111 protein-coding genes, 2 pseudogenes and 2 riboswitches (1 of these 115 only partly in view) are annotated in these 115,343 nt (G+C 45.7%); of the genes and pseudogenes, 70 read left to right on the top strand and 43 right to left on the bottom strand.

Annotation, left to right across the window (positions count from 1 at the left end; all coding sequences use genetic code 11):
- The 7 genes from M1P97_RS06490 to M1P97_RS26435 all read left to right on the top strand — a co-directional run.
- On the top strand, positions 1-546 hold the 3' portion of the coding sequence (locus M1P97_RS06490) for a DUF5712 family protein (RefSeq protein ID WP_249388680.1). Its footprint begins 426 nt before the window's first position; only the last 546 of its 972 coding nucleotides appear in the window; its start codon lies off the left edge, out of view; its stop codon occupies positions 544-546.
- Between the two features lie 183 nt (positions 547-729).
- The gene (locus M1P97_RS06485) at positions 730-1,680 is read left to right on the top strand and encodes a CBASS cGAMP synthase (RefSeq protein WP_249388679.1); all 951 of its coding nucleotides are present in this window, start codon (positions 730-732) and stop codon (positions 1,678-1,680) included.
- Complete coding sequence (locus M1P97_RS06480) at positions 1,664-2,308, top strand: YecA family protein (protein ID WP_249388678.1); 645 nt, start codon at positions 1,664-1,666, stop codon at positions 2,306-2,308. The genes M1P97_RS06485 and M1P97_RS06480 overlap by 17 nt, the downstream gene beginning before the upstream one ends.
- An 11-nt stretch (positions 2,309-2,319) precedes the next feature.
- Positions 2,320-3,258 carry a CBASS system CD-NTase-associated NAD(+) hydrolase Cap12 gene (gene cap12 / locus M1P97_RS06475; protein WP_249388677.1) on the top strand — a complete coding sequence of 313 codons (939 nt, stop codon included), beginning with the start codon at positions 2,320-2,322 and terminating at the stop codon, positions 3,256-3,258.
- A 709-nt stretch (positions 3,259-3,967) separates the two neighbouring features.
- Complete coding sequence (locus M1P97_RS06470) at positions 3,968-4,147, top strand: hypothetical protein (RefSeq protein WP_229058567.1); 180 nt, start codon at positions 3,968-3,970, stop codon at positions 4,145-4,147.
- 125 nt (positions 4,148-4,272) lie between these two features.
- On the top strand, positions 4,273-4,644 hold the full coding sequence (locus tag M1P97_RS06465; RefSeq protein ID WP_317242476.1) for a reverse transcriptase domain-containing protein: 372 nt from the start codon (positions 4,273-4,275) through the stop codon (positions 4,642-4,644).
- Between the two features lie 69 nt (positions 4,645-4,713).
- Complete coding sequence (locus tag M1P97_RS26435; RefSeq protein WP_195373694.1) at positions 4,714-4,833, top strand: group II intron maturase-specific domain-containing protein; 120 nt, start codon at positions 4,714-4,716, stop codon at positions 4,831-4,833.
- 20 nt (positions 4,834-4,853) lie between these two features.
- Here M1P97_RS26435 and M1P97_RS06455 read toward each other — a convergent pair whose 3' ends face one another.
- From M1P97_RS06455 to M1P97_RS06445, 3 genes are all read right to left on the bottom strand, one after another.
- Positions 4,854-5,807 carry a bifunctional helix-turn-helix transcriptional regulator/GNAT family N-acetyltransferase gene (locus tag M1P97_RS06455; RefSeq protein WP_249388676.1) on the bottom strand — a complete coding sequence of 318 codons (954 nt, stop codon included), beginning with the start codon at positions 5,805-5,807 and terminating at the stop codon, positions 4,854-4,856.
- Between the two features lie 208 nt (positions 5,808-6,015).
- The gene (locus tag M1P97_RS06450; protein WP_249388675.1) at positions 6,016-6,747 is read right to left on the bottom strand and encodes a carbon-nitrogen hydrolase family protein; all 732 of its coding nucleotides are present in this window, start codon (positions 6,745-6,747) and stop codon (positions 6,016-6,018) included.
- Positions 6,744-7,445 (bottom strand): alpha/beta hydrolase, encoded by a 702-nt coding sequence (locus M1P97_RS06445; protein ID WP_249388674.1) that lies wholly within the window; start codon positions 7,443-7,445, stop codon positions 6,744-6,746. Before M1P97_RS06445 ends, M1P97_RS06450 begins: the two co-directional genes overlap by 4 nt.
- Before the next feature lie 228 nt (positions 7,446-7,673).
- Between M1P97_RS06445 and M1P97_RS06440 the strand changes: the two genes are divergently transcribed.
- Entirely contained in the window at positions 7,674-7,859 is a 186-nt protein-coding gene (locus tag M1P97_RS06440; protein WP_195373708.1) for a hypothetical protein, read from the top strand.
- Between the two features lie 3 nt (positions 7,860-7,862).
- Here the strand turns inward: M1P97_RS06440 and M1P97_RS06435 are convergent, their stop codons facing one another.
- Positions 7,863-8,369: a GNAT family N-acetyltransferase gene (locus tag M1P97_RS06435; protein ID WP_249388673.1), complete on the bottom strand. Its 507-nt coding sequence runs from the start codon at positions 8,367-8,369 to the stop codon at positions 7,863-7,865.
- 131 nt (positions 8,370-8,500) lie between these two features.
- Between M1P97_RS06435 and M1P97_RS06430 the strand changes: the two genes are divergently transcribed.
- Positions 8,501-8,878, top strand: coding sequence for a hypothetical protein (locus M1P97_RS06430; RefSeq protein ID WP_249388672.1), 378 nt, complete (start codon positions 8,501-8,503; stop codon positions 8,876-8,878).
- 15 nt (positions 8,879-8,893) lie between these two features.
- Complete coding sequence (locus tag M1P97_RS06425; RefSeq protein WP_249388671.1) at positions 8,894-9,124, top strand: hypothetical protein; 231 nt, start codon at positions 8,894-8,896, stop codon at positions 9,122-9,124.
- Between the two features lie 127 nt (positions 9,125-9,251).
- On the opposite strand, the gene M1P97_RS06420 is transcribed toward M1P97_RS06425, so the two are convergent.
- Positions 9,252-10,538, bottom strand: a complete 1,287-nt coding sequence (locus M1P97_RS06420) for an O-acetylhomoserine aminocarboxypropyltransferase/cysteine synthase family protein (RefSeq protein WP_249388670.1) — start codon at positions 10,536-10,538, stop codon at positions 9,252-9,254.
- 179 nt (positions 10,539-10,717) lie between these two features.
- Between M1P97_RS06420 and M1P97_RS06415 the strand changes: the two genes are divergently transcribed.
- The 3 genes from M1P97_RS06415 (at position 10,718) to M1P97_RS06405 (ending at position 13,216) form a co-directional block, all read left to right on the top strand.
- Entirely contained in the window at positions 10,718-11,179 is a 462-nt protein-coding gene (locus M1P97_RS06415; protein ID WP_075557703.1) for an Lrp/AsnC family transcriptional regulator, read from the top strand.
- Between the two features lie 427 nt (positions 11,180-11,606).
- Entirely contained in the window at positions 11,607-12,842 is a 1,236-nt protein-coding gene (locus M1P97_RS06410) for a site-specific integrase (RefSeq protein WP_008645569.1), read from the top strand.
- Positions 12,843-12,853: 11 nt separating this feature from the next.
- Positions 12,854-13,216, top strand: coding sequence for a hypothetical protein (locus M1P97_RS06405; protein WP_008645570.1), 363 nt, complete (start codon positions 12,854-12,856; stop codon positions 13,214-13,216).
- A gap of 79 nt (positions 13,217-13,295) precedes the next feature.
- On the opposite strand, the gene M1P97_RS06400 is transcribed toward M1P97_RS06405, so the two are convergent.
- Both M1P97_RS06400 and M1P97_RS06395 read right to left on the bottom strand, forming a co-directional pair.
- On the bottom strand, positions 13,296-13,601 hold the full coding sequence (locus M1P97_RS06400) for a helix-turn-helix domain-containing protein (protein WP_008645571.1): 306 nt from the start codon (positions 13,599-13,601) through the stop codon (positions 13,296-13,298).
- A gap of 39 nt (positions 13,602-13,640) precedes the next feature.
- Complete coding sequence (locus M1P97_RS06395) at positions 13,641-13,934, bottom strand: helix-turn-helix domain-containing protein (protein ID WP_032535412.1); 294 nt, start codon at positions 13,932-13,934, stop codon at positions 13,641-13,643.
- A 286-nt stretch (positions 13,935-14,220) separates the two neighbouring features.
- Between M1P97_RS06395 and M1P97_RS06390 the strand changes: the two genes are divergently transcribed.
- Positions 14,221-14,577, top strand: coding sequence for a helix-turn-helix domain-containing protein (locus tag M1P97_RS06390; protein ID WP_032535420.1), 357 nt, complete (start codon positions 14,221-14,223; stop codon positions 14,575-14,577).
- A 3-nt stretch (positions 14,578-14,580) separates the two neighbouring features.
- On the top strand, positions 14,581-14,931 hold the full coding sequence (locus tag M1P97_RS06385) for a helix-turn-helix domain-containing protein (RefSeq protein WP_008655857.1): 351 nt from the start codon (positions 14,581-14,583) through the stop codon (positions 14,929-14,931).
- A gap of 55 nt (positions 14,932-14,986) precedes the next feature.
- Here the strand turns inward: M1P97_RS06385 and M1P97_RS06380 are convergent.
- Together M1P97_RS06380 and M1P97_RS06375 are read right to left on the bottom strand one after the other, a co-directional pair.
- Positions 14,987-15,157 (bottom strand): annotated as a pseudogene (locus M1P97_RS06380) (Arm DNA-binding domain-containing protein); the annotation flags it as partial.
- Between the two features lie 601 nt (positions 15,158-15,758).
- Positions 15,759-16,739 (bottom strand): IS982-like element IS1187 family transposase, encoded by a 981-nt coding sequence (locus M1P97_RS06375; RefSeq protein ID WP_032536584.1) that lies wholly within the window; start codon positions 16,737-16,739, stop codon positions 15,759-15,761.
- A 39-nt stretch (positions 16,740-16,778) separates the two neighbouring features.
- Here M1P97_RS06375 and erm(F) point away from each other — a divergent pair, with 39 nt between their 5' ends.
- The 8 genes from erm(F) to M1P97_RS06335 all read left to right on the top strand — a co-directional run bounded on the left by erm(F) (position 16,779) and on the right by M1P97_RS06335 (position 28,549).
- Complete coding sequence (gene erm(F), locus M1P97_RS06370; protein ID WP_004295323.1) at positions 16,779-17,579, top strand: 23S rRNA (adenine(2058)-N(6))-methyltransferase Erm(F); 801 nt, start codon at positions 16,779-16,781, stop codon at positions 17,577-17,579.
- Between the two features lie 286 nt (positions 17,580-17,865).
- Positions 17,866-19,791, top strand: coding sequence for a tetracycline resistance ribosomal protection protein Tet(Q) (tet(Q), locus tag M1P97_RS06365; protein WP_249388669.1), 1,926 nt, complete (start codon positions 17,866-17,868; stop codon positions 19,789-19,791).
- Positions 19,791-22,109 carry a hybrid sensor histidine kinase/response regulator gene (locus M1P97_RS06360; protein WP_249388668.1) on the top strand — a complete coding sequence of 773 codons (2,319 nt, stop codon included), beginning with the start codon at positions 19,791-19,793 and terminating at the stop codon, positions 22,107-22,109. The genes tet(Q) and M1P97_RS06360 overlap by 1 nt, the downstream gene beginning before the upstream one ends.
- Entirely contained in the window at positions 22,102-23,424 is a 1,323-nt protein-coding gene (locus tag M1P97_RS06355; RefSeq protein WP_008645588.1) for a sigma-54-dependent transcriptional regulator, read from the top strand. The genes M1P97_RS06360 and M1P97_RS06355 overlap by 8 nt, the downstream gene beginning before the upstream one ends.
- 279 nt (positions 23,425-23,703) lie before the next feature.
- Positions 23,704-24,117 carry a dihydrofolate reductase family protein gene (locus M1P97_RS06350; protein ID WP_008655868.1) on the top strand — a complete coding sequence of 138 codons (414 nt, stop codon included), beginning with the start codon at positions 23,704-23,706 and terminating at the stop codon, positions 24,115-24,117.
- Between the two features lie 210 nt (positions 24,118-24,327).
- Complete coding sequence (locus tag M1P97_RS06345; RefSeq protein ID WP_008645591.1) at positions 24,328-24,945, top strand: RteC domain-containing protein; 618 nt, start codon at positions 24,328-24,330, stop codon at positions 24,943-24,945.
- Between the two features lie 149 nt (positions 24,946-25,094).
- A complete protein-coding gene (locus tag M1P97_RS06340; RefSeq protein ID WP_008645592.1) occupies positions 25,095-26,552 on the top strand; it encodes an ATP-binding protein in 1,458 nt (485 codons plus the stop codon).
- Between the two features lie 2 nt (positions 26,553-26,554).
- Positions 26,555-28,549, top strand: coding sequence for an ATP-binding protein (locus tag M1P97_RS06335; protein ID WP_008645594.1), 1,995 nt, complete (start codon positions 26,555-26,557; stop codon positions 28,547-28,549).
- A gap of 113 nt (positions 28,550-28,662) precedes the next feature.
- Here the strand turns inward: M1P97_RS06335 and mobC are convergent, their stop codons facing one another.
- Genes mobC through mobA form a run of 3 tightly spaced genes read right to left on the bottom strand, consistent with a single transcriptional unit; the run spans position 28,663 to position 32,359 of the window.
- Complete coding sequence (gene mobC / locus M1P97_RS06330; protein ID WP_008645597.1) at positions 28,663-30,672, bottom strand: conjugal transfer protein MobC; 2,010 nt, start codon at positions 30,670-30,672, stop codon at positions 28,663-28,665.
- Positions 30,673-30,704: 32 nt separating this feature from the next.
- Positions 30,705-31,955, bottom strand: a complete 1,251-nt coding sequence (mobB, locus tag M1P97_RS06325; protein ID WP_008645598.1) for a conjugal transfer protein MobB — start codon at positions 31,953-31,955, stop codon at positions 30,705-30,707.
- A complete protein-coding gene (gene mobA / locus M1P97_RS06320) occupies positions 31,934-32,359 on the bottom strand; it encodes a conjugal transfer protein MobA (RefSeq protein ID WP_005944180.1) in 426 nt (141 codons plus the stop codon). Before mobA ends, mobB begins: the two co-directional genes overlap by 22 nt.
- Before the next feature lie 422 nt (positions 32,360-32,781).
- On the opposite strand from mobA, the gene M1P97_RS06315 reads away from it, so the two are divergent.
- The 18 genes from M1P97_RS06315 to M1P97_RS06230 all read left to right on the top strand — a co-directional run bounded on the left by M1P97_RS06315 (position 32,782) and on the right by M1P97_RS06230 (position 46,674).
- Positions 32,782-33,831, top strand: coding sequence for a ParA family protein (locus M1P97_RS06315; protein WP_117969097.1), 1,050 nt, complete (start codon positions 32,782-32,784; stop codon positions 33,829-33,831).
- A gap of 2 nt (positions 33,832-33,833) precedes the next feature.
- Entirely contained in the window at positions 33,834-34,274 is a 441-nt protein-coding gene (locus M1P97_RS06310; protein WP_005944168.1) for a DUF3408 domain-containing protein, read from the top strand.
- Between the two features lie 2 nt (positions 34,275-34,276).
- On the top strand, positions 34,277-34,624 hold the full coding sequence (locus M1P97_RS06305; protein WP_008645600.1) for a DUF3408 domain-containing protein: 348 nt from the start codon (positions 34,277-34,279) through the stop codon (positions 34,622-34,624).
- A gap of 21 nt (positions 34,625-34,645) precedes the next feature.
- Positions 34,646-35,374, top strand: a complete 729-nt coding sequence (locus M1P97_RS06300) for a hypothetical protein (protein WP_008645601.1) — start codon at positions 34,646-34,648, stop codon at positions 35,372-35,374.
- A gap of 198 nt (positions 35,375-35,572) precedes the next feature.
- On the top strand, positions 35,573-35,884 hold the full coding sequence (locus tag M1P97_RS06295) for a DUF4134 domain-containing protein (protein ID WP_008645602.1): 312 nt from the start codon (positions 35,573-35,575) through the stop codon (positions 35,882-35,884).
- A 10-nt stretch (positions 35,885-35,894) separates the two neighbouring features.
- On the top strand, positions 35,895-36,227 hold the full coding sequence (locus M1P97_RS06290; RefSeq protein WP_249388667.1) for a DUF4133 domain-containing protein: 333 nt from the start codon (positions 35,895-35,897) through the stop codon (positions 36,225-36,227).
- Positions 36,224-38,728 (top strand): TraG family conjugative transposon ATPase, encoded by a 2,505-nt coding sequence (locus M1P97_RS06285; RefSeq protein WP_032535928.1) that lies wholly within the window; start codon positions 36,224-36,226, stop codon positions 38,726-38,728. The genes M1P97_RS06290 and M1P97_RS06285 overlap by 4 nt, the downstream gene beginning before the upstream one ends.
- 50 nt (positions 38,729-38,778) lie before the next feature.
- Positions 38,779-39,159 carry a DUF3876 domain-containing protein gene (locus M1P97_RS06280; RefSeq protein ID WP_008645992.1) on the top strand — a complete coding sequence of 127 codons (381 nt, stop codon included), beginning with the start codon at positions 38,779-38,781 and terminating at the stop codon, positions 39,157-39,159.
- Between the two features lie 23 nt (positions 39,160-39,182).
- On the top strand, positions 39,183-39,812 hold the full coding sequence (locus tag M1P97_RS06275) for a DUF4141 domain-containing protein (RefSeq protein ID WP_008645990.1): 630 nt from the start codon (positions 39,183-39,185) through the stop codon (positions 39,810-39,812).
- 3 nt (positions 39,813-39,815) lie between these two features.
- Complete coding sequence (gene traJ, locus M1P97_RS06270) at positions 39,816-40,820, top strand: conjugative transposon protein TraJ (RefSeq protein ID WP_008645989.1); 1,005 nt, start codon at positions 39,816-39,818, stop codon at positions 40,818-40,820.
- 30 nt (positions 40,821-40,850) lie between these two features.
- Positions 40,851-41,474 (top strand): conjugative transposon protein TraK, encoded by a 624-nt coding sequence (traK, locus tag M1P97_RS06265; protein ID WP_004308925.1) that lies wholly within the window; start codon positions 40,851-40,853, stop codon positions 41,472-41,474.
- A gap of 5 nt (positions 41,475-41,479) precedes the next feature.
- Complete coding sequence (locus tag M1P97_RS06260; RefSeq protein WP_008645986.1) at positions 41,480-41,788, top strand: TraL conjugative transposon family protein; 309 nt, start codon at positions 41,480-41,482, stop codon at positions 41,786-41,788.
- Entirely contained in the window at positions 41,769-43,118 is a 1,350-nt protein-coding gene (gene traM / locus M1P97_RS06255; protein ID WP_249388666.1) for a conjugative transposon protein TraM, read from the top strand. Before M1P97_RS06260 ends, traM begins: the two co-directional genes overlap by 20 nt.
- A 54-nt stretch (positions 43,119-43,172) precedes the next feature.
- Complete coding sequence (traN, locus tag M1P97_RS06250) at positions 43,173-44,159, top strand: conjugative transposon protein TraN (RefSeq protein WP_008645936.1); 987 nt, start codon at positions 43,173-43,175, stop codon at positions 44,157-44,159.
- Between the two features lie 2 nt (positions 44,160-44,161).
- Positions 44,162-44,737 (top strand): conjugal transfer protein TraO, encoded by a 576-nt coding sequence (locus M1P97_RS06245; protein ID WP_249388665.1) that lies wholly within the window; start codon positions 44,162-44,164, stop codon positions 44,735-44,737.
- A gap of 10 nt (positions 44,738-44,747) precedes the next feature.
- Positions 44,748-45,650 (top strand): toprim domain-containing protein, encoded by a 903-nt coding sequence (locus M1P97_RS06240; RefSeq protein ID WP_008645979.1) that lies wholly within the window; start codon positions 44,748-44,750, stop codon positions 45,648-45,650.
- On the top strand, positions 45,647-46,150 hold the full coding sequence (locus M1P97_RS06235; protein ID WP_008645978.1) for a DUF3872 domain-containing protein: 504 nt from the start codon (positions 45,647-45,649) through the stop codon (positions 46,148-46,150). Before M1P97_RS06240 ends, M1P97_RS06235 begins: the two co-directional genes overlap by 4 nt.
- On the top strand, positions 46,147-46,674 hold the full coding sequence (locus tag M1P97_RS06230; RefSeq protein WP_032536910.1) for a glycoside hydrolase family protein: 528 nt from the start codon (positions 46,147-46,149) through the stop codon (positions 46,672-46,674). Before M1P97_RS06235 ends, M1P97_RS06230 begins: the two co-directional genes overlap by 4 nt.
- Before the next feature lie 63 nt (positions 46,675-46,737).
- On the opposite strand, the gene M1P97_RS06225 is transcribed toward M1P97_RS06230, so the two are convergent.
- The 10 genes from M1P97_RS06225 to M1P97_RS06180 all read right to left on the bottom strand — a co-directional run bounded on the left by M1P97_RS06225 (position 46,738) and on the right by M1P97_RS06180 (position 50,997).
- Entirely contained in the window at positions 46,738-46,959 is a 222-nt protein-coding gene (locus M1P97_RS06225) for a DUF7688 family protein (protein WP_008645976.1), read from the bottom strand.
- A 117-nt stretch (positions 46,960-47,076) separates the two neighbouring features.
- Positions 47,077-47,385, bottom strand: a complete 309-nt coding sequence (locus tag M1P97_RS06220) for a hypothetical protein (RefSeq protein ID WP_008151539.1) — start codon at positions 47,383-47,385, stop codon at positions 47,077-47,079.
- 45 nt (positions 47,386-47,430) lie between these two features.
- A complete protein-coding gene (locus M1P97_RS06215; RefSeq protein ID WP_008645975.1) occupies positions 47,431-47,676 on the bottom strand; it encodes a DUF6956 domain-containing protein in 246 nt (81 codons plus the stop codon).
- Positions 47,673-47,906 carry a DUF3873 domain-containing protein gene (locus M1P97_RS06210; protein WP_008645973.1) on the bottom strand — a complete coding sequence of 78 codons (234 nt, stop codon included), beginning with the start codon at positions 47,904-47,906 and terminating at the stop codon, positions 47,673-47,675. The genes M1P97_RS06215 and M1P97_RS06210 overlap by 4 nt, the downstream gene beginning before the upstream one ends.
- Positions 47,907-47,926: 20 nt before the next feature.
- Positions 47,927-48,184 (bottom strand): hypothetical protein, encoded by a 258-nt coding sequence (locus M1P97_RS06205; protein WP_008645971.1) that lies wholly within the window; start codon positions 48,182-48,184, stop codon positions 47,927-47,929.
- Between the two features lie 24 nt (positions 48,185-48,208).
- Positions 48,209-49,498, bottom strand: coding sequence for a PcfJ domain-containing protein (locus tag M1P97_RS06200; RefSeq protein WP_008645969.1), 1,290 nt, complete (start codon positions 49,496-49,498; stop codon positions 48,209-48,211).
- A 2-nt stretch (positions 49,499-49,500) separates the two neighbouring features.
- Entirely contained in the window at positions 49,501-49,923 is a 423-nt protein-coding gene (locus M1P97_RS06195; RefSeq protein WP_008645968.1) for a PcfK-like family protein, read from the bottom strand.
- A gap of 16 nt (positions 49,924-49,939) precedes the next feature.
- Entirely contained in the window at positions 49,940-50,536 is a 597-nt protein-coding gene (locus tag M1P97_RS06190) for a hypothetical protein (protein ID WP_008645966.1), read from the bottom strand.
- Positions 50,537-50,548: 12 nt separating this feature from the next.
- Positions 50,549-50,770 carry a hypothetical protein gene (locus tag M1P97_RS06185; protein ID WP_005850431.1) on the bottom strand — a complete coding sequence of 74 codons (222 nt, stop codon included), beginning with the start codon at positions 50,768-50,770 and terminating at the stop codon, positions 50,549-50,551.
- A gap of 11 nt (positions 50,771-50,781) precedes the next feature.
- Positions 50,782-50,997, bottom strand: coding sequence for a hypothetical protein (locus M1P97_RS06180; protein ID WP_008645962.1), 216 nt, complete (start codon positions 50,995-50,997; stop codon positions 50,782-50,784).
- Positions 50,998-52,256: 1,259 nt separating this feature from the next.
- On the opposite strand from M1P97_RS06180, the gene M1P97_RS06175 reads away from it, so the two are divergent.
- Positions 52,257-52,970, top strand: coding sequence for a CPBP family intramembrane glutamic endopeptidase (locus M1P97_RS06175; RefSeq protein WP_249388664.1), 714 nt, complete (start codon positions 52,257-52,259; stop codon positions 52,968-52,970).
- Here the strand turns inward: M1P97_RS06175 and M1P97_RS06170 are convergent.
- Both M1P97_RS06170 and M1P97_RS06165 read right to left on the bottom strand, forming a co-directional pair.
- Complete coding sequence (locus tag M1P97_RS06170; RefSeq protein WP_249388663.1) at positions 52,942-53,445, bottom strand: GNAT family N-acetyltransferase; 504 nt, start codon at positions 53,443-53,445, stop codon at positions 52,942-52,944. The genes M1P97_RS06175 and M1P97_RS06170 overlap by 29 nt on opposite strands.
- Before the next feature lie 43 nt (positions 53,446-53,488).
- On the bottom strand, positions 53,489-54,841 hold the full coding sequence (locus tag M1P97_RS06165) for an MATE family efflux transporter (RefSeq protein WP_249388662.1): 1,353 nt from the start codon (positions 54,839-54,841) through the stop codon (positions 53,489-53,491).
- Positions 54,842-54,926: 85 nt separating this feature from the next.
- On the opposite strand from M1P97_RS06165, the pseudogene M1P97_RS06160 reads away from it, so the two are divergent.
- From M1P97_RS06160 to M1P97_RS06150, 3 genes and pseudogenes are all read left to right on the top strand, one after another.
- Positions 54,927-55,307, top strand: a pseudogene (locus tag M1P97_RS06160) (cytochrome-c peroxidase); the annotation flags it as partial.
- A gap of 88 nt (positions 55,308-55,395) precedes the next feature.
- Positions 55,396-57,135 carry a thiamine pyrophosphate-dependent enzyme gene (locus tag M1P97_RS06155; protein ID WP_195373730.1) on the top strand — a complete coding sequence of 580 codons (1,740 nt, stop codon included), beginning with the start codon at positions 55,396-55,398 and terminating at the stop codon, positions 57,133-57,135.
- 47 nt (positions 57,136-57,182) lie between these two features.
- A complete protein-coding gene (locus tag M1P97_RS06150; RefSeq protein ID WP_249388661.1) occupies positions 57,183-57,992 on the top strand; it encodes an alpha/beta hydrolase in 810 nt (269 codons plus the stop codon).
- Positions 57,993-58,144: 152 nt separating this feature from the next.
- On the opposite strand, the gene M1P97_RS06145 is transcribed toward M1P97_RS06150, so the two are convergent.
- Positions 58,145-59,812: a formate--tetrahydrofolate ligase gene (locus tag M1P97_RS06145; protein ID WP_195373734.1), complete on the bottom strand. Its 1,668-nt coding sequence runs from the start codon at positions 59,810-59,812 to the stop codon at positions 58,145-58,147.
- 392 nt (positions 59,813-60,204) lie between these two features.
- Here M1P97_RS06145 and M1P97_RS06140 point away from each other — a divergent pair, with 392 nt between their 5' ends.
- On the top strand, positions 60,205-60,657 hold the full coding sequence (locus tag M1P97_RS06140; RefSeq protein WP_195373736.1) for a hypothetical protein: 453 nt from the start codon (positions 60,205-60,207) through the stop codon (positions 60,655-60,657).
- 85 nt (positions 60,658-60,742) lie between these two features.
- On the opposite strand, the gene M1P97_RS06135 is transcribed toward M1P97_RS06140, so the two are convergent.
- Together M1P97_RS06135 and M1P97_RS06130 are read right to left on the bottom strand one after the other, a co-directional pair.
- Positions 60,743-61,441 carry a precorrin-2 C(20)-methyltransferase gene (locus M1P97_RS06135; RefSeq protein ID WP_249388660.1) on the bottom strand — a complete coding sequence of 233 codons (699 nt, stop codon included), beginning with the start codon at positions 61,439-61,441 and terminating at the stop codon, positions 60,743-60,745.
- A 72-nt stretch (positions 61,442-61,513) separates the two neighbouring features.
- Positions 61,514-61,918, bottom strand: coding sequence for an HsmA family protein (locus tag M1P97_RS06130; RefSeq protein ID WP_195373740.1), 405 nt, complete (start codon positions 61,916-61,918; stop codon positions 61,514-61,516).
- A gap of 58 nt (positions 61,919-61,976) precedes the next feature.
- Positions 61,977-62,180: riboswitch (cobalamin riboswitch) on the top strand.
- A 49-nt stretch (positions 62,181-62,229) separates the two neighbouring features.
- Here M1P97_RS06130 and M1P97_RS06125 point away from each other — a divergent pair.
- The 4 genes from M1P97_RS06125 (at position 62,230) to M1P97_RS06110 (ending at position 66,197) form a co-directional block, all read left to right on the top strand.
- The gene (locus M1P97_RS06125) at positions 62,230-63,390 is read left to right on the top strand and encodes an ABC transporter substrate-binding protein (RefSeq protein ID WP_249388659.1); all 1,161 of its coding nucleotides are present in this window, start codon (positions 62,230-62,232) and stop codon (positions 63,388-63,390) included.
- A gap of 9 nt (positions 63,391-63,399) precedes the next feature.
- Complete coding sequence (locus M1P97_RS06120; protein ID WP_249388658.1) at positions 63,400-64,437, top strand: iron ABC transporter permease; 1,038 nt, start codon at positions 63,400-63,402, stop codon at positions 64,435-64,437.
- Between the two features lie 2 nt (positions 64,438-64,439).
- Positions 64,440-65,450 carry an ABC transporter ATP-binding protein gene (locus M1P97_RS06115; protein ID WP_249388748.1) on the top strand — a complete coding sequence of 337 codons (1,011 nt, stop codon included), beginning with the start codon at positions 64,440-64,442 and terminating at the stop codon, positions 65,448-65,450.
- A 69-nt stretch (positions 65,451-65,519) separates the two neighbouring features.
- Entirely contained in the window at positions 65,520-66,197 is a 678-nt protein-coding gene (locus M1P97_RS06110; protein WP_195373744.1) for a hypothetical protein, read from the top strand.
- A 57-nt stretch (positions 66,198-66,254) separates the two neighbouring features.
- Here M1P97_RS06110 and cbiD read toward each other — a convergent pair whose 3' ends face one another.
- The 7 genes from cbiD to M1P97_RS06075 all read right to left on the bottom strand — a co-directional run bounded on the left by cbiD (position 66,255) and on the right by M1P97_RS06075 (position 77,541).
- The gene (cbiD, locus tag M1P97_RS06105; RefSeq protein WP_249388657.1) at positions 66,255-68,096 is read right to left on the bottom strand and encodes a cobalt-precorrin-5B (C(1))-methyltransferase CbiD; all 1,842 of its coding nucleotides are present in this window, start codon (positions 68,094-68,096) and stop codon (positions 66,255-66,257) included.
- Complete coding sequence (gene cobM / locus M1P97_RS06100) at positions 68,096-69,940, bottom strand: precorrin-4 C(11)-methyltransferase (protein ID WP_195373748.1); 1,845 nt, start codon at positions 69,938-69,940, stop codon at positions 68,096-68,098. The genes cbiD and cobM overlap by 1 nt, the downstream gene beginning before the upstream one ends.
- Before the next feature lie 7 nt (positions 69,941-69,947).
- Positions 69,948-71,156: a precorrin-6y C5,15-methyltransferase (decarboxylating) subunit CbiE gene (gene cbiE, locus M1P97_RS06095; protein ID WP_195373750.1), complete on the bottom strand. Its 1,209-nt coding sequence runs from the start codon at positions 71,154-71,156 to the stop codon at positions 69,948-69,950.
- A complete protein-coding gene (cobJ, locus tag M1P97_RS06090; protein ID WP_195373752.1) occupies positions 71,153-72,565 on the bottom strand; it encodes a precorrin-3B C(17)-methyltransferase in 1,413 nt (470 codons plus the stop codon). The genes cbiE and cobJ overlap by 4 nt, the downstream gene beginning before the upstream one ends.
- An 87-nt stretch (positions 72,566-72,652) precedes the next feature.
- The gene (locus M1P97_RS06085) at positions 72,653-74,152 is read right to left on the bottom strand and encodes a PepSY domain-containing protein (protein WP_249388656.1); all 1,500 of its coding nucleotides are present in this window, start codon (positions 74,150-74,152) and stop codon (positions 72,653-72,655) included.
- Positions 74,149-76,536, bottom strand: coding sequence for a TonB-dependent receptor (locus M1P97_RS06080; RefSeq protein ID WP_249388655.1), 2,388 nt, complete (start codon positions 76,534-76,536; stop codon positions 74,149-74,151). The genes M1P97_RS06085 and M1P97_RS06080 overlap by 4 nt, the downstream gene beginning before the upstream one ends.
- A gap of 90 nt (positions 76,537-76,626) precedes the next feature.
- Positions 76,627-77,541, bottom strand: a complete 915-nt coding sequence (locus M1P97_RS06075) for a sirohydrochlorin cobaltochelatase (protein ID WP_195373759.1) — start codon at positions 77,539-77,541, stop codon at positions 76,627-76,629.
- Between the two features lie 122 nt (positions 77,542-77,663).
- Positions 77,664-77,858, bottom strand: a riboswitch (cobalamin riboswitch).
- A 142-nt stretch (positions 77,859-78,000) separates the two neighbouring features.
- Between M1P97_RS06075 and aspT the strand changes: the two genes are divergently transcribed.
- From aspT to M1P97_RS06035, 8 genes are all read left to right on the top strand, one after another.
- Positions 78,001-79,701 carry an aspartate-alanine antiporter gene (gene aspT / locus M1P97_RS06070; protein ID WP_249388654.1) on the top strand — a complete coding sequence of 567 codons (1,701 nt, stop codon included), beginning with the start codon at positions 78,001-78,003 and terminating at the stop codon, positions 79,699-79,701.
- A gap of 36 nt (positions 79,702-79,737) precedes the next feature.
- On the top strand, positions 79,738-81,393 hold the full coding sequence (locus tag M1P97_RS06065; protein WP_249388653.1) for a bifunctional aspartate transaminase/aspartate 4-decarboxylase: 1,656 nt from the start codon (positions 79,738-79,740) through the stop codon (positions 81,391-81,393).
- A gap of 294 nt (positions 81,394-81,687) precedes the next feature.
- Positions 81,688-83,934, top strand: a complete 2,247-nt coding sequence (locus M1P97_RS06060; RefSeq protein ID WP_249388652.1) for an aconitate hydratase — start codon at positions 81,688-81,690, stop codon at positions 83,932-83,934.
- A gap of 34 nt (positions 83,935-83,968) precedes the next feature.
- Positions 83,969-85,228 (top strand): NADP-dependent isocitrate dehydrogenase, encoded by a 1,260-nt coding sequence (gene icd / locus M1P97_RS06055; RefSeq protein WP_249388651.1) that lies wholly within the window; start codon positions 83,969-83,971, stop codon positions 85,226-85,228.
- A gap of 19 nt (positions 85,229-85,247) precedes the next feature.
- Positions 85,248-86,594, top strand: coding sequence for a citrate/2-methylcitrate synthase (locus M1P97_RS06050; protein ID WP_195373777.1), 1,347 nt, complete (start codon positions 85,248-85,250; stop codon positions 86,592-86,594).
- An 883-nt stretch (positions 86,595-87,477) separates the two neighbouring features.
- Entirely contained in the window at positions 87,478-87,750 is a 273-nt protein-coding gene (locus M1P97_RS06045) for a hypothetical protein (RefSeq protein WP_249388650.1), read from the top strand.
- Between the two features lie 788 nt (positions 87,751-88,538).
- Positions 88,539-90,191 carry an Lcl C-terminal domain-containing protein gene (locus M1P97_RS06040; RefSeq protein ID WP_249388649.1) on the top strand — a complete coding sequence of 551 codons (1,653 nt, stop codon included), beginning with the start codon at positions 88,539-88,541 and terminating at the stop codon, positions 90,189-90,191.
- 90 nt (positions 90,192-90,281) lie between these two features.
- Positions 90,282-90,869, top strand: coding sequence for an Lcl C-terminal domain-containing protein (locus M1P97_RS06035; protein ID WP_249388648.1), 588 nt, complete (start codon positions 90,282-90,284; stop codon positions 90,867-90,869).
- Between the two features lie 477 nt (positions 90,870-91,346).
- Here M1P97_RS06035 and M1P97_RS06030 read toward each other — a convergent pair whose 3' ends face one another.
- Positions 91,347-92,591 (bottom strand): Hsp70 family protein, encoded by a 1,245-nt coding sequence (locus M1P97_RS06030; RefSeq protein WP_249388647.1) that lies wholly within the window; start codon positions 92,589-92,591, stop codon positions 91,347-91,349.
- Between the two features lie 216 nt (positions 92,592-92,807).
- On the opposite strand from M1P97_RS06030, the gene M1P97_RS06025 reads away from it, so the two are divergent.
- The 5 genes from M1P97_RS06025 (at position 92,808) to M1P97_RS06005 (ending at position 97,070) form a co-directional block, all read left to right on the top strand.
- Positions 92,808-93,716 (top strand): DUF6268 family outer membrane beta-barrel protein, encoded by a 909-nt coding sequence (locus tag M1P97_RS06025; RefSeq protein WP_195373783.1) that lies wholly within the window; start codon positions 92,808-92,810, stop codon positions 93,714-93,716.
- A gap of 375 nt (positions 93,717-94,091) precedes the next feature.
- Positions 94,092-94,877: a sensor histidine kinase gene (locus M1P97_RS06020; RefSeq protein ID WP_249388646.1), complete on the top strand. Its 786-nt coding sequence runs from the start codon at positions 94,092-94,094 to the stop codon at positions 94,875-94,877.
- Positions 94,862-95,932, top strand: a complete 1,071-nt coding sequence (locus tag M1P97_RS06015) for a sensor histidine kinase (protein ID WP_195373788.1) — start codon at positions 94,862-94,864, stop codon at positions 95,930-95,932. Before M1P97_RS06020 ends, M1P97_RS06015 begins: the two co-directional genes overlap by 16 nt.
- A complete protein-coding gene (locus M1P97_RS06010; protein ID WP_195373790.1) occupies positions 95,929-96,651 on the top strand; it encodes a LytR/AlgR family response regulator transcription factor in 723 nt (240 codons plus the stop codon). Before M1P97_RS06015 ends, M1P97_RS06010 begins: the two co-directional genes overlap by 4 nt.
- Before the next feature lie 35 nt (positions 96,652-96,686).
- On the top strand, positions 96,687-97,070 hold the full coding sequence (locus M1P97_RS06005) for a GtrA family protein (RefSeq protein WP_195373792.1): 384 nt from the start codon (positions 96,687-96,689) through the stop codon (positions 97,068-97,070).
- 14 nt (positions 97,071-97,084) lie between these two features.
- Here the strand turns inward: M1P97_RS06005 and M1P97_RS06000 are convergent, their stop codons facing one another.
- The 4 genes from M1P97_RS06000 to recJ all read right to left on the bottom strand — a co-directional run bounded on the left by M1P97_RS06000 (position 97,085) and on the right by recJ (position 103,415).
- Complete coding sequence (locus tag M1P97_RS06000) at positions 97,085-98,344, bottom strand: ABC transporter permease (protein WP_195373794.1); 1,260 nt, start codon at positions 98,342-98,344, stop codon at positions 97,085-97,087.
- A gap of 8 nt (positions 98,345-98,352) precedes the next feature.
- On the bottom strand, positions 98,353-99,654 hold the full coding sequence (locus M1P97_RS05995) for an ABC transporter permease (RefSeq protein WP_249388645.1): 1,302 nt from the start codon (positions 99,652-99,654) through the stop codon (positions 98,353-98,355).
- A gap of 89 nt (positions 99,655-99,743) precedes the next feature.
- Complete coding sequence (locus M1P97_RS05990; RefSeq protein ID WP_195373798.1) at positions 99,744-101,681, bottom strand: RecQ family ATP-dependent DNA helicase; 1,938 nt, start codon at positions 101,679-101,681, stop codon at positions 99,744-99,746.
- A gap of 9 nt (positions 101,682-101,690) precedes the next feature.
- Complete coding sequence (gene recJ, locus M1P97_RS05985) at positions 101,691-103,415, bottom strand: single-stranded-DNA-specific exonuclease RecJ (RefSeq protein ID WP_195373800.1); 1,725 nt, start codon at positions 103,413-103,415, stop codon at positions 101,691-101,693.
- 342 nt (positions 103,416-103,757) lie between these two features.
- On the opposite strand from recJ, the gene M1P97_RS05980 reads away from it, so the two are divergent.
- From M1P97_RS05980 to M1P97_RS05960, 5 genes are read left to right on the top strand one after another with little or no spacing between them, the layout of a single operon-like run.
- Entirely contained in the window at positions 103,758-104,318 is a 561-nt protein-coding gene (locus tag M1P97_RS05980; RefSeq protein ID WP_195373814.1) for an L-threonylcarbamoyladenylate synthase, read from the top strand.
- Positions 104,319-104,320: 2 nt separating this feature from the next.
- Positions 104,321-105,721 (top strand): sugar transferase, encoded by a 1,401-nt coding sequence (locus M1P97_RS05975; RefSeq protein WP_249388644.1) that lies wholly within the window; start codon positions 104,321-104,323, stop codon positions 105,719-105,721.
- A gap of 1 nt (position 105,722) precedes the next feature.
- A complete protein-coding gene (locus M1P97_RS05970) occupies positions 105,723-107,507 on the top strand; it encodes a chloride channel protein (RefSeq protein ID WP_129733456.1) in 1,785 nt (594 codons plus the stop codon).
- Positions 107,508-107,510: 3 nt separating this feature from the next.
- Positions 107,511-108,485 (top strand): methionyl-tRNA formyltransferase, encoded by a 975-nt coding sequence (fmt, locus tag M1P97_RS05965; protein ID WP_195373818.1) that lies wholly within the window; start codon positions 107,511-107,513, stop codon positions 108,483-108,485.
- A 2-nt stretch (positions 108,486-108,487) separates the two neighbouring features.
- Positions 108,488-108,862: a YbaN family protein gene (locus M1P97_RS05960; RefSeq protein ID WP_195373820.1), complete on the top strand. Its 375-nt coding sequence runs from the start codon at positions 108,488-108,490 to the stop codon at positions 108,860-108,862.
- Between the two features lie 4 nt (positions 108,863-108,866).
- Here the strand turns inward: M1P97_RS05960 and M1P97_RS05955 are convergent, their stop codons facing one another.
- On the bottom strand, positions 108,867-109,685 hold the full coding sequence (locus tag M1P97_RS05955; RefSeq protein WP_249388643.1) for a helix-turn-helix transcriptional regulator: 819 nt from the start codon (positions 109,683-109,685) through the stop codon (positions 108,867-108,869).
- A gap of 108 nt (positions 109,686-109,793) precedes the next feature.
- Between M1P97_RS05955 and M1P97_RS05950 the strand changes: the two genes are divergently transcribed.
- Together M1P97_RS05950 and M1P97_RS05945 are read left to right on the top strand one after the other, a co-directional pair.
- Positions 109,794-110,801: an alpha-L-fucosidase gene (locus M1P97_RS05950; protein WP_249388642.1), complete on the top strand. Its 1,008-nt coding sequence runs from the start codon at positions 109,794-109,796 to the stop codon at positions 110,799-110,801.
- Between the two features lie 38 nt (positions 110,802-110,839).
- Entirely contained in the window at positions 110,840-111,301 is a 462-nt protein-coding gene (locus M1P97_RS05945; RefSeq protein ID WP_249388641.1) for a hypothetical protein, read from the top strand.
- Positions 111,302-111,381: 80 nt separating this feature from the next.
- On the opposite strand, the gene M1P97_RS05940 is transcribed toward M1P97_RS05945, so the two are convergent.
- The 3 genes from M1P97_RS05940 to M1P97_RS05930 are packed head-to-tail and all read right to left on the bottom strand — an operon-like array spanning position 111,382 to position 115,319.
- Positions 111,382-111,924: a flavodoxin gene (locus M1P97_RS05940; protein ID WP_195373826.1), complete on the bottom strand. Its 543-nt coding sequence runs from the start codon at positions 111,922-111,924 to the stop codon at positions 111,382-111,384.
- 11 nt (positions 111,925-111,935) lie between these two features.
- Positions 111,936-113,966 (bottom strand): alpha-ketoacid dehydrogenase subunit alpha/beta, encoded by a 2,031-nt coding sequence (locus tag M1P97_RS05935; protein WP_195373827.1) that lies wholly within the window; start codon positions 113,964-113,966, stop codon positions 111,936-111,938.
- 18 nt (positions 113,967-113,984) lie between these two features.
- Entirely contained in the window at positions 113,985-115,319 is a 1,335-nt protein-coding gene (locus tag M1P97_RS05930; RefSeq protein ID WP_195373829.1) for a dihydrolipoamide acetyltransferase family protein, read from the bottom strand.
- Positions 115,320-115,343 lie beyond the last annotated feature (24 nt).

Genomic DNA, 115,343 nt, shown 5'->3' with positions numbered 1-115,343 from the left:
AATATGCACTGCCATTTGATAGTGAGCCGGAAAGACCAAGCGAATAAAAAAAAGCTATCGCCACTAACCAATCATAAGAACACTAAGAAAGGAACGGTAACGGGAGGTTTTGACCGTGTAAACCTGTTCCAAGATGTGGAACAGGGATTTGACAAACTGTTTGGTTATAATCGTCAATTGACTGAATCGTTTGATTACCGCAACACAATGAAGAACGATTCAACATTCAGACAACTTAAATTGCAGGAACAAGAGCTCCAAGCCAATGGGAGAAAAGCAAAAATCAATCAGGCTAAAAATCAAAAAAACAAGTATTGTGTCAATTTTGATAACAAAGAAACAAACAATCAGCTTTTCAAGGAAGATATCCATATTATCACCAATCAAGAAAATAAGCTTCCTATTAATACACCTTTCAATCAAGAAAACAATCAAACATCCAATTCTTTCTTTTCATTTACTTCATTGATTATGGACTCACCATCCTATATTGAAGAACATATGCCAAAAATCGAGAAGAAAAAAAAGAAGAGATATAGACTGTAATTTTAAGGTTATAAAGAAACAAATAAAATAACTACATATTAATATATTAACTGAAGTGACATATATGTCAGAAGCAAATGGCAACACTTGCATATATATAGATCATAAAATACGCCATTTTGTCAGTTACTCTAATTTGGAATAGAATTTGATCTTTTTTATATAATTAAAAAACAGCAATATATGGCAAACACTCACTCTCTTTTTCAAACATTCAATTCTGATTTACAGATCACGAATACTAAAAAAAATCGCCTGATAACCTCTAGAGATAATCTAAGAGATAAAATCAGAACACACTTTAGTAAAAATCATCCAAATTATCACCCTACATTTTGGATGCAAGGTTCCTACAAGATGAAAACGACGATTAGAACTAAAGATGATACCTGTGATATTGATGACGGAGTTTATTTCGAAAAAAATCCAGATAATGTAAGTTGCACCACTTTGCAATCTTGGGTAAAAGATGCTGTAACGGGAACAACAGATAATATTAGCCATCGTAAAAAATGCATTACAGTAGATTACAAAGCAGACTATAACATCGACTTACCTGTTTATATATTTGATAAGAAGGTGGATAAACATCCATTCTTAGCCATTAAAAATGAAGACTGGAGAGAAGACGATCCCAAAGAAATGGTAGCAACATTTAATGAAGCTAAAGACAGTAAAGGACAATTGTTAAGAATAGTAAGATATTTAAAGGCTTGGTGTGATTACAAAAGAGATAAAATGCCAAGTGGTCTAGCCATGACTATTCTTTCTATGGACAATTTTCAAACACATGATCGAGATGATGTTGCACTAAAGTTTACATTAATAGAAATAGAAAAAATACTTAAAGACAAGTTTGAATGCATTGTACCTGCAACTCCACATGATGATATTTTTGAAGAATATGATGAAGCACGAAAAAATAAATTCATGAATAACCTATCTTCATTTATTTCAGATGCTAAAAAAGCAGTAGACGAAGAAAAAAATCAACTTAAAGCTAGTCATTTATGGCAAAAGCATTTAGGTGACCGATTCCCCGATGGTGAAGATAAAGACGAAAGTGAAATAAAAGCAAATACAATTACTACTGTCATAGGTTCATCAAAACCATATTATGACAAAGGGTTATAAAATATTTGAGAATCAACTGGCTGATACCTGTTTGGAATTACCTAATTTGCGTATTAAGACTAAAAATGAACAGAAGTATTTGCAAGGAATAATTGATATAAAAAACTCTGAGCAGGAAACTATTCAGAGTTTTCTTATTGAGATACATTATGCTAAAGGATTTCCATATCGCTTTCCTAAACTATTAGAAGTAGGAGGAAATATCCCTTGTAATCCTGACTGGCATAAATACAGTGACAATTCATGCTGTATAACAGTTGACCCAGATGAAATTTTGCAATGTAAACATGGAATTAGTATTATAGAATTTATAAGAAAGCAGGTAATACCATATTTGGCAAATCAATGTTACAAAAAAATTACGGGTAAGTATAAAGATGAATATCCACACGGAAATAAAGGCATTTTCGTATTTTACACAGCATTGATGAAAACATCAGATCAAGAAAAATGGATACAATATATAAAATATGCATTTGGAATAGAAAAACTTAAAATAGGACGTAATGACTTATGTATTTGTGGAAGTAGATGCAAATTTAAAAAATGCCATCAACTAGTGTTTGACACACTTCGACAGATTGGCAAAGACAATATATTGAAACATTTGAAATTCATAATCTCTTAATACAATTATTTATGATAAAGAAAAAATTGTTTATTGGTTCTTCTAGCGAAGAATTGAAAATTGCAAAAGCTGTTAAAAGCCTTTTAGAAGATAATTTTGATGTTACAATATGGGACGAAAATGTTTGGGACACTTCCGTTTTTAAGTTAAATCAAAATTTTCTATCCAATTTACTGAAAGCATCTTTACAATTTGATTTTGGTATATTAATTGGAACAACAGATGATAAAGTTGTAGTTAGAGAAAAAGAAGTATTACAACCTAGAGACAATGTTATTTTTGAACTAGGTCTGTTCACTGGACGTTTAGGCACATCAAAATGTGCATTCCTTATTGATAGACAGGTGAAATTACCATCTGACTTTAACGGATTAACTTTAGCTAGATTTGATAATGCAGACCCAAGCAGTTTGATTAATGAAACCCGAAAAATCCGTGATATGTTCCTTGCAACAGATGATGATGATATAAACTTTTTCCCATCTGCAACCCTCGCTGCTGTTTACTATGAAAACTTCATTAAGCCTACATGCCGATACCTTATAGAAAATGGAGGTCTTGAGATCGATGGCTGCAAATACAAGAATTGCAATATAAACATTATCATCCCTAATACAATTAACAGTGATGTAAATTTACAATTTCAAAAAATAAAAAAGAATTTGAATACAAAAGATATAACGTTTAATTGCTCAGGAAGACCTAGAAATATAACAATTGATGCTCAGATAAAAGAGAATACTTTAGATATTCTTGACTTTCCTACTGTAATTTCAGGTATTAATCATGCAATTTCCAACTTATTACCTCAAGATTTCAATAAGTTTACCCCTGATTATACTATTATATTAAATAGAGAGCTAAGACGGTTCATAACTACACTCAAAAAACTACTTATTAGAGGTGGATTTGATGAAATGGTTTTGGTACGCAAAGATTTGGAAGCATAAACACGTTTTGAGAATAATATTTTAAGAAATCAATTAATTTACTATCTTTGTCCCTAGTATTCTCCATGAGCAAACTGCTGCAAAAGCACGTAGCAAATTAGTGGGATAATTCATGGGATATGCTTGAAGCAAAAGATATAAAGTTTTAAATATCAGCGTGGTAACTTCGATAGGAGAACCCCAGGCGGATCACTGAAAACAAAAGAAAAATCAAGCAAATCCCTGGTAATTAAATATTATCAGGGATTTCTTTTGTTCGCCCAGCATGTTTCTATTCTACCAGGTGCAAGTCCTCAATACACCCTGATAGTGGGAAGTGTCCGGCCCAAGACAAGGGTGTCCATCGTGAGTTGGAATCTGAAGGAAGTCGGCGGCAAACATCTGACCTGACGAACAGAAACTTGATATAAGGGCCAAGAACGTGGGTTAGTTTGCCAATCAAAATAAAAGCCTGATAGCTATTCGGAACGTTCATGGTAAATCAAGTAGGTATAAGATGGAAAGAATAGAGTCTTAACTGGGGAGGTCTTACAGACGTGCAGATGTTTTTTTCAGAAGCACGGAGTAAAGCTTGCTGTGAGAAGTCAGCAGATGCCGTAGTAGATACGGATACAAGTCAGCTCATGGAAAAAAATGTACAGCAGGAAGTCTAACCAAGTATTGAAGGGCAGAACCTTATTGTAAGTGAGTAGTGAATGAATGTTGCCTGATGAAAGAACGAATGCAGAAAATATCAACGGGTAGTGATAGCTGTCACGATGGGAATAGGACGGAGTCCGAAGGCTATGGTGGAGTGCAGACTTTCCTTGGGATAACAGAAAATAACCTCACGGAAGTACGTTTTACGGGGGACGCTCTACTGGAACAAATCCTTTCGCCACATACCTGACAAGGCTTACAAACAAGTCGTGTCCAATCATGGAAGTGGGGGAGTCGATGGAATGAAAACCGACGACCTCTTACCCTGGTTACGGCTTCATAAAGAAGAGTTGTCGTCAGCCATTAGCCAGGTAAATACCGCCCAAATCCTGTTTTCGTGTAGAAATTCCCAAGAATGACGGCAATAAACGTCAACTGGGCATTCCTACGGTAGTAGACCGTTTTGTTCAACGGTCTCTATCACAAATTCTCTCTCCCTTCTACGAGCGAGAATTTAGTGATTCCAGTTATGGATTCGGTCCTTATCGGAGCAGCCATGATGCATTAAAACAAGCTCAAACTTATATCACCTCCAGCTATAAATATGCTGTTGACTTAGATTTGGAGCGATTCTTCGACACAGTCAACCATAGTCGGCTGATAGAACTCCTATCCAGACGTATAACGGATAGTCGAGTTGTTTCGCTCATCCATAAATACCTTTTGGCCGGAATTCCAATAGGTTAAGTTTATAGATAGTCCTTCCGGAGTCCCTCAAGGTGGTCCTTTAAGTCCTTTCCGGTGAATGCCGCCTAAATGTCCATCCCAAAAGTTACACTTGATGAATGGTACAGGCACCGACTTCGGATGTGTATTTGGAAATGTTGGAAGAAAACGAAAGTAGGAAGAAAACTACTTCGTTTTCCTCCTACTTGATTTCTAATAGATGAGCAGGATTATTTTATGGTTAACTCCATTTGAATGTCACCTCTGGCATACAATGGGTGATATTCTGCAACTTCTTTGAAGTCCAGTTTGCGATAAAGATTGATTGCCGGTTTTAAAAGAGTATTACTTTCTAAGAATATCTTTGTTGCGCCTAGTTCTTTTGCTTGGTTTATTACAGCTTCGCATAAAAGTCGTCCGATGCCTTTTCCATGAATATCGGGTGTTACGGCAAGTTTTGCTAATTCGTAATCATATATCGAATCATTCATTTTGCAAAGGGAACATACACCGACTGGTTCACCTTTATAGGTTGCAACAAAAATATAACCGCCCTTATCCAATATATTTTCTTGTGGATAATCAAGTATTTCCAGATCATGTGCTTCCAATTGCCAATGTGAAGTAATCCAGTTTTCATTCAAAGATTTGAATATTGGTTGATGACTTGGCTCATAGGGGATTATCTGTATATCCTTGTTTTCTCTGATTTTCTTTGCTTCTTTTACTCGTTGCAATAAACTTTTCTCGGATAACAAATCTTCCCATTCTCCAATTGCTTTCCATAAATCATTACGGGTTTCCTTAGAAATATCATCAATAGCAGTCGTTACATCTATAAGTGACTCAGCCAGGATTTCTGACATTTGTTTTCCCTTTGTGGATAAAGCGATAAGTTTTTTTCTCTTATCGGTTTTATCTGCAATCTCTTTCACGAGGCTCTTCGTTTGCATCTCCTTTACAATATTGCTTACTGAAGGGTGCGAATGTCCTATTTCTTTTGCGATAGACGTGATTGCCATCGCTTCGCCTTGTGATAAGATAAAAAATACGGGAAACCATTTGGGGTTCAGATTGATCCCGTACATTTTGTAGATGGAAGTAGCATCTACCGTTATTTTATCGGTCAGCATACGTAATCTGCTACCGATAGCCATTTTGCCCGTCTTTTCAAAGAAATTCATGTTCTTTCAAATTTAATATAAGTAGATATGTAATTGATTACGCAAATCTATGGAGTATTATTTGAAAACCCAAACTTTTTGAGGGGAATGTGTAATCGATTACATATTATTTTGATGCAAGTAGCTTTTTCAAGTTTTGTCTGATAATCAGTCGGAACAATCCATACTTATTATTCCTTCTTCCGATCGTATTTTTAACATATTCTTTTCATCTCTTGCGTATTTCGACTGATTTATCCAGGGTGTCATAAGTCAGTATGCCTTCCGTCCGATTGTCGAGCTGTGCGATTAGTTCTCCTTCCGTATTCCAGATGGAGGATTTGCCGGCACATTCGTAGCCGCCTGATTCCCCGATGTAGTTTGACATGAAAGTTGTCATTTTATATGTAGAAGCTATATTAGAGAGTTTTTCAATATCGGCGTTTACGCCGTTGACGGAGTTGAGGACGCTTGCCATGTAGATGGTTGCATTCATCTTATGCGCATAGGCGGTGTGTTCCTTATTGGATAGTTCGTAGCAGATGGCTGGGGCAATGATATTGGTTTCGTCCAGGGGTATGAGACAAGGGGTATTGCCGGGTGTGAATATATTTTTTTCCGTAGGATATAGGTATTGTTTTGAATAGGTGATCCTCTCTTTTCCCGGCTGGAAAATAATCATGCCGATAAATAAGTTATTATTGTCGTTGATGGGAAGTCCTGCACCTATGATAATATTCTTTTTGTCGCTTATTTTTTGCAAGGGATTCAACCTGTCGTCCATTGAATGGGTTGCCAACTCTTTTGCCAGCCCTGGTTCGTAGCCTGTAAGTGATAGTTCGGGAAACATGATTAGGTCTGATTGTCCGGAAGATGCAGCTTCGATAAACTGCAGGTGTTTATCCAGGTTCTTTTCGATATCACCTTTGATTGCTTCTATTTGTGCAATACTTATTTTCATATATTTTCTGCTATGAATTTGTTGAATACCTCTAATTGTTTCTCTGTATGGAAGTAATGAGCTGATCCCTCGACAATCTCCAACCGGCAGGAAAACTGCTCGGCAAATTGGTATATGATGTCGTTTTCACATAGTTCGTCTTGGCTGCCATATAAAATATAAGTAGGAATAGTCCAATGGGATACCGGATGGTTTTTTACGAAACTGTAATAATCCCAATATAGCTTTTGTCCCATGGGAGTGGATATGGTTTGTTTGCTTTCCAGTTCTTCTTCCGTAACGGAAAACCAGCCCATCATATTTTCGATAAGACGTTGCATATCGACGATCGGGGAGAGGAACCAGGTTTTTTCTACCGGTTCGTCAGGATAGGCCAGGAGGCTGAAATAGGCTCCCAGACTGTTTGCAAATAAACTGATATGTTTCCAGTTGGCTTTTGCATATTGCATGATGTCGGCCAGGTTTTTGATACAATACTGGACTTTGCAAGGCGTGCCTTCTTTGATGCGATCTCCGTGTTCCGGAAGGTCGAAGCTCAGTACCTGATAGTTGTTTGCCAACGCATTTTTTGCAACGATTTCAATCGGTATATCGGCTTTATTTGACATATTTCCATGGATTGCAATAATGACTTTTTCGGCGTTGTTTCCCCATAGGATGGCAGGTATATTATTTATTGTAAGGACTGTCTTTTTCATGATCAATTATTTTGTCACTTTTGGACAAAAGTATGGCTTAATTTTCAATCAGGCAAAATCGCTTGGATTTATCTTTGTGTCTGTTATCGACTTAATTCTTCATTTCGTCATCTGAATAGGGAGGTTTGTCTATTAACTTTTAACAGGAATAAAAATCAACCTACTTTTATCCAGGAGAGTAATACAAATATAAGAGTCAACTTTATTCACAATCTAAAAATTGAACGAATGAATAACTTATCGAAAATGAAACTTCTCGGGCTATTGCCTGAAAAGCCGCAGAAAGCGATTAACATAGAAACGTCCAATGTCCATGAAGAGTTAATCAAACACATAGTGGCCATGAGCCATTCGGAAGATTATTCACATGTCTTCCGGACGTTGACACTTGCCCTTGCCCGGAATGAGAAGTAATTTTCAAATAGAAGACAGACCGGTAGGGCTTAACACCAATTCGTAATCCGCTACTCCCAGCCAGCGGTCGAACTTCAATCCGACTTGTTCGAACCTGGATACCTGGTTGAAGCCTAGTTTGGCATGTAAGATGTTACTTGTTTCATTTCCTTCCGTTATGCAGGCGATGAGTGCATGGAAGCCTCTGCGATGGCATTCGTCGATCAATTTTTGCAGGAGTTGACGTCCGATGCCTTTGCCTGTGTGTTTGGGAGAGAGGTAGATTGTGGTTTCCAGCGTGTATTTATAGGCCGCTTTCTCTTTCCACGGGTGAGCATAGCAATAACCTGCAATTTCGTTGTCAGCTTCATAAACAAAATAAGGAAAATTAGTTGAGATCGCTCTTACACGGGCGCACATTTCTTCCTCTTTCACAGGCTGTGTTTCGAATGTGGCTGTACTGTTTATAACATATTCGTTATAAATAGCCGTAATAGCTTTCACATCTTCTAATCTTACCTCTCTTATCATATATCATAACTCTTTAGGGCTGTAAAAGTAAAGAATTATTTTAAAAGATCATCTATGATATTATACTGTTGGTTAAAGAACAACCAGTTTGTCTTTTATATCCTCTTTTTCCTGCGGGGTGATGATATGATATGCATCCGGTAGAAATTATCTATTCCGTATATCCTGTTTCCCTTATCAAGGAAACTAACCGTTTCGACCTGGTATTGGCAAAGTCGGAAGGGATAGGTAGTTTTCCGTTTTTCCGTTTTTTTCTGGATGGAGAGATGAAGGATGTGGAAAAGCCTGTTCCTAATAATCCATCGGCTAAACCGGGTGTGGACAGGTTTAATAAAGCGAAGCTTGTCGATGAACTCGGCCTGCAACTCACAACAAAGAAGAGTGAGGTCGGCGCCTTTTATCTCCCTGGTTATCCCTTTACGACCGACGATGGTTTAAAGATCGAATTTGAATATATGATGTATCTCTTGACGAGCTGGTCATCGGGCTTACTGCGGCAACAGGAATAGAGACCAACTACACCAATGTTATCAAGAATCTTCGTATCACCCTGTTATACGGAACCAATACGGCATGATATAACGGATCATCGTCGGGGAGCTATTACAATACATCCTTTGGAGAGTGATTTGGGTTATTTCGACAACGGTGATACGCCGATAGGAAGTAAAGACTATCTGGACCCCTCGAGTTTCCGCTTCTGGACGGATGAATATCTCCGTATGATGATGGGAAATTTCGTTCGTCATTGGTGACTATATCCGTAACGATAGTGGATAATTATCCTTGATATGTACTGACAATATGAAAATGAAGTTGACAGATGTCACTTGTCAACTGTCAACTTCAAAAATGTTTCATTTCTGATAACGGAAATTACTTTTATATTTTAGCAAGGGCCTGATCCAGATCGGCCAGCAGGTCATCGATATGTTCTGTTCCGATTGATAAGCGTACTGTACCCGGATAAATTTCTTGTTCTGCCAACTCTTTTGCATTGAGTTGCGAATGTGTTGTGCTGGCTGGATGGATAACCAATGATTTCACATCAGCAACGTTTGCCAACAGTGAAAATATTTCCAAACTGTCTATAAAGCGGTGCGCTTCTTCTTGTCCCCCGTTTATCTCGATTGTGAAGATGGAACCGGCTCCTTTCGGGAAATATTGTTCATAAAGGGCATGGTCGGGATGTGTTATTAATGCCGGGTGATTAACTTTCTTCACTTTCGGATGGTTTCTTAAATACTCTACGACTTTCAGTGCATTTTCCACGTGACGCTCTACGCGTAATGAAAGAGTTTCCAAACCTTGCAGCAGTATAAAGGCATTGAATGGGCTAATGGCTGCTCCCGTATCGCGTAACAGGATTGCACGGATGCGGGTTACATAAGCTGCCGGACCGGCGGCATCAATAAAACGTACACCGTGATAACTTGGATCGGGCTCAGTCAGTTGAGGAAACTTGCCAGAAGCAACCCAGTCGAATTTACCGGAGTCGACAATGACACCACCCAATGAAGAACCGTGTCCACCTATGAACTTGGTGGCAGAGTGTACAACAATATCTGCACCGTGTTCAATGGGACGGATCAGGTAAGGTGTGCCAAAAGTATTGTCGATAATCAAAGGTATTTTGTGTCGATGGGCGATATCGGCGACAGCCTTTATATCGATAATATTTGAGTTCGGATTGCCTAGTGTCTCGATGAAAACAGCTTTTGTATTTTCCTGGATCGCTTTTTCAAAGTTCGATAAGTCGGAGGGATCGACAAATGTCGTTGTCACACCGTATGTAGGGAGTGTATGTGCCAGTAGGTTATAACTTCCTCCATAAATAGTTTTGGCAGCTACAATATGATCGCCTGCACGGGTGATATTCTCGAATGCATACGTAACGGCTGCTGCTCCTGAAGCGAGAGCCAATCCGGCCACACCTCCTTCGAGTGCGGCTACACGTTGTTCGAAAACTCCCTGTGTAGAGTTAGTCAGGCGCCCATAAATATTGCCCGGGTCCTGTAAACCGAAGCGGGCTGCTGCGTGGGCAGAATTATGGAACACGTATGAAGTAGTCTGGTAAATGGGAACTGCACGTGCATCCGTAGTTGGATCGGCTTGTTCTTGTCCTACATGAATTTGTAATGTCTCGAAATGTAATTTCTTTGTTGCCATAATTGTATATTCTTTTTAGTTTGTTTGTTCTTGAATTATTTTCTGACAAATGTATACAGCTTGGTTATATCAAACAATATTTAGATTAAATATGGAAAATATCACTATATTTGTGGTTGTATAAAGAAAATATGAATTGAGGAACTGTTAAAAAGGTTTCTTGTAAAGAATTTTATTCTATGGATACTTTGGATAAAACGGATTTGCAAATTCTCCGTACGCTGCAAGAGAATGCCCGGTTGACGACAAAAGAGCTGGCTGCCCGGGTGAGTCTTTCATCGACACCTGTGTTTGAACGGCTTAAACGACTTGAAAGTAATGGATATATAAAGAAGTATATTGCCGTATTGGATGCCGAAAAGTTAAATCAGGGCTTTGTGGTTTTTTGCAGTGTAAAACTGAGCAGGCTTAACCGGGATATCGCAGCCGAGTTTACGCGGATAATACAGGATATTCCCCAGGTAACAGAATGCTACAACATATCCGGGCGTTATGATTATCTTCTGAAGATCCATGCTCCGAGTATGAAATACTACCAGGAGTTTATTCTCAATGTGTTGGGAACGATTGACAGTCTGGGTTCTCTGGAAAGCACTTTCGTTATGGATGAAGTGAAGCATGACTATGGCATTCATGTTTAAGAAGTGGATAGGTATAAAAAAACGAAATGGCTAACTTTCACAAGTGGGCCATTTCTTAACCAAAACCTTAACTATGAAAAAATTTACGTTTTTATAAAACAAAGTTACTACAAAAAAGAGAAATGCGGAAAGATATAGTGATAGAATTGAGTTACAAGGGTTTCAGTCGTGCTTCCGATTATTCGTGAAGCCATCGCAATCACCGCTGAAGCCAAATCAGGACGCCGCTACGTTACTTGTCCGTAACCATGCACGGAATGGCGACAAACGGACACGGATAACGAAACAAGGCGTTAAGGATTAGTGAGTTACTGACAACTCACGCAACAAATCCGGTTACGGAAAAAGATTGCGCCGTTCCTCCCCGTTTTGCGTACCGGCGACGGACTCTTCACCAACTAATTTTGAACCTAAAAAAATAAGGACGATGAAGAGTACATTTTCAGTAATCTACTACCTCAAACGTCAGGTAGTGAAAAAGGACGGGACAGTACCCGTCATGGGACGCATTACGGTGGACGGCAGCCAAACGCAGTTCAGCTGCAAACTGACCGTCGATCCCAAGCTGTGGGACACCAAAGGGGGACGTGTCACGGGCAGAAGCTCGGCGGCACTCGAAACGAACCGCATGCTCGACAAGATGCGTGTGCGCATCAACAAACACTATCAGGAAATCATGGAGCGTGACAACTTCGTCACGGCGGAGAAGGTCAAGAACGCCTTTCTCGGACTGGAACATCGCTATCACACGCTGATGCAGGTGTTCCGGCAGCACAACGAAGACTACGAGAAACAGGTGGATGCTGGCATGAAAGCCAAAGGCACGCTCCTGAAGTACAGGACCGTTTACAAGCACCTGCAAGAGTTCCTCACCATCCGCTACCGCGTGAAGGACATCGCGCTGAAAGAGCTTACGCCCGCCTTCATCTCCGACTTCGAGATGTTCCTGCGCACGGACAAGCACTGCTGCACCAACACCGTGTGGCTGTATGTCTGCCCCTTGCGGACGATGGTGTTCATCGCCATCAACAACGAGTGGCTCACACGCGACCCATTCCGGGAGTATGAAATCAAGAAGGAGGAAACGACACGCAGTTTCCTGACGAAAGAGGAAATCCGGCTGCTGATGGAGGGCAGGCTGAAAAACGCCAAGCAGGAGCTTTACCGCGACCTCTACCTGTTCTGCGCCTTCACGGGCCTGTCGTTCGCCGACATGCGCAACCTGACGGAAGAGAACATCCATACCTACTTCGACGAACACGAGTGGATAAACATCAACCGCCAGAAGACGGGCGTGGTGTCCAATATCCGCCTGCTCGACATCGCAAAGCGCATCATCGACAAATACCGGGGTCTGTGCGGGAACGGCAGGATTTTCCCCGTTCCCCACTACAACACGTGCCTTGCCGGAATCCGTTCCGTCGCCAAGCGTTGCGGCATCACCAAGCACATCACGTGGCATCAGAGCCGACACACGGCAGCCACGACGGTGTTCCTCTCCAACGGCGTACCCATCGAAACGGTCAGTTCCATGCTGGGACACAAGAGCATAAAAACGACGCAGATATACGCGAAAATCACCAAAGAAAAGCTCAACCAAGACATGGAGAACCTTGCCGCAAGGTTGAACGGCATCGAGGAATTTGCAGGTTGCACCATCTAAAAAGAAAAGCCATGAAACGTGACATAATCATCATAGAGGACAAGGCGGTCAGCGTAACCGGTAACGAGATATGGATGACCTCCACAGAAATCGCCGGACTGTTCCACACGGGCGTCCCGGCAGTGAACGCCGCCATCAGAGCCGTCCGCAAGCCGGACGTGCTGAACGACTACGAGGTGTGTCGCTACATGCGGCTTGAAAACGGGCTTTCAGCCGACGTGTATTCGCTGGAAATCATCATCCCCATCGCCTTCCGGCTGAACACCTACCATGCACACGTGTTCCGCACGTGGCTGGTGGGCAAGGCACTCTCGAAGGAAAAGCGGCAGGCATACGTGATGTTCATACAGAACGGAAAAGCCGGGTATTGCTAAACACGCATAAAAAGAAAAAAGAAAAAGGAAACGGACAGCCCGTATGGAGTTGCCCGTTTCCTTTTTTCATGCAGCCGCCTTATTCCATCGGCTTGCGGTAGTTCGCCTCCAATAGTTCACGCAACCCCGATTCGGGGTAAAGCACCTTCCCTCCCAAAAGTATAAAGGGCAGCACCCTGTTGTTGCGGTACTCCTGCAAGGTGCGGCGGCTGACACGGAGCAGTTCCGCCACCTCCCTGTCCGTCAGGTAACGCTCCCCGTCCAACGGCGGGCGGTAACTTTCCAGAAAGGCGGAGAGCCATTTCGAGCCTTTGCGCATGTTCTGCACGACGGTGGCAAGCGGCTCGTCCTCCATCGTAAACACTTCATTGTTCTCGTTCATCATAACTTCGGATTCAGTGGGTTGTGAATAATAAAAATCAAATCATTTTCCGCCGGGATAGAGCGTGCCGACAAGCGGAATGAGCCTTTTGACCTCCTCCGGCTTGTAATAGAACCTGCGGTTTATCTGCGAGTAGCCGATAAGCCGCCTGTCACGCAAAGTCTGCAACGTGCGCGGGCTGATCCTCAACTGCCCGCAGACCTCCTCGCCCGTGAGCCACCTTTCCATCCGCCCGCCGTCGCTCCTGCGCCTCAGGGCGGCTACCTTCTCCGCGAGGGCGTTGAAGGACGCCACCATCATCTCGAAGGTCTTTTTCTCGATAGATACTATTTCCATAAGCAAAACATTTCAGAGTTTGCCGCAAAGGTAACGAAGCCGCCTTGAACACGTACCGTTTCCCGCTAAAAGGCAGCTTGTTGCGCCGTCTGTCCGGGTTACGGAGCCATTATCCGTAAAAATCTTACGTGAGCCACGTAGTGAGCTGTTAAAGCCCATTTGGTTTATTGCCGAATTTTGTCGCAGAAACATAGCGCAAGCCGAGCGCAGAACGTCAAGCCCGCTTGAACGGTATGCCGAGGCGCAGCCTATGTTCATGCAAATAAACCAAAAGAAAGAACTGAATATGAAAGTGATAACGATGGAAAGTTCCGCCTTCACCGCATTGACGGAACAGATAGCCGAGATAGCGGCACACGTGCGTGCCGTTTCCGGCGGTAGGAAGGAAGAAGCTCCCGACAGGTTGCTCACCACCCGCGAGGCGGCGCACCTGCTGAACGTGAGTTGCCGCACCCTCCAGCGCATGCGCAGCGAACAGCGCATCGCCTATGTCGTGCTGCGCGGCAAGTGCCGCTACCGGCAGTCGGAAATCGACCGCCTGCTCGAAGACAGCACCGTTACGGGCGAAGCCGCGACACCGGAACAGTTGAAACGCAACCACACGCTGCGCACGGGCGGCAGACCCAAAGGAAGGAGGACGTAAGACATGGAACTGCTTACCCGCAACAATTTCGAGAACTGGATGCAGAAGGTGATGGAACGGCTCGACCGTCAGGACGAGATGCTGCTCTCCATGCAGCCGTCCGGCAAAGCCCCGAACCCGATGGACGGGATCAGGCTTTTCGACAACCAAGACCTGTGCATACTGCTCCAGATCAGCAAGCGCACCCTGCAACGCTACCGCAGCATCGGCGCGCTGCCCTACAAGACGCTCGGCAAAAAGACCTATTACAGCGAGGCGGACGTGCTGACGTTCCTCTCCGAACATGTAAAGGATTTCCGCAAGGAAGACATAGCCTTCTACAAGGCTCGTATCCATAATTTCTTTCAAAAATAACCATTAAAACATTTTTCAGATGGCAAAGAAAAAAGACGAAAAGGACGTGCTGGTTGCCCGTGACACGTCCCCCTTTGGTGTCCCACAGCTTGGGATCGACGGTCAGTTTGCAGCTGAACTGCGTTTGGCTGCCGTCCACCGTAATGCGTCCCATGACGGGTACTGTCCCGTCCTTTTTCACTACCTGACGTTTGAGGTAGTAGATTACTGAAAATGTACTCTTCATCGTCCTTATTTTTTTAGGTTCAAAATTAGTTGGTGAAGAGTCCGTCGCCGGTACGCAAAACGGGGAGGAACGGCGCAATCTTTTTCCGTAACCGGATTTGTTGCGTGAGTTGTCAGTAACTCACTAATCCTTAACGCCTTGTTTCGTTATCCGTGTCCGTTTGTCGCCATTCCGTGCATGGTTACGGACAAGTAACGTAGCGGCGTCCTGATTTGGCTTCAGCGGTGATTGCGATGGCTTCACGAATAATCGGAAGCACGACTGAAACCCTTGTAACTCAATTCTATCACTATATCTTTCCGCATTTCTCTTTTTTGTAGTAACTTTGTCAAGCAAAGTTACTAAATTTGCAGTCAAGCAATTTCAATTTTTGAATTATGTATTTCAGCAGACCTTGGACTTCTATCTAAGTGATAGGCAGTCCTGAAAATTCCAATCTCTTTTAGGTCAAGACAATTAGTCTATGGGTTTCGTGTACCGACTTTTTTGTAAAGGCGTTACGTTGTCATAGTTGCTCTGTCGGGTAATACTGTCTATTCACTTCTCCACGATTTGAATTCAAGTATTCACCTGTAAGAAGTTACTAAACCTGTTGGCGGAATTAATTTAGTGCATACTTAATTCTGCCAATGGGCTTGTCGTTAATGAAGTTTACGTATTGCAGAATGGTAAGTGCACTAATTTTGCCAATGATTCTGGCAAACAAACCATTCGTTATTTTCGCGTAGTTCCTGATGACCAAGAACTGGTCTGTAAGTTGTGAGAATATTGTCTCAATCCTCTTTCTTGCCTTTGCAAACGGAATGAATGTCGGTTTCCAATCCTTTTGGTTGAGCCGATACGGACACTCCAGTCTTATGTGTGCGGTTTCGAACAAGTCAAGCTGTACGTCAGCTCCAATATACCCTTTGTCACCATAGATGCTACAGTCGTGATAAGTATGTTTTACATCCTTCATATAATGGAGGTCAGCCACACTTGCCTTTGACAGATCATAGGAATGGATAACTCCACTTAACCCACAGAGAGCGTGTAACTTATAACCAAAATAATACGTGTTCTGCGAAGCACAGAAGCCGAAGTCGGGAGCTTGCGAGAAATTGCCGGCACGCCCCATCTTGCAACGTTTTCCTCTTGCAACCCTACAGACCTCTATCGGCTTGGAGTCAACAAAGAATTGTTCCTCTCCGCCATCCATTTCCATGGCAATCCGCTTGCGCAGTTCCTCACACAGGCCTGACGTTTTCTTCCTGCGGTCATTGAACTGTCTCCTTGATATGAGATTGGGAATGCTGTCCTTGTATTCTTGCAATTTATAGTCGAACAACCACTTCTCACTATCAATGCTCTCGGTCTCTGCCGTCAGGGATAGCGCCACCACTTCCAAATCCGAAAACTTGGGAACAGGACCACGACGTGGAACATTACCCGAATCATTGACGAGATTTTCAGAGAATTGCTTGCATATCTCAAGTATTTTGACGAATTTTGCATAAAGGTTGTACATACGATGGTTTGAACTTAATGTTTTAATCACCACTAAGTTACTAAAAATCAGCGACATGTACAACTTTTTACTCATATTTATCAACTTAAATTAATTCCGCCAACGGGTTTACTAATGACAAAAAAGAAATTGCCCGTTCGTTTTACGGGTCAGCACTTTACTATTGATAAAGTGCTAATAAAAGATGCAATAAGACAAGCAAATATAAGTAATCAGGATACGGTTTTAGATATTGGGGCAGGCAAGGGGTTTCTTACTGTTCATTTATTAAAAATCGCCAACAATGTTGTTGCTATTGAAAACGACACAGCTTTGGTTGAACATTTACGAAAATTATTTTCTGATGCCCGAAATGTTCAAGTTGTCGGTTGTGATTTTAGGAATTTTGCAGTTCCGAAATTTCCTTTCAAAGTGGTGTCAAATATTCCTTATGGCATTACTTCCGATATTTTCAAAATCCTGATGTTTGAGAGTCTTGGAAATTTTCTGGGAGGTTCCATTGTCCTTCAGTTAGAACCTACACAAAAGTTATTTTCGAGGAAGCTTTACAATCCATATACCGTTTTCTATCATACTTTTTTTGATTTGAAACTTGTCTATGAGGTAGGTCCTGAAAGTTTCTTTCCACCGCCAACTGTCAAATCAGCCCTGTTAAACATTAAAAGAAAACAGTTATTTTTTGATTTTAAGTTTAAAGCCAAATACTTAGCATTTATTTCCTGTCTGTTAGAGAAACCTGATTTATCTGTAAAAACAGCTTTAAAGTCGATTTTCAGGAAAAGTCAGGTCAGGTCAATTTCGGAAAAATTCGGTTTAAACCTTAATGCTCAAATTGTTTGTTTGTCTCCAAGTCAATGGGTAAACTGTTTTTTGGAAATGCTGGAAGTTGTCCCTGAAAAATTTCATCCTTCGTAGTTCAAAGTCGGGTGGTTGTCAAGATGATTTTTCTGGTTTGGTGTCGTCTTTTAAGCTGCCGCATAACAAATTAATAATACCAAATAAAAATACGTATAGATTAAAAAAGTTCTTTGTGCTTTTGTCAGGGAACTTTTTTTTCGTAAATTTGCGTTCAATTATGCGGCAGTAATAATATACATATTAATACGAGTTAAGAATCCTGTAGTTTTCCACATGCTACGAGGAGGTATTAAAAGGTGCATTTCGACAATGCATCTATTGTAGTATATTATTGCTTAATCAAATGAACATTATAAATTTAGGAATTCTTGCTCACATTGATGCAGGAAAAACTTCCGTAACCGAAAATCTGCTATTTGCCTGCGGAGCAACGGAAAAGCGCGGCAGTGTTGATAAAGGTGACACCATAACAGACTCTATGGATATAGAAAAACGTAGAGGAATTACTATTCGGGCTTCTACGACATCTATTGTTTGGAATGGTGTGAAATGCAATATCATTGACACTCCGGGACACATGGATTTTATTGCAGAGGTGGAGCGGACATTCAAAATGCTTGATGGAGCAGTCCTCATATTATCGGCAAAGGAAGGCATACAAGCACAAACAAAGTTGCTGTTCAAGACTTTGCAAAAACTGCAAATCCCGACAATTATATTTATCAATAAGATTGATCGTGCCGGCGTAAATCTTGAGCGTTTATATCTGGACATAAAAACAAATCTGTCGCAAGACGTCTTGTTTATGCAAACGGTTGTCGATGGAGTAGTTTACCCGATTTGCACCTCAACAGATATAAGGGCAGAACACAAAGAATTTGTATGCAACCATGACGACGATATATTAGAACTATATTTGGCGGATAAAGAAATCTTACCGGCAGATTATTGGAATGCGATAATCGCTCTTGTGGCAAAAGCCAAAGCCTATCCGGTACTACATGGATCAGCAATGTTCAATATCGGTATCAATGAGTTGTTGGACGCCATCTCTTCTTTTATACTTCCTCCAGAATCAGTCTCAAACAGACTTTCAGCTTATCTCTATAAGATAGAGCATGACCCCAAAGGACATAAAAGAAGTTTTCTAAAAATAATTGACGGAAGTCTGAGACTTCGAGACATTGTAAGAATCAACGATTCGGAAAAATTCATCAAGATTAAAAATCTAAAGACTATTTATCAGGGCAGAGAGATAAATGTTGATGAAGTGGGGGCCAATGATATCGCGATTGTAGAAGATATGGAAGATTTTCGAATCGGAGATTATTTAGGTGCTAAACCTTGTTTGATTCAAGGGTTATCTCATCAGCATCCCGCCCTCAAATCCTCCGTCCGACCAGACAAGCCCGAAGAGAGAAGCAAGGTGATATCCGCTCTGAATACATTGTGGATTGAAGACCCGTCTTTGTCCTTTTCCATAAACTCATATAGTGATGAATTGGAAATCTCGTTATATGGTTTGACACAAAAGGAAATCATACAGACATTGCTGGAAGAACGATTTTCCGTCAAGGTCCATTTTGATGAGATCAAGACTATCTACAAAGAACGACCTATAAAAAAGGTGAATAAGATTATTCAGATCGAAGTGCCGCCCAACCCTTATTGGGCCACAATAGGGCTGACTATTGAACCCTTACCGTTAGGGACAGGGTTGCAAATCGAAAGTGACATCTCCTATGGTTATCTGAACCATTCTTTTCAAAATGCCGTTTTTGAAGGGATTCGTATGTCTTGCCAATCTGGTTTACATGGATGGGAAGTGACTGATCTGAAAGTAACTTTTACTCAAGCCGAGTATTATAGCCCGGTAAGTACACCTGCTGATTTCAGACAGCTGACCCCTTATGTCTTCAGGCTGGCCTTGCAACAGTCAGGTGTGGACATCCTCGAACCGATGCTCTATTTTGAGTTGCAGATACCCCAATCGGCAAGTTCCAAAGCTATTACAGATTTGCAAAAAATGATGTCTGAGATTGAAGACATCAGTTGCAATAATGAGTGGTGTCATATTAAAGGGAAAGTTCCATTAAATACAAGTAAAGACTACGCCTCAGAAGTAAGTTCATACACTAAGGGCTTAGGCGTTTTTATGGTTAAGCCATGCGGGTATCAAATAACAAAAGGCGATTATTCTGATAATATCCGTATGAACGAAAAAGATAAACTTTTATTCATGTTTCAAAAATCAATGTCATCAAAATAATGGAGCGGTCAGGAAATTTCTATAAGGCAATACGGTTGGGATATATACTTATCTCCATTCTTATCGGATGTATGGCATATAATAGCCTCTATGAATGGCAGGAGATAGAAGCATTAGAACTTGGCAATAAAAAAATAGACGAGCTCCGAAAAGAAATAAACAATATCAATATTCAAATGATAAAATTTTCTCTATTGGGTGAAACAATACTGGAATGGAACGATAAAGATATCGAGCATTACCATGCACGGCGTATGGCAATGGACAGTATGCTCTGCCGTTTCAAAGCTACCTATCCGGCAGAGCGTATAGACAGCGTACGCCATCTTCTCGAAGATAAGGAACGGCAGATGTGCCAAATCGTTCAAATACTTGAACAACAACAAGCCATCAACGATAAGATAACCAGTCAAGTACCTGTAATCGTGCAGAAGAGTGTACAGGAACAGCCCAAGAAGTCCAAGCGCAAAGGTTTCTTGGGCATCTTCGGCAAAAAGGAAGAAGCGAAACCAACTGTGACTACCACGATGCACCGTTCCTTTAACCGGAATATGAGAACCGAACAACAGGCACAAAGCCGCCGCTTATCGGTTCATGCCGATAGCCTTGCCGCACGAAATGCGGAACTTAACAGGCAACTGCAAGGACTGGTTGTTCAAATAGACGGGAAAGTACAAACTGACCTACAAAAGCGGGAAGCCGAGATAACAGCCATGCGGGAACGGTCGTTCATTCAGATTGGGGGCTTGACAGGGTTCGTTATACTGCTACTGGTCATATCATATATCATCATACACCGAAATGCCAACCGCATCAAGCGATATAAACAGGAAACCGCAGATTTAATCGAGCGACTGCAACAAATGGCAAAGCGAAACGAGGCACTGATAACCTCCCGCAAGAAAGCCGTACATACCATTACCCATGAATTACGCACACCGCTGACTGCAATAACGGGCTATGCCGGACTGATACAAAAAAACTTCAATGCGGATAAAACCGGGATGTATATCCGAAATATTCAGCAATCCTCCGACCGTATGCGTGAAATGCTTAATACTCTTCTGAGTTTCTTCCGGCTGGACGACGGCAAGGAACAGCCTAATTTCTCCACGTGTAGGATTTCATCAATAGCGCATACGCTCGAATCAGAGTTTATGCCAATTGCCATAAACAAGGGACTTGCTCTTACTGTGACGAATCACACGGATGCTGTTGTACTGACCGATAAGGAACGCATTCTACAAATTGGAAATAACCTGCTGTCAAACGCCATCAAGTTCACTGAGAACGGTGCCGTTTCTCTGACAATGGGGTATGATAACGGTATGCTGAAACTTATCGTCAAAGATACGGGTTCGGGTATGACCGAAGAGGAACAGCAACGTGTGTTCGGTGCGTTTGAACGTTTGTCAAACGCTGCCGCAAAGGACGGCTTCGGATTAGGTCTTTCCATTGTTCAGCGCATTGTGACAATGCTCGGCGGCACAATCCAGCTGAAGAGCGAGAAAGGCAAGGGCAGCCGTTTCACGGTGGAGATACCCATGCAGTCAGCCGAGGAATTGCCGGAACGGATAAATAAAACACAGATTCATCATAACCGAACACTCCATGATATTGTTGCCATCGACAATGACAAGGTACTTCTCCTAATGCTGAAAGAAATGTATGCACAAGAAGGGATACATTGCGACACTTGCACCGATGTTGCGGAACTGATGGAAATGATACGCCGGAAAGAATACAGTCTGCTTCTGACCGATTTGAATATGCCGGATATAAACGGCTTCGAGCTGTTGGAACTGCTACGCACCTCCAATGTGGGCAATTCAAGGATCATTCCGATTATTGTAACAACCGCTTCGGGCAGTTGCAACAGAGAGGAACTTTTAGAACGTGGATTTTCCGATTGCCTTCTCAAGCCGTTTTCCATATCGGAGCTGATGGAAGTTTCCGACAAGTGCGCCATGAAAGGTAAACAAAATGAAAAGCCTGATTTCTCCTCCCTACTGTCTTACGGCAATGAATCCGTCATGTTGGATAAACTGATAGCGGAAACCGAAAAGGAAATGCAGTCGGTCAGGGATGCGGAACAACGGAAAGACTTTCAAGAACTGGACGCCCTGACACACCACCTACATAGTTCGTGGGAGATACTGCGTGCCGACCAACCATTAAGGGAACTTTATAAACAGCTTCATGGGAGTGCCGTTCCCGATTATGAAGCATTGAACAACGCCGTGACTGCCGTATTGGATAAGGGTTCGGAGATAATCCGGCTGGCAAAAGAAGAAAGGAGAAAATACGAAAATGGATAAAACAAAAATCATCGTGGTGGAGGACAACATCGTATATTGCGAGTTTGTCTGCAACCTGCTGGCACGGGAGAAATTCCGTACCGTGCAGGCTTTCCACCTCTCGACAGCGAAGAAACTTCTGCAACAAGCCACTGACAATGATATAGTAGTTTCTGATTTGCGTTTGCCTGACGGTGACGGCATCGACCTATTGCGCTGGATGCGCAAAGAAGGCATGACGCAGCCGTTCATCATCATGACCGACTATGCCGAAGTACATACGGCGGTTGAAAGCATGAAACTCGGTTCGCTGGACTACATACCCAAGCAACTCGTGGAGGACAAACTCGTGCCTTTGCTCCGCACCATACTGAAAGAGCGGAATATCGGGCGAAGCCGCATGCCCGTATTTGCCCGTGACGGTTCAGCCTTTCAGAAAATCATGCACCGGATAAGGCTGGTAGCTCCTACCGACATGAGCGTACTGATATTCGGGGAGAACGGTACTGGCAAAGAGCATATTGCCCATCTACTGCACGATAAAAGCAAGCGTTCAGGCAAGCCTTTCGTGGCGGTGGACTGCGGCTCACTCACCAAAGAGCTTGCACCATCGGCGTTCTTCGGACACGTCAAAGGAGCGTTCACTGGTGCTGAAAACACAAAGAAAGGCTATTTCCACGAGGCGGAAGGCGGCACATTGTTTTTAGACGAAGTGGGTAATCTCGCACCAGAAACTCAACAGATGTTACTCCGTGCCATACAGGAACGGCGGTTCCGTCCCGTTGGCGACAAGTCCGACCGCAGTTTCAACGTCCGCATCATCGCCGCCACCAACGAGAATCTGGAAAAGGCGGTCAATGAAAAGCGTTTCCGGCAGGATTTGTTATACCGCCTACATGACTTTGAAATAACCGTTCTGCCCTTACGTGACTGTCAGGAGGACATCATGCCGCTGGCGGAGTTCTTCCGTGAGATTGCCAATAAGGAATTGGAGTGCAAGGTTAGCGGTTTCAGTTCCGAAGCACGGAAAGCGTTGCTGACCCATTCATGGCCGGGCAACGTGCGCGAACTTCGACAGAAAATCATGGGTGCGGTGTTGCAGGCTCAGACGGGACTTGTCACAAAAGAGCATCTGGAACTTGGGATAACCGAAACAACCTCTGTTACCGGCTTCTCCCTACGCAACGACGAGGAAGATAAAGAGCGGATTCTGCGTGCTTTGAAGCAGGCTGACGGGAACCGGAAGGTCGCTGCCGAATTGCTTGGAATAGGCAGGACAACACTCTATAATAAACTGGAAGAATATGGATTGAAGTATAAATTTGAGCAACCATAGCCCGCAATTCGCTGAAAATGGCTATCTTTGCATGACATATCAGAAGGTAACGGCGATTGGCAGAGCCTTTTGCCGCCTATATATAACATAAGACCGCAAGGCGTCCTAATGGGAATCTGGAAAATTAACATTAACAGGAACTATTGCGTGATTGCTTATGCTATGCCTACGCATAGCGTGCATTCACCTATTCCTGTTAAGGGCATTCCAGAGCCTCCATTAGTGATAGCGTGGATTGCACGCTACTTTTTTGCCCTTGCCCAACGAAAGGAAACGCTAATGGGTAAAGTACAGATTCTTGCCGTCCTCACGATGGACGGTTGTCAAAGCTCCGAGTTATATTGCAAAGCGTATAAGGAACTGCGCCTTGAAGATTGCGGTATCAACGAGATAAGGGAAAACGCCCTTTATCATATCACACCCGACTATTCCATCTCTATGCTCGACGAATGGCGGAAATCCGCAACAGACATCTGCTATCTGGCGGAAGTCACTCCTGAAAAGGCGGACTACATCAATGGGCTGTTACGTATGCGTGTGGTGGATGAAATCATACTTTATACGCTTCCTTTCATTGCCGGAACGGGAAAGCGTTTCTTCCAGTCCGCCTTGCCACAGGAACAATGGACGCTGACCTCGCAGAAGGTGTACCGCAACGGAGTGGTCCGCCATATCTATAAAGCGTGCGTTTGATGTCCGGAAAATGGACGAATGTTCAGGAAATGAACACTTTAAGTCGAAAATAATTCCTGACAGACAAATAAATTGCAAAATTATCACACTGAAATCCAGCACCTTGCAGAGAGTGTGCCGGATTTTTTATTTTATGAACACGCTTTTTGCCAATCATATTCATGTGCGCATACCGAAAAACAGAGTGTAAAATTTCAAAATTGACAGGATATGAATTATTTCTTATTGGCGGAAACCGAGTTCTTCCGCCGTATAAACGAAGCCGGGGACTGCAATATGGAAACGGCATATACGGCTTTCGCCACGCAAGTAATCGAGCTATGCAGCGGCAATGTGGACACCAACCGCACCATCATCGCACTGGCTTACATCGAAATCGAGTTGCAGCACCATCCCATGCGCAATCTTCCCGAAGAAAAGAGGGAGGTTGCAGCCTATATCAGCAAGGCACTCTCTTTAGTGAGGAAGATGCAGAAGTTCCTTGCCGCTCCCCAAGTGCCACCACTAATCCCCATCCGTACATCCTCCGACAACACAACCGAAAATCCCGCCTCACCCCTGCAATGGACGGGCAACGCCATCGACCTCGTGGAACTTATCTACGGCATCAACGAGATGGGCTGCATCAACAACGGCAACATGCCGCTCAAACAGCTCGCCCCGCTCCTCTACAAGATTTTCGGTATCGAATCAAAGGACTGCTACCGTTTCTATATCGACATCAAACGCCGGAAAAACGAAAGCCGCACTTACTTCCTTGACAGGATGCAGGAGAAACTGAACGAGAGGATGCTCCGCGACGAGGAAATGGAACGTTTGAGAAAATAATCCTGTACCAATGATGAATCAGGGGGTGACGTTATGTCATTCTCTGATTTTTTGTAGGTTTTGTCCTGCTGTGTAGATACATTTCGTTATCTATTCGCCCGAAAACCAGCGAAAAGCACTATCTTTGTACCCACGTTACAGAATTGTATATGAGCATAGACAACCTCGACATAATAAAACGGTTGATAGCCGAAAAAGAATGCGGACGGGTGGAGTTCAAGGAAACCACCGGACAGTTGGAGCGCGGCATGGAAACGCTTTGCGCCTTCCTTAACGGCGAAGGCGGCACGGTATTGTTCGGTGTCACCGACAAGGGAAAAATCATCGGACAAGACGTGAGCGACAAAACCAAGCGGGATATAGCGGACGCGATCCGGCGTATCGAGCCGTTTGCCACAGTTGAAGTTTCTTATACTGAAATACCAGACACTGGCAAAAGTGTCATCGCACTGTCTGCGGAAGAACAAAGATATATGCGTCCGTTCTCTTACAAAGGACGGGCTTACCTGCGGGTGGAAAGCGCGACATCCATCATGCCGCAGGAGATATATAACCAATATCTGATACAGCGGGGCGGGAAATACGCTTGGGAGGCAATAGCAAATCCTGACCTTAAAATATCCGACCTTGACGAACATGCCGTCATTAGTGCTGTTCGCGGGGGAATCAGAAGCGGTCGTTTACCTGAAGCAACCATAAGGGAAGACTTGCCGACCATTCTCGAAAAATTCAGTCTGTTGCATGACGGGAAACTTAACAATGCTTCAGCAGTGCTGTTCGGTCATGATTTTTATTATTATCCCCAATGCCTGCTCCGTCTGGCGCGTTTCAAAGGCACGACGAAAGACGAGTTTATAGACAATCAACGTGTCACTGGGAATATCTACGCGCTGCTGGATGCTGCAATGGCGTTCTTTTTCAAACATCTGTCACTTTCCGGTAAGATAGAAGGGCTGTACCGTGAGGAAGAACTGGAAATCCCGTACAAGGCATTGAGAGAGTGCTGCACAAATGCGTTGTGCCACCGCCTGTACCACCGTCCCGGCAGTTCGGTGGGAATCGCCATCTATGACGACCGTGTGGAAATAGAGAACAGCGGGACATTTCCGCCGGATATAACAATGGAAAAACTGTTAAGCGGGCATAATTCAGAACCGCAAAATCTAATCATAGCAAACGTGCTGTATAAAAGCGAGGTCTTGGAAAGTTGGGGACGGGGCATCGGGCTTATGATAAGCGAGTGCCGGCGTGTCGGCATTCCGGACCCCGAATTTCACACGGACGGAAACAGCGTATGGGTCGTTTTCCGCTATACCCGGAAAGCAGTCGGGTCATACCCGACAGTCACCCCACAGTCGCCCGATAGTTACCCGACAGTTACCCCGCAAGTGGGAAAAGTTCTGTCTGCAATCGGGAATCAGACACTATCGACAAAAGATGTTATGGAAATGATAGGATTGAAGGACAAAAGCAATTTTCTGGAGCTTTATCTGTATCCTGCAATAAGGTTGGATTTAGTAGAACCGATTTATCCGGAAAAGCCGAAACACCCGCGACAGAAATACCGTCTTACGGAGAAAGGTCTGGATTTAATTAAAAATAAATAGTCATGAACTCGCAAACTGTAGAAATAACATCTGCTGGCATTAGGAAAATATTGAATAAATATACTCCAGAGCGAGCTATTGCCGAATATGTATGGAATGGATTTGATGCAAAAGCAACCGTTGTAAATATTGATTTTGAAATTGACAATGCAGAATTGGACACAATCAAAAATATTAGAATAACAGACAATGGTACAGGCATCTGCTATGAAGAATTACCTATAAAATTCAAAAAATTCTATGAGTCTCAAAAGAGAATAGCCAACGAGAATAATACTGAATTTACAAGAGGAAAAAACGGTTATGGTCGTTTTACTTTCTATAAATTTGCGAGATTTGCTAATTGGGAAACACGCTATAGTAAAGATGCACAAATAATGTCTTATGACATTAGAATTGATAGCGATACTTTAAAAGACTACACTACAACAGAGCCACTTGTATCTGATGACACAACAACAGGTACTTGTGTCGTTTTTAATGAGATTTCTTCTGATATTTCCAGTTTGTTTATAACGAAGACTCTTATCCCTTATCTAAAGGCTGAATTTGCGTGGTTTTTAGAATTGAAATCCGAATATCAAATATACATCAATGGGCAAGAATTAGATTATTCTTCTATAATAGCAGAACAAGAATCAATATCACCGATATTATCACATAACCAGAAAAATAACATCAACTTTCAATGCAAGTATATCCGATGGAATGTAAAGATGAATGATGAATATTCTCGATTTTACTTCTTGAATAATGACTTGGAGTTAAAATTTACCAAAACGACATTATTAAATAAAAAAGGAGATAATTTTTGGCATTCTGTAATTGTGATTGATGATTTCTTCAATGAAATCAATTGTGATAACGAATTAGACGATAATGCTATTCAACCTAAATTGTTTGATAATTCTGCTGATAGAAAATTATTTAAGGAACTAATTACGCAACTCAATGAGTTTCTCAAAAAGAAAAGACGCCCATTCCTAAAGGAGCAAGCAGAAGTTATGGTAACCAAATATAAGAATGAAGATGTTTTCCCTAAATTTGGTACTGAAGATTGGGATATAGTGCGTAGAGAAGGTTTGGAAAACTTCGTAAAGGAACTATACGAAGTAGAACCTGCTGTTTTCATGAAGTTGAACAAAGAACAAAAAAGAGTTTTCTTAGAACTTCTAAATTTGGTGATGGATAGCGGTGAGCGCGATAGTCTGTTTAAGATTTTAGATGCAGTTGTTGAATTAGACTCGAACGATAGGAAAGAATTTGCAAAAATATTAGAAATAACGAGGTTAAAACAAGTCGTTTCCACGATTAAGCTTATTTCAGACAGATTGCTGACACTGGAGAATCTAAAAAAGATTGTTTTTAATCATACTTTACAAGCCAATGAAGTTCGTGATTTGCAGTCGTTCATAGAAAAACACTATTGGATTTTTGGCGAAGAATATAGAATGGTATGTGCGGAAGAGGTCAAATTTGAAGAGGCTTTAAGAAAATACATTTATATTCTGCGTGGAGTTAGCGAGAAAAAATATATTGCTCACCCTAATAAATACAAAGAAATGGATTTATTTCTTACTGGTACTGATTTTAGGGATGGGAGACCTCATAATATAGTTGTGGAAATCAAAAATCCGACAACTATAAAACAATTAAAATCAGAACAGTTAAATCAATTAGAACAATATATGGATGTTATTCTAAAACAAGATTGTTTTAATGATGCTAATGAGTTCTGGACTTTCATTTTGATAGGACAAGACTATGATGATATTGTAGGTCGAAGGGTCATAAATAAGCTTACTGGTTTAGTCCAAAATGACAGTAATTATAGCCTCTATGTAAAAAAATGGAGTGAAATAACAAATGAGGTGGAACGTAGGCTGAAATATTTGCTTGATAAGCTCAAAATAGAAAGAGCCACTTTATCTAAATCCCAATCATTAAATGAGGTAATGAATGAAGTTTCAAATAACACGGCCGCAATGGTTAGTTGAACTTAATATAGTCATAATGCTCAATATAAAGAATTACAAATTACTCCTGTCACAGATAGCTGTAGCAGGAGTAATTCTCAAAACGGGAGTCTGATACATCTTGTTGTTATATATTATTTCTGTTGCAACAGATGTTTCAGATTCTCGTCACCAGCGATGCGCTCCAACTCGTCGGCGACAATCTGTTTCACCTCCTCCTTGATGCGCCTGTAATTCGCCTTCACCATTTCCTTCATGCAGTCGTTGCCGTTCGCGTCCGCGAAGTCGGTAATGACGGGTATCGGCTTGTAGGCTTTCTCCTCGCGCTTCATTTTCTCGGCATCCACGACAATCTCACAGTGGAAAATCTTCTGCTTGATACGCTCGTTGAAGTTGTCGGACACCGAACCGACGAACATCCCCTGCGTCAAGCCGGAAATTTTGCTCGGCGGGATAAGCGCGTCCATCTGCGTGTTGATGGAGGTGGAAACATCCTGCCGGTTGATGGAGATGGACTGCCGCTTTTGAAGCACCTTTCCGAACCGCTCCGAGAGCGTCTTGGCTGTTTCGCCCACCACCTGCCCGGAGAAGATATTGCCGACCGTGTTCATCACCACTTTCGCCTCGCGGTCCCCATAGTCACGCACCAACTGGCTGAAATCCTGAAAACCCAGACACACGGCAACCTTGTTGCTTCGCGCGGTGGCGATAAGGTTGTCCAGCCCCTTGAAGTATATCGTCGGCAGCTCGTCTATGATGACCGACGACTTCAGCATCCCTTTCTTGTTGATAAGTTTAACGATACGGGAATTATACAGACCGAGAGCCGCCCCGTATATGTTCTGTCGGTCGGGATTGTTGCCCACGCAGAGAATTTTCGGTTCTTCGGGATTGTTGATGTCCAGCGTGAACTCGCTGTCCGACATTACCCAATAGAGCTGCGGGGAAATCATGCGTGACAGCGGAATTTTCGCCGAAGCAATCTGCCCCATTAACTGCTCCGCAGCCCCTCCGAGCCACGCGTCCATGAATGGCGAGAGATAGTTCTCCAGTTCGGGATAAGAGGTCAGAATCGGGAAAATATCCTCGTAACGGCGGTTCAGGAACTCGATGGCATGGGGGAACGTGCAATACTTGCCGTTCTGAAAAATTTTAAGATACCAGATGATAGCCGCGAAAAGGATGATGGGCGATTCCACAAAGAAGTCGCCCTGCTTCTGCACCCAACTCTTGTTTAAATTGAGCATGATGGTGTACGCGCTCTCGTAAGCGTCCGTAATGTCCTCCATGAAATCTGGGTGAATGGGATTGCAACGGTGGCTGCGTCGCGGGTCGTCGAAGTTTATCACGTAGAACTTCGGCTTCACCTTGTATCCCTCCGGGTGGTTGAGCAGATGATTATAGGCTATCGTGGACAAGTCACTGAATTTGAAATCATAGACATACATCGAGAAGCCCTTCTCAATCTGCTGCTTGATGAAACTGTTTACCACCGCGTATGACTTTCCGCTGCCCGGCGTACCCAGCACGATGGAGGCGCGGAATGGGTTCACCACGTTGATCCAGCCGTTGTTCCAACGTTTCCTATAATAAAAGCGGGTGGGCAGATTGACCGAATACTCGCTTTCGATGAGCCGTGTTTCCTGCATGAAGCTCTCGTTCTCGTTGTTGAACACGTCATCCATAAGGTTGTGTTTCAACAGGCGGCTCATCCACAGACCGCCCATCAGCAGGCAGACATAGCCCGTGCCTACGGTCAGCGCGTAAAGTCCCGTCACCGCTTCAACCGGCAGCGGCAATGCCAGTATCCACCAGTTGAGGAAGAACAACACGAACCCTGCGGCAAGTGCCGTCCAGATCCTTCCCCAAGTGATTTTCTCTCCCTTGACGCCCTTCGTCCCCAGACAGGACAGGGCAAGCAGGAGGACGGCGAACAGTTTCGTGTAGAGGATGGAATGGAACAGCCCCGCCGTGCGGTTGAAGTTCATCAGGATTCTGTCCACTACGCCGATGTCCACGCCCCAGAGCCGTATGGCTTCATAGCAGAACCAGTACACGTTCATGACCACTAAAATAATACTCACGGCACGCAGAAAATCCATGATTTTCGCCAATGCCCTCAAATCGTCTTCTTGTTGTGACATAGATTGAAAAATTTTGATGTTGATACTTACGGTTACATTCCCAAGCCCTTGCGCCTCTTCTTTTTCCTCTTGCGCTGCATCGCCCGGATAAAGGCTTCCTCCTCGGCATCCACAGCCGGACCTTCGGGAGTGAGCAGACCGACACCGCCCGCCGTGTTCTCGTGGTCGGATGCGGTCTGTCCGCGCATATCCTCTTCTGTTTCCACCGGAACGGACAGCGGAATCGGCGGCTGTCCGGCATAAGGCAGCGTAAAGTGTTCCTGCAAGGCGTTGGCGGAAAGTTCCTTGCCCATGCGCGAGCCGTTCAGCACGCAGCCCGTTCGGTGGTCTATGAACGTGGCTCCGTAGATGCGCCCTTCCTCCGTGTAGCGCAGTACGGTGTCGATGCCCTTTTCCTTGAGCCGCGAAACGAACTTCTCCTTGTCATACGTGCCTTCAAGCACGGAAAGCACGGTGCGTTTCGTCATGTCGGCGAGTTTCCGGTCCTTAATCTCCTGTTTGGAACGGGCAAACTTCTTCTGCACGGCTTCATAGCCTGCGGACTTCCCGAAAAGCGAGGACTTGAACGGGTTGCCAGTCTTGTTCCCGGCATCATCGGTGACGGAATAGACCAGCCCGTGATACTCACGCCCGCGCACGTTTCCCCGCGCTTCCTCCACCGTCATATTATATAAGGATAGGAGGGCGCGATATTCGCCCATCGTCCGGAAACGGTACTGTCCACTCAGAGCCTTGACGGTATTTCCGACCTGCCTCTTCACGTCGCCCGCCGAAGCGTCCACCTTGCGCAGCGGATTTTCCAGCCGTAGGTTCTTACGCTCCGCCGGGTGCAGCCCGTACTTCCGTTCCAGTTCCCTGCGGATGCGGTCGCTGCGGCGGAAGAGGAAATCCTGATTGAGCCGCCTGCCTTTCTCGTCCACATTGATTGTCACGATGTGCAGGTGGTGACGGTCTATGTCCTCGTGCTTGACAACAAGGTACGGCTGGTTCCCGTAGCCGAGTTTCTCCAGATACTCGCGTGCGATGTCCTGCAATTCCGTATCTGTCAGCACGTCGTCGGGATGCGGGTTGAGCGAGATATGGAGTACCGGTTTCTCCACCCTCGTATGCTCCGGCATACAGGCGAGAAAACCTTCCATCGCCTTGCGTATGTCCACCGTCCCCGTGCCGTCATTGTAGATGCGGTTGGTGGTGAGCAGCCGCCCTTTCGCCCCGTTGATCTTTTCCCCGTTGTAGGCAAGCGCGCCGTACAACGACTTTCCTACACTGATTTTTGCGACCATTTCGCCTCCATTTCCCTTGAAAGTTCCACAATCTGACGGCTCAGTTTCACGAGTTCGACGGTCTGTTGCTCCAGCTTGTAGAGCAACGCCATCGCCTTTTTCTCGGAAAAATGCAGCCTGAGTTCCTTCACGACTTGGTTGTAGTTCGTGCCTACCGCGCGGAACTGCGCATGGAAATCGGACAGTCTGGTGTAGTAATCCACCAGCGTCCTGTCCACTTTCAGCACCCTGAACGGTTGCCCGAAGAAGTGCGCCTTGATGAAAACCGACTTGGCGTAAACGCCCGACTTCTCGAACATGGCGAGGAAACGGTTGTGTTCCTCCTCGTTGAAACGGACGGTGTAACGGAACACCGCCGGGTCAAGTTTGGGATTTCTCCCGGTCTTGTTTCTTTTCTCTTTCATATAAACTTTGGATTTAGCGGATGGACGGCATAAGCCGCCGCTTCTTGGCACAGACACCGCAGGTTTGAAAGGCTTCCCGACTTCGGAGAGGAAGCCCGCCCCCTGCAAGGGCAAGTGCTTTTCGTGGCTGCTCAAAACGTTTTGAGCGGCTGAAAAGACATCTTGCTATGTTCAGGCGAACATAAAAATCCGTCGGGGACGGATTGGGGGAATGCCTTTCAAACTCCGGGCTGCACCACCTGCGGCGAACCCTGCCGTTCGGGTGCAAAGTTACGCCCTTAAAGCGGTATCGGACAGAGGCTTGACCCGGACAATCAGTGCCAACCGGCGCAACATGCCGCCACTTGCCGGGGAAGTGGTACAGGTTCCAAAATATCCTTGTTTATTTGCAGCATGATTCAAGAAACGAACAATTTGAAGATATGAAAAATGAGGCTTTCAAATACCCGGCAAACCGCTTCGGCGGCTATTTTCCTGACCGGATACCCGAACCTTCGGATACCCGGCTTTCCAATGACGCGGTGATTCACGGATTCAATGACTTCATGACGCAATGTCGTCATTCACCAGTTATCCGAATCCCTGCCTCACCGTTGAAGCGGATACGTGACGAACCGGACGGGCGGAGATTCGCGGATGCGGATATACATGTCACCGATTCCGTATCGGAGCAGGAAAACAATTCATCAACCATTAAAACCAACAGAACCATGAGTAATGAAACATTCGTTGCATTCGCAACACAGAAAGGGGGTATCGGCAAATCCACCGTCACGGCACTTGCCGCCAACTACCTCCACAACGTGAAAGGACACAATGTCGCCGTCATAGACTGCGACGCCCCACAGCACAGCATACACGGGTTGCGTGAACGTGAAACGGGACTTATCGGCGGGAGCCTCTATTTCAAGGCACTCGCGTGTGACCACTTCCGCAAGATAAGGAAGAACGCCTATCCGGTCATCGCAAGCGACGCCCTTGACGCCCTCGATGACGCCGAAAGGATGCTTGCCGCAGAAGAGGTGAAACCCGACGTCGTGTTCTTCGACATGCCGGGAACCCTGAAAAGCAACGGCGTGGTCAAGACCCTCTCGCAGATGGACTACATCTTCGCGCCCATGAGTGCCGACCGTTTTGTCGTGGAAAGCACCCTGCAATTCGCCGTGATGTTCCGTGACAACCTCATGACGACGGGACAGGCGAAAACAAAAGGGCTGTACCTGTTCTGGACGATGGTGGACGGCAGGGAGAAGAACGGGCTTTACGACCTGTATGAGGATGTGATCGCCGAGATGGGGCTGCCGGTGCTGTCCACCCGCCTGCCCGACAGCAAGAAGTTCCGGCGCGACCTCTCGGAAGAGCGCAAGAGCGTGTTCCGCTCGACTATCTTCCCGATGGATGCGTCCCTGCTGAAAGGAAGCGGCATCCGTGAGTTCTCGGAAGAGATAAGCCGTATCATCAGACCTCAATAATCATGGGCAGCAGGAAAGTGAACACCGAAGGCATTGACGAGGAACTGTTGATAGCCTCCATCGGCAGACGCAGGCAGGACGGGACCCTGTACCACGCGCAGGAGCCGCCCGCGCCTGCTCCCGAAGAAGAAAGCGTCCCTGAGACGGAACCGCCGCCCGTGCAATACACGGCAAAGGAAAAACCGCAGAGGGACACCGTCCGCCGCAAACGGCAGGAGGACGACTATTCCGGGCTGTTCCTCCGCCGCAACGAGATAAAGACGCGCCAGTGCGTCTATATCAGCCGTGACGTCCACAGCAAGATTCTCAAAATCGTGAACGACATCGCCGGGCGTGAAATCTCGGTAGGCGGCTACGTGGACACCGTGCTGCGCCAACATCTGGAACAGCACAAGGAGAAAATAAACGAACTGTACAAGAAACAACGTGAAGACTTGATTTGAATATGGAAAAGAACCGGAAAAACAGAAGTCCGCAGCATGACGGCGGCGGTATGCTTGCCCAAGTGCAGGCGAGTGTGGAAATCCTGTCCCCCGTGCCGTTAGGCGGCAAATGCGGTGAGAAGGACTATGAACGGCTGTTCATCCGTGAAGCCGAAGTGAAGGCACGCGAGGGAAAGATGGCGTATGTGCGCCCGGAGTACCACGACCGCATCATGCGCATCACCCGTGTGATCGGGCACGACCGGCTGTCGCTGTCCGCCTACATCGACCATGTGCTTACGCACCACTTCAACCAGTGCGAGGAGGCGATAAAGAGCCTTTACGCCCGGAATTACGACGCAGTATTTTAACCCTCAAAAAAGAGAACGTGCATGAGTGAAACAATAAGCATGACTGATATTCTGCTGACCGTATCGGTCGGCTGCAACCTGTGGTTTCTGTTCCTGCTCCTTTATGACAGGATCATGGAAACCAGACTTGTCCGCTTCCTCAGAAGCATAGCCGGACTGTGGCGGTCGTTGGGCGGCACTGCGGCAAAGCCCGAAACAGTAAGGGAAACACCGCCCGCAGACACCCCGGACATCATCGGCAAGAGCCGTTTCAGGATGGCACCGACCCGGACAACCGCTGCCATACCGACGCAAGAAGCCGCCACTTCGGAAAAAGGCATTGAGCTGACGGAGGAAGAGGCTACTTTTGACGACGGAAACACGGAAACCGTGTCCCGTCCCGCACAAGTCCCGGAGGATAAACTCGACGAAACCTTCACGAGCCTCACGCCTTCGGAACTGGAGTTCGGGGAGGACGAGCCGGAGGAAGAAACGCCCGACGCGCCGAGGGCATCGGGAAGCAGTTTCGACGAGATAGACGATGCGGTCAGAACCGCCAAAAAACCGGAAGCGACAGCGACGGAACGGGAGCGGGCGGCAAAGGTCTTCACCGACATGGAAGGGACGGAGCTGTACGAGAAGCTGATGACCGGCTCGTCCGAAATGAGCATCCGCATCAAGGGGCTTATCGAAATCCGGCTGAAGAAGCCGAAAAAGGATTTTGTCGTCCCGGACAATATTGAGGACTTCGACATCCGCGACTATGTATAACGAAAAAAGAAATGGTAATGAAAATGTAAAATTACACCCATGCGGCGAGGAAGCGCAAGGCACGTCCGGTCCGCAACGGACACACCCAAGTCCGTAGAAACAAACGGGCAGCCCACTAAACCAAAGAAAAGTAACCGAGTATCAACCGCCCGATAAAGGACCATCCACCCTTTTGACGGCACAAAACAAGAACAGTTTATGAACAAGAACAACAGACAGAAACTTATCCTATCTGCGGCACTTCTTATTGCCGCAACCGCCTCCGCCTTCGCGCAGGGAAACGGCATCGCGGGCATCAACGAAGCCACCTCTATGGTGAGTTCGTATTTCGACCCCGGCACGAAACTCATCTACGCCATCGGCGCGGTAGTCGGGCTTATCGGGGGCGTGAAAGTGTACGGGAAATTCTCGTCCGGCGATCCCGACACCTCCAAGACTGCCGCCTCGTGGTTCGGGGCGTGCATCTTCCTGATTGTCGCCGCCACCATCCTGCGCTCATTCTTCCTTTAATAAACAATGTATGGCTGAATACCCGATAAACAAGGGTATCGGCCGTCCGGTAGAGTTCAAGGGCTTGAAGGCTCAGTACCTCTTCATCTTCTGCGGAGGTCTGCTGGCTCTCTTCGTCCTGTTCATCATCCTCTACATGGTCGGCATCGACCAGTGGATATGTATCGGCTTCGGCGCGGCATCGTCCTCCGTCCTCGTATGGCAGACCTTCGCGCTTAACGCCCGGTACGGCGAACACGGACTGATGAAATTAGGGGCAACAAGGAGCCATCCCCGATACCTTATCAACCGGCGGCGGATCACCCGATTATTCAAACGGAAACGAAAGGAAGAAACGACATGAGGAATACATCCAAAATGACAACACTGGAAAACAAATTCCCGCTAATGGCGGTGGAGCAAGGCTGCATCATATCCAAAGACGCCGACATCACGGTGGCTTTCGAGGTGGAGCTGCCGGAGCTTTATACCGTGACGGGCGCGGAGTACGAGGCGATACACGGCTGCTGGTGCAAGGCGATCAAGGTGCTGCCGGACTTCTCCGTCGTCCACAAGCAGGACTGGTTCATCAAGGAGAAGTACACGCCGGAACTTCACAAGGACGACATGAGTTTTTTGAGCCGCTCTTTCGAGCGTCACTTCAACGAGCGTCCGTACCTGAAGCACACGTGCTACCTCTACCTGACCAAGACGACAAAGGAGCGTAACCGGATGCAGAGCAATTTCAGCACGCTGTGCCGGGGGCATATTATCCCGAAGGAGCTGAATAAGGAAACCGCCGCGAAGTTCATGGAGGCTGCGGAACAGTTCGAGCGCATCATCAACGACAGCGGCTTCGTCAGGCTGCGCCGCCTCTCCACCGACGAGATCGTGGGGACGGACGGCAAAGCCGGGCTGATAGAGCGTTACTTCTCACTCATGCCCGAAGGCGACGCCACGTTGCAGGACATCGACCTCTCGGCAAGGGAGATGCGCATCGGTGACAACCGCCTGTGCCTGCACACCCTGTCCGACGCGGAAGACCTGCCCGGCACGGTGGCTACCGACACCCGGTATGAGAAACTCTCCACCGACCGCTCGGACTGCCGCCTCTCCTTCGCCTCCCCGGTGGGGCTGCTGCTCTCCTGCAACCACATCTACAACCAGTACGTGATTATCGACAACAGCGAGGAGAACCTCCAAAAATTCGAGAAGTCCGCAAGGAATATGCAGTCGCTCTCGCGCTATTCGAGGAGCAACAGCATCAACCGCGAGTGGATAGACCGCTACCTGAACGAGGCGCACTCCTACGGGCTGACCTCGGTGCGGGCGCACTTCAACGTCATGGCGTGGAGCGACGATGCGGAGGGACTGAAACACATAAAGAACGACGTGGGCAGCCAGCTGGCAAGCATGGAGTGCGTGCCGCGCCACAACACCATCGACTGCCCGACACTTTATTGGGCGGCTATGCCCGGCAATGCTGCGGACTTCCCGGCGGAAGAGAGTTTCCACACCTTCATCGAACAGGCTGTGTGCCTCTTCACGGAGGAAACCAACTATCGCAGCTCGCTCTCGCCCTTCGGCATCAAGATGGTGGACAGGCTCACGGGAAAGCCGCTGCACCTCGACATCAGTGACCTGCCGATGAAGCGGGGCATCACCACGAACCGTAACAAGTTCGTATTGGGTCCTTCGGGCAGTGGCAAGTCGTTCTTCATGAACCACCTCGTGCGGCAATACTACGAGCAGGGCGCGCATGTGGTATTGGTGGACACGGGAAACTCCTATCAGGGGCTATGCGAGATGATACGGCGCAAGACGGGCGGCACGGACGGCGTGTATTTTACCTACACGGAGGAGAAGCCCATCAGCTTCAACCCGTTCTATACCGACGACTACGTGTTCGACGTGGAAAAGAAGGACAGCATAAAGACGCTGCTGCTGACGCTCTGGAAGTCGGAGGACGACAAGGTGACGAAAACCGAAAGCGGAGAATTGGGCAGTGCCGTGAGTGCCTACATCGAGCGCATCAGGGCAGACAGGAGCATCGTCCCCTCGTTCAACACCTTCTACGAGTACATGCGCGACGACTACCGCAGGGAACTGGCGGAGCGTGACATCAAGGTGGAGAAGGAGGACTTCAACATCGACAACATGCTTACCACCATGCGGCAGTATTACCGGGGCGGACGCTACGACTTCCTGCTCAACTCGGCGGAGAACATCGACCTGCTGGGCAAGCGGTTCATCGTCTTCGAGATCGATTCCATCAAGGACAACCGCGAACTGTTCCCGGTAGTGACCATCATCATCATGGAAGCCTTCATCAACAAGATGCGCAGGTTGAAGGGCGTGAGAAAGCAGCTTATCGTGGAAGAGGCTTGGAAGGCTCTCTCGTCGGCAAATATGGCTGACTACCTGCGCTATATGTACAAGACGGTGCGCAAGTATTTCGGTGAGGCAATCGTGGTGACGCAGGAGGTGGACGACATCATTTCCTCGCCCGTCGTCAAGGAGAGCATCATCAACAACTCCGACTGCAAGATACTTCTTGACCAGCGCAAGTACATGAACAAGTTCGACCAGATTCAGGCGTTGCTCGGACTGACGGAGAAGGAGAAGTCGCAGATACTCTCCATCAACATGGCGAACAACCCCTCACGGCTCTACAAGGAGGTGTGGATAGGCTTGGGCGGCACGCAGTCGGCGGTCTATGCCACCGAGGTGAGCGCGGAAGAGTATCTGGCGTACACCACCGAGGAAACGGAGAAGGTGGAGGTGTACCGTCTGGCGGAGCAGCTGGGCGGAGACATCGAAGCCGCCATCCGGCAGCTTGCCGAAAGGCGGAGAAACAAGAAATAAGTAATCAATAATCGGTAAAACAGATTTATCAACGAAAAAAAGAAAAGCGTATGAGCATATCAAGAATGAAGATGCTGCAAGTCAGCAAGTGTCTGATCGGACTGGCGGTCATGGTGCTGCAATCCTGCGACGTGGCGGAGAACCGCCGCGACCTGCTGTGCGGGAACTGGGAAAGCGTGGAGGGCAAGCCCGACGTGCTTATCTACAAGGAGGGCGAAGCCTACAAGGTGACGGTATTCAAACGGAGCGGCATCCGCCGCAAGCTGAAACCGGAAACCTACCTCTTGCAGGAGGAGAACGGCAACCTGTTCATGAACACCGGCTTCCGCATCGACGTGGCGTATAACGAAGCCTCCGACGTGCTGACCTTCTCACCCAACGGGGACTACGTGCGTGTGAAGCAGCAGCCGGAAACTCCGGCAGAAAAATAAGAACCGCTAAAATCCAAAGAAACATGAGAACAAGAATAACATTCGCCATCTGCCTGTGCCTGCTTTTCGCGGGCAGGGCTTCCGCCCAATGGGTCGTGAGCGATCCGGGCAATCTGGCGCAGGGCATCATCAACGCCTCGAAGAACATCATCCACACCTCGAAGACCGCCGCCAACATGGTGAACAACTTTCAGGAAACGGTGAAAATCTACGAGCAGGGCAAGAAGTATTACGACGCCCTCAAATCGGTGAACAATCTGGTCAAGGACGCCCGCAAGGTGCAGCAGACCATCCTGATGGTAGGCGACATCACGGACATCTACGTGACCAGCTTCCAGAAGATGCTGCGCGACGACAACTTCACGGTGGAGGAACTCGGAGCCATCGCCTTTGGGTACACGAAGCTGCTGGAAGAATCCAACGACGTGCTGACGGAGCTGAAGAACGTGGTGAACATCACCACGCTCTCCATGACGGACAAGGAGCGCATGGACGTGGTGGAACGCTGCCACTCCAAGATGAAGCGTTACCGCAACCTCGTGAGCTACTACACCAACAAGAACATCAGCGTGAGCTACCTGCGTGCGAAGAAGAAAAACGACCTCGACCGCATCATGGGGCTGTACGGGAGCATGAACGAAAGATACTGGTAGCCTATGGAGTTCGACAACCTTCACCAGATTCTCCGCTCGCTCTACGAGCAGATGATGCCGCTGTGCGCTGACATGGCGGGCGTGGCGAAAGGCATCGCCGGGCTGGGCGCGCTCTTCTATGTCGCCTACCGGGTATGGCAGTCGTTGGCGAGAGCCGAACCGATAGACGTCTTCCCGATGCTCCGCCCATTTGCCATCGGTCTGTGCATCATGTTCTTCCCTACGGTGGTGCTTGGCACGATAAACAGCGTCCTCTCGCCCGTCGTGCAGGGCACGGCGAAACTGCTCGAAACGCAGACGCTGGACATGAACAAGTACCGGGAGCAGAAGGACAGGCTGGAATACGAGGCGATGGTGCGCAATCCCGAAACCGCCTACCTCGTGTCCAACGAGGAGTTTGACAAGCAACTGGAGGAATTGGGCTGGTCGCCCTCCGACATGGTGACGATGGCGGGGATGTATATCGACCGGGGGATGTACAAGATGAAGAAGGGCATCCGCGACTTCTTCCGCGAGATACTGGAACTGATGTTCCAAGCCGCCGCCCTCGTGATAGACACCATCCGCACATTCTTCCTCGTGGTGCTGGCGATACTCGGTCCGATAGCCTTCGCCATATCGGTGTGGGACGGCTTCCAAAGCACGCTCACGCAGTGGATATGCCGCTACATACAGGTCTATCTGTGGCTGCCCGTGTCGGACATATTCAGCACCATACTCGCCAAGATTCAGGTGTTGATGCTCCAGAGCGACATCGAGCGCATGCAGACCGACCCCAACTTCTCGCTGGATTCCAGCGACGGGGTGTATATCGTGTTCATGATAATCGGCATCATCGGCTACTTCACCATTCCGACGGTGGCGGGCTGGATCATCCAAGCCGGGGGCATGGGCGGCTACGGGCGCAACGTGAACCAGATGGCGGGACGCGCCGGAAGCATGGCGGGCAGCGTGGCGGGTGCAGCCGCAGGCAACATGGTCGGACGTGCCGGGAAACTGCTGAAATAATCAATGTGCAATTATAAACGGAAAAGTAAAATGGAATTCAAATCACTTAAAAACATCGAATCATCGTTCCGGCAGATACGCCTGTTCGGTATCGTCTTCCTCTCGCTGTGCGCCGTGATAACGGTATGGAGCGTGTGGAGTTCCTACCGCTTCGCGGAGCGGCAGCGTGAGAAGATCTATGTGCTGGACAACGGCAAGTCGCTGATGCTGGCACTCTCGCAGGACCTCTCGCAGAACCGTCCGGCGGAAGCGAGGGAGCATGTGCGCCGCTTCCACGAGCTGTTCTTCACGCTCTCGCCCGAAAAGAGCGCGATAGAACACAACGTGAAGCGTGCGTTGCTGCTGGCGGACAAGAGCGTGTACAACTACTATTCGGACTTCGCCGAGAAGGGGTACTACAACCGCATCATCGCCGGTAACATCAACCAAGTGCTGAAGGTGGACAGCGTGGTGTGCGACTTCAACGGCTATCCCTACCGTGCCGTGACCTACGCCACGCAGAAGATCATCCGGCAGAGCAACGTCACCGAGCGCAGCCTCGTGACCACCTGCCGCCTCTTGAACTCGTCCCGTTCGGACGACAACCCCAACGGTTTCACCATCGAGGGATTCACCATCATCGAGAACAAGGATTTACAAACCATCAAAAGGTAACAGGCATGAAAGGAATCGGAAAATCACTATGGAGTACCTATTGGAAACTCCACGATAAAAAGAAAATGCTGATAGCAAGGCTCAAGGGCTATCTGGACGGCTTGCCGCCGAAGATACGCAGGCGCATCGTGCTGGCAATGCTCGCCGCATTCGCCGCACTTGCCCTCTACACCTTCGGCAAAGCCGTGTATGACATCGGCAGGAATGACGGCAGCCGGATGGAGATAGACCATGCCGGACAGGTGGAACTGTCCGTGAAGCCGGATAACAATCACAATGTAATACCTTATTTATATGGAACAGACGAAGAATGAACCAAAAAACGAGAACAAGGCGGCTCCCGGTAACGGCAAGCCGAAAAAGGAGCGCAAGCCGCTGACCGAAGCCCAACGGCTGAAACGCCAGAAAATGATAGTGCTTCCCGCTATGGTGCTGGTATTCATCGGGGCGATGTGGCTGATATTCGCCCCGTCCTCCGGCAAGGAGCAGGAGCCGGGAACAGGCGGCTACAATATCGAGATGCCCGATGCGGACAAGGAGAACCGCCGGATTATCGGTGACAAGGCGAAAGCCTACGAGCAGGGGGCAATGGAGGAACGGCAGGAGAACCGCAGCCGCGCCATGCAGCAGTTGGGCGACCTGTTCGACCGCGAAACGGCGGCAGCGGATAGGGACAGCGATTTCGACCTTGCCAATCCCGGCGGAACGGAAGAGGCGGAGAAACCCGCACCGAAGACCATCCAGTCCTCGGCAGCCGCCTACCGCGACCTCAATGCCACGCTCGGCAACTTCTACGAGCAGCCGAAGAACGACAACGCGGAAATGGATGAACTGTTGGAGCGCATCGCCTCGCTGGAATCGAAACTGGAGAGCGAGAAAGACAAGGCGTCCGCTATGGATGACCAAGTGGCACTCATGGAGAAGTCTTACGAGTTGGCGGCGAAGTACATGGGCGGACAGAACGGCACACAGCCACCTGTCGGACAGGCGGCTGAGCCTTATCCCGTGCAGAAAGCCGGAAAGAACACGGCTGCACCTGTCAGGCAGGTGACGCATCAGGTGGTATCCTCGCTCTCACAGCCGATGAGCAACGCCGAGTTTGTCGCCTCCTTCTCGCAGGAGCGTAACCGCAGTTTCAATACGGCGGTGGGCGTCACGACCGTATCAGACAAGAACACCATATCGGCGTGTGTCTATGGGGCGCAGAGCGTGACCGACGGGCAAGCTGTCAAACTCCGGCTGCTGGAGCCGATGGAGGTAGCGGACAAAATCATCCCCCGCAATGCGGTGGTGGTAGGCACAGCAAAGATTCAGGGCGAACGGCTTGACATAGGAATCACGTCGTTGGAATATGACGGCACTATCATTCCGGTGGAGCTGGCGGTGTATGACACGGACGGGCAACCCGGTATCTTTATTCCCAACTCGATGGAAATGAATGCCGTCAGGGAGGTTGCCGCCAACATGGGCGGCTCGCTGGGCAGCAGCATCAATATCTCCACCAACGCAGGGGCGCAGCTTGCCTCCGATTTGGGCAAGGGGCTGATACAAGGCACAAGCCAGTATATCGCCAAGAAGATGCGTACCGTCAAGGTGCATCTGAAAGCCGGGTATAAGGTAATGCTCTATCAGGACAGGAATTGAAAACAGAAAAAGTAACAACAATCCAATTTTTATTTACCACTAAAATCCAAAGTAATGAGAAAAGTAATCATCATGTTTGCCCTCGCTATGGGCATCGTAACTGCCAACGCGCAGGAGAACGTAACCGTTGGAAAGGACAACGGAAGTGAACAACCGACCTTGACAAAGGAGGTCTATCCGCAGAAGGAGGCGGACGGCGACCTGTATCACGGGCTGACAAAGAAGCTGACCTTTGACCGCATGGTCCCTCCGCACGGCTTGGAAGTGACCTACGACAAGACCGTCCACGTCATTTTCCCCTCGGAGGTTCGTTACGTCGATTTAGGTTCGCCCGACCTGATTGCGGGCAAAGCCGACGGAGCGGAGAACGTCATCCGCGTGAAGGCTACCGTGAGGAACTTCCCGAACGAAACCAATATGTCCGTGATAACAGAGGACGGGAGTTTCTATACCTTCAACGTGAAATATGCCTCCGAACCGTTGCTGCTCAATGTGGAGATGTGCGACTTCATCCATGACGGCGAGAAGGTGAACCGCCCGAACAATGCGCAGGAAATCTATCTGAAGGAACTGGGCAGCGAAAGCCCGATGCTGGTACGCCTTATCATGAAGTCCATCCACAAGCAGAACAAGCGCGAGGTGAAGCACATCGGCTGCAAGCGATTCGGTATCCAGTATCTGCTGAAAGGTATCTACACGCATAATGGTTTGCTCTATTTCCACACGGAGATAAAGAACCAGAGCAATGTGCCTTTCGATGTGGACTACATCACATGGAAAATCGTGGACAAGAAGGTGGCGAAGCGTACCGCCGTGCAGGAGCAGATCATCCTGCCGCTCCGTGCGCAGAATTACGCCACACTCGTGCCGGGCAAGAAGAGCGAGCGCACGGTGTTCACGATGGCGAAGTTCACTATCCCCGACGATAAATGCCTCGTGGTGGAACTCAACGAGAAGAACGGGGGGCGTCACCAGTCTTTCGTGATTGAGAACGAGGACTTGGTACGTGCCAATACCATCAACGAACTTCAAGTGCGCTGACCATGAGAAAGTACATCGCAATAATCATCGCGTCGCTTGCCCTGTTTACGGGGCAGGCGCACGCCCAGCGATGCCTGCCGAAGATGCAGGGCATCGAGGTCAGGGCGAACATGGCGGACCGCTTCAATCCCGGCGGCAACGACGGCGGGTACAGTTTCGGGGCGGCTCTCTCCACCTACACGAAAAAGGGGAACAAATGGGTGTTCGGCGGCGAATATCTGTTGAAGAACAACCCTTACAAGGACGGAAAGATACCCGTGGCGCAGTTCACGGCGGAGGGCGGATACGACTTCAAGATACTTTCCGATGCCCGTAAAATCGTGTTCGTCTATGCAGGTGCTTCGGCTCTTGCCGGATATGAATCGGTGAACTGGGGCGAAAAGGTACTGCATGACGGCTCCACGCTCCATGACCGGGACGCCTTCATCTACGGCGGTGCGCTGACGCTCGATGTGGAGTTTTACGTGGCAGACCGTATCGCCCTGCTCGCCAACCTCCGGGAGCGTTGCCTGTGGGGTGGCGACACGAAGAAGTTCCACTGCCAATGGGGGCTGGGCATCAAGTTCGTCATCAACTGACACACGCCGCATGGAAGGGACCAATATAGACGCCATGAGGCAAATATCCCTCGCGGACTTTCTCGCACGGTTGGGACATGAGCCTGTACGGAGGAGCGGAAACGAGCTGTGGTATCGTGCGCCGTACCGCAGTGAACGCACCCCCTCTTTCCGTGTGAACGTGGCGAAACAGCTCTGGTACGACTTCGGTTTGGGCAAGGGCGGTGACATCTTCACGCTTGCCGGGGAGTTTGCCCGAAGCGGTGACTTCATGGCGCAGGCAAGATTCATAGCGGAAACCGCCCGTATGCCGTTTGTCGCATCGGAAAAGCCGTTGTACCTGCCGGAACCGTCCGAACCTGCCTTTGAGGGGGTGGAAGCCGTCCCACTGCTCCGCTCACCATTAACAGAGTATCTGGCGGAACGGGGCATCCCTTATGCCGTTGCATACCGCCACTGTTGCCGCCTGAACTATGGCGTGCGTGGAAAGCGGTATTTCACAATCGGTTTCCCGAACGTGGCGGGCGGCTATGAAATCAGGAGCAAACTATTCAAAGGTTGCATACCACCGAAAGATGTGTCACTGATAAAACCGGAAGATACCGCCTCTGACGTATGCAGCGTGTTCGAGGGCTTCATGGACTTTTTGTCCGCTGACACACTCGGCATAGGCGGCAATGGCGACAGCCTTGTGCTGAACTCCGTCGCCAACGTGGGTAAGGCGGTGAAACACTTAGACGGGTATGGACGCATCGACTGCTTCCTCGACCGTGACGAAGCCGGGCGGAGGACGCTGGAAGCCCTCAAAGGACACTACGGCGGACGTGTCTGTGACCGTTCCGCACTCTATGACGGTTGCAAGGACTTGAACGAGTATCTGCAACTGACAGCAAAAAAAGAAATGAACAATAACTTAAAAATCAAAGGACAATGAACATACTGAACAACAAGAACAAGAGAATATCCATCTTCAAGGCGTTGGCACTCTGCCTGTTCGCCGCCGTGTCGCTCACGCTCGCATCGTGCGATGACGACATGGACATCCAGCAATCCTATCCCTTCACGGTGGAAACCATGCCCGTGCCGAACAAGGTCACGAAGGGGCAGACGGTGGAAATCCGCTGTGAGCTGAAAAGGACGGGCGAATTTGCCAACACGCTCTACACCATCCGGTATTTCCAGTTCGAGGGGGAAGGCACGCTGAAGATGGCGGGCGGCATTACCTTCCTGCCCAACGACCGCTACCTGCTTGAAAACGATAAGTTCAGGCTGTACTACACGGCAGATGGCGACGAGGCGCACAACTTCATCGTGGTGGTGGAGGACAATTTCAAAAATTCCTACGAATTGGAATTTGACTTCAACAACCGGAACGTGAAGGACGACATTCAGACCGTCATCCCCATAGGCAATTACAAACCTCTGCCAAGATGATGCGTGTATTCATGGCTATCCTCTGTTCGCTGCTGGCGGTCTGCTCCGTGTCCGCACGGGACAGCCGTCAGAAGGGGACGGACGGGCAGGCGGCAATCTACCGCCTGCCGCCTTTCGAGTGGGCAGTTCGGTGTACGAAGTATTTTGAAGGCTGGCACTCGGAAAAACATCACCCGTATGTGGGGTATGGACACCGGTTGCAGCCGGGGGAAAGGTATTCGGCACGCACCATGACGAAGCGACAGGCGGACGCGCTTCTGCGGAAAGACTTGCGGAAGTTCTGCGCCATGTTCCGCCAGTTCGGGCGTGACAGTCTGCTCCTTGCCACGCTCGCCTACAATGTCGGTCCATACCGGCTTTTGGGGAGCGGGAAGATACCCAAAAGCAAACTGATCCGAAAGCTGGAGGCTGGCGACAGGAACATTTACCGGGAATATATCGCTTTCTGCAACTACAAGGGTAAACGGCACGCCATGCTGCTCAAACGGAGAAAGGCGGAGTTTGCGCTGCTGTACATTCCGTAACATGGCAAATGCCTGACAAATGAAAATCCGATGAAGCCGCAACTTCATCGGATTTTCCGCTTTTCATACATTCGGGATTTTTCCTTTGCCGATTACTTCACCGTTCCTGCAATGCTCTATGATGCCGGGCAAAAATCCCATCTCCCCGATTGCGATATGCCGGATATACTCCGCATATTCCTGACCTTGAAAATTCCTCCCCGTGAGGTTTTTGAAAATCATCCTTATGCTTGTTCCGTCATCACTGTACAGGATGATTTTTCCGTTCTGTCTGATTTCTTCCATGATTAAAACTTGTTTTTGTGAATACTATCGTAGATTGGGACAGCGGTTTCTTTGCTACTTTCTTTGTCCGCCATCATGCTCACCGAAAGAAAGTAGGGCGGCTTTCGCCGCCGCCACTCAAAAACGGGTGTAGAGTCCCGTTACCATCGTGAACATTTCTTCCAGCATATCGCAGTATATGCCCTCGTGCGTTGCTATATCCTTTGTCTTGCACTCGAATGTCTTTTTACTGAACGTCCTGCGGTAGAAACGCATATTGTAAAGGTCTAAGCCGGCATCGTAGATGATGTCAAGGCGGTTTGCGCTCGTCTTGTTCCTCGCAAGGCTCATGCGTAAGCCGTTGCCCATGTCTATAAAGTCCTTGCTTCCCGTCATGGCGGCAAAGCGTCTGCCGCCTATTTGCTGTAAAATCGTCTTTGCTATCATGCTTTTCTTGGTTTTAGGTTGGCGGTGCGGATACCGCCAACTTGTTTAACATTCTGTTATCTCGGCAATGGGTGTGTTTCGTTTCAGCCATTCCATCAGGCACTCCATATTGTACTCGCTTGTGATGACTGCCGTATGGCTGTCAATGGCGGTAAACCTGCAGCTCTCGTAGTCGTCTATCCACCCTTTTAGGGTATCAACTCCCCACGCTTCGGCATCGTCAAAGATACCGTCCAATACTTTGATAGGCTCGCTGAACTTCACTATCAGCGTTTGGTAGGCTGCGTTCATCGTCTGTCCTCCTTTTCTTCCTTTGCCGTGAGCCACTTGTCCCGTGCGGCTCGGCACTCGTCCAATGTGGGTTTGACACAAGAGAACAACTCTCCGTTTGTGGGATGGCGGTAGTCGTACTGCACAAGTGTCCGCTTGCGTCTGCCGATACCTAATTGGAAACGCTCGTATTTCTCCGTACCTGCTTCAGTGCAGGTGCTTATTCCGTTGATGGTCATTCGTGTTGCCATAATCGTTGATTTTAGAGTGGTTAAAAATGTACTGACAAAACTCTGTTGCGCATCACCATTTCGGGGTCGCTTGTATAGCGTTGGTGCAGGTAGAAATGGTGGGAGCCGAAGCCGTAAAGGAAGAACCTGTCAAGTTCGTGCTTCTCGGCAAAGTCCTTTACACTCCGTCTTAACTGCCCCTCACTCGTTGCAAGAGTGAGGAGGTTCACAAATTCAATGAACATCGTGGGGATTTTATCGTCCCACAGACAAACCATGCTTTCAATTCTTACTTCCATACTATTGGGTATTATAGGTTGATACTATGCCGCTTCCATCCGCTGGCGGATAAGGTTCACGTTGCTGTTCACAAGGTTTACAATGCGGTCGTGGTACTCGGTATTGGAATTGTGCAAGCCACGACTTTGCACCACTTCCAATGTCTTCAAGGAAACCTCCACCGTTTCTATGCGCTTGCCGTCAATGGTTGCGGATAGGATAAGGGAGTTCTTTTCAAGGAAATAGGAGTTGGAAAACACGCAATGGTGCAGTTCCGTCCCTTCCGCTGCAAACTCCGCAACGCTCTCCAACACACGCACCTGCAAAGTGCCGTCCGTGAAGGCTATGCCGAAAAATATGCCTTTGAGTTTGCGGTATGCCTTCTCGTGTTTCTTCGCTTGGCGGATGCGTTCCTCCAATTTCTTGCGCTCTATCTCCTTGTTGCGCTTGTGCATAAGTCTGTCATGTTCGGCTTTGAGGTCGGAGGGGCAGACGTACTTCGGGCTGTTCGTGTCCTTGCCGAAAAGCCGCAGGAGGTCTATGGTGTCACGCCACATGGAGCCGTCAGCAATGGTGTAGCCGTTGCGGATACATATCTTCACGGATGCCCAATACCTCTCTATGTCAAAGGAACTGCGGATATAGTGGCGCAACATGGGATATTGCCCTGCTTTCAACAGCGTTTCGGATCGGCTGTCGGAAAGGATAGCCGTGAAAAGGTCGTAAGGCAGTATGTTGTGGTATTCGCCATTGAAGCCGTTGCGTTTCAGTTCGGGAATGAAACGCTGTCGGGGATAAGTGCAGACGGGGTTTATATCGTATGCACGGAGTTTGTTGTTCTTGCGTACCTCCATGTCGCTGTATTCCGCCCATAGGTCGTAGTAAAGTATGGACATTCCTCGCAGTCGGGCGACAGTGACGGTTGTGCCTTTGGGCGAAATCCACCTTTGCACCACTTCATAAATGGAATACTCGGCTGCCTGCCCTGCCTTGTATCGGGATTTGACGAAGAAGAAGCGTATCACTTGGTACTGCTTGCAGGTGGTGATGATGCAGAAATACTCGTTCTCGTTGAAAACCCTCTTTCGGGTGCGCAACGCTTCCAACTCCATGCCGCAATCCGGGCATGTGCATCCGCAAACGGTGTCCGCAAGGTCGTGTTCACTTTTCCACGAATGTCCGCACTCGGTGCAGATGTTCGTGCCGTCCGCCCTCTTGATGGCGTAATGCTTGAAGCAATGGCGGAAAGCGTATGCCCTCTGTGTGGCGGTCAATTTCGGCAGTCGCTCGCTCAATCGTGCGACTTCCTGCTGTATGGGTGTTCTCGGTTTCATAATCAGAAATTGAATAGGTTGGGTTGTTGTACTTCTTGTGCGGTCGCTTTGGTGGCGGTTCTCGGCTTGCTGCGGTTCTGCAACTTGCGGAGTTCCTCCTCTTGGTATCTGCGGAGTGCGTTCTGCCGTGCTTCCGCCTTTTCCTCTGCCGTGAGTTCCACCACGTGGTTCACCGCCACTTGGCATTGGATTAGCTTGCCCACCTCTATCTCGTTCTCGTCATAGTAGTGGACTGCTTGCCCGAATATCTCCCCGTCCGTGAAGCCGTTGCAACCGCTCCGCTGCACATAGTTGAGAATGTAGGTGACGCAATCGTCTATGTTCTTGGCAGGGTTGCGGTAGTTCTTGGCAAAGAGCGTATCTTCCGCCGCACGTTGCTCCAAGTACATCTGTATCGTTCTCTTGAAATGTTCTGTTCCTTTCATATCGCTGTCGTTTTTATCAGTTATACATTTTTCCGTTTCCCAAAAACTCGTAGTCGTTGGCTGCGCAACTCTCCTCAAAACTCTCTTCGCTGCACTGGTATTCCATATCGTCACGGCACGACTTGAAGAAGCTGTCAAGGCACTTGTCCATGAGGTCGTACAGAGTGGTTCGGGTGTCGGGGGCTTTCAGAAAGTCGTAGATGGGTCGCAGGATGTCCTCGTCTGCGCAATAGCCTGTCAGTACGCAACAGTTATCCGTGAATATCCGGCTTCTACGTTGCTTATTGAAATTTCCTTTGAGGTAATAGGTTTTCGGCTTGAATAGGATGTGCCAATAGTTATTGACGATGTATTTCAGAAGCCGTATGCCGCAGAGTTCCTCCTCTTTTCCGCTGTAACGTGAGGTGAAACGGTAGGAATAACGGCACGTGTCGTAACTCCAATCGTTCACTTTGACTTTGAACACACTTTCAAATGCTTCCAGCGTGTTGCGGTTGTCACTGTCCCAACCGTATTCAAAAGTGCGTAGCCATTCATTGTATGCGGTATCTCTCGCTGCTGCGGAGAGTTCGGCTAATTGGAATAGGTCGTATGTCCTTGTTATCGTTCTCATATCGCTGTCATTTTAGATGGTCTGTTTCAGTATCTCTCTCCAATAGGTCGGCTGCACTTCGCTCAAAAGGAAGTCTGTAAAGTCCCTCCGTGCGTCCTTGTTCAGTTCTCGGTAGAGTTCACGGAACACGGATATGTTGCCGTTGATGTACGTTTCCACCATGTACACGAAGATGTTGTCCACCTCGTAGTATCTGCATTGCTGCGCTGCCGTTTTGCTGCTTCTCTTTGCCATGTCGGTAAGGGTTAAAGGGTGAATAACCAAAGGATGAAACCGAAGAAGGCGGTTGCGGAAAGGATAGCCACGATTACGCCTATCGCCACTCGGAACACTCCGTTTACAATCTCTCTAATGATGCCCCAAAGGATGCCGAACACCACGAAGGCGGTGCGCACAATCAAGCCGCATATCGCAAGCCCTATGTACTGCGCCATTTGTCTGAAATTTGCCGTTGCCGTCATATTTTCGCTGTTTTTGATTTTTTGTTTTTTTAATGCGGATTCAAGAGTTGAGGGAGTTGAGTTTCAAACTATCTTATCTGCCTCTCGTTTATCCGACATTTTTTTTATGCGTCTTTCTGTCGCATCGGTCGTTTTCGTTTCGGGTGCTTGAAAAGGTAGGGATTAGGGGATGCAAGGTTTTTCGGGAAAAATACTACCCATAGGGCTGGAGATTTTTTCCGAAAACAGGAGGCTTGACCTTGCATTCCCGTCCAATCCCGGAATTACCTTTGCGCCCAGAACGGAAATGACAACCTGATGCGCTCCCTGAAAGATGCGAAAATGGAGGTAAACGGAAGTGGAGGCAGATTGGACAGGAAAACTTCGAAAGAGAAATCCGTGAAAAAGGGAAAACGCCAAAAGGAAAAGGGACACTGCCGGAGGCGTGAAACCGGGCAAACCACCGGCAAGGAAGTATGATTTTATATGTTTGGCCGAGCGTGTCCGGTCTGACGGATAAAATCATTCTTCCCGGTTTGCCTGCCGTGTGTGACGGCTTGTTCCATTCATGGATCGGGCGGTCAGACACGGCTTTCCGCTTACGGCTCAAAGGAACAGCAAAAAAGAAAAATCGTCAGAAACCCGTAAAAGCACCTCTTTGGCATAAGCACAAAAGAAATGGGCCTTGCATCATCAGTCTAAACTGTTGTTTAGGCGTGATGCAAAGCCCTTTTCTCCGCTTATGCGGCAGTCGGCATACGTTCGTTCAAAATCCTTTTGTACGATGGTGTGCCGACGGATAAAATCGCTTTTACGGAAAAACTTGTATGAGAAGAAAAAAATTAGGGAGATTCATTTCAAAATCTCCCGTTTTATTGTTACTTTTGCATACGAAGAGTTCTTTGAAGGTTACGCAACGCGCAGAAGGATGATGCAGTAGATAACTAACTAAATCGTAACCTATTACTATCATGAGCAATTAACCTACGCTCAGCTCCAATAAATTACACTCTTTTCGTAACTTCCAACAACAAATATACAACTATTTTTTGAATTGCTGTAATGATGCTCTGTTTTTTGATGATTCATTTGTTTTTCCTGTTGAATAAGGTGGAGACGAATGAAATGTCGCTTATGACTTCTTCAAATGCAAAGGATGGCTGGCGTAATGGTCGATATTATTCATTATAGTTTCATAATCAGATATATAAATAGTATATTTGTCGGAATTCAAGGGTGTATTATTTCATTCTATAAAACTCTCAGAAAAAGAATAGCAGATGAAACCACTTTCAAGAATGAAGTTATTTTATTCATTTTCAATATATATCATTGCTGCATTACTTATGTGGCTTCAAACTCATTATACAATTCCTTATCTTAGCGGGAAGACGGGGCAGGAGCCGATCCTGCTCTGGTTTATTGTCGGTGCACTTGGCATTTTCTTTCCCCTCATTCTTCTGGCAATAGCTATACTTAAATCAGAGATATATAAACTGACTTATCGGACATGGTATAAAAGAATGCGGTTTGTCAGAATGACCGGACCTGATTGGCTTTGGAGTATTTTTGGAATACTGGTTACTGCGATAGGAATGCTTATCGTTATGGGGATAATCGCTTTATTTGTTGATAAACTAGATTATACACCTTCGTTTATGGAGTTTGAACCTTTAGGCCCCGGTCGTTATTGGTTATTGGCTGTTTGGTTTGTGTTTTGGATATTTAATATTATGGGAGAAGAGATACTCTGGCGGGGCGTTATGCAACCACGCCAGGAGTTGGTTTCCGGACAATATACATGGATCGTTCAGGGAACAGGATGGAGCCTTTTCCATCTGGCCTTCGGTTGGCAACTTTGGGTGATGTTACTGCCTTTAATGTTTATCCAACCTTACATCGTCCAGAAAACGCGAAACTCATGGACAGGTGTCATTATTCACGGAGCCATTAATGGTCCGGGGTTTATTGCGATAGCATTGGGGTGGATCTAATATTTTTAATCATTTTGACTAATAGGAGATCCGGATTGTTTTCATCGGCATATTCTTCCACCTTTTTGTATCCAATGGATTCATATAACCTGATATTTTTTGTACTTTGCGAACCGGTAAAAAGGATGAATTCCTTTGCTGTCGGGCAATGTTTCTCAGCTTCCATAAGTAATTTACGCCCGATGCCTTTGTTTTGAAATTCGAGTGAGACGATCAGTCTACCGATCCAACAGGATAGATCTTGCTCCCGTAGTTTCACCGATCCGACGATTTGATTCAGATAAGTCGCTATCAGGAATAAATGATCCTGATAGTCTTTTTGTATCTCATCGAGACTTTGAGTTAATGGAGCTATCTTATAGTCGTTATAGAACTTTGCTTCTTCAAGGAATGCAGTTTTCTGTATTTCGAGAATTATCGGCAAATCTTTATAATCGGCTTTTTGTATCGCTATATCGTATTCTTCTTTCTTCATTATTTTTCAGCATTTGCAGTATGCAATATTAGTCAAATATTGTCTATATCTCTGCTCTTTTTATCTCTTTTATTTTCTTATATACGTACATAAAAGCTGGGATTAAGAATAAGTCAGCGGCTACCCAGGCCGTCGCATCACCGAAACAGACTGCCAGGAAGCCGAATGCCGGTACTGCATAAATACTGACTAACGTGCGGGCAATCATTTCTGAAACACCCGAAAGCATAGCCAGGTTGGTGAATCCGGCTCCCTGAATTGTATAACGCAAGATACATAGTATTCCGAGGATAGGGAAGAATGAACATGATACATGCATATACTGAACTGCTTTATTGATAACTTCCGTTTCTGTGGGATCGACAAATATCTGTGCCAACTGCTCTGAAGTCAGCATCATGAGAAGGAATGCGAAGGCTGCATAAACGATCATCATTAAACCGCTGGCTTTAATCCCTTGCCAGATACGCTGGGGCTTTCCGGCACCATAGTTCTGTCCGGTGTAGGTTGCCATAGCAATACCCAGGCTTTCGAAAGGACACATAAAGAATGATTTTATACGTACAGCAGAAGCAAAAGCTGCAACACTGGCTGACCCGAGTGCATTGTTGGCACTTTGCAACATAATACTACCGATAGCTGTAATAGAAAACTGAAGTCCCATCGGAACACCGATCCAGAGCAGGTTCCCTGCCAATCGTATGTTGAACTTTCGTTCTTCGCGTGTTCCCTGTAATATTTCGAAACGGCGATACATATAGATGAAACAAAGGATAGCCGAAATTCCTTGCGATAGAAGAGTAGCGATCGCCGCACCGGCAACTCCCCATTTGAATATCAGTATGCAAACCAGGTCAAGTATCACGTTTAGGATCGTGGAAAAGAGCAGGAACCAGAATGGGGTTTTGCTGTCGCCCAAAGCACGGATAATACTGGAAAGCAGATTATAGAAGAATGTGCATGGTACGCCGATAAAAGTAACGAGCAGATAAAAATAAGCATCTGTAAAGATATTTTCCGGTGTCTGCATAATCTTTAAAATATCTTTGCAGTAAATACTTGTTACGATAGCAATGATAACCGACATCACTGCTGCCAATTGTAAACTGATAGCCACATAACGCCGCATTGTATTGTAATCGCGTGCACCGAACTTTTGTGCCACCGGAATACCGAAACCGGCACAACATCCATTGCAAAACCCAATGATAAGAAAAATAACGGACGTACTTGCGCCGACTGCCGAGAAAGCACCGATCCCTAAGAACTTACCAACGATCGCTGCATCGATTAGAGAGTAGGTTTGTTGAAGCAGATTAGCTAAAAGTACCGGCATGGCAAAACTGAAAATCAGTGGAAGTGCCCGGCCGGAAGTCATTTCTTTAGATGTTCCCATAAATTTATACCTAAACAATTGTGCAAAGGTATATATTTTGCATTAAAAGAATTAAAATTACACTTATAAAAACTGTTGTATCTTAACATATGACAATCTGGGAATACTTTCCAACCCGGACGATCCATTCTTTACCATTTCTGCACCTTATAATTTTTTCGGCTGTGATACGGTGGATATAGGCTTGGGGTCTTTCCTGAAAGACAGTGCTGAGTTCGGTAAGTTCCGTGTTCCGACTCTGCGGAATGTAGCCCTGACGGCTCCTTACGGACATAACGGTTATTTCAAGACTCTTGAAGAGATCGTACATTTCTACAATGTTCGTGATGTGGCAGATTATCCGGAGCCGGAATATGCCGCTACCGTTAACAAGGATGAACTGGGACATCTGAGACTGACTCCGGATGAAGAAGTCGTTATCGTGGCCTTCATGTTAACACTGACTGACGGTTTTCAGGTCCGGTAAGTTATAATCTTTGCTATATCTTCAAAACATTTCGCTTTCCATCATAGTTCTTTTATAAACAAAACATAAAAGAAAAAGTAAACATAGTATGGCAAAGAATGTAGCAGAACAATTAGTCGACACACTGGAAAAGGCAGGTGTTAAACGTATCTACGCCGTCACTGGTGATAGTTTGAATGAAGTAAACGAAGCAGTACGAAAGAATGGAAAAATCAAATGGATCCATGTGCGTCATGAAGAAACAGGAGCTTATGCAGCCGCAGCTGAAGCACAACTGAATGGAGAATTAGCTTGTTGTGCGGGAAGTAGTGGACCGGGGCATGTACATTTGATCAACGGGCTGTATGATGCCCAGCGCTCAGGTGCACCTGTTCTTGCTATCGCATCTACTTTGCCGACTCACGAGTTTGGAACGGAATATTTCCAGGAAACTAATACGATCAAATTGTTTGAAGATTGTAGTCATTACAATCAGGTGGCAACTACACCCGAACAATTTCCCCGAATGCTGCAAGGAGCTATACAGGCTGCACTCTCGTTCCGTGGAGTAGGAGTGATCGGTTTGCCTGGCGACCTGACTTCAAAGACGGCCAGCGAAGGAGAGTCTTCCCAGCTTCCGTTTCCCACCCGGCAGCGTGTGTGTCCTTCGACTGAAGAGATTAATGAACTGGCTGATCTGTTGAACAAGGCGGAAAAGGTTACTCTTTTTTGCGGGATAGGAGCAAAGGATGCACATAAAGAGTTGGTTGAGTTATCCCACCTTTTGAATGCGCCTGTCGCTTATTCATTTAAAAGTAAAATGGAAATACAATACGATAATCCGAATGAAGTGGGAATGACCGGCTTACTGGGTATGCCTTCGGGCTATTACAGCATGCATGAGGCCGAGGTTTTGCTTTTACTTGGAACGGACTTCCCTTATGAAGCTTTTATGCCGCAAAACAATACGATTGTACAGGTCGACATCAAAGCCAACCGTCTCGGACGTCGTGCCAAAATTAAGATGGGACTTTGCGGGGATGTGAAAGACACTTTGCTGGAACTACTTCCACTCATTCATCAAAAGAAAAACGATTCTTTCCTTCGTGAGCAGCTGGCGCATTATGAAAAGGTAAAAGACAACCTCCGGTCGTCTGCCAAAGTGAAAGGCAAAGAAGAAAAGATACAACCTGAATATGTAATTTCCGTTATTAATGAGCTCGCTGCGGATGATACCATCTTTACGGTTGATACGGGGATGACCTGTGTATGGGGAGCACGCTATTTACAGGCTACCGGGAAACGTAAGATGCTAGGCTCTTTCAATCATGGTTCGATGGCAAATGCCATGCCACAGGCTATCGGTGCGGCTCTGGCTTATCCGGAACGACAGGTCGTAGCTTTGTGCGGCGACGGTGGTCTTTCTATGTCGTTGGGCGATCTCGCAACGATCGTACAGTATAAATTACCGATCAAATTGGTTGTTTTCAATAACCGTTCACTGGGAATGGTCAAATTAGAAATGGAGGTAGCCGGATTGCCCGACTGGCAGACCACGATGCTGAACCCCGACTTTGCACGGGTGGCTCTTTCGATGGGAATGGCCGGTTATAATGTAAGTAATCCTGATGACGTATTATCGACATTGACAAAGGCTTTTGTTTCAGACGGCCCTGTTCTCGTCAATATCATGACCGATCCGAATGCTCTGGCAATGCCTCCGAAAATTGAGTTTACCCAGATGCTCGGCTTTGCGCAGACCATGTACAAGCTATTGATGCAGGGACGATCCAAAGAAATTATGGATACAATTGATACAAACCTGAAGCACTGGAAAGAGGTGTTTTGAATAAAAATAAATACCTTTGTTTTCAATATTAAAATTCTACTCTAATTATGAAAACAAAGGTATTCTTTTTATCGCTTATAGCGTTTTTTGCCCTGTCTTTGCAGGCCGCAGTCGTCGATACTATAAATGTACACAGTGATGTGATGAACAAAGATGTTCAGACGGTCATTGTTTTGCCGGGAAATGGAAAAACAACAGCTCCGGTCATTTATTTATTACATGGGCACGGAGGTAATGCGAAAACATGGATTTCCGTAAAGCCGAATTTGCCGGAGATTGCTGACCAATATGGTCTTATATTTGTCTGTCCGGACGGTAAAAACAGTTGGTATTGGGATAGCCCGGTCGATCCGTCTTATCGCTATGAGACGTTTGTATCGAAAGAACTTATCGATTATATAGATATTAATTATCCGACGATTAAAGATCGTACTGGACGTGCTATAACAGGATTGAGTATGGGCGGCCACGGTGCGATGTGGTTATCATTCCGTCATAAAGATGTCTTTGGTGCGGCCGGAAGTACGAGTGGTGGCGTGGATATTCGTCCTTTCCCGAATAACTGGAATATGAGCGATTGGTTAGGTAAAGAAAGCGAAAATCAGGAAATATGGGACAACCATACGGCAATCAATCAAATCGACCGTTTGAAAAATAGCGACTTGGCTATCATCATCGATTGTGGTTATAGCGATTTCTTCTTTGAAGTGAACAACGATTTCCATAAGAAACTACTGAAATATAAGATCGACCATGATTTTCTTGTACGACCCGGTGCGCATAATAGCGAATATTGGCGTAACTCAATTGATTATCAGATATTATTCTTCAAGAATTATTTCGATAAACATAAATAAAAACATTTTCTCCCTCAATGCCAGTGATCTTCTACGTTCTGATATATATATATCAACTACGGAAAAATAAGGACAATAGGAATATAAATTTCCTATTGTCCCTTTTCTATTGAATAGGTATCATTAATAATCAAATTGTGACTTTTGAAAGATCAACTCAATCCTTCTATCAATCCGTTTACGATATCGATCCGTTTTGCCTGCGGATCTTTGGGAAGTCCCGGCATACGCATGATTTCACCCATAACGACAACGATCATTTCAGCACCGTTGTTAATGATAACGTCACGTACTTTCAATTCAAAATCTTTGGCGACACCGTAGGCTTTCGGGTCGGAAGAGAATGAATACTGGGTTTTTGCGATGCAGATAGGATAATGGGAAATACCCAAGCTTTCAATCTGTTTGATCTTCTTGTCGGCAAGCGTTGTATATGTTACTGAGGCTGCGCCATAAATCTCTTTAGATACCTTCTTGATTTTTTCGCGTACCGGATCTGTATTTTCGTACACCAGTTTCAGAGGTCCCGATGGTTTGTTTTCAATCGTGTCTACTACCAGTTTAGCCAGTTCCACACCACCTTCGCCGCCTTCTGCAAATACACTGTTCATGGCAAAACCAACACCCAGTTCCTTACAATGTTCGGCTACTAATGCGATTTCTTCATCCGTATCGGTTGCATAACGGTTGAAAGTTACGATCACTTCCTGGCCGAAACGTTTCATGTTGGCTACATGCTTGTCGAGGTTGGCGAAGCCGTTACGCAGACCTTCGATATTCTGCTCCTTGATCTGTGCTTCGGGAACACCGCCGTGCAGCTTCAAACTTTGGGCAGTAGCAACGATAACTGTCAGTTTAGGAGTTAAGCCCGCTTTACGACATTTGATATCGAAGAACTTTTCAGCACCCAGATCGGCACCGAAACCAGCCTCCGTAATGACATAGTCACCGTAAGTAAGAGCCATCTTTGTAGCGATTATCGAGTTACATCCATGTGCGATGTTGGCGAATGGGCCACCATGAACGAACGCAGGTGTATTTTCCGTTGTCTGTACCAGGTTAGGCAGCAATGCATCTTTCAGCAATACAGTGATCGCTCCGGCAACTCCCAGATCGTTTACTGTGAACGGTTGATCGTCGTAAGTATATCCCAACAGGATATTACCGATGCGACGTTTTAAATCTTCCAGGTCGGTAGCCAGGCAAAGGATTGCCATCATTTCGGAAGCAGGAGTGATATCGAATCCTGTTTCGGTCGGGATACCGTTGGCAGAACCACCCAATCCGGATACAATATTACGCAGGCTGCGGTCGTTCACGTCGAGTACACGTTTCCATTTGATCTCTTTCAATCCTTCACAGGTATTGCGTGTCTGATAAATATAGTTATCCAGCAACGCTGTAATCATATTGTGAGCGGAAGTAACGGCGTGGAAATCGCCGGTGAAGTGTAAGTTGATGTTTTCCATCGGCAACACCTGGGCATAGCCACCTCCGGCAGCTCCACCTTTCATACCGAAACACGGGCCCAGTGAAGGTTCGCGCAAGGCTGCAACCGCCTTTTTACCGATCTTGTTCAGACCGAGGGCAAGGCCGATAGAAACCGTTGTCTTTCCAATACCAGCTTTAGTAGGAGTGATAGCTGTAACCAGGATCAGGTTATGTTCTTTGATTTTTTCTTCATCAATGAGATGGAGAGGCACTTTGGCGATGTAACGACCATAGTTCTGAACTTCCTCGCGCGGAATGCCTAATCCTGTAGCAACTTCCTTTATTTTGCGAAGGGAGACTTCTCTTGCAATTTCTATATCCGATTTCATGTGCTTATGTAAGTTTAAGAAGGAACAAAAGTATATTATTTTTAATTAAATAACAAAATGTCAGAATGAAAGGTTTCTGGCAGGAGTGGATATATTATATTACTGTCATATTGATGAAAGATGCTAAAAGATGAGTGGTAATAAACCTTTGTTATCTTAAGGTGATATTTTTTGATGTTTTTGTCATCTTTAGTTGACAAAAACAATGCATTTAGATAGTTTTGCTCTTAAAGAACTATAAAAGATGGATAATGGATTGCTGTGTGTAACGATTTGATTAAATTTGCGGTATCATAATAGCAAAATACAATAGATAGCAAGCTTAAGGTGATAAAAAGAAAGTGTATAACGATTTTAAAAACTTCGGTTTATGTAATTAAGGAGATTTGATTATGACAACAATGAGATTTAGTTTGGCGGGTGTAACTTCAAGAGAGGTAGAAACAGGATCATGGATAAGAACAATTGTAGATTGTTTGGGAATCCGTATGTTTTCAAAGATGAGTTCTTCTGTGAATACAAATAATGTAGGTTGGGATACAACCAAACAGAAGGAAATCCAGGATCTTCATCATTATGCCGTCCGTAACTTGATCCCGAAGGCTGGTGTTTACCAGATGGAATTGCTTGAATCGTTGGCACAATCTGCTTCCATATATTCACCGGAAGAGGTGGAATCTCTTTATAATGAAACGAATAAGAAGATCGAAGAGATCAGTAGTCATATTTCAGGTGTGTTGGTAAGTGCACGTGAGTTGTGTAAGTCAGGACACCAGAACTGGGAATCTGTTCAGTCACTCCGGTATCATATGAGCCGTTTGAGTAACATTATAGAATCAGTATAGTTTTTGCAATACAATATCGATAGATTTTACCTTTAATATCCCCGTCATTTTCCGGATCTATTCTGTTTTCGGCTTATGATGGGGATTATTGTATGATCATTAATGAAAAATAGGGGTACACTTTATTCGCTATAATCTTCTTATCAGAAGTATAATATTCTTTTTCTGTTCCTACATTCTCAAAGTAATGGAACTGTGTCTGCGGATGCTTCCGGATACAGTCGTGTACAGCATTCACACATTGTGACAGTTTCATAATGACGATTACATATCCGGCGTTGATCTTTTCACTCAACTCTTCGGTAGAAGGTGTGCCGGGAATGACAACGATCTGCTCTTCCTGTTTGACGATATGCAAACCAGCCAAAGCTCCGGCGGCAATGAAAGCCGGAATCCCGGCAATACGTTGTACGGCGATCCCTGTCTCTGTAAGTTTGTCGTATATGTATTGTATGGATGAATAGAAACCGGCATCCCCTTCGGCAACGATGACAATCCGTTTACCTATTGCATGGTTTGCCACAGCTTCATTGTATAAACTATCGTAGGCTTTCCAGGCCTCTGTACGATCTTTATTCATAGGAAGCATAAAGCATCGTATGGCAACTTCGTTTATCTCCAAAGCACGCACGATATCAGCCGCACGTGAAAGAGAATCTCCCTGCTTATTCCGGGTAGCCGGACAATAGATTATATCTGCCTGCTGAAGTTGTTTAAACCCTTTTACAGTGATAAGTTCCGGTTCACCGGGACCTAATGAAACGAAGCTGATAGGATGTGTCATTTGCTCTTGTTTTATTCAGAGGGCAAAAGTGCTTAAAATAACGGAAGTCTCCAAATAAACTGCTGAACAATATCAGGGGTGAAGCGACATTCCCAGATAGCCCCCTATGAAATAAGGGATTAACCAGATACACCAGACAACTATACTGAAACGGTTGAAATGAGCTTTCGCTTTGAGGGACCCTTTAAGATAGGTCCATAAAGCCCATAACGCATGGACAAACATCAGGCAGATCGCTATTATTCCGGTGATGGTGTGGAGATTATCTTGTATTCCGGTCATTTGCGCAATCTGTTCCATCAGGCCGGTACCGATAGCATCGGCGAATAGTCCGGCGATAAAGAAAGCTACATGCCAGGCTTTCAGCTTCTTTTGGATGCGTTCGCCCCATACACCGATTGTATAAAATACTAATGCCGATGATATTACGCAAATAGCTGCAATTAAGAAATGAGTGTCTACCTGATTGAGTACCATAATGCTGTCATTTTCTGTAAATAACAGTTCCGTATGCGAAAGGTTCAGTTTTTCTTATTACTTTTGCGCTCGAAATCGGTTCTGTAAAACTCCTGTTCACGGAGACAGATTAAAAGGGAACCGGGTGTAAATCCCGGACAGTCCACGCTGCTGTGAAGCTTTATAAACATCCTGATAATACCTTTTGCCACTGGTCTTTGCGATCGGGAAGGCATTCGGGATGGAAGTAAGTCAGAAGACCTGCCATTTTTTGCATAACGATTGTCCTCGTGGGTTTGGACAGTTTGTGTCGGATAAAAACAAATAGAAATATGAATAACTATTTACTCGGTGGCTGCCTGTTAGCGTTAATGGCTGCATCGTGCGTATCGAAAGGAAATCAGCAGGAGAAAGAGAATGCATCGTCGCAACAAACGATTACGGCGGATAGGATGGTTCAGATCACACCTGAATATGCCGAAGGTTTTCAGTTGACCTATGCCGACGGTTATGTTCTGATGGATATACATGACCCGCAGAATGAAGAAAGCACGCACTTCCTGTTTGCGTTGGTTCCCCGTGGGATGAAGCCGGAAGGTATTCCTGCCGATTATACAGTGATCGAAACGCCTGTGCGCAGTGCCATTTGTATGACTTCCCTGCAGCTCTCCAATTTCATAAAGTTGGGAGCGGAGGATAAGGTGGTCGGTATCACGAGTACGCGCCATCTGTTTAATAAGACTATCAATGATCAGCTGAAGGAAGGAAAGACGGCGAAGATCGGGATCGAAGGTAATTTCGATAATGAGGTGATTATGAGTATTAATCCGGACCTGATCCTGATCTCTCCCTTTAAGCGTGGCGGATACGAGACGATGAAAGATATCGGTATCCCTCTGATTCCTCATCTGGGATATAAAGAAATGACACCGCTGGGACAGGCTGAATGGATTAAGTTTGTCGGTCTGTTACTCGGGATAGAGCAGGAAGCCAATGAGAAATTCTCCATTATAGAGAACCGCTACAACGAATTGAAAGAGCTGACTGCCGAAGGTAAAGTGCAGAGACGTCCTATTGTATTCAGTGGCGAAATACATGGTGGTAACTGGTATGCAGTAGGAGGAAAGAGCTTCCTTGCACAGCTTTTCAAAGATGCCGGCGCTGATTATTTTTTGAAAGACGACGATCGCTCCGGCGGTGTGACGCTCGACTTCGAGACGGTCTATAACCAGGCCGATGAAGCCGATTACTGGCGTATCGTAAACAGCTATCCGGGAACATATACTTATAAATCACTGAAAGATCAGGATCCCCGTTATGCAGACTTCCGTGCTTTCAAGGAAAAGGGAGTGATCTATTGTAATATGCGGGAGAAACCTTTTTATGAAAGCATGCCGACCGAGCCGGAAGTTGTATTGGGCGATTTATTGCATATCTTCCACCCGAATTTATTGCCGGATCACACGCCTGTCTATTATGATTTACTTAAATAAATGGGGACGATGAAGTATTCTAACACTATCCTGATGCTTTTGATCCTTGATTCAATCGTCGTGTTGCTGTTTCTGAATCTGGTGTTGGGATCTGTTTCGATTCCCTTCCATTCGGTTTGGAATATCATCTGCGGCAATGGCGACGAACCGGTCACCTGGCAGAATATTATCTGGAAATCACGCTTTCCGCAAGCTTTGACGGCATTAGTTGCGGGAGCCGGGTTAGCTCTCAGCGGGCTTCAGATGCAAACCGTATTCCGTAACCCTTTGGCGGGACCTTCTGTGTTGGGTATCAGTTCCGGTGCAAGTATGGGAGTTGCCTTCGTTGTCTTGCTGAGCGGAAGCCTGGGAGGCGTGGCGTTGAGTAAACTGGGCTTTATGGGGGAGATTGCTTTATCTATTGCGGCCATAGTCGGTTCCTTGTCTGTTATGGCACTGATCGTTTATGTCTCGCAGAAGGTTAAAGGGAATGTGACGCTATTGATTATCGGGGTGATGATCGGCTATGTAGCAAATGCGGTGATCGGTGTGTTGAAATTCTTTAGTGTGGAAGAAGATATCCGTGCTTATGTAATCTGGGGACTGGGAAGTTTCTCACGTGTCTCCGGTAATCAGATGATGCTTTTCGTGGCGATTATGGCTATCCTGATCCCTCTTTCGTTCCTATTGATAAAGACATTGAACCTGATGCTTCTCGGCGATGGGTATGCCCGCAACCTGGGACTGAATATTAAACGGGCACGCCTGCTCGTTATCACCTCTGCCGGTGTATTGACAGCTATCGTGACCGCTTACTGTGGTCCGATCGTTTTCCTGGGGCTTGCAGTTCCTCATCTTTGCCGGGCCATTTTCCAGACATCCGATCATCGCATACTGATGCCCGGTGTCTTATTTGTGGGGGCAGCCCTGGCATTGGCTTGTAACCTGATAGCCCGTATGCCAGGATTTGAGGGGGCTTTGCCGGTCAACTCGGTAACCGCATTGGTCGGTGCTCCGGTCGTTGCTTCCGTATTATTCCGCCGACGTAAAAATGAACTGAACGAATGAGTATGAAAGAGGCAACTATTCAGATAAACGATCTCTCTATCGGCTATCATTCCAAGAATGATACAAAGCTGGTAGCGAGCCATATAACGACAATAATCTACAGTGGCGAATTAACCTGCCTACTGGGAGCCAACGGTGTCGGGAAGTCTACTTTATTACGTACCTTGTCCGCTTTCCAGCCTCGTATATCCGGTGAAATAGCACTACTGTCCCGCGATATACAGCACTATAGTGACAAGGAGCTTAGCACTATAGTGGGAGTGGTACTGACAGATAAGTGTGAGATCCGTAACATGACTGTCCGGGAATTGATCGGGATGGGACGCAGTCCGTACACCGGTTTTTGGGGACGACTGGGAAAAGAAGACAAGCAGATTGTAGAAGAATCTATCTCCTTGGTTCGTATCGAAAACCTAGCTTCACGCATGGTGCATACCCTTTCCGACGGCGAGCGGCAGAAAGTTATGATCGCCAAAGCGCTGGCGCAGGAAACACCTGTTATCTTTCTCGATGAACCGACGGCTTTCCTCGATTTTCCCAGTAAAGTCGAGATCATGCAATTGTTGCATAGTCTTACCCGCTCTACAAATAAAACGATTTTCCTTTCCACTCATGATCTCGAACTGGCCCTTCAGATAGCCGATAAGATCTGGCTGATGGATCGAGAGAAAGGGATCAGCACCGGTACGCCCGAAGACCTGGCATTGAGTGGTTATCTGAGCGGTTTCTTTGCCCGTAAAGGGATTGTCTTCGATATGGAAACCGGATTGTTCCGTATCGACAACCCATACGATAAGAAAATCCGTCTTGTCGGTGACGGCCGGAAATATGCAATGGTGCGTAAGGCTCTTTTACGAAACGGTTTCTATGCCGGCTCCGAAATAGAATCGGAGAACTGGATCGATGCCGGTGATACTGCAACATCTGCCATCACCCTTTGTTTTTCGGACGGACAGCAGCGGCAGGTTGCTTCCATTGAAGAATTGTTGTTATCTCTGGATGCTGTCAACTGAAATATGTTAACAGGATAAACTTTTTTCATTTCGTTTGTTATATATAGGTAATTCAAAATATTAATCGTCATGAAAAAGTATTTCTTGTTTGTCTTTCTCGTCTCTGCATGGGCATTTACCTCCTGTGATAATGATGACGCTCCCGATATCGATGCGGATGTTCCCTTTTATCAGAATCTGGGTGTCGCTTACGATGTGACTAATAATACGACGCGTGTCGGAGCTAATTTCAATAAACTGGATAGTGCCGGCATCAATATCAAACTGAACGGTCCGGCTTCCATTACAATCAATGGTAAAACCCCGGATTTTGACAATGTGGGTACTTATTTTTATACTTATTCATTCTCCGGATTGGATGATATGACTTTTGTCTTTACGCGGGCAAAAGACAGTATCTATACAAATGTTGCTTCCATAAATGACGTGAAGCCGATCGCTATCCCCGAGTCTTTTACTTCAGCTAAAATAACAGGTACGACTACGCTTACCTGGGAGGGAGATCCGGTAGGAAAGGATGAAGTTGTCGGTGTACAGATCACTTATAATGGTGGATCTTATAATATATTAAACCGTACTGAAGGTAGTAAATCCATTGATATCAATTTCAGTAACATGGTAAATGCTTCTAAAGGAACTTTGTCTCTCAGCCGGGCCAAAATACTTCCTTTGCAGGAAGATAATGGGAATGCAGGTGGACAATTGGATGTTTCCTATATCCGGAGTAAAGAGATTGCATTGGAATAAAAACGGGGTGAAAATTCAACCTGTTTTTGAGGTGAACTCAAATGGATAGGATACGGATTATTTCCAAATAATTCCTTCTTCCGTTATCAATAAGATAGATAATTCGCCTTTAGGCAGAAGTGGAGTGCAATGTTCATGGCATCTTTTCAATAAGAGATTGAAGAATGCTTCTTGTTTTTCTGCAGGAAGCAATTGCCATAGTTCGCGGGCTAACGTGATGGTGTCGATTTTTTGGATTGTGTCTTCGGCACAGCATGCCTGATGTGCCAGATCTTTCAGGAAGTCTTTATTCATCACTACCTTTTTACTGTGCGTATCGAGGAAGCCTTCAGCCAGTTTGACTGCTTTACCGATCATGATACCCATAACTACCTGGGGGAAGTCAAGCAATGAAGCTATCTTCAGGGTTTCACCGATAAAGTTACCGTAATGAACGAATGCCTGTGGTGGCAGTTCGGGGTAACGGGCTTTCAGATACCGTTCGCTTTTAGCACCGGAGTTTATTATGAGTGTCGTGCAACCGATGGCTTTGGCAACCTCCGTTTCTTTACGGATGGAGGCGATAAAAGCATCGGTCGAGAAAGGGCGTACGATACCCGATGTTCCGATAATGGAGATGCCGCCGACAATACCCAGTTTCGGGTTGAAAGTCCTTGTTGCCAGCTCTTCACCTCCGGGAACGGAGATAGTGACTGTCAGTGTGCAGGCTTCTGTCGTTTTTGTATTATGGGAAATAGAATGCCGGTATTCTTCTAAAACGGAAGTCAACTCTTCCGTTATCATCTTCCGTGGTGTGGCATTGATGGCCGGACCGCCCACTTCCAGTCCTAAGCCCGGCAACGTTACCGTGCCGACTCCCGGACCTGCGACAAAACGGATAGGAGTAGAGGCGGGTTCTTTCGAGAGAGTTACTTTCGCAACGATTTTAGAGCCGTTGGTCACGTCCGGATCGTCTCCGGCATCTTTGATAACTGAGCAGATGGCACTGTCGCCTTCCCATTCGGTTTCTGCGACAGGTAATGTGATCAATTCGCCTGATGGCAAAGTGATGGAGGATTGGGTTTGTTCCTCCTTCTTGAGCAATGCAATCAGTGCCGCTTTGGCAGCTGCTGTTGCACAGGCTCCGGTCGTGTAGCCATGATGCAAAGGAAAGAATTCCGGCAATAGCCGTTCTATTTGTTTGCGCAATCCGTCTTCTCCGTAAACAAAGTGGAATGTTTCCGGTAGCGGAGGGCGTTTTATAACGAATACCGGAATGGAACGCATACGGGCTGCTTTCACTTTTTCATTGAAATACCCCGAATTTCCACTTTCTTTGGTAATGATGGCATCCGGCTGTAATTGATCCATCAACTCTCCGGCGTCATCTTCATCATGATAGAAAAATAGTCGGTCGGATGGAAATCTCTGTCGGGTAGCTGTTGCAAGCGACTCTTCCCGTTCGAGTATACGGAACCACGTGGGATATTTCTCCCACCAGGGACGGAGAGGAGCAATGGTATTTACTCCGGTCAGTGCAAGCAGCCGGCGGATACCTTGTTCACTTAACTTATGGATGGCATCGTTGTAGTCGTCGCACCAGATCAGATCGTTGTCGCGCGGCGGATAACGCCGTTCGTAGCGGATAACCGGCAGTTGGAGAGCGGTAGAAACCTCGGCCACCGTTTGGTGCAGGGCGGAGGCAAAAGGGTGTGCAGCGTCGATCAATAGACGGATGTTATTTTCATGGCAGCATGTCTCCATCGATGCAGCATCCATTCCTCCGGTGAGGCGGATACCGTGCGCACAGTCTATTTCCTGAAGTGTCCCTTTAGTCGAATAGTAATAAGGGGCACTTCCTTCATCTGCTATGCGGACGGCAGCCCGTCCTTCTGTCGTTCCTCCCAGTATCAGTATCATTATCTACGGAACAGGTGTTTGAATTCGTCGGCATACAGTCGGGAAAGGCCTTCGCGGTTGTCGATCGCGTCACCTACGACCAATAACGTGGTCAGTGTCAGATTATTCTCCTTCACGATCTTCGCCAGGTCTTTCAATTCTCCGCGGTAGATACGCTCGTCTTTCCATGTCAGCTTGTAGCAGGCAGCTACCGGAGTAGTGGGAGCATAATGTTGGAGAAGTTCTTCCTGTACCTTGTCGGCTATGCCTGCGCTCAGATAGATGCACATCGTGCTCTGACTGGCAGCCAGTTTATGCAACTGCTCCTTCTCCGGCATTGGCGTGCGGCCTTCGCCACGGGTAAGGATGATGGTTTGTACCTTTTCCGGGATGGTGAACTGCGAGCGCAAGGCGGCAGCGGCAGCCTGAAAAGAGGATATACCCGGCGTGATGTGATAGCTCATATTATATTGATCGAAGAAATTCATCTGTTCCTGTATCGCTCCATAGATGCAGGGATCGCCGGTGTGCAGACGGACGATGAACTTACCTTTGTCGTAAAACTCTTTCATCAGGGCGAATTGCTCGTCGAGGTTCATATCGGCGGAACTACGAACGGTGGCTCCCGGTTTGGCACAGTAAGTCAGTTCTTTCGGGACGAGACTTCCGGCATACAGGATAAGGTCCGCTTTCTCAAGCATCCGGCGGCCACGGATGGATACCAGTTCCGGATCACCCGGTCCGGCTCCGACTATCTCGATATGTCCCTGCCGACGAACCGACTTGTCCATAGCAACAGCGAAAGTATATTCGTTGCCTTCACCCAGACTTCCTTTTTGCTTTTCCAATAAAAGCAAACCTCCTCCGGCACTGTAAATAGCGGCGGCTTCGGAAACGCTGGCCGATGCTGTCGCCTCCTTTACGCGAGCTGACGGATTGGGGACGGGGATCTTATTCAATATCTCCGCCGGATAGGTCTTGAACGGACAATCCATAATAGCGAAAGCCAATAGGGCGAGCATGGCCTCGTTCTTCTTTATATCGATGGATGAAATATCGACGATCGACTCGGGGCAGATATTATTATCGATCAGTGTCCCGATAATGTGTTGATGAAGTTCCACCGGATCACCTTTTATATCTTTCCGGCAACCGACACCGATATGTAATACTTTCGGGAAGAAGGAAACCATCATCACTTCGGCCTCATAGATAAACGGTCCGACCGTTATCACCAAGTCGAACTTATCGAGCGGTATATCAGAAAACTTATTGAATAGCTGAACATGGTCGGGACAAGTACTTTCCAGATATTCCGTTCCCGGATCGCGCACGTCGAGCAACAAGGCGGTCGGTTTTTTATTGACGAAGGCAGCGATACAGGTGTTCATGGCATTCTCACTGTCGGTCAGGTCGTCGGCCACGACCGACCAGCCGAATTTCTCTGCCAGCGTATCCAGTGCCCACAATCCGGTGTTGTCACTTTGTGTCGTAACGATGGCATTACCGCCGAGAAGTTGCGCCAGTTCCTTGCTCAGTTCGTTTGCTCCTCCGATATGTCCCGACAGGACGGGGATGATATATTTTCCTGTACTGTCGATGCAGACCACAGCCGGGTCGGTATGTTTATCCATAATATAGGGAGCGATGCATCGAACGCAGATCCCCATCGCACCGATAAAGACAATTGCATCCACTTTCAGGAAAAGATCCCCCATAATAGAGTCGATCGATTCCATCAAAACTGTTTCTTCTTCTGACTCTTTACTGTAAATAACAGCGTCAGTATACTGCTTTTTTATTTGACGTGCCAGGGGCAGACTGCTTGTAGAGACTACCACAATGGCTAAAGATCGTTTATTCATTGTTCTCCTATTTTGCTTCTTTAAATGCCTTCAGTATGACTATCGGGTTATAATCGCCGACAGTTATATGTAAAGGATCATCCAGTTTCAATCCGGCTTCAAGAACCGAGTCGATAAATAATTTTTCGCTTTCTTCGGATACGGAGTTGAATACCAGTAAACCGTCGGGTGCCAGATAGCGGGCTACCTTATTTATTATCTCTTTCAGTTTTCCTCCGTGACCGCCGATAAAGACTGCATCGGGTGCCGGCAGGTCGGATACCTCTTCTTCCATAAAGTCGCCGATATGTACATCGATGCCGGGAGCACCCAGGCGGGAACTGTTATTTTCCATCAGTTGCCAACATTCCTTACGGATCTCAAATGCATGGATATGCAGATGCGGATATTGCCGTTTGGCTTCGATAGAAATAGAACCGGTACAGAAACCGATATCCCAGAAATGATTACACATAGGCAACATCAGGGCACTCATGTCGAGGATACGGATCGGTGCTTTTGTGATCATCCGTTCCCGTCCGTCGAGAAGTTCGAACATCTTGTCGGGTATTCCCAATGGCCGGTAAATGTTGTCGTTATACATCCGTTCCAGAATCACGCAGTTTGGACTGTCGATCGGATGCTCTTCAACTTCCGACAGGGCGAGTGAGCGTGAGACACGTTGTTTCTCCGGATTACCTAAATGTTCGCCTATATACATTTTATACTGTGTGAAATTGTATTTCAAAAGACGCATGGCAATGGCGGCTGGTGTATGCACATGGTCGGTCAGGATACCTATCTTACTTCTGTTCTCTATCAACGCACGATCCAGTTCATGCCAAGGCCGGCCGGTGAGCGATATCATAATCATATCTTCATAGGATAGTTGAAGATAATGGGAAAGTAGTTGTAAAGAATTAAAAGAAGGCAACATGAATACGTCGGCATCCGGTCTTCTTTTTAAAATGGTAGAACCAAATCCGTAAAAAAGAGGATCGCCGGATGCGAATACAACAATCTTTTCATAATAATCGTATTGTTGAAAAACATTGTCCAGCGGAGGAGTTATCTCGATCCATACGGCATCCTCCGGCAGTAAGGGCTTGAGTAACTCATAATGTCGCTTACCTCCTGAGAAAAAAGTATTCTCTTTGATTATATCTAATATATCCTGACTCCTTAAAATGTAGTTTATACTATCGGGTATGCCGATAACTGTGAATTGTGTTCTCATACGTCTCTTCCGGGTTTTAAATTAATAGCGTCGTTATAACAAAGTATAGAATTTACTAGTGTTGCTGCCAGGTTACTGCCGCCTTTCCGTCCCTCAACGATCAGTTTAGGGATGGAGACGAACGGTTTTACCATGTGTTTGGACTCCTGTACATGCACAAAGCCGACAGGTGCGGCAATAATGCCGGCCGGGGTCGCTTTCCCTTTTCGTATCAGGTCGCACAACTCCATTAGGGCTGTCGGTGCGTTACCGAATACATATAAAGCGTCCGGATGTTCGCTGACGGCCACACGGATACCGGCTTGTGTACGGGTGATCCCTTTTTCGGAGGCCAGAGCCATTGCCTTCTCATCAGACAGATAGCATTTCACTTCTATGCCCATACGTTGCAAGGCTCCTTTACGGATACCCGAGGCAGCCATGGTGACATCGGTGATGATGGTGCGTACCTTCCCACTATTAAGTAATTCGTAGAGAGTTGCCACAGCGTTGTCGTCTATCCGCAATACGTTTTCCATGTCGAAATCGGCAGTGGTATGGATTGCGTGCAGTAAGGCCCATTTCTTGTCTAATGGAATATCTTTGTTCTTTAATTCTTTCTCGATTGTCCGGAAACTGCGTATCATGATATCCTGTCCAATACCTGTTTCCTTTTTACCCATCTTGATCTCTCCATAATAACCGCGTGGGGTTATCATGTGATTATCGAATTGATACGTCTGGGAGTTACCGATGATGATCACGGTAAACATATCCACTTGCTCGGGATCGAATTCGGCCAGCGTGGTGATGGTGACTGTCTGTTCCTCACGTCCTGCCTGACGGACAAAACCGACAGGTGTTTGCGGGTCACGTTCCTGCAGGAAGAGTTCGATGAGACGGTAGAGCTGCCAGTAACGCCCTTCGCTTTTGGGATTGTAGATAGCCGTGATAAAGTCGGCAGAGGCAGCGGCTTTGATCCGTTTCTCTATCATTTCCCAGGGTGTCATCAGGTCGGAGAGGGAGATCACGCAGAAATCGTGTCCTACCGGAGCACCCAACAGAGAGGCTGCTTTCTGGAAAGCGCTGATTCCCGGAAGTATTTCGATTGAAATATCGCTTCCTTTTTCGCGTTTCATCTCGTAAATAAGGGGAGCCATGCCATAAATGCCGGAGTCGCCGGAACTGATAACAGTTACCACATGGCCTTCGGTAGCATAATTGTAGGCTTCTTCTGCCCGGACTTTTTCGCGTTTCATCCCCGAGTCGATACAGATTGCATCGGGACGGATCGCTGATTCAACAAACTGAAAGTAATATTTATACCCGACGATGACATCCGACTGACGGATGGCAGACAGTACTGCCGGAGTAATATCAGATTCGCTACCAGGACCGATCCCGGCTACGATTATTTTCCCTGTATTCATCTTTTAGCTTTGAGTTATTGATTCTGATTTTATCAGTATATACAAAGATAATGTATTTTATCGGTATAATAGGATTATATATAGCCTTCAATTCTGTTTTTTCATCCATGAATGGCAACTCCTGTTTTTTAAAGAATGTATTTTCCGACGGAAGAGTCTTATACCCAGCCATACTCCTGACAGGGAAACAAATGTACCTCCTAGCATCAGTCCCCACATTACAATATTCCATAAGACCGGATTGTCTACCAGTATTTTAATATTCAGACTGTGTAGAGCCGGATACATCCAATGATTCCAGCGGGCCGGCGTATTCACATAACGATATTGTCCGTTAGCAGGATTGATATAATAGCAGCTATGGTCTATATCTTCAATCGTAACTTTCCAGACAGGGAGATCAAGCGCTCTTTTACGTGAAATATAATAGGTGTCATAAGAGTCAGAAAGTATGATATCCATGACACAATCTGTTCCATGAATAGATGATAGTACCGAACGGATATCTTCCGCACTTAAATTTAAAGGAGTTATATTCTGTTTTGCATTTGCATTTATAACGATATCATCAGTATCTGTTTGTATCGTATAGAAAGGGATATCTCCGAAATTACCCCATTCCAATTGGCGGATCTGACCGGGATAGGCTTGTATAATCTCTCTGTAATCCAACGGATAATCGAGTGGGGAAGGTGCTTTTTCCCGAAGTTCCTGTATTGGGTTTATATCCAGCTTTGCCCGTAATCCCCAGTCTTGTACACGTGCTAAGGACATCATGCCACTGAATGTGAATGTCAGAACAAACAGACCGAATATTGTACCTATAATATGGTGCCATTTATACCAGAACTTCTTATAAGGAGAGACAAGTCTACGTTTACGTGCCAGCCGGAAATCGCGAATTCCCAGATAAATCCCGGCGATACACATGATACAACCGATGCCTGACAACCAGACAACGACCTTTATCCATAACTCTGCATCCTGACGCAAAGAAGCAAAATAAACCCAGTGTGGTATCGCGCCTAGCCAAGCCCACAAACGACTGTCTTTATCGGTATATTGTAAAACCTCACCCGACTTAGACGAAATATACAGTTCATGCTGTTCCGGATCAGAAAAATAGAACTTATAAATCGGAAATTCTTTTTTCAAACTGCCGAAGGGAATCCATTGGTCGAGTGAATATAAGGAATCAACCTTCAGGACAGGAGCAGCGCACCAAAGGGAGGCGGTTTTCTTAATACGCTCGCAGTCGATGACTGGTAGTGTTTCTGTAGAATCGGCAGGTATGTCATAACCTCCTTTATCTGTGCGTATATGAAAAACTGTCTGTCCCAGATAGCTGTTGAGTGTGATGTTTTTTATCGTTTCTCCTTCAGGGATACGTTTTTCTATTATTTGCAGAGATGGAAGGTCGTCTACAGATAGAAGATCCATTTTAGCCCGTTTGTCTGCCCGGTCTGCTCGTGGGAATGTATGATAGATCATCACCAGGCCTGACAGGAACCAAACGAGAAACAGGATACTGAGCGTAAAGCCCAGTATCCTGTGTATTGCTAACATTAGTTTTGTTATCCGTATCATAAGTTATAGGATATTGCTACCTGGTAATTACGTGGCATGCTCGGAACGATCTGGTCTCCTAATGCCTGGTTTGTATATTCTTTACTGAATATGTTATTGATATTGACCGACAGACGTACATGATGGTTCAATAGGTAAGAGGCTCCCAGGTCTGTAATCCAGTAGCTGTCGAACCATTTGCTGTTGGCTGTATTTCGATACACTTTGTCTGTATAGCTGGTACTAAGGTTGAACCCCAGGTTTTGTAATATTCCCTTCGGTATAGTATAGCTTCCATATGCATAGAATGTATTTTTAGGAACGTTATTCTGATAGTTACCTTCCAGGCTAGTCGACTTCTCCAATTGTCCTTTGTTTGCTTCCGAATAGATGATCTCAGACAGTTCCGGGTCTTTTATCTTTTTCATTTTCCGGATGCGGGAATCTGTGTATCCGTAACCAAGTGTGAATGCCAATGAATTAACCGGTGTGAAGGTTGCTTCCAGGTCGAAACCTTTAGAATCCATAATACCGACCTGACCGATGATCGACATTTTTGTCGCTACTCCGTTAATTTCCTGTTCCACATTTGTCGCCAGTGTCTGTGTAGCATTCGCTTTACGAATGTAGAACATGCTTGCGTTTGCTTCCAACCATTTGCTTAGAGTATATTTTACACCTGCTTCAGCCTGGTAGCCGCTTTCCGGTTTGAATATTTCTTCATTATTTTTAGGGTAGTAACGGGCACCGTCAGTGTCGATATACATTACATTTGCGCTATAAAATGTACGGATCGGTTTGAAGAATGTAGCGAATGAAGCATAGATGGAAGTATTCGGATGTGGAAGATAAACTGCACCGAGACGATAAGTGAATGAGGCATTGTGCAAACGATTATAGGCTGTACGATCGGCATCGTCGTATTCGCGTTTACCTGTCGGGGTCGGAGCATTCGCCTGAAGATAACGGAAGAAATCTCCACGTAGGGCAACCAGTGCTTTCCAATGTTCGTTAATGTCTAACATATCTTGCAGATAGATACTATTGGAATAGTTGTGTGACGGGATAGCTTTCGACATTTTGCTGGTCATATATCCCATGCTATGCGGGTCGTATACCGATACATGCGAATAAAGACCTGGCCCTTGTACATCATTGCCTAGCTTATATCCTGTATAGCTTACGCGGTTCAATAGAGAAAAGGAATAACCGCCTACGAAATTATGAGTTACTTCTCCTGTATTCAATTTACCACTTAATTCCAGGCTGTTACTAATTGTCTTCGAGATGTGTGAGAAGCGGAGTGGGAAAGACAAATATACCGTGTCTAAACAGATATACTGCTTCTTTCCGTCTTTAACGTAATAATGATCATAAATCGGGTCTTCACTTTCCAGATAATCCAATGCTTCCGTTCCGAAGTAGTTGATATCATCGTTATAATAGGCCAGTTTATCGATCAGTTTGAAACCATTATCGAACATATGTGTATATTGTGCTGTCACGTTCCATGCATGGTTTTTCATGAAATCCGATTCATTGTTGTAACGGGCTTCACGATTCAACCCCGGCAACTGTTCCTGTGCACTCAGGTATTTTTTACCTGTTTGAGTATTGAAAATGTCGGCAGGCATCAAATCGGGTAGACCTATTTCTGTATTATAGAAGTCACGGTTGAAAGCTCCACGAACATCCAGCTCATCTTTTTCTGTCAGCTTGGCATTTAATGCCAGATAGCCGGAGAAGCGTTTGGTTTGATTATCTCGCCAACCATCCTGATCCGAAAAGTTCACATTAGCGTAATAGTTTACCGGACCAATCAGGTGACCACCCATTCCTACGGTTGCCTGCTTATTATCATAACTGCCGTAGCTTACACGTGCATTGACCGTTTGTTCGGCTTTCGGAGAAATGCGTACGACATTCAATATACCACCGACAGCTGAGTGACCATATAACACGGAGGCCGGACCTTTTAATAATTCGATCGATTCGACAGCGGAAAGATCGGGGAAAGGATAAGAGTTGTTGATGGCGGAACGTTCATCGCGAACGCCGTCAATCATCATTACCGAATGGTCGAAACCACGTACCGATAACTGTTGGAATGATCCGTAACTGGTTTGCATACGTACACCAGGCATAAAACGTACTGCTTCCTGTATATCGCGGATACCACGAAGTTCCAGGCTACTACCGGATACTCGGTTTACGGATATCGGTAAATATTTCATAGGAACATTTAGCTTTGTAACCTGCGGGATATTTCTTTTGGCTGTTTGTACAACTACTTCCTGGATGCTGAATGTAGTATCGGAAAAATTTGTGTACTCTTTCTTTTCTTGTGCCTGTATTGCGTGTATACACAGGGCTGATAACGGTAGTAATATTAATATTTTCTTCATATGAATATTGAATAATAAATGTAATTGGGCGTGTAAGATCCTTTCGAAAGAAATATATGCTTCTTTCGAAAGGATGTAGGGTATAGTCTTTTAATCTTTTGCTGCAGCGTACTTTTTTTTCTTATCCATAATATTTATCATCTTGTGTTTGGCGGCAAACTTGGCATGATCGATAAATATATTCTGGATTTCCGGATTTTGTCCTAATCCCTGCATAAATACGGAAACCTGGTAACCTTTCCCTTCCAGTTCCTCTTTCATGTCGACTGCGATATCGTTGTTCGCATGGTCGCCGGCAACGAACATGAAAGGCATTAATAGTACTTTCTTTGTTTTGCCTGCTTCAAGTTTGGCAACCATATCATCGAAAGAAGGATAACCTTCAACTGTTGTCACATAATAATCGTTGTAACCCTTCGAATGCAACATATAATCCATCATCGCATACTGAGCTGTCGCAGGTGTGTATGTGCCATGTCCTACAAGGACGGTTGCCCCTTCTTTCGCCCCGTTCTTTGTGATGGCTATTATTACATCCTCAAAATCGTGAGGCGTATAAAGCAACGGGTTGCCGATACGTATGTCTTTGAAATCCTTTTCCAAGGGTGCAATGTCTTTGCGAAGCGATTCCATTTCCACTCCTTCGATAATGTTGGTTGACTGGATAAGGATATGGGTATATCCGTCGGCTTTCAGTTTTTCCAGTGCTTCCATAGGATTCAGTTTTTCGATACCGCGTGCTTTCAGGCGACGTGCGACAATGCGGGAGGTGTAAGCTTCGCGTACTTCCATGCCTTTAAAGGCTTCCTTTGCTTTCAGGTTGATCGCGTCGATAGTAAGCGCACGGGTGTTGTCATACGTGGTACCGAAATGTACCATTAATAAGGCGGCTTTGTCACCCGGTTGCATGGAGGCCAGCATGTCGGATGCCTCGAAGTTCTCGCCATCGTGTGCCCAGCACATAGGTGCGAGCATACAAGCAATAAGTAATAGTAAATGTTTCATATAATGTAAATTAAAAGATAGCCTACGAATACGACAAGCCCTAATACCGGTAGCCGGTAAACATTTTTTTATGAAAAGAGATTGTCCGTATGTTCTTATCATCCTCCTGACCCCGGGAAGATACGATATAAAAAACCTTGGCAGGTTTCCTGACTTGCCCGGAAAGCGACCTTCCCGTCCTTATGCCGGACAGTGGTGTAAGAATGCTTTCCTTCGGAATGGGCTTTACAGTAGCGGGCACTGTTCCGGATTTTCACCGGATTCCCTTTTATACGATAACCGGAAGTTACCGTATCACCAAAGCGGTGACAAAGATAGAAATTTATTTAAAATAAGAGGGATTTTATACTATCTTAATTGATTCTGTCGGAACAACTGCCTTACGGCTTCTGTTTCATTACCACAAGTAAAAACCGGACATAAAATGTCTATTTAGTATTAACGCCAAACAGTTTATATATGGAGTGGTTTGCAGATTTACTCAAACACTATCCGGAACTGGCCATTTTCCTGACGCTGGCTTTCGGCTTCTGGATCGGTAAGTTCAAGATAGGAAAATTTTCGTTGGGAACCGTCACCAGTGTCTTGCTGGTCGGAGTAATAATCGGACAGTTACATATTGATATCGGAGCACCTATCAAGTCGGTATTTTTTCTTTTATTTCTTTTTGCCGTGGGCTACAGTGTAGGCCCGCAGTTCTTTCGCGGACTGAAGAAAGAGGGACTTCCTCAGGTCCTTTTTGCCGTACTGATGTGTCTGTTCTGTCTGTTTGTCCCTTTCCTATTGGCAAAGTTGATGGGATACAATGCAGGTGAAGCTGCCGGGCTATTGGCCGGTTCGCAGACGATCTCTGCTGTATTGGGCGTAGCAGAAGATACGATCAACCAGGGAGGACTGAGCGCCGCCGACAAGGCTTCGATGATAAACGTGATGCCTGTGGCTTATGCCGTTTCTTATATTTTCGGTACGGCCGGCTCTGCTTGGATCATGAGTGATGTCGCTCCCCGTTTCCTCGGAGGACTGGCTTCCGTAAAGAAAGCCTGTAAAGAATTAGAGTCGAAGATGGGAACTGACGACGAGAGCGAACAACCCGGTTTTATGCCTGCTGCCCGTCCGATTACTTTTCGTGCCTATAAGATAAATAACGATTGGTTCGGAGCTGGCAAGACGGTGCAGGAACTGGAAGATTATCTGGAAGGGCAGGGACGGCGTTTGTTCGTCGAACGTGTCCGTATCAACGGTATTGTATATGAGGTGAAGCCTGATCTGATGCTTATGAAAGGAAACGAGGTCGTATTGAGCGGTCGTCGTGAGTTTGTGATCGGGGAAGAAGACTGGATCGGAGACGAGGTGAACGATATCGAATTACTGGATTTCCCGGCAGAGACATTGCCGGTCCTGATATCACGCAAGAAATTCGTTGGGATGACCGTAGCCCGGCTCCGTAAGGAAAAGGTGATGCATGGTGTCAGTATCAAAAGTATCAAACGTGCAGGTATCAGTATACCGGTATTGGCAGCGACTAAGATCGATCCGGGTGATATGCTCGAGTTAGTCGGCACCAAGATGGAGGTGAATGAAGCGGCTGCCACATTGGGCTATGCAGATCGTCCGACGAACCAGACGGATATGGTCTTTGTCGGATTGGGTATCTTTATCGGTGGCGTGATCGGTTCGCTGGCATTGCATTTCGGAGATATTCCGGTCAGCTTGAGTACAAGCGGTGGAGCACTGATTGCCGGACTGGTGTTCGGGTGGCTTCGTTCCAAACATCCTACTTTCGGCCGTATCCCGGAACCATCACTCTGGGTATTGAATAATGTCGGGCTGAATATGTTTATCGCAGTTGTCGGCATTACGGCCGGGCCGAGTTTTGTGACCGGCTTTAAGGAAGTAGGCGTGAGCCTGTTTGTGATCGGTGCACTGGCAACGGCCATCCCGCTGATAGCAGGTGTCCTGATGGGACGTTACCTCTTTAAGTTCCACCCGGCTATCACATTGGGTTGTACTTCCGGTGCACGAACGACAACCGCCGCCCTCGGTGCCGTGGAAGATGCGGTGGAGAGCCAGACACCGGCCCTAGGTTATACTGTTACATACGCTGTCGGCAATACTCTGTTGATTATCTGGGGAGTCGTGATTGTCTTATTGATGAATTGACAATTTGAAATTTATAAATCATATAATAATGTATATATGGAAGAAAGAGTAATTACCCGTGAATACGAAAAGAAGATGTCGGAGATCAGCCCCTTCGAATTGAAGAACATCCTGATCGATCTCGCTGACGAGAGTGCCCGTAAAAGCACTCATATCATGTTGAATGCCGGACGAGGTAACCCGAATTGGATCGCAACGACACCTCGTGAAGCCTTCTTTCTGCTTGGCCAGTTCGGAATGGAAGAATGCCGTCGCGGAACCAAGTTGGAAGACGGTATGGTCGGTTTGGCCGGTGTGCCGGAGAAAAAGCGCATTGCTGTCCGTTTCAAGGAATTTCTGGATAAACATGAAGAAACACCCGGTTCCCGCCTGTTAAGAGATACTTACGAATATATGGTCCGTGAAAAGGGTGTCGATGAAAACGACCTCGTACATGAATGGACCGAAGGGGTGATCGGTGATCAATACCCGGTCCCGGACCGTATCCTGAAATATACGGAAGTGTTGGTAGAAGACTATCTGAAGCTGGCACTTTGCAATAACCATCCGCCCAAAGGTAAGTTCGACCTTTTTGCAACAGAAGGCGGGACAGCCGCCATGTGTTATATCTTCGACTCCCTGCAACAGAACTTCCTGTTGAATCAAGGCGATAAGATCGTCCTGTTTGCTCCGGTCTTTACTCCCTATATCGAAATACCCGAACAGGCGCGTTACTTGTTCGATGTGATCGAGATCCACGCTTTAAAAATGACTGGCGACGGATATCATACCTGGCAATATCAGGAAAAAGACCTTGATGTACTGAAAGATCCTTCGGTCAAGGCCGCCTTTATCGTTAACCCGAGTAACCCGCCATCTTATGCATTGACAGAAGGCCTGACAGAACGTATCGTCGATATCGTCACCAATTTTAATCCGAACCTGATGATTATAACCGATGATGTGTATGCTACTTTTGTCCCGGGCTTCCGCTCTTTAATGTCGGTATTGCCGGATAACACGTTATGTGTATACTCTTTCTCCAAATATTTTGGAGCGACCGGTTGGCGCCTGGCAGTGGTGGCTTTGCACGAAGACAATATCTATGACCGGATGATTGCCGATCTGCCGGACGATAAAAAAGTGGCATTGAATAAACGTTACGACAGTATCATGATCGATCCGTCAACAATGAAATTTATCGACCGAATGGTAGCCGACAGCCGCCAGGTCGCATTGAATCATACGGCCGGTCTTTCCCTGCCACAGCAGACTCAGATGGCTTTGTTTTCCGCTTTCTCCCTGTTGGATGCGGAAAATCTCTATCAGTCGAGAATGATCGAGATCATACACGAACGCCTGCATACACTTTGGGAAAGCACAGGTTTTACCTTGTTGGACGACCCGCTTCGTGCCGGCTATTACAGTGAAATAGATATGGAAGTCTGGGCAAAGAAATTCTACGGAGACGAGTTTGTGGAATATCTGAAAGCCAATTATGAACCTGTCGATGTGGTGTTCCGCCTGGCACAGGAAACGGCTCTGGTTCTACTGAATGGCGGTGGCTTCGATGCCCCCGAATGGTCTGTTCGTGCTTCCCTGGCTAATCTGAAAACAGAAGATTATGTCAGGATCGGAGAGGGGATAGCCTCTATTCTTCATAGCTATGCCGAAAAATGGAAGGAGTCGGAAGGAAATAAAATCAATCATTAAATAAACAGCGATTATTGCTGAACAAAATGAGTTCGCCTTGCGTTCTATTAATAAATGTAGAATGTAAGGCGAACTTTCTTTATATAATAGAGACTGACTTTTATAATAGATACTCTCTATTGAACCATAGAAATTATTGAATGAAACGTATTCTGATATAATATATATTTGTTAAGAATTAAATCAGACAGGTAAAAGTTTTATGATGTCTTATATATTACATTCCATCCGATGACAAGTCGGTATATTGCGTGAAAAACATTCTGATAAACAAACAACTAATAAGATTACGATATGGTGTACGACATTGAAATGCTGAGAAGCTTCTATTCAAGTTTTCCGAAACGGGTGGATATAGCCCGTGAAAAGATTGGCCGCCCGATGACATTGGCCGAAAAAATCTTATATGCTCATTTATATGATGAAGATGCACTGCGCCTGTTCAGACGTGGCGACGATTATGTGAATTTCCGTCCCGACCGTGTGGCGATGCAGGATGCAACAGCCCAGATGGCTTTACTGCAATTTATGAATGCAGGGAAAGATAAATCGGCTGTTCCGGCAACCGTCCACTGCGATCACCTGATCCAGGCGAATATCGGAGCGAAAGCGGATATTGAAACGGCTACCAAAGGAAACAGCGAAGTATATGATTTCCTCAAATCCGTATCCGATAAGTTCGGTATCGGTTTTTGGAAACCGGGAGCCGGAATTATCCACCAGGTGGTATTGGAAAACTATGCTTTCCCCGGTGGAATGATGGTCGGTACCGACTCTCACACGCCGAATGCCGGTGGCCTCGGAATGGTGGCTATCGGAGTTGGAGGTGCCGATGCTGTCGATGTAATGACCGGAATGGAATGGGAATTGAAGATGCCGAAATTGATCGGTGTCAAATTGACCGGACGCCTGAGTGGCTGGGCTTCTCCTAAGGATGTGATCTTGAAGTTGGCCGGTATCCTGACCGTAAAAGGAGGGACAAATGCCATCATAGAATATTTCGGTGACGGTGCTTCTTCTATCTCTGCAACCGGGAAAGCTACTATTTGTAATATGGGTGCTGAAGTAGGAGCTACTACATCCCTGTTCCCGTACGACCTGAATATGGCGACTTACCTGCGTGCTACCGGACGTGATACGGTTGCCGCTTGGGCCGATGCTATTCAGGATTATCTGGAAGCAGATATGGAAGTGAGAGCGCAGCCGGACGAATATTACGACCGGGTGATCGTGATCAACCTGTCTGAACTCGAACCGCATATCAACGGTCCGTTTACTCCGGATGCTGCAACGCCTATCTCTGAATTTGCAGCTAAAGTAAAAGCTAACGGTTATCCCCGTAAGATGGAAGTGGGCCTGATCGGTTCGTGTACGAACTCGTCCTATCAGGACTTGAGCCGTGCCGTTTCTATCGCCCGTCAGGCTTTTGAAGATAAGATTCCTGTTGCCGCTCCGCTGATCATCAATCCGGGATCGGAACAGATCCGCTATACTGCCGAACGCGATGGTATTATCGGTGACTTCGAGAAAGTGGGAGCCACCATCATGGCAAACGCTTGTGGACCGTGTATCGGCCAGTGGAAACGTCATACCGACGATAATACCCGTAAGAATTCTATTGTAACCTCCTTTAACCGTAATTTCGCCAAACGTGCGGATGGCAATCCGAACACACATGCCTTTGTCGCTTCACCGGAACTGACGCTGGCACTGACTATTGCCGGTGACCTTTGTTTCAATCCGTTGACCGATACGTTGAAGACGGAAGATGGTCGTGAAGTAAAACTCAAAGAACCGCAGGGAACAGATTTTCCTCCTAAAGGATTTGATGTAAAAGATAATGGTTATCTGGCTCCGACCGGAAAGAATACGGATGTAAGGATAAATCCTGAGTCAAACCGTTTACAGGCTTTGCAGCCTTTTGCTCCGTGGGATGGCAACGATCTGTTGGACATGCCATTGCTTATCAAGGCGGAAGGAAAATGTACGACAGACCATATTTCGATGGCAGGTCCTTGGCTCCGTTTTCGTGGTCATCTGGAAAATATCTCCGACAATATGCTGATGGGAGCTGTCAACGCTTTCAATGGTAAAACAAATGCCGTATTGGACCAGCTTACTGATGAATATGAAGCTGTTTCTGCCGTTGCCAAGCAATATAAAGCAAAAGGAATCTCGTCCATCGTTGTTGCCGAAGAAAACTACGGTGAAGGTTCTTCCCGCGAACATGCTGCTATGGAGCCCCGCTTCCTGAATGTAAAGGTGATCCTTGCCAAGAGTTTTGCCCGTATTCACGAGACGAACCTGAAGAAACAGGGAATGCTTGCCCTGACGTTTGCAAATAAAGATGATTATAATAAGATTCGTGAAAACGATCATATCTCCATCATCGGTCTGAAAGACTTTGCACCCGACAAGCCATTGACTGCCGTTCTTATACATGCAGACGGTTCGCAGGAATCGTTCCCGGTAAATCATACATACAACGATTTGCAGATCAAATGGTTTAAGGCTGGGGCAGCACTGAATGTAGTACATTAATAGGAAAGTTTAAAACAACTAATAAGCTAACAACATGCATAAAATAACAAAACAAAAAGACCATTTGATCGTTCCTGATAAGGTTGTTATTCCTTTTATCGAAGGAGATGGCGTAGGAGCTGAGATCACTCCGGTCAGCCAAAAGATAGTAAATGCAGCTATCGAAAAAGCCTATGACGGTAAACGGGCTATCGACTGGAAAGAAGTACTGGCCGGCGAGAAAGCTTTCAATAAGACCGGAAGTTGGCTTCCCGATGAAACGATGGATGCTTTCCGCGAATATATGGTTGGGATCAAAGGTCCGTTGACCACTCCGATCGGCGGTGGTATCCGCTCGCTGAATGTCGCTTTGCGCCAGACTTTGGATCTTTATGTCTGCCTGCGCCCTGTTCGTTGGTTCAAAGGTGTTGTTTCTCCGGTACGCGAACCGCAGAAGGTCGATATGTATATCTTCCGAGAGAATACCGAAGATATCTATGCCGGTATCGAATGGCAACAAGGAACACCCGAAGCCCATAAGTTTCTAAAGTTCCTGACGGAAGAAATGGGAGTGACTAAAGTTCGTTTTCCCGAAACCTCTTCATTCGGCGTAAAACCCGTATCTGTAGAAGGAACCGAACGCCTGGTACGTGCCGCTATCGAATTCGCCCTGACCAACAAATTGCCGAGTGTAACGCTTGTACATAAAGGCAATATTATGAAGTTCACCGAGGGTGGCTTCAAACTCTGGGGCTATGCTCTGGCAGAACGTGAGTTTGCCGACAAGACATTCACCTGGCCGCAATACGAAAAGATCAAAAAGGAGAAAGGCGAAGCCGAGGCCGTCAAAGCCATGTTCGATGCCTCTGCTGCCGGAAAAGTCATCATCAAGGATGTTATTGCCGATGCCTTTCTACAGAACACTTTATTGATCCCGGAAGAATATTCCGTCATCGCAACGCTCAATCTGAACGGTGATTATATCTCCGACCAGTTGGCTGCTATGGTAGGCGGTATCGGAATCGCTCCCGGCGCCAATATCAATTACGACAGCGGTTATGCCATTTTCGAAGCAACACACGGTACGGCTCCTAACATTGCCGGAAAGAATATTGTAAATCCGTCGTCCCTCTTGCTTTCATCCGTGATGATGCTTGAATATATGGGATGGAATGAAGCAGCCAACCTGATTACGGCTGCTATGGAAAAAGCTTTCTCGAAAGGAGATGCGACGAATGACCTGGCTCGTTTCATGCCGGCAGGAAAATCTCTTGGCACCAGGGAGTTTGGTGATTGTATCATATCTTTATTGTAACCTCATAAAATAATTAGTCATGAAGAAAGAATATCTTATCTATAAACTGTCGGATGCATCAAAGGATGCCTGTAAGATCGACAATGAACTTTTCCCGATGTATAATGTGAAACGCGGTCTGCGCAACGAAGACGGTAGCGGTGTTTTGGTTGGATTAACCAAGATCGGTAACGTAGTAGGTTACGAGCGTTTGCCGGAAAACGGTGGTTTGAAAGCTATTCCCGGTAAACTGTTTTACAGAGGGTACGATGTGGAAGATTTGGCACATGCCTTGATTAAAGAGAAACGTTTCGGTTTTGAGGAAGTGGCTTATCTGTTGCTTTCCGGTAAGTTGCCCGATAAGGAAGAACTGGCCTCTTTTAAAGGTCTGATCTGCGACAACATGCCGTTGGAGCAGAAGACCAAAATGAATATCCTCGACCTGGAAGGACAGAATATCATGAATATCCTTGCCCGTAGCGTATTGGAAATGTATACTTTCGATCCGAATCCCGACGATACCTCGCGTGACAACCTGATGCGCCAGTCCATCGAGCTGATCTCCCGTTTCCCAACCATCATCGCTTATGCATATAATATATTCCGTCATAGTACACACGGACGTTCTTTGCATATCCGTCATCCGCATGAAAACCTGTCGCTTGCAGAAAACTTCCTGCACATGCTGAAGAAAGACTTTACCGAACTCGATGCACGTACACTCGATTTATTGCTTGTCTTGCAGGCCGAACACGGTGGTGGTAACAACTCGACCTTTACTGTTCGTGTAACCAGTTCGACCGGAACGGATACTTATTCATCCATTGCAGCCGGTATAGGTTCGCTGAAAGGCCCGTTACACGGAGGTGCCAATATCCAGGTCGTAGATATGTTTAACCACCTGAAAGAAAATATCGGTGATTGGAAGAATGTGGATGAAATCGATACTTATTTCATGCGTATGCTGAATAAGGAGGCTTACAATAAAACGGGCCTGATCTATGGTATCGGTCATGCCGTCTATACAATATCCGACCCGCGTGCCATTGTCTTGAAGGAGCTGGCCCGTGATCTGGCAAAGGAAAAGGGACGTGAAGAAGAATTTGCCTTCCTCGAACTTTTGGAAGAGCGTGCTATCGAATGTTTCGCCAAACATAAAGGAACGAAGAAACGTGTCTCTTCAAACGTGGACTTCTATTCCGGCTTCGTTTATGAAATGATCGGCTTGCCGCAGGAAATTTATACGCCGCTGTTCGCCATGGCCCGTATCGTCGGTTGGACAGCCCACCGTATCGAAGAGCTTCATTTCGACGGCAAACGTATTATCCGTCCGGCTTATAAGAATGTTTTGGAAGATACGACCTATGTTCCGATTGCGGAACGTTGATATAATAAGGGTGTGGCAAAAAAACACTTTGCCACACCCTTGCTTTCTTACTTTGTGTTATAATACGACTTTGAAACTTTCCTTGCCGATACGGATCAGATAGATACCGGTCGGAAGTTGAACCGTTTCTATTTCTCCGGCAACAAGCCGGCATATTTTTTGTAATTTTCCTTCTGCTGTATAGATAAATCTTTGTCCATCATTATTTGACAGAATTGAATGTTACTTTTCTCTTGAAAGAAAAGTAACCAAAAGTTCAAGGCTGCAGCGGCTTCGCTGCTCCGGTGAAAGACTACGCTGTCGTCTGCGAACTCGCTTCGCTCAAACAGCGCAGCCTCCTCCCGCTTCGTCTTTCCCCTTCGCGGACGCTCACCCGCCGAAGGCCTTTCAGAGAACGCAAAGCGTTCTTTTGAGATGGCCGATACCGACACCTTTATAATACAACAGGTGTTTTCGACTTTAACAAACGGTATCGGCAATCCCTGGAGGAAGCAAAGCTTCCTATGACAGGCCTCAGCTGGCGAGCGTTAAACGCAGCAGCCGGAGAGAGCGGCCGGAGCATCCGCTGTTTGAGCGAAGCGAGTTCGGAGGCGACAGCGAACGTAGGATGCGAAGTAGCGAGGCAGGTGCAGCCTTGATCTTTTGACTACTTTTGGATCAAGCCAAAAGTAGGTTCAATTATTTCTAGATTGAAACCAAACAGTAAATTCAAAATAACTTCATAGTCATAAAAATAAAAATTCCCCGCGCTGCTAGTTGTCACCGGGCGCGCAGGTAATTACGACTATCTGCGCGGCTAGTGGTTATTATAAACAGAGGCTTCGCCTTTCTAGGTTTGTGTCTTTAATAAGGCACAGTTTTTATAAGAGGAGAACTATGCGTTATGCAACTAACTGCATCGGATTTATGGCAAAATGTCACGAATAAACCTCTTTGTGTAACAGGGGCAAAGAAGGGAATGCTCCTGACAAGTTACTTTTCAGAGAATATCCGGCAGCTAGTGGGGATGAAATCGGACTTTGCTTCCATCAGCTGGGACCTAATCGCGATGGAGACCGAGGTAAATGCAGATGAAGTCCCAGCTAATCCGAATGAAGTCCCAGCTGATGGCAATGAAGTCCCAGGTAGTTGGAGTAGATGGATCGGGAAATGCTAAAAAGATACAAAAACGGCATACTGAATGGCTCTTTTTCTTCCGGAAGCTACTGTCGGTTGATACTTTTGCAACTAACATTGTGTTACCCAAACTGCGTTCTTACTACCTTCTTCCCCAATTGCCTGCCGGAAGTATTCTCACCGGTAATCTATCTGCAATCTTTATCTGCATATACGTAATCAAAATCTCAATGGTCAACTCCGGCACAGCGAGATATTTGAATATACCTCTGGCCGTAAGTACATGCAACGAAAGGATTTCATGGGAGAATTATCAAAATGGCAAAATGATAAAATAACCGATGATATATTGTCCCCATACTCGAAACGGAAAAACAAATCCGGCTCTTCCTGCTTTTGACATAGAATATCAACAGGATATTGAATTTAAACGAATAAAGAACGATAATCAGGCTGAAAAACTTTTTCCTTTTTGCTTGTTTTATCCGTTGCTTCTCTATATTTTTGCCCTTGTACTTCGGTAGAGCGATACTTGAAGATACATTTTAGTAATTACAAGAAGCGTTTTTAAGATATTATCCTCCGTTTGGAACTTCGACACTTTCATTGGAGTTGGATAATAGACAACAAGAACGCTCATGTATCTTTCTTTGTTATATACATTCATGTGAAAATATGCGTATGTTTCAATAAAGGACGTGGGTATGTTGTTTATATCAACTCCAAGGGCAGTCGAAGGCCTCAAACAGAGATATATCAACAGTTCCCACGTTTTCTTTTTTTATAACTATCCACTCTGGGGATTGATGGATATCAATTCATTTTCAAATGAACAAAACATTACATTCAGGTGCAAGCCGTTTGCTGACGCTGATTTATGCGTTGCTCTTGTCGGGTATTTTACCCGCTTGTACAGACGATGCAGAACGAGAGCTGCCCGACAAAGGAAAAGGAGAAACGGCCACGCTGGAACTATCGCTTTCCGTCCCTCCGATAGTTGAGACAAAGGCCGTAATTTGTGAAACAGACTCCGGCAGTGAAGCACGTAAGGCTGGTTTCAATTACGAAATGCAGGTATTGACAACCGATACGGCAAAGACCACCACTACTAAAGCCGCTTCATCACTAAAGAATATATATGCTTTTTTGTTTAAGAGCGATGGAGCGTTCAACGGGAGGGCCTCGCTTACAACGGCAAATACAGGTTCAAGTGTGACACTGGTGTTTACCAATATCGCAGATGCTTCTGCCGCCAACGGTCGCTTGCTTATTATTGCCAATGATGAAGCTGGGAATAATTATACAAGCAGTACTGCTTTTTCTACTTTTAATGGGAACTATGCCGCATTCCAGAATCTGACATTGACAAATGATGTAACAAAAGACACGGATATACCTTATGTGGGTAGTGCAACAGTTACTTTATCCCACGGTTCCTTTACTGCTGTGCCAACTGTCCAACTCTACCGCATGCTTGCCCAGATCAATTTGACTAACAATACTTTTTCCATCGAGGGAGGCCCTTTCCGTAATGCCATCAATTTATATAATGCAGGAAAGATGTATTTCGGTACTTCCAATAATTATGACGGAACAGGCTCTACGGTAACTGCTTCGGATCGTTACCTGACTACTGCCACTACCGGAAAGAATGAGAATAGCAATATCTGGTATGTGGGTGAGAATGTACAAACAACTGCAGATGCTAATAAAGCAGCTTATATCCGGTTGGAAACCAATATGAAGTCGGTAGCAATCAATACGAGCCCGGACGTTGGACAGGAATATGTAGCTGGTGGTGGTTATACTTTTACTTATGATGTTTATTTGAAAAATATTGCTTTACGCCGTAATAACATTTATAACATAACAGTAAACGTAAGCGGAACCCTGGCAAAGCACCTGGAATTGGCGGCTACTGCCGGTTCAAATGTAACTGTTTCCAACACTGTTGTAAAAGGCGGTCTGAACATCGGCAGGTTCGGTGGTGCTTCGAATTATACAACGGGAACGGGAGCTGCCCCGACAATAACAGGTTCTTACACAAAAGATCTGCTGATACAGCCAAATACTTCCGGGAGTACTGCTACGGATAATGTGACCAGAAAATGGTCGGATAATACCACTACCCAGTTACAATCTGAAAACCGTAAACATTGGGATCATACTTATACATTAAACAATATTGATAAGGCCCCTGATACAGCTTATGAATATTGCCATAATCTGACGATCGGTGGTGTCGCTAAAGGTACCTGGTATCTGCCTGCTAAGACACAGTTGATGGCAGTGTGGGGAATATTGAGAGGAATACAAGATAATAGTGTATATGCGGACTATTCTGCGTTTCGTGCTAATGCCTACTGGAGTTCTTCGGAGTATAGTGCGGACCTCGCGTGGTATGTGGGCTTTTACTACGGCAACGCGAGCGGTTATAGTAAGACCAATGCGTACAGGGTGCGGTGCGTGCGTGATCTTTAACAATTTATCAATTTGTATTTAGCGGTTATTTTTAAGTGTGTTCACCAAATGTATGTAACGTTATTAAAAGAATATAGGAGGAATATAATTATGTATCGAATCAATAAAGTATGTATCTATTTTTTATTGTTATTGATCTTCTCTGCCGGTTCAATGTCGGCACAGGAGGTTACTACGCCAAACGGTTATCCGGTAATTGATTTAAGTGCTTTGAATCCGTTGGGGGCTGTGTTGTCATCTGCTGACGCGGCTTCCCGGCGTACAACGATGAATCAGCAGACACCGTCAAATATTGCTTACTTAGCTGTCGGTAAACCTGTTTCTGGTTTCAATGGTATTTGGGATGCTAAGATGTCAATAAAATATCAGGTAATGCAGGCTGATCTGGGGTCTATTACTGACTGGGCTTCTGCCTGGAATCAGTGTAAATCATATAGTGGAGAGGGGGGCGATGCAGGTACTTGGCGTTTACCTACTCACCGTGAACTTCAGATGATATGTATATTGCATCCTCTGTTAATAGGTAAAGGTAATTTCACTGCGTTCAAAGCCAACAATTACTGGGATGCTTCGGAGGATACTGAGACTTACGCGTGTCTTGTGCGCTTCACTGATGGTAACGTGGGTAGCAACATTAAGACTATTCTGTACTACGTTCGCTGTGTCCGGGATCTTTAACAATTACCTGTTTGTCAATTTAATTCGGGACCGGCCAAATTTCCTACTTACGCATGGCGATTACTAACCAAACAGCGAAATTCAAATATTGACAAAATGAATGTTCACTATTTGACAGATATGAGCTATCATTGGAGCTTCCCCTTATCAAAGAGACTCCGCCATTACAGGTTCGTTTGCCGTCTGCTTTAGCTGACGGATTACAAGTTGTTTCTCCTTCTTTGGCTTTAGCCACATTTCTCTGTAAATAAAGAAACTGTTTAAAATGGGACTAAAGTCCAGAGAAATAGATCATTTACTGATCCGTCAGTTAAAACTGACGGCAAATAAACCTGTAACTGGGTTTGTCTTATTAAGGACAGTTAGCCGGTGGGCACATAAGCTCATATCTTGCTATAATAGCTCAGTTATTTCTAACATCCGAGCGCGAAGCCCAATTATTCATTATTAATTATTCATTATTAATTGAAAAAGGCTTCACCTTTTTCTATAACTTAACGACAAACCGTAAGCCACGCTATTGAATGTATTGCCAGTACGGATTTTATCTTTTCCGAAGATGCGGTAAAGTATTTCTCTTACCGGTATAACAAGACTGCTACCGCCTGTGATAAAGACGGAGTCGATATCCGAAGCGCTGTATTTGGAAGTTTCGAGCAGTTGGCAGATATATTGTTCGATCGCTGTCGTATGCCGTTCGATGATTGTGGCGAATTCGTCGGGAGTGAAAGGTTCGTGAATACTGATCGTTTCTTTCTCAAAATCGATCGTCGTATCTTTTCCGTCCGATAAATTGATTTTGGACTGTTCGATTCCTTTGAACAGTGAGAATACATAGTTGTTGTCAATCAAGACCCTTACGTTGTCAATCTTCGGATTGTTGCCTGAAAGATGGTAATAGTTATCCATCGAACGGCGCAGTTTACTTTCTTTCAGCATAAAAGTCCGTTCCCAGTTTTTCAGTTCGCGATAGAGGATGGAGGGTACTTCGATCTCTTTGTCGTATGACTGGTATTTCACGCCCCGTCCCAGATGAGGAGTTACTTTATACCACATGATCTCCGAGTCGAAGAGGTCACCACCGATGTAGACCCCGCCGTGGGCGATGATATCGTCTTTCCGATCTTCCTTGCGTACTTTGTCAGGTGACAGGTTCATGATTGTGAAGTCGGAAGTACCACCACCGAGGTCGGCTACCAGGACATTTTCGCTATGGTCAAGCCGTTGTTCGTAGGAGAGGGCGGCGGCAATCGGTTCGAGTTGCAGTTTGATATTCCTGAAACCGGCATTATGCGCGGCAAGCGTCAGGCGGCTAACGGCCAGGTTTTCCTGTTTCACATCTTCCGAAAAGATCGCAGGTCTTCCCAATACCACATCGGTGATTTCTGTGCCTGTAAAAGCTTCCGCTTTCTCTTTTAAATGACGAATGATGCAGGTAACGAGCTGGTCGGGTGTCATTCGCTTGCCGAATATCCAGGTAGAAAGGAACTTATCCTGACGAAGCAGTGTCTTGACCGATTTCAGCAGGCGCCCGGTCATATTCTCTTCTATATATTTGTCGTGGGCTTCTTTTCCCACATAATAGGTCATTTCGTTCGTATCCGGGAAATAAAGGATGGAACTTGCTCTATATGAGAATACTTCTTTTTGTGTCGTATTATCAGTGAGGGAGATAATGGAATTGGAGGTCCCGAAATCTAAGCCGCATGTCAACTCGTTCATGTTCATCTTTGCCTTTTGTTTAATGAAAAAATGGGGCGCAAAGATATAAAATGCAAGTGTAGCCACCAAACATCCGGTAGCTTTTGTTACTATCACCGGAAATATACCAAAATACACGTTTGGTATATTATTACTATCGGTTCGTATACTAAAAAGTTCAGCTATTGACTGTTTGCCTAGTTTTGCATCAAGTTCAAAAATAAAAAGAAGCATGATATGAAAACAGGATGGGTATGGTTGATTTTGCTGGGAGTTTTTATATTTCAGGAAACAGGCGCACAGGTTTGGCTGAAGGCCGAATATATCGGTTCTTCCGGTTTTAAGGATGTCGATAACAAAAAGGTTGGCGGAAAAGGCGATATGAAAGTGATACAGGGAGGAGTCAATATCCCCGTATCGATGAAGATGGATGAAAACAATCATCCGACGGCTTGGATGGTAGGCCTGGGCGCTTCCTATGCTTCGATGAATAACAAGGATTTGTCGGGATATATAGACTTGCCGCATATTTTCAATGCACAGCTGGCAGTTTCTTATATCCGTCCGTTAAGTAAGAAATGGTCGTTATTGGCAAGTGTGGGAGCAGGGATCTTTATGGATACCGGAAGTTTGGCTTATGTCCGTTGGAATAATGTTATGGGTGTAGGGATGGCTGCGGCAATCTGGCATCTGAGGGACAATCTCGATGTGGGTATGGGTCTTGCCTTGAACACCAGTTTCGGTTACCCAATGGCCTTTCCGGCTCTTTTCGTGGACTGGCGGATTGAAGGACGCTATATGGTCAATGTCTCGATGATGGATGGGGCGGAACTATCGGGGGGCATCCAGTTGCATAAATTGTTTCGCCTGAAACTGATCGGTTCGATGAGTGGTATGCTTGCCTTTGTCAAACATGAGGGGAAAGATCAGATATTTACACAGCAGTACATAATAACCGGATTACAGCCGGAACTGACGATCACAAAATCCCTGTCTGTTCCCATAACGATCGGCCTGTCTGCTTACCGGACCGCATTTTACGATGACCGGAGCTTGAAGGCTATGTTCCGGTCGATGGACAGAGACTATGATCCGCATTTTTCGCCTTCTTTTTATACAAGTGTGGCGATTAAGTATGGTTTCTGATTAGATCAGGTTTTGTAGTTCGTAGAAAATGTATCATCTTTACCTTGTCAAAATAAGTAAAGAAATAATGTTATGCCGGAGTCGGAAGTTACATATAATAGTTTTTTGATCAAGTTTCTGATAGCCCCGAAATATAGAATCGCCAGGCATGTGTTGCTGATACTATTCTTTACTTTTGTAGCGTTCAATATGCCTTATTTGATTTGTGCCGGTTTTTTGGACGAAGTAGATGATGTGATTTGGTGTGTCAGCCTCATTTTGTTGTTTTCCTATTTGGGAGGAATTTATCTGCATATGTATGTTTTGCTACCTGGATTGCTGCTGAAAAATCGATATGTATTGTATATCATAACTGTGTCTTTACTAATATCGGTCATGATAGTAGTCTCTTTTGGGAGCGATTACTGGCTGAATTTATATTCCGGGCAGGAACCGGGCTATTATTCTTTTTTCTATAAGAATCGAATACTGGCGGTTGAGATTGTAAGTAATTTTTTCCTTTACGGGTTATTGATTGCAGGAACTTCCATTACGATTTTGCTACGCCATTGGATAGGGCTTTATAAACGAAAGAACGAATTGGAGAAGTTAAACCTGAAAACTGAACTGGAGTTATTGAAAGACCAGATCAATCCGGAGTTCCTTTTTAATATGCTTGATGAAGCGGGCAAACGGACATTTGATAACCCGGCACAGGCCTCAATGGTCTTGATGGAGTTAAGCAGATTGCTCCGTTACCAGTTGTATGATGGGAAACGGGAGAAAGTGTTGCTGATTTCTGAGATTTCATTTATTGAACGTTTCCTGGAACTGGCAAAGACAAGGCATGCGAACCTGAGTTTTAGCGTGACAAAGGAGGGCGGTGTTAGCCGTAAGTTGGTACCTCCTTTGTTGTTTATTCCGTTTGCCATTCATTATGTGAAGTTGTCGTCATCGGGAAATTTGCAGTTAGATGTCCATTTCTGTTTTCGGGCTGGAGAAGGAGAGTTGCATTTTTCCTGCATCTGTTTTGCTCCGGGTATGCCGGGTGGACAGATGGAGAATTGTGAAGATCTGGAAGGTGTGAATCAACGCCTCGATTTGCTATTTAAAAACTCCTATAAGTTGGAGGTGGTGGACGATGGAGGAATTTGTAAAACGAATTTATGTATCAGGTTGTGATGAATACGTCCGGTTTTTTACTGCGCTTGCTGGTTGAACCTCGTTGGAGGATCTTCAGGCATTTCCTGCTGTTTTCTCTCAGCATGCTAATAATCTCTGTAAATTTTTATCTGGATTTGATAGAGCGAGAAGAGTTTGTTAAAAGTAGTATTGTACAGAGCTTGATATTGCTTGTTCCTATTTATTTGAGCATATTTATATTGACTCCGCGTTTATTATTGAAGAATAAGCCGGGAAGATATGTTGTCTCCGTATTTCTGGTTATTGCTTTAGCTCTTTTATTTTCTTATTTACTGAGGCAGGAAGACATTGTTAAGGAGTTTGAATTATACCGGTTTTGGCTGTCAGCCTTCTTTTTTGTTTCTTCTATCATCCAGTTGAGCCTGATTATTGCCGGTGCGTCTGCTGTGATTGTCTTTCAGGACTATGTAAAGTACGGGTTGCGTATCGACCGGTTAGAGAATGCGACTATGCAGTCGGAACTGGAGCAATTAAAGAACCAGATCAACCCACATTTCCTCTTCAATATGCTCAACAATGCCAATGTATTGATAAAAGAAAGTCCCGATGAAGCTGTCCTTGTCCTTTCCAAACTGAAAGACCTGTTGAAGTACCAGTTAAAAGACAGCGTCTCGGAAGAAGTACGGCTGAAAGACGATATCAGTTTCCTGAATGATTATCTGAATATGGAAAAGATAAGGCGTGATAACTTCGATTTCATCGTATCCACAGAAGGTAATATGGAAGACATAACTGTTCCTCCTCTACTGTTTATTCCTTTTGTGGAAAATGCGGTGAAGCATAACAACGATAACCGGAAGCTCTCGTACGTACATTTATATTTCAAGGTGGAAGAAGGATGCCTTACCTTTATCTGTATCAATTCGAAACCGGCCGAACAGAAGGAACGGGAAGCCGATGGAGGCATAGGCTTGGCTAATATACGTCGTCGCCTTGAACTATTATACGACACCGGTCATTCGTTACAAATAGACGAGACCGATATAACATATACGATCAATCTCCGTTTAAACTTAAAAAGAATAGTTGTATGAATTGCATAATTGTAGACGATGAACCGCTGGGGCGTAAAGCCATCCAGTTACTGGTACAGGATACACCGTTATTATCTTTATGTGGAAGTTTTGGCGATGCTGTTTCTGCCGGGAAATTTATGCAGGTCAGCCCTGTCGACCTGGTCTTTCTGGATATCAAGATGCCTGGTGTAAACGGATTGGAGTTTGCCAGGATGATCCCGGCCGAAACGCTGGTCATTTTCGTTACTGCCTATGCGGAATATGCCCTCGACAGTTACGAAGTGGATGCGATCGACTACCTGGTGAAACCGATCGAGATAGAACGTTTCAAACATGCTGTTGGAAAGGCACAGGTTTATCACACGCTTTTGAAGGCAGACAATAATAAGAATAGTGTCGAGTCTGTTGCAGCAGATCATATATTTGTCAAAGCCGAACGTCGTTATTTCAAGATACAGTTTAAGAATATCCTGTTTATCGAGGGATTGAAGGATTATGTCGTGATCCAGACACCCGACCAGCGGATCATAACGAAGATGAATCTGAAAGCCATCCATGAAATGCTTCCGAAGGATGTTTTCCTCCGTACAAATAAATCGTATATTGTTAATACAGACTATATTGACTCGTTCGATAACAACGACGTGTTTATCGGGAAATATGAGATTTCAATCGGTAATAGTTACCGTGATGCCTTTTTCGAGACGTTTTTTATGAAGAATAATCCGGCGGATTAGGACTCGTTCTCTTTAAAATCACGTATATTTGCCGCATGAAAGAATCTGTACGGATACTGCGTTTTATCATTGTAGGCACGCTGAATGCCCTCATTACCGCCCTTGTTATCTGGGTGCTGATGGAGGGGTTGGACTGCAATTATCTATGGTCGAATGTCGCAGGATATGTCGCAGCACTTATCAATAATTTCTTTTGGAGTAAATACTGGATATTCTCAGCCCGTAGTGGAAAGTTCCAGCGTGAGATTCCTCTTTTCCTGGTTGCTTTCGGCTGTGCCTACGGGCTGCAATTCCTGTCTCTCTTACTTATGGTAGAGATCTGTGATATGAACGAATATCTGGGCCAGTTCCTGGGCCTTTTCGTATATGGTGCCGTTAACTTCACTATGAATAAACGGCTTACCTTCCTCCGGAAATAGGAAAGCTTTTCTAATTACTCACTTCTCAACGTATCGGCCGGTGCAACACGTGACGACAGATAGGCCGGGTACCAGGTTCCCAGCATAATGATAAATGCCATAAACAAGTAAGTAAGCAGCAGCCCGAAGAAAATACGAAAGAAAGTAATATGCATAATATTCGTGCCGATAAATTCCATTTTAGCCAGGTTGATACAGAGGATAACGGCTGGTATGGCAACCAGGCTTAACAACAACCAGCCTTCACCGATCATCATTCGTAATATCTGGCTGCGTGTGGAACCGACGGCCAGCCGTAATCCGATCTCTGGTTTCCGGTATTCGTTGCGGAACCAGAAAGTGCCTATAATTCCCAGAAATATATTGAAGACAAGGAATATCATGAAAGCAACCCGGTAGCGGATCTCATCCATTCGTCCGTCCGAAAGATATAGCGTATAACGCAGGTCGTCGAAAGACCTTACCTTATATAATAGAAAGTTGCCTACTGACAGTTGTTCCCGTATATCCTGTTGGAAGCTTTGTATGAAATCCCGTTGATTCAACCCGGGTTTGACACGTATGCTGATTTCGAATTGGGATAGTACGCCTTCGTTCATCTGAGCCAGATCGGAGTTGGATAATAACAGATAGGCTGCATATTCCTCGGGCCTGTAGTCGTCTCGTTTCAGAGGGCCGCAAACGTCGCCGATGAGAAATTCTTCATTATTATCTTTCAGATAAAGGATTTTTCCTTTTGCTTGTTCGCCGGGAAATTCATCCTGGGCAAATTTTCGGGAAATAATGACACTGTTTTCATTCAAGGCCTTTGCCAGCTGGGACGGTTCTCCACCTGCTAACGGATGGATGCGGAATACCTCGAAATAGGAGGGAGTGACTTCCATAAAATGACAGTCGTTTGTCTGTATTGTGTCTTTCGAAAGCCTGATATCTCTGTAACTGGCACAATAGGGGGCACTCATGTTGGAGACGCATACACTCTCTACCTGGGGATGCTGGCGGATACGTTCCAGGATAGACAGGAAATCGGCGGCAGCCTGCTGTTCTCCTTCTTCATACCGGACATACAGCGGACTGCTTTCCGGAATGGTGGCAAGTTGTACCTGATAGGTATCTTTTATGTCATAAGCACTGTCTATTGAAGCGGTATATCCGAATGTGATGAAAAAGTCCATTATATACCATAACAGTATAAATACGATGAATAATTCGGCAACGATCCAGGCATTTTGCCGGCGTTGTGTCCATATAAGTTTTAAAAGGTGCTGTATCATGGTTCTGTTTATTTATCGTTTAATGCATCTACAACCGGTTTCCTGAGGGCACGCCAGGCAGGAACGAGGGCTGACAGTAAATTAAGTATCAGGCAAAAAGCAAAAGCGTATCCGAAAATAACCGGATTCAGGAACATACCAGGTGACAGGTCTATCGAGGCGGTCAGCGAACTGCCATCCCAGTTATATCTTCCCAGCAACCAGCCTTTAAGCAGGCTGACCAATCCGTAGGACAGTAGTAAGCCGGTCAGGCCTCCGAGTAGAGTAAGCAATAGGTTTTCATATAAAACTTGCATCAATAATGTCCTGTTCATCGCACCGAATGCTTTACGTATACCGAGTTCCTCCATTCTTTTCTTCATACGTGATGCCGTCATTCCTGTCAGGTTGATAGAGGGAACCAATAACAGGATCAGGATGATCAGTATTATCTGAATATACAGCTGTGTATAGTCGGGAACATTGAATGATTCGCCACTGCGAAGGTAGGCCCGGAAAATAGTATCGGGCTGGTCGTTTAATATCAGATCGTACTGGGTTGTGCTGGTATTGTATTTGCGGCAAAGGTCTTCTGCCTCCGTGCGGATAGCATCAAAGTCATTCGGGCTTTTAGCCAGGATATATACCTGCATACGTCCCAGGACATAGTTACACCATGCACCTCCTTTGATCTGCGAGGGGCGGTTGGTGAAAGGCAACCACAACTCTGCATAGCAATAATTAGCGATGGAAGGGACGTCTTTGACGACTCCGGCTACTGTGTATTCTTCGAAATTCAGTAGAAATGTTTTTCCGGTTGCATCGGTCGTATTGAACAACTTTCGTGCCAGCGATTCGCATAAGACCGCTTTCCGGATGCCGGAGGTGAATTCTTCTTCTGTATAAGGGGCTCCTGACAGGAATGAGAATCGGAAAACTTTCCAGAATGCGGCATCTGTTCCCATGACAAGGCCGTTATAGACATTTTTGTTACCTTGCAACTGGATAAACTCACTTTGTTCTCCTAAAGGTATGACTGCCGTAACCGCTTCGGGGATTTGCATCGGGTAGAAACATTCTTTAATGGTCGGGTACGATAGTTGACTGCTACCTTGTCCTTTCCCTTCTTTTTTAGCGACTTTCCCGTACTGGACAATCATCATCCGGTCGCGATAGCTTTCCGGTTCTATGTTGGCTGTATGGAAATAATACAGGATAGCCAATGTCATAACCATAGAGATAGCCAGGCCGGTACCGGCTATATAGATAATACTGAAGAATTTATTTTGCTTCAGCATCTGAACTGCCTGTTTGAAATAGACCTTATACATAAAAGACTTTGTTATTATTGTTCGATGCAGATAATAACAAAGTCTGTGCCATAAAGGTAATGTGTTGTAATACAGTATTTGCAGCTTTGCTATCGCTGTTCGTTATCGGACACTGTGTTCGTTTTCGTGAGGCTTAAAATACCGTCTTCCAGAGAAAATCGCTCATCATGTTCGGAAAGAAACCGGATAGCCGTTATGATTTTATCTGCCGGGAAAGAGAACTCTTCCGGCAGCTTTTTTACTTCCTGTGGGCCATTGTCTTCCAGTGTTTTCAATAAAGCCTCCCGTATGGTGTTGAATGTATGGTTGTTCAGTCCCGAGTCGTTTTTGGCCAGGCAGACATCACAGCAACCGCAATCGGAAGTGTCCTTTTCACCGAAGTAAGTGATCAGCATCCGGCTCCGGCAGATTCGGTTTTCCTCTATGTAATCTATTACCCGATTCATCCGGTTTTCGAAACGTTCTTTACGCTCTTCATAGGCCGAGCGCGGGATGGAGAGGTATTTGATCTCCTCCCTTGTCCGGGTATAGATGATGAGCGGTGTCTTTTTATGTGGAATATAATTGACGATCCTGTATTTGGAAAGTCCGATCAATACGTCATATATCTCTTGCTGGCTCAGTCCGGTTCGGGTGGAAATCAGCCCTTCATTAATATATACATAATCGGAAAACAGTCCGGTATAAGAACGGAGGATGCATTGGATCACCTCGTCTGTCTTTCTATCCTGGTGCAGATACTTGTAAAGTTCGTCGCGCGTGGCGGTGAATACCAGGCGGGAAGCATTGTCCTGTTCTTCCGTATATTCTATATAACCGGCCAGCTCCAGTATTTTCAGCGCATGATGAGCTTGCAAATGTGAAAACTTGTAAGCTGAACAAAAATCGATCAGTGAGAAATCATGTACTGTATCGAGTCCGAATCCGACAGCAATCTGGTAATAATTGCCCAATGCATCGTATACCCGGCTGATAAACTCCCTGTCCGGATATTCGTCGGCCAGTCGTTTTTTTAGCTTTGTAGTGTCCGTATTCGAACATAAGGCAACAGCATAGGCTCGTTGTTCATCGCGCCCGGCGCGTCCGGCTTCCTGATAGTATTCTTCCAGTGATCCGGGCATATCCAGATGGACAACCAGGCGTACGTCCGGTTTGTCGATCCCCATACCGAAAGCATTGGTGGATACGATGACACGGCACTCGTTATTTTTCCAGCGGCTTTGTCGGAGATTCTTCTCATCACGGTTGAGCCCGGCATGGAAAAAGTCAGCCGATATACCGGCTTCCCGCAGTAGGGTCGCAACCTCTTTGGTCCGTTTCCTGTTGCGTACGTAGACAATGGCACTTCCCGGAACTTTTCCCAGTATGTGAGCCAGCGAGTTTATCTTATCTTCCGTGCGCCGTACGATATAGGAAAGGTTCTTCCGTACGAAACTTTTCCGGAAGACATTCTTTTCATTGAAGTGCAACCGTTCCTGTATGTCATTGACTACTTCAGGTGTTGCCGTAGCTGTAAGTGCCAATACTGGTATATCGGGTAGTTGTTCGCGGATGTCGGCTATCTTCATGTAAGAAGGACGGAAGTCGTATCCCCATTGAGAGATACAGTGACTTTCGTCGATAACCAGCAGGCAAACATTCATCGCTTGCAGTTTATTTATAAATATCTCGGTCGCTAAACGCTCAGGCGATACATACAGGAATTTATAATTACCGAAAATGCAATTTTCCAATTGGGCGATTATTTCCTGACGGGTCATACCCGAATATACGGCAGTGGCTTTGATGCCCAGGCGGCGCAGGTTATCCACCTGGTCTTTCATCAGGGCGATCAGTGGGGTTACGACAATGCATATCCCTTCCATGGCCAATGCCGGCACCTGGAAGGTAATCGATTTACCTCCACCGGTCGGCATTAGCCCCAGTGTATCTTTTCCCTCACAAACAGAGTGTATTATGTCCTCCTGGAGAGGACGAAAAGCAGGGTATCCCCAGTACTTCTCTAATATCTTATGGTAGACGTCCACCGGTTTCCTTCATATGTCATCGACCTTTATGTCTTTAACCATGAGTTGTAAGGTCGTGTTCCCGTTATACGTATTTTCTTCGATGGTATAGCAAATATTAAAAGGTTTCATCCCCTTAATATGCTTACTGTGTTCATGCATCCCGAAAGCGATACCGTGAATCGGCGTATTCGATTTGTCGTCTATCAGTTCCAGTTTGATATGTTCCAGTTCTTTACCTACCAGCTTGCTTGTGCCGTAATCTTTGACGTTCAGTGAGCAGAACACCGGTTTCTGGTTGTCGGGTCCAAAAGGGTTCATCCGTTTGAGCTCACCCATGAATTTGGTATTGATCTCTTTCAGGTCGAGTACGGCATCGATGTCGATCTGCGGTGTCATCTGTTCCGGGATGATTTCGTCTGCAGCGAGTTTTAGGAAACGATCGGTGAAAGCTTCCAGGTTTTCCTCTTTCAGGGAAAGGCCGGCAGCATAGGTATGTCCTCCGAAGTTTTCCAACAGGTCGCGACAGTTCTCTATCGCCTTGTATATATCGAAGCCGGTAACCGAGCGGGCAGAACCGGTAATCAGTTCGGACGATTTGGTCAGTACGACTGCCGGGCGGTAATACTTTTCAGTCAGGCGGGAGGCAACAATACCGATAACTCCTTTATGCCAGCCCGGATTGTAGACTACGATTGCCTTCCGGTCTTCCATATTGGCGAATTCATCGATGATGGCGTTGGCCTCGTCTGTTATTTTTTTGTCCAGTTCACGGCGTTCGTCGTTATACTGGTTGATATTTTCGCTCTTTTCGCGGGCCGATTCGACATCTTTGGCCAGTAGCAGGTCTACTGCTTCCTTTCCATTCATCATACGCCCGGATGCATTGATACGGGGACCGATCTTAAATACGATATCACTGATGGTGATATCTTTTCCGGTCAGTCCGCAGATATCTATGATCCCTTTCAACCCCAGGCTGGGATTGCTGTTTAGTTGCTTCAGTCCGTAGTAAGCCAGAATACGGTTTTCTCCTGTAATAGGCACGATATCGGAAGCGATGCTGACAGCTGTCAGTTCAAGCAATTTTTCCAATTCTGAGAAGGGGAAATTATTGCTTTTGGCAAAAGCCTGCATAAACTTAAAGCCGACCCCGCAGCCCGATAAATGTTCGTAGGGATAGATAGAATCTACCCGCTTGGCATCCAGTACAGCTACCGCGTCCGGAAGCGTATCGTCCGGCATATGGTGATCGCAAATGATAAAGTCGATGCCTTTTTCTTTGGCATACTCTATCTTTTCGATTGCTTTGATTCCGCAGTCGAGTGAGATAATTAAGGTTACGCCGTTTTCATACGCGTAATTGATCCCCTTGTAGGAAATACCGTACCCTTCGTCGTAACGATCCGGGATGTAATAATCCAGAGTCGAAGAGTAGGGTCTTAAATATTTGAACACAAGCGAAACGGCAGTCGTTCCGTCTACATCGTAATCACCGTAAACCAGAATTTTTTCTTTATTCCCAAGAGCCCTGTTCAACCGTTTTACTGCTTTTTCCATATCCGGCATCAGAAATGGATCATGTAGGTCGTTGAGATTGGGTTTAAAGAACTTTCTTGCCTCTTCTGCCGTGGTAATCCCTCTCTGAACAAGCAGGAGACAGATAATGGGACTGAAACCGATCTCAGCCGCCAGCGTATCTCTCTTACGTAATTCTTCTTCTGTCGGGGTTTGAAAATTCCATTTGTTAGTCATTATATATTATTTTTTCTTTTTTATCTTTCCACACAGCCTTGCGGCTGTTCATTGCTCTTCCTTGTTTGAGATAAAAGTTTCACTCGGATGAAACAAAAGTTTCTTAGGTATGAAACATTCGTTTCACTTAAGAGAAACTAATGTTTCCCCATAGTGAAACAAAGATCTGTGTTGCTGTCTCATTCATCTCTTCCGGAAGTTTTCTTTATTTTCCTTTCAACCCGTAAAATTAGGAATTTAAAATGGATAATAGCAATAGCTCAGGGAAAATAGTTTTTTTGTTATTATTTTTTTATAAGTACACGAATCATTTGTACATTTGTCACAATATTATAAAAAACAATGACGGAAGATATTAAAAAGGCCTGCGAAGTAATGCAGGAAGGCGGTATAATACTCTATCCCACAGATACAATTTGGGGAATAGGTTGCGATGCAACGAATGAAGAAGCTGTGCAACGTGTGTATGAGTTAAAGAGAAGAGCAGACAATAAGGCCATGCTGGTCTTGTTGGATAGTACTGCAAAACTCGAAATGTATGTATCGGATGTTCCCGATGTTGCATGGGATTTGATCGAAGTGGCAGACAAGCCGCTGACCATTATCTACTCCAATGCAAAAAATCTGGCAAAAAACCTGTTGGCTGACGATGGAAGCGTGGGTATTCGTATTTCGAATGAAGAATTTTCGCGTAAACTGTGCGAACGTTTCCGTAAACCGTTGGTGTCGACATCTGCCAATGTGAGCGGTGAACTTTCACCGGCTAATTTCTCGGAAATATCGGATGTAATCAAAAACGGAGTAGATTATATTGTTGGCTATCGTCAGGATGATATGAGCAAGGCACAACCATCAAATATTATAAAACTTGGTGCCGGAGGTCTTATTCAGGTTATCAGATAAGAATGAAGAAAAGTAGGCAGGCAGGAAAATACATATTATCAGATTTTATCTCTGCATCTGTAGCCTGGTTTTTATTTAACTGGCTGCGATATAAGGAAGTGGCTGTTTATGAGGGTGCCGGTTCTTTCAGTAATTATCTGGCTTATATGCAGGTATTGAAAGGGCAGTTTCTGATCCCTTTCTTCTGGTTGACTCTGTACTATTTTTCGGGTTATTACAATAAACCGTTCGGAAAGTCGAGGTTGACCGAGTTGTTTTCAACTTTTGTCACTTCTTTGATCGGAGTTGTTCTGATTTTTTTTATCGTAGTATTGAACGATCTGCCTCGTTCGTTTCATATTTACTACGAACTCTTTTTTGTATTATTCGGTTTACAGTTCGTATTGACCTATATCCTGCGTCTGTCTATCACACTTGCGGGCCTGCGGAAAATAAAAAGCAGGGAAGGGGCAATGAATGTATTGATTATCGGAGCAGGGAAGAAGGCATGTAGTATTGCTAAAGATCTTTATCGGATGGGATATAATATTTCCGGTTTTATACCGGAAGATCCGGTAACTCCGGTAGAGGTGGATCAAAAAGAAGTGCTGGGATCTTTGGACGATTTACCGATGATTGTTGCAGAAAAGAGGATCGATGAACTGGTGCTTGCCGCAGAAACGGATGATAATAAAAAATTGTTGAATATACTCTATTCGCTTTATCTTTATAAGTTACCGATCAAAGTCCTGGCCGATAAGTTAAGTATGCTCTCACAGGTAAAGATAAAGACGATTCGTGGCATTCCTTTGGTGAATGTGACAGATAACAATTTCTCGCAGGTAGAAAAGAATATCAAGCTGTTTATGGATAAAGCCATATCTGCTTTGGTACTTGTCCTGTTCTCACCGATGTATCTTTATATTGCATATCGGGTGAAGAAGGATTCTCCGGGACCGGTCTTTTTCCGTCAGGAACGGATCGGATATATGGGAAAACCCTTTATGATCTATAAGTTCCGGACGATGTATGTGGGGGCCGAAGATAAAGGTCCGTTGCTATCGTCCGAAAATGATGAACGTATTACTCCGTTCGGGCATATTATGCGGAAGTACCGGCTGGATGAATTTCCCCAGTTCTGGAATGTGCTGAAAGGGGATATGTCGGTAGTAGGACCGCGACCGGAGCGGAAATATTTTATTGATCAGATAGTAAAAGTTGCGCCTTACTATTATTTACTGCATAACGTACGCCCCGGTATCACTTCCTTGGGGATGGTAAAATATGGGTATGCCAGTGATGTGGATAAGATGATCGAGCGCATGAAATATGATGTTTTATATTACGAAAATATGTCGTTACTGCTGGATATAACAATATTGATCTACACAGTAAAGACAGTGTTTACAGGTAAAGGTATTTAAAATGGCAAAAGAAGGTTTATTTTACAGGTTTCTGTTGTGGCGTGATAAGCATATAAAAGAGAAACATTTTATTCTGGTGATCAGTTTTCTGGTCGGTATATGTACGGCGGCGTCTGCTATCATACTGAAACAGTTGATTCATCTGATACAGCATATCCTTACCGGGAATTTTGATGCCAGTGGGGTGAACTACCTGTATCTGCTTTACCCGGTAATTGGTATCCTGCTGGCCGGATTGTTCGTTAAGTATATTGTACGTGATGATATCAGTCATGGGGTAACCAAGATCCTTTATGCTATTTCACAGCGTAAGAGCCGGATCAAACCGCATAATACCTGGACATCCATTGTCGCCAGTTCCGTGACTATCGGATTCGGTGGATCGGTAGGAGCAGAGGCCCCGATCGTTTTGACCGGAGCGGCTATCGGTTCCAATCTGGGGCGTTTGTTCCGTATGGAGCAGAAAACCTTAATGCTGTTGGTCGGCTGTGGGGCGGCAGGTGCGATTGCCGGTATTTTTAAGGCACCTATTGCCGGACTGGTTTTTGTGATCGAGGTATTATTGCTCGACCTGACCATGACCTCTGTATTGCCTTTATTGATTTCGTCGGTGACGGCAGCAACTGTTTCCTATATTTTTACAGGAACGGAAGCTATGTTTAAATTTTCTCAGACCGAGGTTTTTGAGATAGAACGTATTCCGTACGTACTGTTGTTGGGCGTTTTTTGTGGTCTGGTATCCTTGTATTTTACCCGTGTGATGAACCGGGTGGAAGGAATGTACCGGAAACTGGGTGTTTACTGGAAGAAGTTTCTGCTGGGAGGCGTGATGCTGAGTATCCTGATCTTCCTTTTCCCTCCGTTGTATGGTGAAGGTTACGATACGATCGGTTCTTTATTGAACGGACAGTTCTCGCATATTATGGATAAGAGTTTATTCTATGACCTGAATGATAATTACTGGGGAATTATCGTATTCCTGTTCCTGATCCTGCTGACTAAAGTTTTTGCATCGAGTGCGACTAATGCCGGTGGCGGTTGTGGTGGTATTTTTGCACCTAGTTTGTATTTAGGCTGTATATCAGGATTCCTGTTTGCTCATACCTCCAACTATTTCCCGTTTACGATGTATATTTCGGAAAAGAATTTTGCCCTGCTGGGCATGGCGGGGATCATGTCGGGAGTTATGCATGCACCGCTTACCGGGGTATTCCTGATTGCGGAACTTACCGGTGGATACGATCTTTTTCTTCCGTTAATGATCGTTTCCATCAGTTCATACCTGACAATTCTGATGTTCGAACCCCACAGTATCTACTCGATGCGTCTGGCTCAGAAAGGAGAATTGCTTACACACCATAAAGACCGTGCCGTACTGACTTTGCTGAATACCGATAGTGTGATCGAGAAAGACTTCCAGACTGTATCACCGGAAATGTCGCTGGGCGATATGGTTAAAGTAATTGCAAAGAGCGGACGAAATGCATTCCCGGTTATTGACGATAAAGGTGTTTTGTTGGGGATCGTGCAATTGGATAATATCCGCAACATTATGTTCCGTCCTGAGTTATATAACAGGTTTCATGTATCTAAGTTTATGGTCTCGGCCCCGGCCAAGATACAGATAGGAACCCCGATGGAGCAGATTATGGGTATATTTGATGATACGAAAGCCTGGAATCTTCCCGTGGTGGATGAAGAAGGCCGTTATGTCGGATTTATGTCGAAGTCGAAGATATTTAATTCATACCGCGAAGTATTGGTAGAAAACTTTTCAGGAGATTAAAAGATGGAAAAAAAAGATTTACGGATTGTATATATGGGTACTCCCGACTTTGCCGTGGAGAGCCTGCGTGCCTTGGTTGAAGGTGGTTATAATGTAGTAGGAGTGATTACGATGCCGGATAAACCGGTTGGACGTCATGGCAGTGTTTTGCAGGCCAGCCCGGTAAAAGAATATGCTTTGTCGCAGAATCTCCCGGTGTTGCAGCCGGAGAAGTTGAAGGATGAAGCGTTTATTTCAGAACTGCGTGCGCTGAATGCCGATTTGCAGATAGTGGTTGCTTTTCGTATGTTGCCGGAAGTAGTGTGGGATATGCCACGTTTCGGAACATTCAATCTGCATGCATCTTTGTTACCACAATATCGTGGGGCTGCTCCGATCAATTGGGCTGTTATTAACGGGGATACTGAAACTGGGGTTACAACTTTCTTCCTTACTCATGAAATCGATACCGGAAAAATTATCCGTCAGAAACATCTTCCGATAGCCGATACCGATAATGTGGGAATGGTACATGATGCACTAATGACAATAGGTGCAGGGTTGGTTACGGAGACGGTCGATTTATTGCTGGCCGGTAAAGTCGATGCCATTCCTCAGGAAGAGTTTATTAAAGATGTCATCGAGTTGCGTCCAGCTCCCAAGATATTTAAAGATACCTGCCGTATCGATTGGAATCAGCCGTTAAAGAAAATCTATGATTTTATCCGTGGTTTGTCTCCGTATCCTGCGGCCTGGACGGAGTTGGTTGCAGTGGATGGAAGTCGTCAGGCTTTAAAAGTCTATCAGGCCGAAAAACATCCTGCATCACATAATCAGGCTGTTGGTACTATCCTTACAGACGCAAAGAGCTATATCGATATCGTGGTTGAAGATGGTTATATCCGTCTTGTGGATCTTCAACTGGCTGGTAAGAAACGGATGGGCGTAAAAGACTTCCTGAACGGTAATAAACAAATCGGAAATTATACTGTAAAATAAGAATGGGAGAAACCAGACGTATTATCTATATCATCCTGGGTTCTTTCTTCCTGATATTGGGAGCAATCGGCCTGTTTGTACCGTTGCTCCCGACTACTCCTTTCTGGTTGTTGACCTGCTGGTTTTATCTTCGCAGTTCGGAGACGTTATATAACCGGGCGATGAGCAATCGCTATTTCGGCTCTTATATCAGAAACTATATGGTTGACAAAGCTATTCCTTTGCAATCGAAAATCATTTCTATTTCAGTCATGTGGCTTTCAGCTATTTTGACCTCTCTCTTTCTAATCGAATATCTCTGGGTGAAAGGGTTGCTGATATTGATCAGTATCGGGGTTACCTGGCATATAATCTCTTTTCCCACGAAGAAGAAATAAGTTTTCAGAACAACAATTCTTTTCTCCTTTTCCTGTATTCACCGGGGGTTATGCCATAATGGTTTTTAAAGACACGCGAAAAATAGGCATCATCGTAAAACCCTAGCCGGTAGGCAATCTCTTTTATATTATATTCATTGTTCACAAGAAGCGGGAGGGCTGCATTCATCCGTAGCAATGAAATATAATTGGCCGGAGTAGTGTTCAATGATTCCCTGAATAGCTTATGGAAATAGTTCGGTGAAATGTTACAGCAGTCTGCCAGTTGTTTCAGCCGGACAGGTTCGGTGAAATGTTCTTTTATATATAGAATAGCTGGTTCTATTATGCGGACAGAGTAGATTTCCTGTGGGGAAGTCCAAGGATAATTTTCCAATAAAGCAACAATCATGGCCTGGATACCGGCCTGCATGCGTAATGACTCCAGATAGTATTCCTTATAGGAAGTCGGTTCACCGGAGACGAGATCCTCTATATGGGCGAGTGAACAGGAAATGATATCCATTGTTCCCGTAAAATTGACAATTAACGGCATCGACAGCAGGCTATGATGTATAATTAAATCTTTGGGAATGAAATGAAGCCAGTTTGTGGAGAAAGAGTGCAGGCATTGCTGGGCTGTCAGTTTATTCCCGTTGATAAAATACAAGTTTCCGCTCTCCAACAAATATTCTTTGTTTTCATCAGACAGGAAGAGCTTCCCGTCGGTAATTTGATATATCTTGAAGCAGTTGTCTATATCCGAATGTTTTTTATTCCAGGTTTTATTACCTGTGTAAGTTCCTCCGGTAAGGATATCTATCGTATGGTTTAAATGAATCATATTGTTATTGTCTGAAATAAGATTGTACAATAATAGCCAAAAATTATACAATCCGTATGTGAAAAGGAATATTTATTTTTGCCGGTACTTAATTCTAAATGCAATATCATGAAAACAATAGTAGGAAGTCTGTGTGTTTGGTACACGATAATACTCTGTGTATTTACCGGTTGTAATCAGAAAAAGGTTATCCCTGATCCGGTCAGGGCACAAGAAGTAGCCGATCTTCGTTTCGGCATGTTTATCTGCTGGTCGTACAGTACGTTCTCCGGTAAGGAGTGGACCGGTGAACCACATGATGTCTCTTTCTTCCGTGCAACCTCCTGCAATACCGATCAATGGGCAAAGACTGCCAAAGAAGCGGGTATGAATTATATCCTGTTCCTGACCAAGCATCATGACGGTTTTTGTCTGTGGGATACACAGACGACCGATCTGAAAGTTACCAATGCACCGTTAAATACAGATGTACTGAAGAAATTACGTGCTTCGTGCGATAAATACAGTATAAAACTGGCTCTGTACTTTTCCGAAGGAGATTGGAATTGGGAAGGAGCCGAACGTGGACAAAGTCAGAAAGGCGGAAGTGATCCGGAAATGAAAAAAGCCCAGCTGAAAGAATTGCTTACCCAATACGGTCCGATAGAATTTATCTGGTTTGATCATGCCGTAGGGGACGGAGGTCTCTCACATGACGAAACAACGGCATGGGTACATCAGTTTCAGCCCAATTGTTTTGTCGGATATAATCATGGAGCACCTTCCGGTCGTCTGAGCTTACGTGAGCGGGGATGTGCCGGCCCGTTGGGTGGTGACAATCTTACCTGGGTGGCAGATGCCGGAAAGAATGAGAAAGCGTACGATGGTTATTTAGTCGCAGAGTTTACTTATCCCTTATTATCAGCTCATGAAGGTGGAGCGGATTGGTTTTATTCATTGCCACAACATGACTCGTTAGCTTACCCTGCAGAAAAAGTCTATAAGGATTATAAGGAAGCCGTTGAATACGGAAATATCTTTTCATTGAATATCGGCCCGGATTATAATGGAAATATTCGTGAGATAGACCGTAAGATACTTCAGGAAGTAGGTCGGATGATAAAAGAAAATATATAGAAACTGGTGGTTTGTATGCAAAAATTAGATAACCTGTTGTGGGGATTTATAGTTCGGTCGGGAAAAATTCATTGCTACTATTGAACCTGCCTCCGGATAAACGAGGAGTGATCCACGAAAATGATGTATCCAGCCTAATGAATATGCAACGAATACTGAGAAATACTTTTGAAAAGAATCTGACGGATGGAGCAAAGATTTCTTTCGGTAAAAATGAAATAGGGGTCTCTTTTGGCGAAGAACGGGAATTCGACCGGTTGCTTTTGCAGGAAAACATAACAGAAGGACAACGAATAGAAAAGTTTGTATTAGAATGCCGGGTGGATACTGAATGGATACCGGTAGCGGAAGGAACAACAGTCGGATATAAGCGAATTTTACGATTTGATCCGGTACGTTGTTGTGAAGCACGTATTGTTATCAAAGAAACGAGGGATGTCCCCCAAATATCGGAAATAGGTTTTTATAAGGCATCAGAAGAAGAAACGGTAAAGGAATAAATTCATTCTTTTCCGATAAAAAAGAGAAACAGGTGTGTCAAATGGTTATTATGAGACTTTGGCACACCTGTTTATTTGATTTAGCAATTGAACGAATTATCTGCTGAGAGCGTCTCGCTTTCAAACTCATGTTTTATTTGATTAACCCAATGCTTGATCCGTTCATCTGTCTTTTCGGGTTGATTTTCGATATCCAGCGCTAATCCTACGAACTTACCTTTTTTTACAGCCTGGGATTGATTGAAGCGGTATCCATCTGTTGAGGTATGGCCTATCACGATGGCTCCCCGTTTGGTAAAAGCTTCTGCCAGAAAACCGATTGCATCGACGAAATTATCCGGATATTTAACCTGGTCTCCCAGGCCAAAAACTGCTACTTTTTTTCCTTTCAGGTCGGAAGAGGTTACTACCGGCATTATTTCATCCCAATACGTAGGCAATTCTCCGTCAAACCAGGTTGAAGAACCGACAATAATATGATCGTATGACTCGAAATCTTTCTCTCCTGAATTTTCAACCGGGATAATATCGATCTGAACGTCATGGAATGCCTCTTTTATCTTTTGGGCAACTGCTGCCGTTTTCGCTGTGGACGAACCATAAAATAATCCAATCTTTTTCATACATCATTCTATTAATAATCCAACAAATCTTTAGCTGCTTTATAAATTTTCTCCTCATTCGGGAGGATCGCTTTTTCCAGGATCGGGTGAAAACCGACCGGGGTAAATATTGAACCGACCCGTTGTATCGGAGCATCCAGATACTGGAACAACTCTGCACCGATCATACTGGCTATTTCTGCTCCAAAACCAGAGAATACTTTGTCTTCATGTACGATTAAAACCTTACTTGTCTTTTTTACAGAGTCAAAGATCGTCTCTTTATCCAATGGAATCAATGACCGTATATCGATCACTTCGACATTCCGGCCATGTTCTTTCTGTAATCGTTCCGCGACATTCAAACAAAGATGGGTCGTATTGCCGTATGTAATAATACTCATATCTTCTCCCGGACGGCGGATACGAGCTTTCCCGAAAGGAACCTCGAAATCGTCAGGTACGAAAGTTGCCGCTTCAGTGGCATTGTACAGGGCTTTGGGTTCCAGGAATAATGTAAAACCCTTGGAACGCATGCTGGTACGGAGCAAACCGGCTGCATCATCGGCAAACGAAGGGTAAACGATGCGTGCTCCCGGCAGGGTTGTCAGTGCTCCTTCTATCGTTTGTGAATGATACAAGCCACCGCCGATGTAGCCACCGGAAGCGAGCCGCAGGGTTATATTCGGGGTGAATTGTCCGTAACTTCTCCAGTATTCATGTGTGCACTCTACATATTGCTCAATGGCAGGCCAGAAATAATCTGCAAATTCGGCTCCTTCAATTACGACATGTATCTTCGGATCGAACCTACACATCCCATTAGCCGAACCGACGATATAATCCTCTGCAATCGGCGCATTAAATACACGGGCGTCTCCAAATTCCTGTTGCATGCCTTTTGAGATATTGAAAACACCTCCTTTATCTTTGTTAGCAATATCTTGTCCCCAGATGAAAGTATCCGGGTTATACCGGAATTCTGCTTTTAGGGTTTTGTTGATAGCCGTAGCCAATGTTTCCTTTTCACCGGATTCATTTTGTATGCCGTCTACATATTTCTTAGGGAGGTAAGGTTCCGGCAATACGAAATCGGTAACTGTTGCAGGGTCCGGATCAGGGGCAGCCAGTGCTTTCCGGTTGGCTGCACTCAGGTCTTTCTTGGCTTTATCCTCGATCTCTTTCAGTTCTTCCTCCGTGAAACGTTTGTACCGGAGAAGCATACGCCGGAACTTCTGTAAGGGATCGGCCGCCTTTACGTAATTCAGCTCGTTTTCATCGCGGTATAAGGTATGCTTATCCGAATTGGAGTGGGAGCCGATACGCACACAATTGGCTTGTACAATTACCGGAATACGGTTGAGAGCATATTCTTTTGCCTCTGTCATGGCATTCATCGAGTCAAATACGTCTTTACCGTTACAATGAATGATCTTCAGGTTCTTGAAACCGGAGAAATTATCGGCTACTTTTCGGTTGGCCGTTTGGTCTTCTTTGGGTACGGAGATCCCGTATCCGTTATCCTGAATAACGAATATTACCGGTAAGCGTTCCGTACTGGCTCCGTTAATAGCCTCGTATACAAAACCTTCGGATGTCGCCGACTCTCCGTGGGAAGTGATAGCCACTCCTTTGTGTTTATAATAAACCATAGCCCTGCCTACACCGGCGGCATGCAGGTCGTGAGTTCCTGTGGCAGACGATATGTTCTCTATATTCCATTCCATTTTGGAGAAATGATTAGACATATGCCGTCCGGCACTTGTCAGGTCGGTTGCTTTGGATATTCCGTTCAGTATAACTTCTTCAGGGGTCATTCCTGCTGATAGTACCGTGAGCATATCCCGGTAATAGGGGAACAGGAAGTCTTCTCCTTTTTTGAATACCTGTCCGATCGCCAGCTGGATGCCATCATGACCGGCATAAGGGGCATGATACGACCAGCCCAGCGATTGTAACAGGTAAGAAGGGGCCTTTTCATCGAGAGCCCGTCCTAATGTCATCAGGTAAAACCATTTTTTCAGGGTTTCCTTATCTGTATTTTTTATATCGTACTTTTTCATTTTTGATCATATTAATTATTAAAGATCCCAGTTTTCCAGATAATCGGCAATGCGGCGCAGGAAAGCACCACCCAATGTCCCGTTGATGATCCGGTGGTCGTATGATAACGACAGGTACATTTTATGGCGGATGCCGATCATATCGCCTTCCGGTGTTTCAATCACTGCCGGTTTTTTCTCGATGTAGCCTACTCCCAGGATAGCAACCTGGGGTTGATTGATGATCGGTGTACCGAACAGGTTTTTGAATGTTCCGAAATTGGTGATCGTAAAGGTTCCTCCCTGTATATCGTCCGGAGATAGTTTATTGTTACGAGCTTTGTTTGCCAGTGAGTCGATAGCCACAGCCAAACCGTTCAGGTTCAGTTTGTCGGCATCATGTATCACCGGGACGATCAGGTTTCCGTCATTTAAAGAGACGGCAATACCTACGTTGATATGTTTCTTCAGGATCATCTGATAACCTTCTACCGACGCATTTACCTGTGGAAAATCTGCCAAGGCCTTGGCTGTAGCCTCTGTAATAGCCGGCATATATGTCAGGCTGATACCTTCGCGTTTCTGGAAAGCTTCTTTAGTGCGGGTACGCCATTTCACCAGTTTGGTAACGTCTACCTCCACCACTGTGGTAACATGCGGGGAAACCTTTTTAGATAATACCATATGATCTGCAACGATCTTGTGTACGCGATCCATTTCAACAACCTTATCTTCTGCGGTAGCCGACGATGGAGCGGCATGTGATGGAGAAGAGGTTGTTGCCTGTTGAACCTGAATAGCCGGTTCCGGCTTTTTCTCCGGCACAGCCTGCGTTGATTGAAGTTGCTGTTTTGGAGTTGTACCTTTCTTTCCGGAAAGATAATCTTTCATATCTTTTTTACTTAAACGTCCCATATAACCGGTTCCCGGAATAAGGTCCATTTCTTCTTTACTCAGATTAGCTTCTTTAGCCATCTGAAGAACGACAGGGGAATACCATCTTTCATCCTCTTTTGCCGCCTGTGCCTTAGGAATGACGGTTGAAGAAGTTGCTACGCTTGCACTTTCAGTGCTATTACTTACCACTTCTTCTTGGGGCGTTGCATTGTTGTCGGGAATATCCTCTTCGGATCCTTCCAGTTGGATAATGGCCACAGTTGTTCCCACAGCCACCGTATCGCCTTCACCAAATAATATTTTAAGTACTTTGCCGGCAACGGGAGATGGGATCTCCGCACTTACTTTTGCCGTACTTACTTCAAAAAGCACGTCATCTTCGTTTACCTGATCACTGGTTTTTACAGACCAGGAGATAATGGTCCCCTCTGTAACGCTTTCGCCCAGCTTGGGCATTTTTATTTCAAATGTAGCCATAGTTAATTAATCTTTTTGCTTTGT

Source organism: Parabacteroides leei (genome assembly GCF_023369805.1).
Taxonomy (GTDB): Bacteria; Bacteroidota; Bacteroidia; order Bacteroidales; family Tannerellaceae; genus Parabacteroides; species Parabacteroides leei.
This window is presented reverse-complemented; position numbering and strand designations above follow the sequence as displayed.

Bases quoted from the DNA above. Each gene is read 5' to 3' on its own strand.
- M1P97_RS06485 (WP_249388679.1), top strand. From the start codon at position 730: ATGGCAAACACTCACTCTCTTTTTCAAACATTCAATTCTGATTTACAG.
- M1P97_RS06480 (WP_249388678.1), top strand. From the start codon at position 1,664: ATGACAAAGGGTTATAAAATATTTGAGAATCAACTGGCTGATACCTGT.
- cap12 (WP_249388677.1), top strand. From the start codon at position 2,320: ATGATAAAGAAAAAATTGTTTATTGGTTCTTCTAGCGAAGAATTGAAA.
- M1P97_RS06470 (WP_229058567.1), top strand. From the start codon at position 3,968: ATGAAAGAACGAATGCAGAAAATATCAACGGGTAGTGATAGCTGTCAC.
- M1P97_RS26435 (WP_195373694.1), top strand. From the start codon at position 4,714: ATGTCCATCCCAAAAGTTACACTTGATGAATGGTACAGGCACCGACTT.
- M1P97_RS06455 (WP_249388676.1), bottom strand. From the start codon at position 5,807: ATGAATTTCTTTGAAAAGACGGGCAAAATGGCTATCGGTAGCAGATTA.
- M1P97_RS06450 (WP_249388675.1), bottom strand. From the start codon at position 6,747: ATGAAAATAAGTATTGCACAAATAGAAGCAATCAAAGGTGATATCGAA.
- M1P97_RS06445 (WP_249388674.1), bottom strand. From the start codon at position 7,445: ATGAAAAAGACAGTCCTTACAATAAATAATATACCTGCCATCCTATGG.
- M1P97_RS06440 (WP_195373708.1), top strand. From the start codon at position 7,674: ATGAATAACTTATCGAAAATGAAACTTCTCGGGCTATTGCCTGAAAAG.
- M1P97_RS06435 (WP_249388673.1), bottom strand. From the start codon at position 8,369: ATGATAAGAGAGGTAAGATTAGAAGATGTGAAAGCTATTACGGCTATT.
- M1P97_RS06430 (WP_249388672.1), top strand. From the start codon at position 8,501: ATGCATCCGGTAGAAATTATCTATTCCGTATATCCTGTTTCCCTTATC.
- M1P97_RS06425 (WP_249388671.1), top strand. From the start codon at position 8,894: ATGTTATCAAGAATCTTCGTATCACCCTGTTATACGGAACCAATACGG.
- M1P97_RS06420 (WP_249388670.1), bottom strand. From the start codon at position 10,538: ATGGCAACAAAGAAATTACATTTCGAGACATTACAAATTCATGTAGGA.
- M1P97_RS06415 (WP_075557703.1), top strand. From the start codon at position 10,718: ATGGATACTTTGGATAAAACGGATTTGCAAATTCTCCGTACGCTGCAA.
- M1P97_RS06410 (WP_008645569.1), top strand. From the start codon at position 11,607: ATGAAGAGTACATTTTCAGTAATCTACTACCTCAAACGTCAGGTAGTG.
- M1P97_RS06405 (WP_008645570.1), top strand. From the start codon at position 12,854: ATGAAACGTGACATAATCATCATAGAGGACAAGGCGGTCAGCGTAACC.
- M1P97_RS06400 (WP_008645571.1), bottom strand. From the start codon at position 13,601: ATGATGAACGAGAACAATGAAGTGTTTACGATGGAGGACGAGCCGCTT.
- M1P97_RS06395 (WP_032535412.1), bottom strand. From the start codon at position 13,934: ATGGAAATAGTATCTATCGAGAAAAAGACCTTCGAGATGATGGTGGCG.
- M1P97_RS06390 (WP_032535420.1), top strand. From the start codon at position 14,221: ATGAAAGTGATAACGATGGAAAGTTCCGCCTTCACCGCATTGACGGAA.
- M1P97_RS06385 (WP_008655857.1), top strand. From the start codon at position 14,581: ATGGAACTGCTTACCCGCAACAATTTCGAGAACTGGATGCAGAAGGTG.
- M1P97_RS06375 (WP_032536584.1), bottom strand. From the start codon at position 16,739: ATGAGTAAAAAGTTGTACATGTCGCTGATTTTTAGTAACTTAGTGGTG.
- M1P97_RS06360 (WP_249388668.1), top strand. From the start codon at position 19,791: ATGGAGCGGTCAGGAAATTTCTATAAGGCAATACGGTTGGGATATATA.
- M1P97_RS06355 (WP_008645588.1), top strand. From the start codon at position 22,102: ATGGATAAAACAAAAATCATCGTGGTGGAGGACAACATCGTATATTGC.
- M1P97_RS06350 (WP_008655868.1), top strand. From the start codon at position 23,704: ATGGGTAAAGTACAGATTCTTGCCGTCCTCACGATGGACGGTTGTCAA.
- M1P97_RS06345 (WP_008645591.1), top strand. From the start codon at position 24,328: ATGAATTATTTCTTATTGGCGGAAACCGAGTTCTTCCGCCGTATAAAC.
- M1P97_RS06340 (WP_008645592.1), top strand. From the start codon at position 25,095: ATGAGCATAGACAACCTCGACATAATAAAACGGTTGATAGCCGAAAAA.
- M1P97_RS06335 (WP_008645594.1), top strand. From the start codon at position 26,555: ATGAACTCGCAAACTGTAGAAATAACATCTGCTGGCATTAGGAAAATA.
- mobC (WP_008645597.1), bottom strand. From the start codon at position 30,672: ATGTCACAACAAGAAGACGATTTGAGGGCATTGGCGAAAATCATGGAT.
- mobB (WP_008645598.1), bottom strand. From the start codon at position 31,955: ATGGTCGCAAAAATCAGTGTAGGAAAGTCGTTGTACGGCGCGCTTGCC.
- mobA (WP_005944180.1), bottom strand. From the start codon at position 32,359: ATGAAAGAGAAAAGAAACAAGACCGGGAGAAATCCCAAACTTGACCCG.
- M1P97_RS06315 (WP_117969097.1), top strand. From the start codon at position 32,782: ATGAAAAATGAGGCTTTCAAATACCCGGCAAACCGCTTCGGCGGCTAT.
- M1P97_RS06310 (WP_005944168.1), top strand. From the start codon at position 33,834: ATGGGCAGCAGGAAAGTGAACACCGAAGGCATTGACGAGGAACTGTTG.
- M1P97_RS06305 (WP_008645600.1), top strand. From the start codon at position 34,277: ATGGAAAAGAACCGGAAAAACAGAAGTCCGCAGCATGACGGCGGCGGT.
- M1P97_RS06300 (WP_008645601.1), top strand. From the start codon at position 34,646: ATGAGTGAAACAATAAGCATGACTGATATTCTGCTGACCGTATCGGTC.
- M1P97_RS06295 (WP_008645602.1), top strand. From the start codon at position 35,573: ATGAACAAGAACAACAGACAGAAACTTATCCTATCTGCGGCACTTCTT.
- M1P97_RS06290 (WP_249388667.1), top strand. From the start codon at position 35,895: ATGGCTGAATACCCGATAAACAAGGGTATCGGCCGTCCGGTAGAGTTC.
- M1P97_RS06285 (WP_032535928.1), top strand. From the start codon at position 36,224: ATGAGGAATACATCCAAAATGACAACACTGGAAAACAAATTCCCGCTA.
- M1P97_RS06280 (WP_008645992.1), top strand. From the start codon at position 38,779: ATGAGCATATCAAGAATGAAGATGCTGCAAGTCAGCAAGTGTCTGATC.
- M1P97_RS06275 (WP_008645990.1), top strand. From the start codon at position 39,183: ATGAGAACAAGAATAACATTCGCCATCTGCCTGTGCCTGCTTTTCGCG.
- traJ (WP_008645989.1), top strand. From the start codon at position 39,816: ATGGAGTTCGACAACCTTCACCAGATTCTCCGCTCGCTCTACGAGCAG.
- traK (WP_004308925.1), top strand. From the start codon at position 40,851: ATGGAATTCAAATCACTTAAAAACATCGAATCATCGTTCCGGCAGATA.
- M1P97_RS06260 (WP_008645986.1), top strand. From the start codon at position 41,480: ATGAAAGGAATCGGAAAATCACTATGGAGTACCTATTGGAAACTCCAC.
- traM (WP_249388666.1), top strand. From the start codon at position 41,769: ATGGAACAGACGAAGAATGAACCAAAAAACGAGAACAAGGCGGCTCCC.
- traN (WP_008645936.1), top strand. From the start codon at position 43,173: ATGAGAAAAGTAATCATCATGTTTGCCCTCGCTATGGGCATCGTAACT.
- M1P97_RS06245 (WP_249388665.1), top strand. From the start codon at position 44,162: ATGAGAAAGTACATCGCAATAATCATCGCGTCGCTTGCCCTGTTTACG.
- M1P97_RS06240 (WP_008645979.1), top strand. From the start codon at position 44,748: ATGGAAGGGACCAATATAGACGCCATGAGGCAAATATCCCTCGCGGAC.
- M1P97_RS06235 (WP_008645978.1), top strand. From the start codon at position 45,647: ATGAACATACTGAACAACAAGAACAAGAGAATATCCATCTTCAAGGCG.
- M1P97_RS06230 (WP_032536910.1), top strand. From the start codon at position 46,147: ATGATGCGTGTATTCATGGCTATCCTCTGTTCGCTGCTGGCGGTCTGC.
- M1P97_RS06225 (WP_008645976.1), bottom strand. From the start codon at position 46,959: ATGGAAGAAATCAGACAGAACGGAAAAATCATCCTGTACAGTGATGAC.
- M1P97_RS06220 (WP_008151539.1), bottom strand. From the start codon at position 47,385: ATGATAGCAAAGACGATTTTACAGCAAATAGGCGGCAGACGCTTTGCC.
- M1P97_RS06215 (WP_008645975.1), bottom strand. From the start codon at position 47,676: ATGAACGCAGCCTACCAAACGCTGATAGTGAAGTTCAGCGAGCCTATC.
- M1P97_RS06210 (WP_008645973.1), bottom strand. From the start codon at position 47,906: ATGGCAACACGAATGACCATCAACGGAATAAGCACCTGCACTGAAGCA.
- M1P97_RS06205 (WP_008645971.1), bottom strand. From the start codon at position 48,184: ATGGAAGTAAGAATTGAAAGCATGGTTTGTCTGTGGGACGATAAAATC.
- M1P97_RS06200 (WP_008645969.1), bottom strand. From the start codon at position 49,498: ATGAAACCGAGAACACCCATACAGCAGGAAGTCGCACGATTGAGCGAG.
- M1P97_RS06195 (WP_008645968.1), bottom strand. From the start codon at position 49,923: ATGAAAGGAACAGAACATTTCAAGAGAACGATACAGATGTACTTGGAG.
- M1P97_RS06190 (WP_008645966.1), bottom strand. From the start codon at position 50,536: ATGAGAACGATAACAAGGACATACGACCTATTCCAATTAGCCGAACTC.
- M1P97_RS06185 (WP_005850431.1), bottom strand. From the start codon at position 50,770: ATGGCAAAGAGAAGCAGCAAAACGGCAGCGCAGCAATGCAGATACTAC.
- M1P97_RS06180 (WP_008645962.1), bottom strand. From the start codon at position 50,997: ATGACGGCAACGGCAAATTTCAGACAAATGGCGCAGTACATAGGGCTT.
- M1P97_RS06175 (WP_249388664.1), top strand. From the start codon at position 52,257: ATGAAACCACTTTCAAGAATGAAGTTATTTTATTCATTTTCAATATAT.
- M1P97_RS06170 (WP_249388663.1), bottom strand. From the start codon at position 53,445: ATGAAGAAAGAAGAATACGATATAGCGATACAAAAAGCCGATTATAAA.
- M1P97_RS06165 (WP_249388662.1), bottom strand. From the start codon at position 54,841: ATGGGAACATCTAAAGAAATGACTTCCGGCCGGGCACTTCCACTGATT.
- M1P97_RS06155 (WP_195373730.1), top strand. From the start codon at position 55,396: ATGGCAAAGAATGTAGCAGAACAATTAGTCGACACACTGGAAAAGGCA.
- M1P97_RS06150 (WP_249388661.1), top strand. From the start codon at position 57,183: ATGAAAACAAAGGTATTCTTTTTATCGCTTATAGCGTTTTTTGCCCTG.
- M1P97_RS06145 (WP_195373734.1), bottom strand. From the start codon at position 59,812: ATGAAATCGGATATAGAAATTGCAAGAGAAGTCTCCCTTCGCAAAATA.
- M1P97_RS06140 (WP_195373736.1), top strand. From the start codon at position 60,205: ATGACAACAATGAGATTTAGTTTGGCGGGTGTAACTTCAAGAGAGGTA.
- M1P97_RS06135 (WP_249388660.1), bottom strand. From the start codon at position 61,441: ATGACACATCCTATCAGCTTCGTTTCATTAGGTCCCGGTGAACCGGAA.
- M1P97_RS06130 (WP_195373740.1), bottom strand. From the start codon at position 61,918: ATGGTACTCAATCAGGTAGACACTCATTTCTTAATTGCAGCTATTTGC.
- M1P97_RS06125 (WP_249388659.1), top strand. From the start codon at position 62,230: ATGAATAACTATTTACTCGGTGGCTGCCTGTTAGCGTTAATGGCTGCA.
- M1P97_RS06120 (WP_249388658.1), top strand. From the start codon at position 63,400: ATGAAGTATTCTAACACTATCCTGATGCTTTTGATCCTTGATTCAATC.
- M1P97_RS06115 (WP_249388748.1), top strand. From the start codon at position 64,440: ATGAAAGAGGCAACTATTCAGATAAACGATCTCTCTATCGGCTATCAT.
- M1P97_RS06110 (WP_195373744.1), top strand. From the start codon at position 65,520: ATGAAAAAGTATTTCTTGTTTGTCTTTCTCGTCTCTGCATGGGCATTT.
- cbiD (WP_249388657.1), bottom strand. From the start codon at position 68,096: ATGATACTGATACTGGGAGGAACGACAGAAGGACGGGCTGCCGTCCGC.
- cobM (WP_195373748.1), bottom strand. From the start codon at position 69,940: ATGAATAAACGATCTTTAGCCATTGTGGTAGTCTCTACAAGCAGTCTG.
- cbiE (WP_195373750.1), bottom strand. From the start codon at position 71,156: ATGAGAACACAATTCACAGTTATCGGCATACCCGATAGTATAAACTAC.
- cobJ (WP_195373752.1), bottom strand. From the start codon at position 72,565: ATGAATACAGGGAAAATAATCGTAGCCGGGATCGGTCCTGGTAGCGAA.
- M1P97_RS06085 (WP_249388656.1), bottom strand. From the start codon at position 74,152: ATGATACGGATAACAAAACTAATGTTAGCAATACACAGGATACTGGGC.
- M1P97_RS06080 (WP_249388655.1), bottom strand. From the start codon at position 76,536: ATGAAGAAAATATTAATATTACTACCGTTATCAGCCCTGTGTATACAC.
- M1P97_RS06075 (WP_195373759.1), bottom strand. From the start codon at position 77,541: ATGAAACATTTACTATTACTTATTGCTTGTATGCTCGCACCTATGTGC.
- aspT (WP_249388654.1), top strand. From the start codon at position 78,001: ATGGAGTGGTTTGCAGATTTACTCAAACACTATCCGGAACTGGCCATT.
- M1P97_RS06065 (WP_249388653.1), top strand. From the start codon at position 79,738: ATGGAAGAAAGAGTAATTACCCGTGAATACGAAAAGAAGATGTCGGAG.
- M1P97_RS06060 (WP_249388652.1), top strand. From the start codon at position 81,688: ATGGTGTACGACATTGAAATGCTGAGAAGCTTCTATTCAAGTTTTCCG.
- icd (WP_249388651.1), top strand. From the start codon at position 83,969: ATGCATAAAATAACAAAACAAAAAGACCATTTGATCGTTCCTGATAAG.
- M1P97_RS06050 (WP_195373777.1), top strand. From the start codon at position 85,248: ATGAAGAAAGAATATCTTATCTATAAACTGTCGGATGCATCAAAGGAT.
- M1P97_RS06045 (WP_249388650.1), top strand. From the start codon at position 87,478: ATGCAACTAACTGCATCGGATTTATGGCAAAATGTCACGAATAAACCT.
- M1P97_RS06040 (WP_249388649.1), top strand. From the start codon at position 88,539: ATGAACAAAACATTACATTCAGGTGCAAGCCGTTTGCTGACGCTGATT.
- M1P97_RS06035 (WP_249388648.1), top strand. From the start codon at position 90,282: ATGTATCGAATCAATAAAGTATGTATCTATTTTTTATTGTTATTGATC.
- M1P97_RS06030 (WP_249388647.1), bottom strand. From the start codon at position 92,591: ATGAACGAGTTGACATGCGGCTTAGATTTCGGGACCTCCAATTCCATT.
- M1P97_RS06025 (WP_195373783.1), top strand. From the start codon at position 92,808: ATGAAAACAGGATGGGTATGGTTGATTTTGCTGGGAGTTTTTATATTT.
- M1P97_RS06020 (WP_249388646.1), top strand. From the start codon at position 94,092: ATGATAGTAGTCTCTTTTGGGAGCGATTACTGGCTGAATTTATATTCC.
- M1P97_RS06015 (WP_195373788.1), top strand. From the start codon at position 94,862: ATGTATCAGGTTGTGATGAATACGTCCGGTTTTTTACTGCGCTTGCTG.
- M1P97_RS06010 (WP_195373790.1), top strand. From the start codon at position 95,929: ATGAATTGCATAATTGTAGACGATGAACCGCTGGGGCGTAAAGCCATC.
- M1P97_RS06005 (WP_195373792.1), top strand. From the start codon at position 96,687: ATGAAAGAATCTGTACGGATACTGCGTTTTATCATTGTAGGCACGCTG.
- M1P97_RS06000 (WP_195373794.1), bottom strand. From the start codon at position 98,344: ATGATACAGCACCTTTTAAAACTTATATGGACACAACGCCGGCAAAAT.
- M1P97_RS05995 (WP_249388645.1), bottom strand. From the start codon at position 99,654: ATGTATAAGGTCTATTTCAAACAGGCAGTTCAGATGCTGAAGCAAAAT.
- recJ (WP_195373800.1), bottom strand. From the start codon at position 103,415: ATGACTAACAAATGGAATTTTCAAACCCCGACAGAAGAAGAATTACGT.
- M1P97_RS05980 (WP_195373814.1), top strand. From the start codon at position 103,758: ATGACGGAAGATATTAAAAAGGCCTGCGAAGTAATGCAGGAAGGCGGT.
- M1P97_RS05975 (WP_249388644.1), top strand. From the start codon at position 104,321: ATGAAGAAAAGTAGGCAGGCAGGAAAATACATATTATCAGATTTTATC.
- M1P97_RS05970 (WP_129733456.1), top strand. From the start codon at position 105,723: ATGGCAAAAGAAGGTTTATTTTACAGGTTTCTGTTGTGGCGTGATAAG.
- fmt (WP_195373818.1), top strand. From the start codon at position 107,511: ATGGAAAAAAAAGATTTACGGATTGTATATATGGGTACTCCCGACTTT.
- M1P97_RS05960 (WP_195373820.1), top strand. From the start codon at position 108,488: ATGGGAGAAACCAGACGTATTATCTATATCATCCTGGGTTCTTTCTTC.
- M1P97_RS05955 (WP_249388643.1), bottom strand. From the start codon at position 109,685: ATGATTCATTTAAACCATACGATAGATATCCTTACCGGAGGAACTTAC.
- M1P97_RS05950 (WP_249388642.1), top strand. From the start codon at position 109,794: ATGAAAACAATAGTAGGAAGTCTGTGTGTTTGGTACACGATAATACTC.
- M1P97_RS05940 (WP_195373826.1), bottom strand. From the start codon at position 111,924: ATGAAAAAGATTGGATTATTTTATGGTTCGTCCACAGCGAAAACGGCA.
- M1P97_RS05935 (WP_195373827.1), bottom strand. From the start codon at position 113,966: ATGAAAAAGTACGATATAAAAAATACAGATAAGGAAACCCTGAAAAAA.
- M1P97_RS05930 (WP_195373829.1), bottom strand. From the start codon at position 115,319: ATGGCTACATTTGAAATAAAAATGCCCAAGCTGGGCGAAAGCGTTACA.